The 115,343-nt window shown below is 51.4% G+C and carries 110 protein-coding genes and 2 pseudogenes (2 of these 112 running past the window's edge); 65 read left to right on the top strand and 47 right to left on the bottom strand.

Features of this window, described 5'->3' with window-relative positions; genetic code table 11:
- The 3 genes in view from ACO6S1_RS12960 to ACO6S1_RS12950 are tightly spaced (at most 6 nt apart) and all read right to left on the bottom strand, a layout consistent with a single transcriptional unit that may run on beyond the window.
- Nucleotides 1–80, bottom strand: partial view of a class I SAM-dependent methyltransferase gene (locus ACO6S1_RS12960; protein ID WP_332042754.1) — the start only. Its footprint begins 574 nt before the window's first position; 80 of the gene's 654 nt are visible here — the first part of the coding sequence; the start codon lies at nt 78–80; the stop codon falls past the left edge of the window.
- Nucleotides 81–86: 6 nt separating this feature from the next.
- On the bottom strand, nt 87–2,450 hold the full coding sequence (locus ACO6S1_RS12955; RefSeq protein ID WP_332042753.1) for a heavy metal translocating P-type ATPase: 2,364 nt from the start codon (nt 2,448–2,450) through the stop codon (nt 87–89).
- Nucleotides 2,443–2,730: a hypothetical protein gene (locus ACO6S1_RS12950; protein WP_332042752.1), complete on the bottom strand. Its 288-nt coding sequence runs from the start codon at nt 2,728–2,730 to the stop codon at nt 2,443–2,445. Before ACO6S1_RS12950 ends, ACO6S1_RS12955 begins: the two co-directional genes overlap by 8 nt.
- Nucleotides 2,731–2,849: 119 nt before the next feature.
- Here ACO6S1_RS12950 and ACO6S1_RS12945 point away from each other — a divergent pair, with 119 nt between their 5' ends.
- The gene (locus ACO6S1_RS12945; protein WP_332042751.1) at nt 2,850–3,122 is read left to right on the top strand and encodes a metal-sensitive transcriptional regulator; all 273 of its coding nucleotides are present in this window, start codon (nt 2,850–2,852) and stop codon (nt 3,120–3,122) included.
- A gap of 44 nt (nt 3,123–3,166) precedes the next feature.
- On the opposite strand, the gene ACO6S1_RS12940 is transcribed toward ACO6S1_RS12945, so the two are convergent.
- The 3 genes from ACO6S1_RS12940 to ACO6S1_RS12930 are packed head-to-tail and all read right to left on the bottom strand — an operon-like array spanning nt 3,167 to nt 4,558.
- Nucleotides 3,167–3,418 carry a hypothetical protein gene (locus ACO6S1_RS12940; RefSeq protein WP_332042750.1) on the bottom strand — a complete coding sequence of 84 codons (252 nt, stop codon included), beginning with the start codon at nt 3,416–3,418 and terminating at the stop codon, nt 3,167–3,169.
- A 26-nt stretch (nt 3,419–3,444) separates the two neighbouring features.
- Entirely contained in the window at nt 3,445–3,912 is a 468-nt protein-coding gene (locus ACO6S1_RS12935) for a DUF411 domain-containing protein (protein ID WP_422343067.1), read from the bottom strand.
- Between the two features lie 10 nt (nt 3,913–3,922).
- Complete coding sequence (locus ACO6S1_RS12930) at nt 3,923–4,558, bottom strand: DUF2231 domain-containing protein (RefSeq protein WP_332042748.1); 636 nt, start codon at nt 4,556–4,558, stop codon at nt 3,923–3,925.
- Nucleotides 4,559–4,703: 145 nt separating this feature from the next.
- On the opposite strand from ACO6S1_RS12930, the gene ACO6S1_RS12925 reads away from it, so the two are divergent.
- The 8 genes from ACO6S1_RS12925 (at nt 4,704) to ACO6S1_RS12890 (ending at nt 10,676) form a co-directional block, all read left to right on the top strand.
- Nucleotides 4,704–4,982: a hypothetical protein gene (locus ACO6S1_RS12925; protein WP_332042747.1), complete on the top strand. Its 279-nt coding sequence runs from the start codon at nt 4,704–4,706 to the stop codon at nt 4,980–4,982.
- Nucleotides 4,979–5,419, top strand: coding sequence for a Spy/CpxP family protein refolding chaperone (locus tag ACO6S1_RS12920; RefSeq protein WP_332042746.1), 441 nt, complete (start codon nt 4,979–4,981; stop codon nt 5,417–5,419). Before ACO6S1_RS12925 ends, ACO6S1_RS12920 begins: the two co-directional genes overlap by 4 nt.
- Nucleotides 5,420–5,439: 20 nt before the next feature.
- Nucleotides 5,440–6,012, top strand: coding sequence for an RNA polymerase sigma factor (locus ACO6S1_RS12915; RefSeq protein WP_332042745.1), 573 nt, complete (start codon nt 5,440–5,442; stop codon nt 6,010–6,012).
- Between the two features lie 54 nt (nt 6,013–6,066).
- Complete coding sequence (locus tag ACO6S1_RS12910; protein ID WP_332042744.1) at nt 6,067–7,821, top strand: copper resistance system multicopper oxidase; 1,755 nt, start codon at nt 6,067–6,069, stop codon at nt 7,819–7,821.
- Complete coding sequence (locus tag ACO6S1_RS12905; RefSeq protein ID WP_422343066.1) at nt 7,818–8,942, top strand: copper resistance protein B; 1,125 nt, start codon at nt 7,818–7,820, stop codon at nt 8,940–8,942. Before ACO6S1_RS12910 ends, ACO6S1_RS12905 begins: the two co-directional genes overlap by 4 nt.
- Before the next feature lie 36 nt (nt 8,943–8,978).
- The gene (locus tag ACO6S1_RS12900) at nt 8,979–9,206 is read left to right on the top strand and encodes a DUF2933 domain-containing protein (protein WP_422343065.1); all 228 of its coding nucleotides are present in this window, start codon (nt 8,979–8,981) and stop codon (nt 9,204–9,206) included.
- Between the two features lie 203 nt (nt 9,207–9,409).
- Nucleotides 9,410–9,919 (top strand): YybH family protein, encoded by a 510-nt coding sequence (locus tag ACO6S1_RS12895; protein WP_422343064.1) that lies wholly within the window; start codon nt 9,410–9,412, stop codon nt 9,917–9,919.
- 43 nt (nt 9,920–9,962) lie between these two features.
- Nucleotides 9,963–10,676 carry a PepSY domain-containing protein gene (locus ACO6S1_RS12890; RefSeq protein ID WP_422343063.1) on the top strand — a complete coding sequence of 238 codons (714 nt, stop codon included), beginning with the start codon at nt 9,963–9,965 and terminating at the stop codon, nt 10,674–10,676.
- 110 nt (nt 10,677–10,786) lie between these two features.
- Here ACO6S1_RS12890 and ACO6S1_RS12885 read toward each other — a convergent pair whose 3' ends face one another.
- Nucleotides 10,787–11,989: a hypothetical protein gene (locus ACO6S1_RS12885; protein WP_422343062.1), complete on the bottom strand. Its 1,203-nt coding sequence runs from the start codon at nt 11,987–11,989 to the stop codon at nt 10,787–10,789.
- 108 nt (nt 11,990–12,097) lie between these two features.
- Nucleotides 12,098–12,733, bottom strand: a complete 636-nt coding sequence (locus ACO6S1_RS12880) for a methyltransferase family protein (RefSeq protein WP_422343061.1) — start codon at nt 12,731–12,733, stop codon at nt 12,098–12,100.
- A gap of 382 nt (nt 12,734–13,115) precedes the next feature.
- On the opposite strand from ACO6S1_RS12880, the gene ACO6S1_RS12875 reads away from it, so the two are divergent.
- The 3 genes from ACO6S1_RS12875 (at nt 13,116) to cls (ending at nt 16,392) form a co-directional block, all read left to right on the top strand.
- The gene (locus tag ACO6S1_RS12875; RefSeq protein ID WP_422343060.1) at nt 13,116–13,913 is read left to right on the top strand and encodes a universal stress protein; all 798 of its coding nucleotides are present in this window, start codon (nt 13,116–13,118) and stop codon (nt 13,911–13,913) included.
- An 83-nt stretch (nt 13,914–13,996) separates the two neighbouring features.
- A complete protein-coding gene (locus ACO6S1_RS12870) occupies nt 13,997–14,800 on the top strand; it encodes an alpha/beta fold hydrolase (protein ID WP_422343059.1) in 804 nt (267 codons plus the stop codon).
- Nucleotides 14,801–14,946: 146 nt separating this feature from the next.
- On the top strand, nt 14,947–16,392 hold the full coding sequence (gene cls / locus ACO6S1_RS12865) for a cardiolipin synthase (protein WP_422343058.1): 1,446 nt from the start codon (nt 14,947–14,949) through the stop codon (nt 16,390–16,392).
- Here the strand turns inward: cls and mrdA are convergent.
- From mrdA to ACO6S1_RS12820, 9 genes are all read right to left on the bottom strand, one after another.
- Nucleotides 16,376–18,295, bottom strand: coding sequence for a penicillin-binding protein 2 (mrdA, locus tag ACO6S1_RS12860; protein ID WP_422343057.1), 1,920 nt, complete (start codon nt 18,293–18,295; stop codon nt 16,376–16,378). The two genes, cls and mrdA, sit on opposite strands and share 17 nt — an antisense overlap.
- A gap of 97 nt (nt 18,296–18,392) precedes the next feature.
- Nucleotides 18,393–19,286: a DMT family transporter gene (locus ACO6S1_RS12855; RefSeq protein ID WP_422343056.1), complete on the bottom strand. Its 894-nt coding sequence runs from the start codon at nt 19,284–19,286 to the stop codon at nt 18,393–18,395.
- Between the two features lie 76 nt (nt 19,287–19,362).
- Nucleotides 19,363–20,151, bottom strand: a complete 789-nt coding sequence (gene ppk2 / locus ACO6S1_RS12850) for a polyphosphate kinase 2 (RefSeq protein ID WP_422343055.1) — start codon at nt 20,149–20,151, stop codon at nt 19,363–19,365.
- Nucleotides 20,152–20,193: 42 nt separating this feature from the next.
- Nucleotides 20,194–20,871 (bottom strand): DUF47 domain-containing protein, encoded by a 678-nt coding sequence (locus tag ACO6S1_RS12845; RefSeq protein WP_422343054.1) that lies wholly within the window; start codon nt 20,869–20,871, stop codon nt 20,194–20,196.
- A gap of 227 nt (nt 20,872–21,098) precedes the next feature.
- Nucleotides 21,099–22,358, bottom strand: a complete 1,260-nt coding sequence (locus ACO6S1_RS12840; RefSeq protein WP_422343053.1) for an MgtC/SapB family protein — start codon at nt 22,356–22,358, stop codon at nt 21,099–21,101.
- Between the two features lie 130 nt (nt 22,359–22,488).
- Nucleotides 22,489–23,460 (bottom strand): inorganic phosphate transporter, encoded by a 972-nt coding sequence (locus ACO6S1_RS12835; RefSeq protein WP_422346191.1) that lies wholly within the window; start codon nt 23,458–23,460, stop codon nt 22,489–22,491.
- 133 nt (nt 23,461–23,593) lie between these two features.
- Nucleotides 23,594–25,141, bottom strand: a complete 1,548-nt coding sequence (locus ACO6S1_RS12830; protein ID WP_422346190.1) for a CHAD domain-containing protein — start codon at nt 25,139–25,141, stop codon at nt 23,594–23,596.
- 109 nt (nt 25,142–25,250) lie between these two features.
- A complete protein-coding gene (locus tag ACO6S1_RS12825) occupies nt 25,251–25,481 on the bottom strand; it encodes a hypothetical protein (protein WP_422343052.1) in 231 nt (76 codons plus the stop codon).
- Nucleotides 25,482–25,655: 174 nt separating this feature from the next.
- Nucleotides 25,656–26,696 carry a class I SAM-dependent methyltransferase gene (locus ACO6S1_RS12820; protein ID WP_422343051.1) on the bottom strand — a complete coding sequence of 347 codons (1,041 nt, stop codon included), beginning with the start codon at nt 26,694–26,696 and terminating at the stop codon, nt 25,656–25,658.
- A 393-nt stretch (nt 26,697–27,089) separates the two neighbouring features.
- Between ACO6S1_RS12820 and ACO6S1_RS12815 the strand changes: the two genes are divergently transcribed.
- From ACO6S1_RS12815 to ACO6S1_RS12750, 14 genes are all read left to right on the top strand, one after another.
- Nucleotides 27,090–27,683 (top strand): RNA polymerase sigma factor, encoded by a 594-nt coding sequence (locus ACO6S1_RS12815; protein ID WP_422343050.1) that lies wholly within the window; start codon nt 27,090–27,092, stop codon nt 27,681–27,683.
- 167 nt (nt 27,684–27,850) lie between these two features.
- The gene (locus ACO6S1_RS12810; protein WP_335656551.1) at nt 27,851–30,199 is read left to right on the top strand and encodes a heavy metal translocating P-type ATPase; all 2,349 of its coding nucleotides are present in this window, start codon (nt 27,851–27,853) and stop codon (nt 30,197–30,199) included.
- Between the two features lie 44 nt (nt 30,200–30,243).
- Nucleotides 30,244–31,401 carry an NAD(P)/FAD-dependent oxidoreductase gene (locus ACO6S1_RS12805; protein WP_335656552.1) on the top strand — a complete coding sequence of 386 codons (1,158 nt, stop codon included), beginning with the start codon at nt 30,244–30,246 and terminating at the stop codon, nt 31,399–31,401.
- Between the two features lie 177 nt (nt 31,402–31,578).
- Entirely contained in the window at nt 31,579–31,920 is a 342-nt protein-coding gene (locus ACO6S1_RS12800; protein ID WP_422343049.1) for a hypothetical protein, read from the top strand.
- Nucleotides 31,917–32,588, top strand: coding sequence for a methyltransferase family protein (locus tag ACO6S1_RS12795; RefSeq protein ID WP_422343048.1), 672 nt, complete (start codon nt 31,917–31,919; stop codon nt 32,586–32,588). The genes ACO6S1_RS12800 and ACO6S1_RS12795 overlap by 4 nt, the downstream gene beginning before the upstream one ends.
- Nucleotides 32,589–32,652: 64 nt before the next feature.
- Nucleotides 32,653–33,210, top strand: a complete 558-nt coding sequence (gene petA / locus ACO6S1_RS12790; protein ID WP_422343047.1) for a ubiquinol-cytochrome c reductase iron-sulfur subunit — start codon at nt 32,653–32,655, stop codon at nt 33,208–33,210.
- 92 nt (nt 33,211–33,302) lie between these two features.
- Nucleotides 33,303–34,301, top strand: coding sequence for an efflux RND transporter periplasmic adaptor subunit (locus ACO6S1_RS12785; protein ID WP_422343046.1), 999 nt, complete (start codon nt 33,303–33,305; stop codon nt 34,299–34,301).
- The gene (locus ACO6S1_RS12780) at nt 34,298–36,037 is read left to right on the top strand and encodes an ATP-binding cassette domain-containing protein (RefSeq protein ID WP_422343045.1); all 1,740 of its coding nucleotides are present in this window, start codon (nt 34,298–34,300) and stop codon (nt 36,035–36,037) included. Before ACO6S1_RS12785 ends, ACO6S1_RS12780 begins: the two co-directional genes overlap by 4 nt.
- Before the next feature lie 29 nt (nt 36,038–36,066).
- Nucleotides 36,067–37,179, top strand: a complete 1,113-nt coding sequence (locus ACO6S1_RS12775) for an ABC transporter permease (RefSeq protein WP_422346189.1) — start codon at nt 36,067–36,069, stop codon at nt 37,177–37,179.
- 5 nt (nt 37,180–37,184) lie between these two features.
- Entirely contained in the window at nt 37,185–38,288 is a 1,104-nt protein-coding gene (locus ACO6S1_RS12770; protein ID WP_422343044.1) for an ABC transporter permease, read from the top strand.
- 126 nt (nt 38,289–38,414) lie between these two features.
- Nucleotides 38,415–39,179, top strand: coding sequence for a helix-turn-helix domain-containing protein (locus ACO6S1_RS12765; RefSeq protein ID WP_422343043.1), 765 nt, complete (start codon nt 38,415–38,417; stop codon nt 39,177–39,179).
- A gap of 230 nt (nt 39,180–39,409) precedes the next feature.
- Nucleotides 39,410–40,159, top strand: coding sequence for a sterol desaturase family protein (locus ACO6S1_RS12760; RefSeq protein ID WP_422343042.1), 750 nt, complete (start codon nt 39,410–39,412; stop codon nt 40,157–40,159).
- Nucleotides 40,156–40,830 (top strand): class I SAM-dependent methyltransferase, encoded by a 675-nt coding sequence (locus ACO6S1_RS12755; RefSeq protein WP_335656561.1) that lies wholly within the window; start codon nt 40,156–40,158, stop codon nt 40,828–40,830. The genes ACO6S1_RS12760 and ACO6S1_RS12755 overlap by 4 nt, the downstream gene beginning before the upstream one ends.
- Before the next feature lie 204 nt (nt 40,831–41,034).
- Nucleotides 41,035–41,769, top strand: coding sequence for a hypothetical protein (locus ACO6S1_RS12750; RefSeq protein WP_422343041.1), 735 nt, complete (start codon nt 41,035–41,037; stop codon nt 41,767–41,769).
- Nucleotides 41,770–41,870: 101 nt separating this feature from the next.
- On the opposite strand, the gene ACO6S1_RS12745 is transcribed toward ACO6S1_RS12750, so the two are convergent.
- The 10 genes from ACO6S1_RS12745 to ACO6S1_RS12700 form a co-directional block, all read right to left on the bottom strand.
- A complete protein-coding gene (locus ACO6S1_RS12745; RefSeq protein WP_422343040.1) occupies nt 41,871–43,154 on the bottom strand; it encodes a hypothetical protein in 1,284 nt (427 codons plus the stop codon).
- Nucleotides 43,155–43,395: 241 nt separating this feature from the next.
- The gene (locus ACO6S1_RS12740) at nt 43,396–44,121 is read right to left on the bottom strand and encodes a lysophospholipid acyltransferase family protein (RefSeq protein ID WP_422343039.1); all 726 of its coding nucleotides are present in this window, start codon (nt 44,119–44,121) and stop codon (nt 43,396–43,398) included.
- Nucleotides 44,122–44,417: 296 nt separating this feature from the next.
- Nucleotides 44,418–45,092 carry a type 1 glutamine amidotransferase domain-containing protein gene (locus ACO6S1_RS12735; protein WP_335656565.1) on the bottom strand — a complete coding sequence of 225 codons (675 nt, stop codon included), beginning with the start codon at nt 45,090–45,092 and terminating at the stop codon, nt 44,418–44,420.
- Nucleotides 45,089–46,045, bottom strand: coding sequence for a carbamate kinase (gene arcC, locus ACO6S1_RS12730; protein ID WP_335656566.1), 957 nt, complete (start codon nt 46,043–46,045; stop codon nt 45,089–45,091). Before arcC ends, ACO6S1_RS12735 begins: the two co-directional genes overlap by 4 nt.
- Before the next feature lie 3 nt (nt 46,046–46,048).
- Complete coding sequence (argF, locus tag ACO6S1_RS12725; protein WP_335656567.1) at nt 46,049–47,050, bottom strand: ornithine carbamoyltransferase; 1,002 nt, start codon at nt 47,048–47,050, stop codon at nt 46,049–46,051.
- Between the two features lie 39 nt (nt 47,051–47,089).
- Complete coding sequence (locus tag ACO6S1_RS12720; protein WP_422343038.1) at nt 47,090–48,319, bottom strand: arginine deiminase; 1,230 nt, start codon at nt 48,317–48,319, stop codon at nt 47,090–47,092.
- A 154-nt stretch (nt 48,320–48,473) separates the two neighbouring features.
- The gene (locus ACO6S1_RS12715; RefSeq protein ID WP_335656569.1) at nt 48,474–49,916 is read right to left on the bottom strand and encodes a YfcC family protein; all 1,443 of its coding nucleotides are present in this window, start codon (nt 49,914–49,916) and stop codon (nt 48,474–48,476) included.
- Nucleotides 49,917–49,935: 19 nt separating this feature from the next.
- The gene (locus tag ACO6S1_RS12710) at nt 49,936–51,174 is read right to left on the bottom strand and encodes a hypothetical protein (RefSeq protein WP_422343037.1); all 1,239 of its coding nucleotides are present in this window, start codon (nt 51,172–51,174) and stop codon (nt 49,936–49,938) included.
- A gap of 504 nt (nt 51,175–51,678) precedes the next feature.
- Nucleotides 51,679–53,253, bottom strand: coding sequence for an oleate hydratase (locus tag ACO6S1_RS12705; RefSeq protein WP_422343036.1), 1,575 nt, complete (start codon nt 53,251–53,253; stop codon nt 51,679–51,681).
- Between the two features lie 282 nt (nt 53,254–53,535).
- Nucleotides 53,536–54,261 carry a DUF6629 family protein gene (locus tag ACO6S1_RS12700; RefSeq protein ID WP_335656572.1) on the bottom strand — a complete coding sequence of 242 codons (726 nt, stop codon included), beginning with the start codon at nt 54,259–54,261 and terminating at the stop codon, nt 53,536–53,538.
- A gap of 248 nt (nt 54,262–54,509) precedes the next feature.
- Here ACO6S1_RS12700 and ACO6S1_RS12695 point away from each other — a divergent pair, with 248 nt between their 5' ends.
- The 13 genes from ACO6S1_RS12695 (at nt 54,510) to ACO6S1_RS12635 (ending at nt 68,767) form a co-directional block, all read left to right on the top strand.
- Nucleotides 54,510–55,124, top strand: a complete 615-nt coding sequence (locus ACO6S1_RS12695; RefSeq protein ID WP_335656573.1) for an RNA polymerase sigma factor — start codon at nt 54,510–54,512, stop codon at nt 55,122–55,124.
- 132 nt (nt 55,125–55,256) lie between these two features.
- On the top strand, nt 55,257–55,685 hold the full coding sequence (locus ACO6S1_RS12690; RefSeq protein WP_335656574.1) for a DUF1622 domain-containing protein: 429 nt from the start codon (nt 55,257–55,259) through the stop codon (nt 55,683–55,685).
- 105 nt (nt 55,686–55,790) lie between these two features.
- Nucleotides 55,791–56,189, top strand: coding sequence for a hypothetical protein (locus tag ACO6S1_RS12685; RefSeq protein WP_335656575.1), 399 nt, complete (start codon nt 55,791–55,793; stop codon nt 56,187–56,189).
- 528 nt (nt 56,190–56,717) lie between these two features.
- Nucleotides 56,718–57,986 (top strand): acetate/propionate family kinase, encoded by a 1,269-nt coding sequence (locus ACO6S1_RS12680; RefSeq protein ID WP_422343035.1) that lies wholly within the window; start codon nt 56,718–56,720, stop codon nt 57,984–57,986.
- Between the two features lie 52 nt (nt 57,987–58,038).
- Nucleotides 58,039–58,218 carry a YHS domain-containing protein gene (locus ACO6S1_RS12675; protein WP_422343034.1) on the top strand — a complete coding sequence of 60 codons (180 nt, stop codon included), beginning with the start codon at nt 58,039–58,041 and terminating at the stop codon, nt 58,216–58,218.
- A 297-nt stretch (nt 58,219–58,515) separates the two neighbouring features.
- The gene (locus ACO6S1_RS12670) at nt 58,516–59,340 is read left to right on the top strand and encodes a slipin family protein (RefSeq protein WP_422343033.1); all 825 of its coding nucleotides are present in this window, start codon (nt 58,516–58,518) and stop codon (nt 59,338–59,340) included.
- Between the two features lie 302 nt (nt 59,341–59,642).
- Nucleotides 59,643–62,045, top strand: a complete 2,403-nt coding sequence (locus ACO6S1_RS12665; protein WP_422343032.1) for a xylulose 5-phosphate 3-epimerase — start codon at nt 59,643–59,645, stop codon at nt 62,043–62,045.
- Complete coding sequence (locus ACO6S1_RS12660) at nt 62,042–63,409, top strand: MBL fold metallo-hydrolase RNA specificity domain-containing protein (protein WP_422343031.1); 1,368 nt, start codon at nt 62,042–62,044, stop codon at nt 63,407–63,409. The genes ACO6S1_RS12665 and ACO6S1_RS12660 overlap by 4 nt, the downstream gene beginning before the upstream one ends.
- Before the next feature lie 5 nt (nt 63,410–63,414).
- Nucleotides 63,415–64,938: a thymidine phosphorylase family protein gene (locus ACO6S1_RS12655; protein ID WP_422343030.1), complete on the top strand. Its 1,524-nt coding sequence runs from the start codon at nt 63,415–63,417 to the stop codon at nt 64,936–64,938.
- 2 nt (nt 64,939–64,940) lie between these two features.
- Nucleotides 64,941–65,798, top strand: a complete 858-nt coding sequence (locus tag ACO6S1_RS12650) for a ribose-phosphate pyrophosphokinase (protein ID WP_332041261.1) — start codon at nt 64,941–64,943, stop codon at nt 65,796–65,798.
- A 48-nt stretch (nt 65,799–65,846) separates the two neighbouring features.
- Nucleotides 65,847–66,926, top strand: coding sequence for a type II glyceraldehyde-3-phosphate dehydrogenase (locus ACO6S1_RS12645; protein WP_335660974.1), 1,080 nt, complete (start codon nt 65,847–65,849; stop codon nt 66,924–66,926).
- Nucleotides 66,916–67,137, top strand: coding sequence for a hypothetical protein (locus ACO6S1_RS12640; RefSeq protein ID WP_332041259.1), 222 nt, complete (start codon nt 66,916–66,918; stop codon nt 67,135–67,137). Before ACO6S1_RS12645 ends, ACO6S1_RS12640 begins: the two co-directional genes overlap by 11 nt.
- A 7-nt stretch (nt 67,138–67,144) precedes the next feature.
- A complete protein-coding gene (locus ACO6S1_RS12635; RefSeq protein ID WP_422343029.1) occupies nt 67,145–68,767 on the top strand; it encodes an acyl-CoA dehydrogenase family protein in 1,623 nt (540 codons plus the stop codon).
- Between the two features lie 104 nt (nt 68,768–68,871).
- On the opposite strand, the gene ACO6S1_RS12630 is transcribed toward ACO6S1_RS12635, so the two are convergent.
- From ACO6S1_RS12630 to ACO6S1_RS12575, 12 genes and pseudogenes are all read right to left on the bottom strand, one after another.
- Nucleotides 68,872–69,681 (bottom strand): universal stress protein, encoded by an 810-nt coding sequence (locus tag ACO6S1_RS12630; protein WP_422343028.1) that lies wholly within the window; start codon nt 69,679–69,681, stop codon nt 68,872–68,874.
- A 44-nt stretch (nt 69,682–69,725) separates the two neighbouring features.
- A complete protein-coding gene (locus ACO6S1_RS12625; RefSeq protein WP_422343027.1) occupies nt 69,726–70,409 on the bottom strand; it encodes a phosphatase PAP2 family protein in 684 nt (227 codons plus the stop codon).
- Nucleotides 70,400–72,490, bottom strand: a pseudogene (locus ACO6S1_RS12620) (heavy metal translocating P-type ATPase); the annotation flags it as partial. The pseudogene ACO6S1_RS12620 and the gene ACO6S1_RS12625, both read right to left, overlap by 10 nt.
- On the bottom strand, nt 72,466–72,750 hold the full coding sequence (locus ACO6S1_RS12615) for a DUF190 domain-containing protein (RefSeq protein WP_422346188.1): 285 nt from the start codon (nt 72,748–72,750) through the stop codon (nt 72,466–72,468). The gene ACO6S1_RS12615 and the pseudogene ACO6S1_RS12620, both read right to left, overlap by 25 nt.
- A 67-nt stretch (nt 72,751–72,817) precedes the next feature.
- On the bottom strand, nt 72,818–76,087 hold the full coding sequence (locus ACO6S1_RS12610; protein ID WP_422343026.1) for an efflux RND transporter permease subunit: 3,270 nt from the start codon (nt 76,085–76,087) through the stop codon (nt 72,818–72,820).
- A 28-nt stretch (nt 76,088–76,115) separates the two neighbouring features.
- The gene (locus tag ACO6S1_RS12605) at nt 76,116–77,267 is read right to left on the bottom strand and encodes an efflux RND transporter periplasmic adaptor subunit (RefSeq protein WP_422343025.1); all 1,152 of its coding nucleotides are present in this window, start codon (nt 77,265–77,267) and stop codon (nt 76,116–76,118) included.
- Between the two features lies 1 nt (nt 77,268).
- Nucleotides 77,269–77,478, bottom strand: coding sequence for a hypothetical protein (locus ACO6S1_RS12600; protein WP_415178966.1), 210 nt, complete (start codon nt 77,476–77,478; stop codon nt 77,269–77,271).
- Complete coding sequence (locus ACO6S1_RS12595; protein ID WP_422343024.1) at nt 77,479–78,708, bottom strand: TolC family protein; 1,230 nt, start codon at nt 78,706–78,708, stop codon at nt 77,479–77,481.
- A 65-nt stretch (nt 78,709–78,773) separates the two neighbouring features.
- Complete coding sequence (locus tag ACO6S1_RS12590) at nt 78,774–79,142, bottom strand: hypothetical protein (protein WP_422343023.1); 369 nt, start codon at nt 79,140–79,142, stop codon at nt 78,774–78,776.
- 164 nt (nt 79,143–79,306) lie between these two features.
- Entirely contained in the window at nt 79,307–80,872 is a 1,566-nt protein-coding gene (locus tag ACO6S1_RS12585; protein ID WP_422343022.1) for a multicopper oxidase family protein, read from the bottom strand.
- A gap of 42 nt (nt 80,873–80,914) precedes the next feature.
- Nucleotides 80,915–82,861 carry an FTR1 family protein gene (locus ACO6S1_RS12580; protein ID WP_422346187.1) on the bottom strand — a complete coding sequence of 649 codons (1,947 nt, stop codon included), beginning with the start codon at nt 82,859–82,861 and terminating at the stop codon, nt 80,915–80,917.
- A complete protein-coding gene (locus tag ACO6S1_RS12575) occupies nt 82,861–83,514 on the bottom strand; it encodes a cation transporter (protein ID WP_422343021.1) in 654 nt (217 codons plus the stop codon). The genes ACO6S1_RS12580 and ACO6S1_RS12575 overlap by 1 nt, the downstream gene beginning before the upstream one ends.
- Nucleotides 83,515–83,595: 81 nt before the next feature.
- Between ACO6S1_RS12575 and ACO6S1_RS12570 the strand changes: the two genes are divergently transcribed.
- A complete protein-coding gene (locus ACO6S1_RS12570) occupies nt 83,596–84,000 on the top strand; it encodes a helix-turn-helix domain-containing protein (protein ID WP_332041292.1) in 405 nt (134 codons plus the stop codon).
- Nucleotides 84,001–84,258: 258 nt separating this feature from the next.
- On the opposite strand, the gene ACO6S1_RS12565 is transcribed toward ACO6S1_RS12570, so the two are convergent.
- Together ACO6S1_RS12565 and ACO6S1_RS12560 are read right to left on the bottom strand one after the other, a co-directional pair.
- Nucleotides 84,259–84,471 carry an AlpA family transcriptional regulator gene (locus ACO6S1_RS12565; RefSeq protein WP_332041249.1) on the bottom strand — a complete coding sequence of 71 codons (213 nt, stop codon included), beginning with the start codon at nt 84,469–84,471 and terminating at the stop codon, nt 84,259–84,261.
- A complete protein-coding gene (locus ACO6S1_RS12560) occupies nt 84,464–84,955 on the bottom strand; it encodes a hypothetical protein (protein ID WP_422343020.1) in 492 nt (163 codons plus the stop codon). The genes ACO6S1_RS12565 and ACO6S1_RS12560 overlap by 8 nt, the downstream gene beginning before the upstream one ends.
- 362 nt (nt 84,956–85,317) lie before the next feature.
- On the opposite strand from ACO6S1_RS12560, the pseudogene ACO6S1_RS12555 reads away from it, so the two are divergent.
- From ACO6S1_RS12555 to ACO6S1_RS12470, 18 genes and pseudogenes are all read left to right on the top strand, one after another.
- Nucleotides 85,318–85,626, top strand: a pseudogene (locus ACO6S1_RS12555) (hypothetical protein).
- A 29-nt stretch (nt 85,627–85,655) separates the two neighbouring features.
- On the top strand, nt 85,656–85,943 hold the full coding sequence (gene traL / locus ACO6S1_RS12550; RefSeq protein WP_422343019.1) for a type IV conjugative transfer system protein TraL: 288 nt from the start codon (nt 85,656–85,658) through the stop codon (nt 85,941–85,943).
- An 11-nt stretch (nt 85,944–85,954) separates the two neighbouring features.
- Nucleotides 85,955–86,554 (top strand): type IV conjugative transfer system protein TraE, encoded by a 600-nt coding sequence (locus tag ACO6S1_RS12545; protein ID WP_422346186.1) that lies wholly within the window; start codon nt 85,955–85,957, stop codon nt 86,552–86,554.
- A complete protein-coding gene (locus ACO6S1_RS12540; protein WP_422343018.1) occupies nt 86,551–87,375 on the top strand; it encodes a type-F conjugative transfer system secretin TraK in 825 nt (274 codons plus the stop codon). Before ACO6S1_RS12545 ends, ACO6S1_RS12540 begins: the two co-directional genes overlap by 4 nt.
- The gene (locus ACO6S1_RS12535) at nt 87,372–88,688 is read left to right on the top strand and encodes a TrbI/VirB10 family protein (protein ID WP_422343017.1); all 1,317 of its coding nucleotides are present in this window, start codon (nt 87,372–87,374) and stop codon (nt 88,686–88,688) included. The genes ACO6S1_RS12540 and ACO6S1_RS12535 overlap by 4 nt, the downstream gene beginning before the upstream one ends.
- Entirely contained in the window at nt 88,685–89,557 is an 873-nt protein-coding gene (locus ACO6S1_RS12530; protein WP_422343016.1) for a DsbC family protein, read from the top strand. Before ACO6S1_RS12535 ends, ACO6S1_RS12530 begins: the two co-directional genes overlap by 4 nt.
- Nucleotides 89,554–90,288, top strand: coding sequence for a hypothetical protein (locus ACO6S1_RS12525; RefSeq protein WP_422343015.1), 735 nt, complete (start codon nt 89,554–89,556; stop codon nt 90,286–90,288). Before ACO6S1_RS12530 ends, ACO6S1_RS12525 begins: the two co-directional genes overlap by 4 nt.
- Complete coding sequence (traC, locus tag ACO6S1_RS12520) at nt 90,285–92,855, top strand: type IV secretion system protein TraC (RefSeq protein ID WP_422343014.1); 2,571 nt, start codon at nt 90,285–90,287, stop codon at nt 92,853–92,855. Before ACO6S1_RS12525 ends, traC begins: the two co-directional genes overlap by 4 nt.
- Nucleotides 92,848–93,249 carry a hypothetical protein gene (locus tag ACO6S1_RS12515; protein ID WP_422343013.1) on the top strand — a complete coding sequence of 134 codons (402 nt, stop codon included), beginning with the start codon at nt 92,848–92,850 and terminating at the stop codon, nt 93,247–93,249. The genes traC and ACO6S1_RS12515 overlap by 8 nt, the downstream gene beginning before the upstream one ends.
- Nucleotides 93,246–93,638 (top strand): TrbI F-type domain-containing protein, encoded by a 393-nt coding sequence (locus ACO6S1_RS12510; protein ID WP_422343012.1) that lies wholly within the window; start codon nt 93,246–93,248, stop codon nt 93,636–93,638. Before ACO6S1_RS12515 ends, ACO6S1_RS12510 begins: the two co-directional genes overlap by 4 nt.
- Entirely contained in the window at nt 93,635–94,144 is a 510-nt protein-coding gene (locus ACO6S1_RS12505; RefSeq protein ID WP_422343011.1) for a S26 family signal peptidase, read from the top strand. Before ACO6S1_RS12510 ends, ACO6S1_RS12505 begins: the two co-directional genes overlap by 4 nt.
- On the top strand, nt 94,141–94,776 hold the full coding sequence (gene traW / locus ACO6S1_RS12500) for a type-F conjugative transfer system protein TraW (RefSeq protein ID WP_417614160.1): 636 nt from the start codon (nt 94,141–94,143) through the stop codon (nt 94,774–94,776). Before ACO6S1_RS12505 ends, traW begins: the two co-directional genes overlap by 4 nt.
- Nucleotides 94,773–95,807, top strand: coding sequence for a conjugal transfer pilus assembly protein TraU (gene traU, locus ACO6S1_RS12495; RefSeq protein ID WP_422343010.1), 1,035 nt, complete (start codon nt 94,773–94,775; stop codon nt 95,805–95,807). The genes traW and traU overlap by 4 nt, the downstream gene beginning before the upstream one ends.
- Nucleotides 95,804–96,571, top strand: coding sequence for a type-F conjugative transfer system pilin assembly protein TrbC (gene trbC / locus ACO6S1_RS12490; protein ID WP_422343009.1), 768 nt, complete (start codon nt 95,804–95,806; stop codon nt 96,569–96,571). The genes traU and trbC overlap by 4 nt, the downstream gene beginning before the upstream one ends.
- Before the next feature lie 3 nt (nt 96,572–96,574).
- Entirely contained in the window at nt 96,575–98,308 is a 1,734-nt protein-coding gene (locus ACO6S1_RS12485; RefSeq protein ID WP_422343008.1) for a conjugal transfer protein TraN, read from the top strand.
- Between the two features lie 47 nt (nt 98,309–98,355).
- The gene (locus ACO6S1_RS12480; RefSeq protein WP_422346185.1) at nt 98,356–99,180 is read left to right on the top strand and encodes a conjugal transfer protein TraF; all 825 of its coding nucleotides are present in this window, start codon (nt 98,356–98,358) and stop codon (nt 99,178–99,180) included.
- Nucleotides 99,170–100,600, top strand: a complete 1,431-nt coding sequence (locus ACO6S1_RS12475; RefSeq protein ID WP_422343007.1) for a conjugal transfer protein TraH — start codon at nt 99,170–99,172, stop codon at nt 100,598–100,600. The genes ACO6S1_RS12480 and ACO6S1_RS12475 overlap by 11 nt, the downstream gene beginning before the upstream one ends.
- A gap of 15 nt (nt 100,601–100,615) precedes the next feature.
- Nucleotides 100,616–103,318 carry a conjugal transfer protein TraG N-terminal domain-containing protein gene (locus ACO6S1_RS12470; protein WP_422343006.1) on the top strand — a complete coding sequence of 901 codons (2,703 nt, stop codon included), beginning with the start codon at nt 100,616–100,618 and terminating at the stop codon, nt 103,316–103,318.
- Nucleotides 103,319–103,322: 4 nt separating this feature from the next.
- Here the strand turns inward: ACO6S1_RS12470 and ACO6S1_RS12465 are convergent, their stop codons facing one another.
- On the bottom strand, nt 103,323–103,538 hold the full coding sequence (locus tag ACO6S1_RS12465; RefSeq protein WP_422343005.1) for a hypothetical protein: 216 nt from the start codon (nt 103,536–103,538) through the stop codon (nt 103,323–103,325).
- Between the two features lie 887 nt (nt 103,539–104,425).
- On the opposite strand from ACO6S1_RS12465, the gene ACO6S1_RS12460 reads away from it, so the two are divergent.
- Nucleotides 104,426–104,974, top strand: coding sequence for an SH3 domain-containing protein (locus tag ACO6S1_RS12460; RefSeq protein WP_422343004.1), 549 nt, complete (start codon nt 104,426–104,428; stop codon nt 104,972–104,974).
- Nucleotides 104,975–105,103: 129 nt separating this feature from the next.
- Here the strand turns inward: ACO6S1_RS12460 and ACO6S1_RS12455 are convergent, their stop codons facing one another.
- Together ACO6S1_RS12455 and ACO6S1_RS12450 are read right to left on the bottom strand one after the other, a co-directional pair.
- The gene (locus ACO6S1_RS12455; RefSeq protein ID WP_422343003.1) at nt 105,104–105,904 is read right to left on the bottom strand and encodes an E2 domain-containing protein; all 801 of its coding nucleotides are present in this window, start codon (nt 105,902–105,904) and stop codon (nt 105,104–105,106) included.
- The gene (locus ACO6S1_RS12450) at nt 105,901–107,493 is read right to left on the bottom strand and encodes a hypothetical protein (RefSeq protein WP_422343002.1); all 1,593 of its coding nucleotides are present in this window, start codon (nt 107,491–107,493) and stop codon (nt 105,901–105,903) included. The genes ACO6S1_RS12455 and ACO6S1_RS12450 overlap by 4 nt, the downstream gene beginning before the upstream one ends.
- Nucleotides 107,494–107,632: 139 nt before the next feature.
- Here ACO6S1_RS12450 and ACO6S1_RS12445 point away from each other — a divergent pair, with 139 nt between their 5' ends.
- The 5 genes from ACO6S1_RS12445 (at nt 107,633) to ACO6S1_RS12425 (ending at nt 111,091) form a co-directional block, all read left to right on the top strand.
- Nucleotides 107,633–108,502, top strand: a complete 870-nt coding sequence (locus ACO6S1_RS12445; RefSeq protein ID WP_422343001.1) for a WYL domain-containing protein — start codon at nt 107,633–107,635, stop codon at nt 108,500–108,502.
- Entirely contained in the window at nt 108,481–109,389 is a 909-nt protein-coding gene (locus ACO6S1_RS12440; RefSeq protein ID WP_422343000.1) for a cyclic nucleotide-binding domain-containing protein, read from the top strand. Before ACO6S1_RS12445 ends, ACO6S1_RS12440 begins: the two co-directional genes overlap by 22 nt.
- A 156-nt stretch (nt 109,390–109,545) precedes the next feature.
- The gene (locus ACO6S1_RS12435) at nt 109,546–110,241 is read left to right on the top strand and encodes an adenylate/guanylate cyclase domain-containing protein (RefSeq protein ID WP_422342999.1); all 696 of its coding nucleotides are present in this window, start codon (nt 109,546–109,548) and stop codon (nt 110,239–110,241) included.
- Nucleotides 110,242–110,465: 224 nt separating this feature from the next.
- A complete protein-coding gene (locus ACO6S1_RS12430; RefSeq protein WP_422342998.1) occupies nt 110,466–110,807 on the top strand; it encodes a type II toxin-antitoxin system RelE/ParE family toxin in 342 nt (113 codons plus the stop codon).
- Nucleotides 110,804–111,091: a helix-turn-helix domain-containing protein gene (locus ACO6S1_RS12425; protein WP_422342997.1), complete on the top strand. Its 288-nt coding sequence runs from the start codon at nt 110,804–110,806 to the stop codon at nt 111,089–111,091. Before ACO6S1_RS12430 ends, ACO6S1_RS12425 begins: the two co-directional genes overlap by 4 nt.
- Nucleotides 111,092–111,254: 163 nt before the next feature.
- Here ACO6S1_RS12425 and ACO6S1_RS12420 read toward each other — a convergent pair whose 3' ends face one another.
- The 3 genes from ACO6S1_RS12420 to ACO6S1_RS12410 are packed head-to-tail and all read right to left on the bottom strand — an operon-like array spanning nt 111,255 to nt 114,672.
- A complete protein-coding gene (locus tag ACO6S1_RS12420) occupies nt 111,255–112,103 on the bottom strand; it encodes a hypothetical protein (RefSeq protein WP_422342996.1) in 849 nt (282 codons plus the stop codon).
- Between the two features lie 30 nt (nt 112,104–112,133).
- Entirely contained in the window at nt 112,134–113,279 is a 1,146-nt protein-coding gene (locus tag ACO6S1_RS12415; protein ID WP_422342995.1) for a ComEC/Rec2 family competence protein, read from the bottom strand.
- A complete protein-coding gene (locus ACO6S1_RS12410) occupies nt 113,263–114,672 on the bottom strand; it encodes a phospholipase effector Tle1 domain-containing protein (RefSeq protein WP_422342994.1) in 1,410 nt (469 codons plus the stop codon). The genes ACO6S1_RS12415 and ACO6S1_RS12410 overlap by 17 nt, the downstream gene beginning before the upstream one ends.
- A 600-nt stretch (nt 114,673–115,272) precedes the next feature.
- On the opposite strand from ACO6S1_RS12410, the gene ACO6S1_RS12405 reads away from it, so the two are divergent.
- Nucleotides 115,273–115,343: the start of a S24 family peptidase gene (locus ACO6S1_RS12405; protein WP_422342993.1), read on the top strand. 565 nt of this gene lie beyond the right edge of the window; 71 of the gene's 636 nt are visible here — the first part of the coding sequence; its start codon is at nt 115,273–115,275; its stop codon lies off the right edge, out of view.

Below are 115,343 nucleotides of genomic sequence, written 5' to 3'. Positions count from 1 at the left end.
GTCAAATATCTGATCGCGAGATCATAGAGCGGCGTCAGGATTTTATAGCCTAATGGCGGAGTGTAGGTTTCGGTTGCCATTAGCTATTACAAGGTCCGACGACGCAACCGCAGCGCATTTGCGATAACCGATACTGAGGAAAGACTCATCGCGGCGGCCGCGATCATCGGGCTCAATAATATACCGAACCAAGGATAAAGGATACCAGCTGCGACCGGCACGCCAAGGCCATTATAGATGAACGCAAAGAACAGGTTCTGCCGTATATTACCCATGGTGAGCTGGCTGAGGTGACGGGCTTTGGCGATACCGCCCAAATCACCTTTTACCAGCGTGATCCCGGCACTTTCCATTGCCACATCGGTGCCCGTGCCCATAGCGATTCCAACATCCGCCTTGGCCAAAGCAGGCGCATCATTGATGCCATCACCAGCCATCGCAACCTTCTTGCCGGCCGCTTGTAGCTCGGAGATGACCCGGTGCTTGTCTTCGGGTGAGACATTGGCATGAATTTCATCAATGCCAATGAGCCGTCCAACGGCTTGAGCAGTCACTTCTGCATCGCCGGTGAGCATCACAACGCGGATATTGGCCTTGTGTAGTGCTTTTATCGCGTCAACGGTGGTTGGTTTGATGGGATCGGCAACACCGATGAGGCCAGCAGGCTTGCCGTCCACAGCCACAAACATCACGGTTTGGCCCTGTGACCGCCCATTCTGTGCTTTGACAATCAGGTCAGCGCTGCTTGCACCAAGCCTTTCCATCATCTTTTCATTGCCGATGGCAACACGCCTGTTCTCTGCAGTCGCTTCTACGCCTTCGCCAGTGACAGACCCAAAGTCGGTAGCTGCTTCAAAGGAGAGCTTCCGATCTTTTGCGCCGGCGACAATTGCAGCAGCTAAGGGATGCTCGCTTGCCATTTCAATGGCTGCGACCAATGCGAGCATCTCATTCGCGTCCATACCTGTTTCCGGTTCAACGGATACCAGCTTTGGCTTGCCTTCTGTCAAAGTGCCGGTTTTGTCGACAACAATGGTATCGATTTTTTCTAATGTTTCGAGTGCTTCGGCATTTTTGATCAAGATACCGTTTTGTGCACCCTTACCGGTACCGACCATGATCGACATGGGGGTCGCTAAACCAAGCGCGCACGGGCAGGCTATGATCAGGACCGCAACCGCATTGACTAAGGCATAAGCAAGAGCGGGATGCGGTCCCCAGATCGCCCAAATAATAAATGTCGCAACGGCTATGAGAACAACGGCAGGGACGAATAGTCCTGCAACCATATCTGCCAATTTTTGAATAGGCGCGCGACTGCGTTGTGCCTCGGCAACCATTTGTACAATTTTTGCAAGCAGAGTGTCTTTGCCGATCCGGTCAGCCGTCATCACAAAACTGCCCGTTTGATTGACCGTGCCACCGGTGACATCGTCCCCTTCCGCTTTACTAACTGGGATTGGTTCGCCGGTAATCATAGATTGATCGATAGTACTGGAGCCTTTGGCGATGCTACCATCAACCGGAACTTTCTCACCCGGGCGAACACGCAACCGGTCACCTAGTTGTACCTGGTCCAGCGAAATCTCTTCATCTGAACCATCATCATTAACACGGACAGCGACAGGCGGTGCTAATTCGAGAAGAGCGCGCAACGCACTAGATGTCTGACCGCGTGCCTTAAGCTCCAGAACCTGCCCCAGCAAAACAAGCGTGGTAATGACGGCTGCTGCTTCAAAATATATCGCGACATTGCCGTTATGTCCACGAAATGCATCGGGAAATGCATCAGGGAAAATGGTAGCAAAGACACTGAACCCATAAGCGACGGCAACTCCGAGGCCTATGAGTGTGAACATATTGAGGTTCATCGTCTTTACAGATTGGATGCCGCGAACGAAAAATGGCCAAGCACCCCATAAAATAACGGGACTTGCCAATAAAAGCTGCAACCACTGACCGGTTGCCGGACTAAACAATCCATCAAATGGATTGTTGGGAATGAGTTCGCCCATCGCGAAAATGAACAACGGAATGGTGAACAGCGCACTCACCCAAAATCGGCGGCGCATATCGATATATTCTGGATCAGGGCCAGTATCGAGCGAGAAGGTTTCTGGTTCTAGCGCCATGCCACATATTGGACAGGAACCCGGGCCTTCTTGGCGGATTTCTGGATGCATCGGGCAGGTGTAGATTGTTCCGGCAGGCACATTATCCTGGGCTTCACGGTGTTTTCCGGTGAGATAATGCTCCGGGTCTGAAACAAATTTGGTTTTGCATCCGGCGGAACAGAAATGATAATCCCGAGCATCATGACGCGCATGATGCTCGGTTTTATCCGGCTCGACAGACATACCGCAGACGGGATCTGTGACATGATCTGAAGAGCCTTCGTGGCTGTGGTCATGGCCTGCAAGGCCACCGGGGGAAGGAGTGACCTCAGCCATTAGCGGTGTTTCCAATCTTGTTTTGAATAAAGCGTTTTAGCGGAACTACAAACAGCGCGATATACCACCCATAGGCAAAGCTGCCGGCAGCGCCCGCCAGAAAACCGGGCCATGTTAACCATTCAAATCCAGGGAGCCAAGGCGCCCAAGCTTCATGCATATGCGCCCAATTCGGTGCTAGTACACCAAAGCCGATGCAAACCAGATAGCTGGCAAGCAGGAATAGACTCAAGGTCCACCCCCAAATAAGAATTTGTTTACCCATTGAAATATTGGACATTTTGCACTCCATCTTTTCGTTGATAAATATACCATAGTGGGGTATAGTTTATTAGTCAAGTTTGGATTTGCGAAGAGTCTTTTGATTGCAAGCTGACTGAGATAAGGCATAGAAAAAATATGACAGAAAAATTTACTCAGGAAATAAACCGGATGCGCCGGATTGAAGGCCAGGTCCGCGGAATTGCCAAAATGATGGAGGAGGGTCGGTACTGTATCGACATTCTTCAGCAATTTTCCGCCGTGGAGGCCGCATTGCATGCCACCAAAATGAAAATATTGGAAACTCATACCAATCATTGCGTGCAGGAAGCCCTCACCTCTGGCGACAAGGCTGATCAAAAGGAGAAAATAGCGGAGCTGATCAGCTTGTTTGGCAAAATGAGAAAATAGAAAAAGGCCCGGAGCCTTTGCAGCTCCGGACCCATCCTGCGACCCTATTCTGGTTTAGCTTTGCCTTGATCCATTTTGCTATGGTCCATCTTGGAGTGGTCCATTTTTGAATGATCCATCATCTGACACGACATTTTGCCATCAGCACCTTTTTGCATCATGCCTTCCATCTTTTTGCCATCCTTCATCAACTCGCATTTCTGCGACTCAGAACCACCGGCTTTATGTTGATGCGCCATGGCTGCTCCGCTCGAAACCAGAGCGATTGCGCTTACGATAATTGTCATTTTTCTCATGATATTTCCTTTCTTGGTTATTAGTCTCAATTGTAGCTTGCGAACACACGTTGCCCATCATCGCCAAAGGCGATGACCTGGTAAGGTTGTGTTTGATTTTGATATTCCATGCCTGGCGAGCCGACCGGCATGCCTGCTACGGCAAGCCCTTTAACGCCAGCAGGGCGGGTTTCGAGCAATCGCTTGATATCAGCGGCAGGGACGTGGCCCTCGATGACATATCCGTCAATAACAGCAGTATGGCAAGAAACAAGCTTAGGCGGAACGCCCAATGCTGTTTTACGCGCTCTCATGCTGGTTTCATCTTTGACCGTTATCTCGCGGTCCATATTGGTTTCGGCATGATCGGCCCATTTCAAACAGCAACCGCAGCCAGCATCACGATACATGACAATGGGCGCAGCGCTTACAGCAGTTGTGCAGGCAGCCAGCAGAGCCAACGTCATGCCGTTCGCCGTCTGGCGTATGTATTTCACAGATAGTTTTTTGGTCATATTTCTTCCTTCACATTCCCATATGATTGGGACCGAGCGACATCTCGGCGCCCCAATAGCCTTGAAATAAAATCGCAAATGCTACCGCGGCAAGACCGACCCGGAACACGGTGCGTTTGCCCGAGTTTGCGGGAGCACTGGACAAAAAAGCGAGCAATATACCGGTTATGGCAATACCGGTGCCTGTCCACCTGTGAAGTCCCAAAATCTCCGAACGATCACTCATGCGTATGCCGCCTGCGAGCCAGCCCAAAATTGCGGCCACAATGCCGCCGGCTGCACCGATCCAGACGAGGAACCGAACCGAACTCCCGACACCTGCCGTAGGATTAATAATCATAATAAGCTCAGCCAACGCGGCAACCAGGAAAAGAGCGATTGGGAAATGAACCGCCATAGGATGCAAGCGACCTAGAAAATCGATGAGATCGAAGCCTTTGTCGGTTGCCGCCTTGTGGGCATGTTCGGCATGCGAATCTAGCATATCTCCAGATTGCATCGACGGCATGCCCGCATCTGCGACGTTGTGTTCGTTCGATTGGGCCACGGGATCAGGCTCATTATTGCGATGAGCCTCATGCGCTTGTAATGCAGAAGCTGGCGAAAGAATTAAAAGCAGTACCAAACCGATTGAACGCCAGTGCATATTGAGCTCCAAATCTAGCAGTTTGTTTCGATGCTGCTATGTGACTATTACGCAGCGAACTTTCATACCCCTCAAAATTTCATTGAGGGTTTTATCTGCTACGCGCGTAAAGTAGTTAGTAACGCGGTTTTGGAAGGAAAACTGAATGACTGAGAAGTTTAGTAAAATTATGGAGGATCTGAACGATAATAGAGCACCTGGTATCGGTCCAGACTTCGAGGCCGGTATTTGGTCCCGTGTATCTCAAATCGAACGCAAACAGCTTGCAAGAGGCCGGAATGGCTTGGCCGCTATCATGCTGGCTACCGCGCTTAGTGTCGGCGTGATGAGTGGGGGGGATGAAGCTATAGCGAGCAGTGGCTCCAGTTATTTGAGCGATGGGCCGGACTATTCACCAGCCACATTGCTGCACGTTTTACCATGAGAATGGGGCCTTTTCGCATTGCGCTCCTGATTTTTCTGGCCCTGACTGCTGGATTTCTAGGGTCTTTGGCAGCCAATAAATGGTCCGCGCGAAATGGTGAAAGCTCAAGCCTTCATGGGTTTGTTCATCAAGAGCTCCGTCTTTCAGAAACCCAAATGAAAGACCTTGACGAAATGGAGAATAAATTTGCGGTAAAGCGCCGTACCTTGGAACTATCCCTGCGGGCGGCCAATGGCAAACTTGCTACCGCTATGGAGGAAGAACACGAATTTGGCCCTAAAGTCGCATTGGCGGTAGAAGATGTGCATGACCGTATGGGGGAGCTACAAAAAGCAACGATCTCGCATGTTTTTGAAATGCGTTCGCTATTAACGCCCGATCAGCAATCTGCGTTTGACCGTCATGTGAGCGATGCACTTACTGCTGATCAGCAATGAAATTCTTTGAATAATCTGGAATGGATCAGCCAATTTCAGATGAACAGGACGAGGTCCTTGCAAGTAGATCAGCCAAGGGGGATCGAAGAGCGTTTGGGGTCTTAATGCAGCGCCATGGTCCACGCTTGCTTAATATTGCTTTTAGAACCTTGCGTCATTCAGACGAAGCGCAAGATGCTGTCCAGGAGGCGATGGCCGCAGCATGGTTCAAAATGGGTCAATTTGACCAAAGCCGCGAGTTGGCTCCATGGCTAACCAGAATCACGCTTAATAAATGTCGTGATCATTTAAGGCGGCGCAAAGTGCGTCGTTTTTTCGAGTTTGGAAGCGGTCAGGAGCACGAATTAGAAACAGCTGACGAAACACCTGATCAATCTTCCGACCTGGAATCACGTCAGTTGCTTTCTCTGATGGAAGAAAAAATTGCCACCCTTCCCCATTCTTTGAGAGAACCATTCCTTTTGGTAACCTATGATGAACGTAGTCAGGCTGAAACGGCTGCTCTTCTAGGCATTTCGGAAAAGGCAGTTGAATCGCGAATTTACCGCGCGCGAAACAAATTGCGGGATGCAGCTAAAAGTTTTGAGGGATAAAGCATCTGCGCGCGTAATGAGGTTGAACACAGACCTCTATTCAGGACAGAATTTATGCTTTCCCTCGACCGCAGAAAATTAATTACTTCATCGCTAGCGCTTGGTGGGGCTGCAGGATTATCCGCAGCGATGCCAGGCTGGGCACGCGCTGCCAATGGAGGCACATTAGCCCGCAAAGGCAGTGATGTTCTCTCCGGCGAATATATGAAAATGACGGTTGCTGATGCCGCGTTTACGACCGGCAGTCGGCGCGGACCGGCTGTTACCGTAAACGGCACTATCCCTGGCCCTTTGGTGCGCCTCAAGGAAGGCCAGAACCTCGTCGTTGACATGGTCAATGATAGTTCTGAAGGCACGTCAATTCACTGGCACGGGCTGCTTGTTCCGTTCTTAATGGACGGTGTTCCCGGCGTCACAATGGCGGCGCTCGAACCGGGCAAGACATTCCGTTACGAATTCCCTATCCGCCAAGCAGGTACATATTGGTGGCATGCCCACACTTTGCAGGAACCAATGGGCCACTATGGCCCAATCATCATTGACCCCAAGGGACCAGAGCCGGTGGAATATGACCGGGATTATGTAGTGATGCTGTCTGACTGGTCACCCATGAATCCGCATACAATCATGGCCAAACTGAAAAAGGGCGAAGGCTATTTTAACTATAACCAGCGCACAATGACAGATGATTACCCCCTTTCGGCAGAGGAGCGCCGAATGTGGGCTAAAATGCGGATGATGCCAACCGATATCGGCGATATATCTGCCGCAACCTATACCTATCTTCTCAACGGGCATGGTCCTGAAGACGGGCTGGAGTATCTCTTTAAAAGAGGCGAACGTGTGCGCCTGCGCTTCATCAACGGGGCAGCCGCCACGTTTTTCAATATCCGTATTCCAGGCCTGCCAATGACGGTCATCTCGGCCGATGGGCAGAATGTCGAGCCGGTTCAGGTGGACGAATTCCAGATTGGCAATGCCGAGACTTATGACGTTATCGTCGAACCCGGAAGCAGCGAAGCCTATACAATTACCGCTGAATCAATGGATCGCTCGGGCATGGGCCTTGCCACACTGGCAAGTCGCCCGGGAGCGCGTGCGGCGGTTCCTCCGCTTCGCGACCCACCATTGCTTACAATGGCTGATATGGGCATGTCCGGACACGGCGAAGGTGGGACGGATCATTCCGCACATGGCGCTACCGTTTCCGGTGCGGCAATGGCCGATATGGATATGTCGGGCGGCATGAATATGCGAGACACGTCCAAATTGCCGCCTTCGGTCAAGGTCGGACCTGGTGTAGATATGGTATCAATGAACCCGGTTGACCGGATGGGAGACCCTGGCATCGGTCTCGACAAGGTTGACCACAGGGTTCTCAACTACAAACAACTTGTGGCAGCGCGCCCTAACAAGGTTCGAGCGCCTACACGGCTCAAAGAAATCCATCTGACAGGAAATATGGAGCGCTATATGTGGTCCTTTGACGGCAAGAAATTCTCTGCCGTTACAGATGATCCCATCCGCTTCGCTTACAATGAACGCGTTCGGGTCAAGCTCGTCAATGATACAATGATGGCCCATCCTATCCATTTGCACGGCCATTTCTTCGAACTGGTAAACGGTGCGAAAAATGATCGCCAACCTCTGAAACACACGGTTATCGTGCAACCAGGCGGCAGCGCCCAATTTGACCTCACGGCGGATGAACCGGGCGATTGGGCGTTCCACTGCCACTTGCTCTATCACATGCATAACGGGATGTTTCAGGTCGTCACCGTGCGCCCGCTGGATGGAGACAAATCATGAAAATGATGATTGCTCTCCTGCTGTCAAGCACAGCAGTGCCCAATGTCGCGTTCGCGCAAAGTCATGACGGTCATAATATGCCCGCTATGGCAGACCCTGCCGAAAAGCCGGTTGCCGATGAAGCTGATCCCCATGCAGGCCATAATATGGACACAGCTAAACCGGCGCAGGATGATGTCCCCGTCAACCATGATGAAATGGATCATGAAGGCCTTCCGCATGAAGGCGCCGATGAAGCGGAAGCATCTCAGGATATGCAAATGGATTCCATGAGTGATCCTCAAATGGATCACAGCCAAATGGATCATGGCAAAATGAACCAGCAGTCAGAAGAGGCCGACACAAATGCCGGTCATGACATGCCATTAGATTTGCCCGTAAATGCGCCTCCACCCCCGGAAGCGTTTGACGGGCCCACATATGCGGCTGATCAATATGTCGGCGCAGAAGAAATGGCCGCTTCGCGTGCTGGCGTGGCCCGCGCCGTCAGCGGCACGCCGGTATTCTGGTTTCAAGGGGACCGCCTAGAGTACCGAGCCCGGGAAGGTAAAAACGGTTATTTGTGGGACGTCCAGGGCTATTATGGCGGTGATCTGGAAAAATTCTGGTTCAAAAGTGAAGGCGAAGGCAGCTTTGGAGAAGCCATAGAGAGCGCAGAAGTACAAGCTCTATACAGCAAGGCCATAGCACCATTTTTCGATATTCAGGCCGGTATCAGACAAGATTTGACCGGCCCTGATCGCACGCATGCTGTGATTGGCATACAGGGTTTAGCCCCCTATCTTTTCGAGGTGGATGCTGCGCTCTTCCTTTCCAACAAGGGGGATTTAACCGCAAGAATTGAGGGCGAGCTGGATCAGAAAATCACCCAGCGCCTCATTTTACAGCCGCGCGCCGAGGTCAATCTTGCCGCCCAGGACATCCCAGAGCTTGGTGTCGGAGCTGGCCTGGATAGCTTGGAAGTAGGTCTTCGGCTGCGCTATGAATTCGCCCGGGAATTTGCGCCCTATATCGGAATAGAACAGGAATGGAAGCTCGGTGGAAGCCGCGACTTTGCAATAGCTGCGGGCGAAGATCCATCGGTCACCAACTATGTCGTGGGAATACGTTTTTGGTTCTAGCAGGATTTCAAGTGGTTCCGTTCAAAGGAAAGTTCGATGAAAAATAACAAGCCGGCCCCCCGCCGTTTTGCGTTAACGCTCTCCTATATTGTTGTTTTTCTCGGCGCTGTCGTCATTGGCGGCTATTTGATGACCCATCAACACCAGGCCCATATCCCTGGCCTATATCTACTCCTTGGCATCGTGCTGCTAGCGTGCATTCCGATGTTTCTGTTTATGCGTGGAGGGGGGGATCAGTCGTCAAATAAGAACGAGGAAGAATGAATAGGGAAACTTCTTTCTAATGACTGGGTTTCTAAATCCCTGGCCGACTCTTCTGATAATCGCCATGTTTCCAATTCTTACAATCATATATGGGCGGCTTAGTATGTATGCAGGGCGCGAGGTTGAAGGCAAGCTTGGCAAAACTGCTGGAAGGGTACTGCGCTTTGTTAAAAGACTGGGAACAATAACCAATGGATAGAACTATGATAATTTTCAATGCAATCTTGCTCGCTCTCGCACCAGCCAGTGCGCTCGCAGCACAATCGAGTGACGCCCAAATTGATAGTAAGACGAGCGCAACGGAAGCGGAACCTCAAAATTCAACGCGGTCCTCTCCAGAAAATGTTCTAACCGCCTACCGGGACGCCATTCAAAGGCTTGATGCTTCAAAGATGAAGCCGCTGTTTTCAGAAGAATCTCAAATATTCGAAAATGGTAAGGCTGAAGGAACATTTCTCCATTATCTGGAACATCATCTGGGTCCCGAATTAGGTCATGTAAAAAGCTTTACTTTCACGGAGCCGACAGTCTCATTAACTCAAGTTGATAATACCGCGTTTGCAACCGAGACTTATGGCTATGTGATAGTTTTGCACGATGATCGTAAAATCGAGCGCACCGGCATCGCGACGTCGGTGTTAGTTCGTGAAGGCGACAACTGGAAAATTCTGCGGTACCATTCTTCTTCGCGCGCTCCCAAAAAGGTTAAATAAGACGCGACATCAAATTATAGTCTGCGACTTATCGGGGGAATAGATGTCGACCAAGATTCACATCAAAGCGAGTAAGCTACATAAATGGCTCGCCCTGATCATAGGGGCACAATTGCTGCTCTGGTTCGTTAGCGGCTCTATCATGAGCATTGTACCTATCGAAACCGTACGGAGCGAACATTTAGTATCACGCGAGGCGGAACCAGTTAGAAATATCGGCGGGCTCGTTTCTCCTGGAGCTATAGGGGCAGAAATCGATGGCCCCATTCGCTCATTGCGCTACCGCATGCTGTTGGGCCTACCTGTTGCCGAAGCAATTGATATGGAGGACAAGACATATCTTTTTGATGGCCTCACGGGTAAACTACGCGGGCCGATTGGGAAGAAGGAAGCCCTCAATATTGCGGAAAAGGCATGGATCGACGGACAGCCTAATTTTACGTCAGTTGCCAAGATAAATCAAAATTCCATAGAGTATCGGGGTGCTTTGCCCGCATGGCAAGTGAGCACAATTGATGACGTGAGGATTTTCATTCCTTTGGCTACAGGGGACATTTCAGCTGTCCGAAGTACTACCTGGCGATTTTACGACTTCTTCTGGTCACTTCACATAATGGACTGGAAAAATCATGAAAACTTCAACAGCTGGTGGCTGATAGCCTTTGCGCTCGGCGGTGTGCTAATGTCCGTTTCGGGTTTGACACTTCTCGTCAAACGCTGGCCATTGAAACGCCTACGGAGAAAAAATGCTAGCTAGTGATTGGAGGAAGAATCAGCTCCAACACAATCAACAAAGCCTTGCCAAGGCGCCGTTGCACAAAACGCAGTGACTATTTTACATTGAGCATTTACTTGCAATTGCACGCATCAGACCTCGACTGCATCGCCAAACCCAACAATCAGAACACCAAAAATCACAAGAAGTGCAAAGAGACAGCCGCGCCATCTCTGATTTGGAAGGAGAAATGCCATTCGAGCAGCGATTGCTGCCTGCAGAGTGTAATAAAGGGCGAAGGCGCGAGACGCATAGCTGATAATCTGAAACACATCCGCGCTCCAGGTTAATACCAAACCTATGATTACGAGTAACACATAGCCATTGCCCGGACTAATCCTGCCTTTTGTCAATTCTGCAATCAGACCGCCAGAACCGCTTGTATCGGCTATGGCGGCGCTGAATTGTGCAGCCAACGCCCCGGCTACCAATATCCAGGGCAATATTGGAGAAACAATTCGCATCACATCAATGATTGCCGTTTCCGTCAGCTGGAATTCTTCATGCTCAAATGACAATGCGAACAGCGTGATATAGATCATATAAATTGCAGCGGCCACCAATTGCGCAAGCTGCATCGATTTGACCCGAACGGCGGCACTATATTCGTCGCCTAGATACCTTGACGTCTCAAATCCTTGGACGGTAATAATCAGGCCGAAAGCTAAGGTTACGGCTGCCCAGCCAGTTAGTTGCGGTGGGTGAACGACTAGCGCTGAACTGACGACCTTGCCGTAGCAATAATAGCTGAGGCCCGCCAACAAGCCGGCGATGATAGCCAGTTTAATTGTCACGGCTGCATATTCCATTTTCTCAAGCGCGGAGAAACCGCGCGTATATCCAACGATCAAAATGACCAAAAAAATAAATGAGGTCAGTAACTTGGCGTTGGCGGAACTATTGAAAGATGTCAGGCTAAGCCCAAAGGCGCCAAAGAGATTGAGATAATAGGTGACCGAAATCATGAAGGCGAGCGCCAGCGCCCAGGAGGCAACAGTTTCCAGTTTCTCTGCTATGTAGTCCTGAAAAGTGACTGGCCCATTGCGGATTGTGATATTGAAACGGATTGCACTGCCGAATAAATAGGCTCCAAAGACCAGTACGCCCATAAAAAGCGGAGCCTTGCTTCCATAGGCATACACCAAGATGGGGGCGAGGACGAGAAATCCGCTACCGATAATTGATGCCAATGGCGTAACAGTTGCACGCCAAACCGGTGATCTCGAAAGCTTGGGGGAGAGCTGCAATACGCCAGCGGAAATTATGGCCGCGATGATGACAACATTCAATATCATATCGTCATCCCGCTAGGACCTTATAGATTATTGATCGCGGCAATATGTCCAAGAAGAATAATCCCGCCAAGACGCAATTTCATCAATCGACAAGCTGCATTTGCGAGATCAAGATTCCTGTGAGCTTTTCCTCATCGCTTTCCATCGCCCCCATTGCGGAATGAACATCGGAACCTGACTTTGATACACTCGGTAATCATCCCCAAATTTCCGGAGCATTTCCCGCTCTTCCTTGCGGGCAAGAAAATAGTAAGCAACCACGATGAGCGGCAGGAGGCTGATCGAAAATATGGTAGGCCAATGAATGATGCCTTCCCCAAACAGGGCAATGAAAAGTCCGGTATATTGCGGATGTCTTGCAAACCGGTACAGGCCGGTAGTCACCAACACGTTTTCTTGCCGGGCACGATAAACCTCTTTCCAACCTTTAATGAAAAGGCCGATTCCGGTAAATGCAACGCCGTAGCCCAAAATCATCGCGGCAAACATCCCGGTTTCGCTAAAGTTCAGCAATGTCGACCATAAACTGTTACTAACATATTCTCTATCCAAGCCAAAAAAGCGGATGGCGAGGTACACGGTTAACGGGAAGCCGTACATTTCGGCATAAAGCGCGATAATAAATGCCTGTACGAGCCCCGCGCCTGCCCATTCGCGCCAACCCTTTGGTGCAAAATATCTGTAGAATACCCAAGAGATCACGATGACCATGATCACGGCCAACCCCCATCCAAACGTGCCCATAAATAATCTCCGTACCAATAATCAGTTAAACCATTTGCCTAGAAAAATGCCCTGCGGGCCCCAAAAATATCCCAGCCCCGCCTTCAATTTCCCAAACGAAATTAATGGCTGAAGAAAGAACGCAATCAGAAGAATTTCCGGCGTTAGTGGATAAAGACGCAGGTTCCAGTGTTTCGTTACAGTACTAACGCAAAGCTTGGTCTCATAATCTCAAAACATATTGGTGTGAAACGCAGGATATAATCTGCCTCCAATGGCACAATCTTCTCTTTTCGGAACGCTTTCGTGGGTCACCGCCAGGTCGGCACACTGTAACGTTGAAGCCCATCGTCCGTCATTATTCTTAGTCATCGCTCATCAGTGATTTTCTGAAAGGACCAATATGAAAACCATTCTGCTACCAATCGTAGGAGATTCTGGCATGGAAGGACGCCTCGAGGCAGCGATATCCCTCGCCCATGATCAGAAAGCTCACCTGAGCTGCCTGCAAATATTACCATTACCTTTTGGATTATGGGCCGGCGAGGCGTCTGGTATGACTTATAGTTTAATGATCCGCGACGCCGAAGGAGCAGCCAAGGACCGACGTAACGAAACAGAAGCACGGCTTTCTCAAGAGCAGGCTAGCTGGGACTGGTATGTTCGCACAGGGGATCCGGTTAGCGAATTGACAACAGGTTCAAGACTGGCTGATATGGTTATTGTTGGCAGTGGGCCTGGAGACGGTGCTCCTGCTGTTCATATTGCGGCAAATCTAGCGGTTCACGTTACCATTCCCGTGCTGGCTTTTCCGGTTAATGCATACAGCTTTGACCCGGGCGGACCAATGATGATCGCTTGGAATGGGTCAGCAGAGGCCGCCAATGCGCTCCGCAATAGCTTATCGCTGATTTCCAAAGCCTCGGGTGTTCATCTGGTTGTTATCGATGAAGGATCTTCAGCCTTCCCGGCAGAAGATGCAGGTAAATTTTTGTCCCGGCACGGAATTTCAGCCGTAGTAAAGAAACTTACCGCCAAGACGTCGATAGAAGAGACTTTGGAAACAGCTGCTCGCGACATTGAAGCGAGCTGCATTATAATGGGCGCTTATGGCCATTCTCGGACACGCGAAATGATCTTCGGCGGTGTCACCCGTCACATGCTAAAAAATAGTACCATTCCTCTCTTATTGTCCCATTGAGCAATGCTAGCGGTTGGATGATCAAGTGAAACTGATTTGCAGACTTGAACTGTCGAGAAATGCGAAACTCGCAGGGCAAATATATGAGCTATGCAGGATCTTTGGCCATTATGCTCTATAGCGAAAAAATCGGGGACGAAGGTGAAACCATGGTTTTCTTACATGGTATAGCCGGCTCAACGCGTTATTGGAAATCGCGCGTCGAACCATTGACCCGCCATTATCAGCTATTGTTGGTTGATCTGTTGGGGTACGGCCAGTCACCAAAACCCTGGACGAAATATACTGTTGATCGCCATGTCGACGAACTTTACCAGGTCGTTCGTGATCAAAAGGCAATGACCATTGTAGGACATTCATTCGGGGCCATCGTCGCAATTGCGTTTTGCGCTCGCTTTCCTCACTTGGTAAAACGTCTTACCCTGATCGGCCTTCCCTATTTTGGCGATAAACAGGGTGCTATCAAATATTTTAGTGAAAGCCATTTGGCTGAACGATACGTTACGACGAATATTGCCTTTGCAGCGCTTGCTTGTATGATGACACGCTGGGTTCTACGATGGTTTCTTCCTTATGTACTGCGCGATATGCCGCGTGAAGTCGTTGAGGATCTGACCCGCCACACTTGGCGCTCTTATACCTCTTCGTTATGGGACGGTGTTTATGGCCATGATCTTTTTGCTGACGCCGACAGCTTGGATCCCAATTGCAATGTCCTTTGCCTGCATGGAAGCGCAGACAAAACCGCTCCGTTATCCGGCGTCCAAAAACTGTTAGCCAATCGTTCGCGGTGGAAAATCCAAATTTTGGAGGATGGTGACCACCATCCTCTTCTACGAGAGCCAAATTGGTGCCTGCAGCAAATTACGCTGGCAATGAGAAATTGAATAGGTTCTTACTGTTTCTAAAGTTTGCCCGAACATATCGCGATAATGCCGAGATATGTGCTTCAGAATTCAGATATTTAAAAATCTGCAAAGGTTTCCAAAACAAATATAATCAAGCAAAAATGTCGTAGATCGGCCGAAGCAGAATGTTTAATGTAAGCCAAAATGTCATTGATATATTTTCTATCGGATACGTTATAGCCGAGTGGACCATCCGAATCGTGATGCTGATCGTTGTCCCTTTGAGACGCCCCCCCGGATCCGCACGCGGTTGGTTAGTAGCGACTCTTTTTATCCCCATTCCAGCGCTTATTCTCTATTTGTTAATTGGACGACCGACCTATCCGCGTTGGCGGCGAAAGCGCTTTAAAAGAGCCCGGCAAATGCTGGCGATCGCGACGGAAGAAATCAACCATTCTGAGTTTTGCTCGCGGCCCGTGTTGCCTGGTACATATGCTTCTGCTTCAAAACTGGTTGAGAATCTAGGCCAGTTTCCAATAATGGGCGGCAATAAAGTCAATCTTCTTGCCGACTATGACGGAGTGATTGATGAGCTTGTTGCTGACATAAACCGGGCCCGTCATCATGTTCATATTCTGACCTATATATTCGCCAATGATCGCACAGGATCGAAAATCATCGGAGCCCTGAAAAACGCAGCTGAGCGTGGCGTCGAATGCAGGGTGCTGATCGATGCACTGGGCTCACGTCGCTGGTCGCGGGACATTGTTGATCAACTGACAAATGGTGGCGTTCAAGTAGCGCGCGCGCTTCCGGTTACATTTTTGCGCCGGCGCTCGGCCCGCGCAGACCTGCGCAATCATCGGAAAATCGCAATTATCGATTCATTTCATGGGTTTATAGGCTCACAAAATATTATTGATGCACAGTACGCCCCTGGTTTGTTTAATCGGGAATTAGTTGTTCATGTAGCCGGACCAGTGGTACTTGAAATGCAGGCAGTGTTTGCCGCTGATTGGTTTCTTGAAACTGGTCAGGATTTGAACAAAGCTTCATTTTTTCAGCATCGCCATGGCGCAGGATCCACAATAGCCCAGCTGCTGCCGAGCGGGCCCGATTATCCTGTTGCTGGCGCTGGTCGGCTTGTGGTGGCGCTCATATACAGTGCGCGGCGGCGCATCGTTTTAACGACCCCCTATTTTATTCCAGACGTTGCCTTGGTACAGGCTCTTGAAACAGCAGTTATGCGAGGGGTTGAGGTAAGCCTGATACTCTCAAGGGCCTCCGACAGCCTATTGGTCGGCCTTGCTCAACGCTCCTATTATGAGCAGATGCTACGTGCAGGCGTAACCATCTATCTCTATCGCGACGGTCTGCTTCACGCCAAACACATCATGATCGACGAACTTATTTCTGTTATCGGGTCCACAAATATCGACATCCGATCTTTTCAGCTAAATGCTGAAGCCAGTCTCATCCTTTATGATGAGAAAGTTGCGAACACGCTGGATGCAGAACAAGATAAAAATATTGCTGGAAGCGATCGGTTAACCCTAGAGAGCTGGGATCAACGGCCGCGGCCAGTCAAGCTAGTGGAAAATATTGCGCGGCTTGTCAGTCCTCTGCTTTAACAGTTTGAGTGGCCTTGAATTCCACCAACTTTCTAGCCATTCGCTCTTCAATATCTCCGCCCCAATTGGCTTCGAGCTTGAGCAATGCGTCCATTGCAATTTTCCGGTCATACAGGAATGTCATGACATCGCGCGCGATCGGATAGGCCGAACCTGAGCCACCGCCATGCTCAACCACAACCGAAACCGCATATCTTGGATTATCGACAGGCGCGAAGGCGATAAAAAGTCCATGGTCGCGGAAACGCCAAGGTAAACTTGCGTTGGATCTGACACCCCCTGCCCGTTCTTCCATTGTTATTCGCCGCACTTGCGCGGTTCCCGTTTTACCACCCATTTTTAAATTCGGAAGTGGCAATGCTGCCCGGCGGGCTGTCCCTATCGGGCTTACCACATCGCCCATAGCCCGTCTCACAAAGGCAAGATGTTCTGACGGAATGTCGAGAATTGCGGAAGGCGGCGTGTTTTTGGCGAGCAGCAATGAAGGCGCAATACTGCGTCCTGAAGCCATTCGGGCCGCCATAACGGCCAATTGCAGCGGGTTGGAGAGCATATACCCCTGCCCGATCGTAGTGTTTACTGTATCATAAGCTTGCCACTTTTTATTATATTTTCGTAGTTTCCACCGAGCATCTGGCACGGTGCCGTAACTTTGAGAGGAAACCGGCAAATCATATTTTGCCCCGAGACCGAGGGCCTTTGCCATCTGCGCAATTGGCATAATTCCCACCCTCAACGCCATTTGATAGAAATAAATATCGCAGCTTTGATATATGGCTTTGGCCATGTTGACCCGTCCATGACCTCCACGTTTCCAGCAATGGAAGTAGCTATTGCCAACCTTCAGGCGCCCTGTGCAAACTATAGTGTCATCCTCTTTGATTCCCTCCTTCAAAAGCGCCAATGCCACCATTGGCTTTATGGTAGATCCAGGTGGATAAAGGCCGCGTAGTGACTTGTCCCGCAAAGGAACATGATCATCGCTCGACAGCATCTGCCATTCATTCTGGCTAATCCCGTCTGAAAAGCTGTTGGGGTCGAAAGACGGCATCGAGGTCATCGTGAGAATCTCCCCCGTTTGGCCGTCAAGAACCACAACCGAGCCTGATTCTTCGCCTAGCCTCCTTGCCGCATAGCGCTGGAGTTCCGCGTTCAAAGTAAGCTGCATAGATTTGCCTGGAACATCCGATCTTGTTTCCAGCTCCCTTACTATCTTGCCTCTTGCGGTTACCTCGACCCGTTTGGCCCCTGGTTTACCTTGCAGCGTCTCTTCAAATCTCTTCTCCAGACCATCCTTGCCAATTTTGTACCCCGGCGCGAGAAGAATTGGTGACGGATTTTTCTCATATTCTTCAGCAGATGGCGTTCCCACATAGCCCACAAGATGGCCCACGGCGGCACCGGGCGGATAATCTCTTGAAAAACCGCGACTAGCAGATACCCCCGGTAAATCAGGCAAGCGGACACTTACCGCTGCAAAGCCGTTCAAATCCAGACCTGACGCAACATGGATTGGTTGAAAATTATTAGCCCTTCTCAGTTCGGCATTTATTCGCGCAACCTCGTCCGGTTCTAAACGTAATAATTTCCTAAGAGTTGCAATAGTCGCATGGATGTCCTTAACCCGACTGGGATTCAGATCGATACGGAAATCAACTTTGTTGTTTGCGATAGGCTTTTCGTTGCGATCTAAAAGCCAACCTCTGCGCGGCGGTATCAGCGTGAAATTTACCCGGTTACTCTCGGACAATAATTTGTAACGGCTATTTTCAACAACGGAAATATAGCCCATTCGGCCTATTAGAACGACGCCGATACCTAATGAGGCACCGCCCAGTAGTGTTGCACGCCGAGAAAATGTGAGAGATTGAACGCTCCCTGTTATTGTCTTGGTATTTTTCATAATGGCAGTCGCCAATAACCGGATTTCAGACAGAAAAAATTGTTCTGAAAAGCACCTCTCCACCCCAGCACTTTGGATGAGTGGCCAGTTATGTCTGTCATGTTATCGATCGTTTCTGGGCTGATCCCAGCATGAAGATCATTGAAACACCTACTATAGTTAGGGCAATCCCAATCCATTGGAGAAAAGCTATGCGTTCTCCGAAAAATATAACTCCGAGTGCCAAGCCAAAAATCGGGATGAAAAAACTGAAACTATTGGCCCGGTTCAAGGACGTCTTTTCGAGGATGGAAAACCACATCCAGTAGACCAACGAAGTACCGAAAACACTCAGAATCCCGAGTATCAATATGAACTGGGATGACCATTTTACAGCTGTTGGATCTTCAAAAAGCAATGCTGCCATAGCAAGGGGAATACTGCCGATAAGAAGCTGCAGACCCATCGCCATCAATGCATCGACGGATCCGGCGATTTTCTTAATCCAGACATTGCTAATCGTAATGCCCAGTGCAGCGAGAATAATATAGGCTACGCCAATAGCATAGCTATTATTCTCGCTGGAAAGAAATCCTGGCAACGCTATGAATATGATTCCGCCGAAACCCAATAACATGCCCAACACGCCTAGGCGCGTCAGCCGCTCCTTCAATATAAAGACTGCGAGAATTGCAGCAAGCAGAGGCTGTGCATTTGAGATTACGGTCGCAATACCCGGCGACACAAATTCAGCCGCGTGAAACATGCCCAAAAAGCCAAAACTGGTTGCTCCAATCCCCACTATGGCGATGATTTTCCAGTCATTCCAATTTTGGGGCAATGGCTGACGCAAAGCAAAGGCTAGTACAATCAAAATCAAACCGGAGAGGACCGCGCGAAAAGCAGCAAATGTAAGATGCGGCGCAAATTCTATACCCAAGGTTATGAAGGGAAAGCATATTGCCCAAAGAAGCATCACTATTATGATCTGGAAAACAACGGATATGTTCATGATAGAACTCGAGTCCGAGGCGAAATGCGCAACGCATTTTGGACAAAATTGAGCCGGGCTGGACTATTGAGTAATATCACGGCGCAATAATGTTATTATGCAGATATATCTCATCAAACGGAAAGACTATTTCAGCGTCAGGTTGCTCAGCGTGCTTATCCTTGTCCGGGCAATCAACGAGCGACATCAAGTGACCAATAATATTCAATCGTGCCGTTTTTTTATCGTCCGCTTTGACGACATACCATGGCGATATCTCAGTATGGGTCCGGCGGAACATCGCATCACGCGCTTTGCTATAATCGTCCCAATGTTCAATGGCTACTTCATCTATTGGGCTAATTTTCCATTGCTTTAAAGGGTCAACCCGACGATCACGCAAGCGCCGTTTTTGCTCGTCCTTTGAGATATCGAGATAATATTTGTAGATTTGCATCCCGGACCCGAGCAACATCTGCTCGAAAGGAACTACTGATTTCATAAAATTCTCATATTCCGTTTCGCTGCAATAGCCCATGACACGTTCGACACCGGCCCGGTTGTACCAACTTCGATTCATCAATACCATTTCCTGGCTTGATGGAAGATGGGCGACATATCTCTCGAAATACCAGGAGCGGAGTTCTCTGTCCGAAGGCTTGCCCAAGGCCACGACGCGCGTTTCACGCGGACTCAAATGCTCGGTTATCCGCTTGATCACGCCATCTTTGCCTGCCGCATCCCGACCTTCAAAAATAATCAAAATCTGGAGATCATTTCTGATCAGATGTCGTTGCAATTTGACCAATTCCAACTGCAGGCGTTGCAAAGAGGTCTTATAGTTTTCTTTGCCGATCCCTTTGGTCTTTTTTTCCTTTTTACTCATCTTGTCACCTTTCCAAAATCATCTCAATTTGCGCAGAAATGGTCACGCTGTTTTTACAATTATGTTGTGCAGAATATCGCCAGCATGGGCGAAATGGTCGGACGCATTTGACAAATGACGATAAATTTCCCGCCGCTTCAAAACTTCCATCACATAGGACAAACCGCTAGCCACTGCCCTGCAATCGGCCTCCTCCAAAGGATCCAATAGATGCAAAAAATCATCTTGATTGCTGGATTGTTCTGCCCGGGGTTTGGCGGAATAGTATTTTGCATCGAACAACTGAGAAAGCGCTTTGCGATATAGTTTTTCTACCTGTCTTTCCACTTTTTGAACGGCCGCAGCGCTTTGTTCGGCCAAGCTTGGGTTCTTTTTCAAAGTGGCGAAACCGCTTTGAAGCTTTTGCGCACTGGATTGAAGAAGCTTCGCCATTTCGAGCATTTGGGCATCGGGTTCGATCCCAAGAATCTCCATTTCCCGTACGGTCGTCTTGGCATAATTTAAACCCTCATCGATCGAGGTGATCGCCCGATAAATGTCCTCGCGATCAAACGGCGTTGAAAAAGAGCGGTTAAGGGTATCTATATTTCTTATTTTCAGGATATCCCCTTCGTGCTCCAGTCTCCGCACATCATCGGCTCGTTTCTGCTCGCCTGTTTCCATATAGGAGGCCAGCATTTCCATTGCCTGTACAACCACATCACATTGATCATTAAGCATTGAATAGAAGTCCGGGGTTCGCGGGAACACTGTGTGAATGATTTTCGAAAACCGCGAAACTCGTTTTGTTTGTGTGATCTCAGTTTCAGATTGCATCGCCTGTCCAATCGCCGATCTTTTGGCTGAGCCGAATTGCCGTCGTTGGGGAAAGGAGTTGCCTTGGTCGCGTATATCGAAGGCATTCGGCCCGCTTTATCCGATGTGGCCGGCTGCACGCCCTATTCGGTTCAAATATAAACATTAATTAGAACTCCTGCCGAGATGCCAAATACCAAAACCAAGTAACCGGTTAAAATAGGGCGTCGTAGCTTCTTGTCGGCAAACACAAAAACTATCCCAAGTTTAAAAATGAGGTTGGCGAAGAAGGCCAATATGATTGCGTAAACGGCAATGTTGGGATCAAGGATATTATCCGATACCAGTTTCAGATTTGATACTGTAATGGCGTCAATATCGGTCAATCCCGATAGGAAGGACACTAAGAAAACACCGGCTTCTGCAAAGACATCATTCATCCAGGCGACAAGAAATAATATCCCGGCAAAGCTAAGTGCAAAGATCCCCGCGCTCACGATTTCCGCTGGATTTCGTGTTGATACTGCCGGTAAGGGCTCCTTTGAATCTTCAATCCTGCGATACGACCACAAAACGAACAGACTGCCCGCCACCCCGCCCCCTATCAGCCATGGCAGCATGAGAGGCATCAGCATAAACTCCAGTAAGCCCACGATAATTCCAATGCGAACGAGCTGAACCAGGTGGGACAATAATATAATGGTTGCTGCAATGTTGGAGAACCCGGCCTGTTCCTTGCTATATTTAGCATAGACAAGGGTCGTTGCCGTCGTTGAAGCCATGCCTCCCAAAATCCCGGCAATTGCGATGCCCGACTTATGCCCAAATATTTTAAGTGCGAGATAACCCAATAAGCTAAGCCCGCTAATGAGGACCACCAGCCAACCGATTTGATAGGGGTTAAATACCTCGTAAGGGCCGTAATTGTTGTTCGGTAATATTGGCAATAAGATAACCGCGATCGCTGCGAATTGGAAAAACGATATTATTTCCTGTTTGGTCAACCTTTGCGGTACCTCTCGCAATTCTTTACGGAAATAGAGCAACGCAGTCATTGTCACGGCGATCGCGGCCGGCAATAATGGATGACCAATCCATAAAATATAACCCAGTATAAAGGTAATTAGGGCAGCGACTACTGTCGTGGTATCTGGCTCGGCAGCCCGAGATTTTATTTGTGCGATCATCAGGCATGCGGCAACAAGTATCAACAGCGTCCACGTGCCGATCTGAGAATCAGTTTGTGCCCAGATATAGCCGCCGAGCGAACCAGCAAGCGCGATTAGTGTAAAAGTCCGCAGCCCTGCTATAGAATTTTCATGGCGCTGTCTCTCCAGCCCAACCAGAAAGCCAAGGGCCAGGCTTTGTCCAAAGAGCATCAAATGCGAAATTTGAGGGGCGCCGCTGATCATCTTTGACTAACGTCCAACGATCCGCGTTGAGAAACACAGATATGCTGCCTCAGACGCGGCCTTTGCCAGAAGCCCATTGCGAAACATGCAAATTTTTCGGAATTAGGAACATGCCAAATAATCTTTCCCATCAAAAAATCTTTCCAGCCAATTGGATCAATCCGTAAATGGCAATGGAAGCGCTCGCAGCGCCAGGTATCGTGATCAACCATGTCCCAAAGATATGCTTTGCAGTGCCCCAGTGAACTGACTTCGGCCGCTCTGATGTGCCAACGCCCATAATTGCAGTGCTGACCACCTGGGTGGTGGAAACAGGCGCTCCGAGAGCAGATGCCGCCAAAATCACGCCAGCTGACGTCAATTGTGCATCCAACGCGTGGATTGGCCGAACTTTGTAGATCCCGAAACCCAGCGTACGCACAATGCGCCAACCGCCTGTCAGCGTGCCTATTGTGATCGCTGTTGCGCTCGCCAAAATAACCCAAAATGGCACATAGAACTGTCCGCTCACACCCCCAAGGACCAAAATCATGGCAATCACACCCATGCCTTTTTGGGCATCATTTGTTCCATGAGAAAAGGCCAGAGCAGCTGTTGTCAGCCATTGAGAGGCGCGAAGATATTTATTGGCCGATGGCTTGGCGGCACGCAAGGCGAAGACCATGATGCGATGTAAAAGACCGCCCAGTAAAAAACCCAAAATGGGTGAAAGAAACAAAGCTCCCACTATCTTCGCGACACCCTTGAGATGAAAGCCGTCAGTTATCTCAAAACCCCAGACGACATGGCCAGGACCCGCGGCAACGATGACCACTCCCACAAGACCTCCAACCAGAGCTTGGGAAGAGGAGACGGGAAGTCCAAACCACCAGGTTAAAAAATTCCAGATGATCGCGCCGCCCAGACCTGATAATATGACAGTTAATGACATAATATTTCCCAGATCGGAGACATCGACAAAGTTGCCAATCGTATTAGCAACCGCAGTTCCTCCAACGATAGGTCCAAGAAAAGTGAACGAGGACACTAGAATAATTGCCTGTATTGGGGTCATTGCATGCGAGGCAATTGCCGTAGCCAACATGTTGGCAGCGTCTTGCATTCCGTTAGAATAATCAAACAACAGAGCAATGAAGACGCCCAAAATGACAAGGACCATCACACCGCTCATAGCGGAGCCTCATTTTGATATCGTTTGAACCGGCCTGCCCTCGCGTTCCGATTCTGCATCGGTATCATTTTCTATCCCAGAAAGCTTTGGTATCGAGGAACCGGTTTACATCCTTGAAGAGCTTTTTTTCGGTAAATTTAGCTTCGCGTTGGTGCCATCCGATGACAATGCCAGCGGTATAAAACCATGCTGGCGTGGCAGCATTGGGTTCCGCACTCAGCATTTTCTCGACGAGCAGTTCCGCAGCCAGGACATCATTCAAATAACCCATCCGACTTTGAATGGGACTAAGCGTTTTCTGAAATTTCAGAACTTGCTTATCTGGATAAATATTAGCAGAAAAATCGATGGTATAACGCAGTTTCTTCATAACTAATCTTAGATTATGCCGCTCTTCCTCAGACATTTTCTTAAGCTTTTGACAGTTTTTGCGCACAATTCTATTCTGCTTCTTCAGTTGCTTTACGCAAAATTTTCTCGCCGCCGCTGACAGGTCCATTGCTTTTGGAGAGGGTGCGCTATCCCGCCAGATGTCGCTATAAAGCCATGTACTAAGCCCTAGAATAAACTCCGTATAGCGCGCGGAATTGATTGCGCTGCGGGCTTGTTTGCGATGAAGAACTCTTTCATTCTCGACAGCCGACAAAAGCAGTTCAAATCCGATGGCCGGTCTGGAAATTTTGGCGACCGGTGCTACAAATTCATCGATGAAAACATCCCAGCTGCGCGCTGCCGATAGCTCATCCCTAAGCCATTTTGCTTCGGTCATGATCCAATCATATTTTTCTGGCGCAATATTGGACTGAAAAATCTCCAAGCCTGCATGCAAACGCCGCAAGGCAACCCGCATTTGATGGATGCCCTCGGCATCGTCCAGCAGAACCGACGCTTCATTGGCTTGCAGATAGCTGATTGTCTGCTGAAGATTGTCGACAAACGCCTGTTCTCCAGTGAAGCTTTTCAACAGCTTAAACTGCTGCCATTTTTGAGCGCGTGGCTCTTCCTTGGACAACAATGAATAGCCACGCGCTGCTTTGCTCACAGTGCTGGTCCGGAACGGGACTGTCTGATTAATAGTTGCCGCAAGTTCAAATATGCGAGCGGCTGAACCGCTTAAAAGTTCGAGCTCGAATTCACAAATTGGCTGGGCTGCTTCGCCTGCGGTGACTTCGCCGACATCGATGTCGAGCGACACTGTCGTACCATCTTCAAATTTGAGTTTACGGGACTGCCGCCTAACAACGGATTGGAAAACAGCTTGTAGATTGTCATCGGCCAATCGTTTTAACTTGGTCCGGATTTTCTTATTTTCAAGAAGATCAATTTGTGGGATTTGATCCGGCAATTCAGCCTCCCATTCTGTTCTCCCCATGATGGCGCCCAGAGGTTCGCTCTGCCGTTTCAGGCACTGGGTATAAGTCTTGCCGATTTTGCGAACACGCAATGAATAGCCGTGCTTGTGCAGAGCATGATCGGGCGTATCAAAATATGTCGTTGTCAGAACGCGAGAAACTGCCTTATTGACTGCCAGATCGGTAATGGCACAAAGACTTTTTAACTGCTCCAGCTGTTCGGCCTTGAAAACCCCTTTTAATTCCATTTCATTGTTCATTGACACTGGTTCTTTCCTTTGCGGTAAAGAGGTTCTTCGGGATTCCGCGGTCGCTAGTTAAATTGCAGGCCAACGCAACTAATGCTTGGGTTACTCCGCCCAGTCAGAGTCAGGCAGCTTGATGTTCTCGGTGACGGTTAATCTCATGACGGACTATCGTCGGTTCACGCTGAGCGCAGGATTGTGCACGATCAATCCGTGATAATACTGTGCGCAATTCATCCGCTTCGGCAGTGTCTTGCTGGCCATGCGCTTCCAGCCTGGCAAGCTTCTGCCGGAATATTGGGGCGTACATCGTGATAATCTCTTTGTCTGCATTATCATTTTCGGCATCGTTCATCTGAAATTCTCCAAAATTTCCCTATGTGACTGGATACATGGTGATGGCTCAAACCGCCGGCGTTCCTAAACATCGGGAACGGTTCGATTGGGTTCAATTATAATGACGTGGCAAATGATGATTTGTTACACTTATGTTAAATGTGCCTCCAAGCCTTCCTACCAAACTCCCGGATCATGCAGCACGCCTTGAATATCCGTCCTGCGGTTGCGAATGTACGAGATAGTCGCGTGTAAGCGGGACAGCGTCCTGCTTTTTAGCTAATTGAACCTGAAAAACCACATGGCCATTTTGCCTGAATGCGAGCTCGCTGACGACCAGATAAAAACGCCACATCCGGCAGAATCGTTCATCATAGATTTTTTTAACTTCATCAATTTTTTGTTCGAATCTGTCGCGCCATGCTTTCAGTGTATCGGCATAATGGAGCCGTAAAACTTCGACATCTGTAACATATAGACCTGAGCGTTCAGCAGCGGCCATTACTTCGGAAAGAGCCGGAGAATATCCTCCAGGGAATATATATTTAGCAATCCATGGATTTGTCGCACCAGGACCATCGGCTCGGCCAATAAAATGGAGCAGCGCGATACCATCCTCCGCAAGACTGCCATGTAACTTGGAAAAAAACTCCGAATAGTGGGGTATGCCAACATGCTCGAACATACCGACCGACACTATGCGATCAAAGGTTTCGGTGACTTCTCGATAATCTTGCAAACGAAATTCTGCGCGGGCACTTGTCTGCAATTTTCCTGCCCTCTCAAGGGCAACATTATGTTGCTCACATGACAGCGTAACCCCGGTTACATGCGCCCCGTGCTCTTTGGCCAGGTGAAGGCCCAATCCGCCCCAACCGCACCCTATATCCAACACATGATGACCCGGCTCTAGCATTAGCTTGGCAGCAATATGGTTTTTCTTGTTTTCCTGTGCGGTTTCCAGGCTGTCATCGGGTCCGGTGAAATATGCGCAGGAATATTGCATGTCATCGTCCAGAAAGAGCCGATAAAAATCTTTCGAAAGATCATAATGATGGGCCACATTGTTGCGGGCGATGGTCAATGGATTATGTTGCGCGAAATATCGATGAAATTGCCGATAAAGGGTAACTTTGCGAGAAAACCAGCTTGGGCGTTGCAATGCTTGGTTGTTGATCAACAACTCCAGCAATCCATAAATATCGTCATTTGCTACGGTCAGCGAACCGTCCATATAGGCCTCGCCCAAAATAAGCTCGGGGTTGAGGAATAGCTTTCTGGGCAGACTGCGTGAATGTATTTTGATACTTATTGGATTTTTGCAGTCTGGGCCATATTGCTGTTCCTTTCCGTTTGGAAAGATTACACGCAGGGCACCGGTTTTTATAAAACCGGAAAGAAATTTTGATAGAAGATATGTCCACATTTTCTGTCCTCACTATCTGTCTGTAATCGCAAGTCAGGGCTTTTTGGCCCGTTTTAAATCTCTTGCGTCAATGTGAGGGACGTCAACGAAGCGGGTTTGTTACAGTTTGACAATGACAAGGCCATCGGGTCCAATAAACATCGTGGATATGACAATATGCAGGCGTGGAGCGACCCAGGCGCTGCTTGCTGGGAGTAAATTATGGCATCTGACAACAATGAGCCGGGGGAGGACTATTCTGTGCACAAGGTCATGGCTGAAGTCCAAGCAGAGTTTCTTCGTTTTTTGGTCTATAAGCTTGGAAATAGAGACGAAGCGGCGGACGTGCTGCAGAATTTCTATGTCAGGGTCCTGGACCGCATCGATGATGTGCGCGACAGCGAAAAATTAAGAGGGTGGATGCGCAAAGTACTCCATACAACCTTGATCGACCACTATCGTGCTCAGGGCAAACGACGCGTCATTGAAAAGGAATATGCAAACTTTGAGAAGCTGATGGATAGCGAAGAAGCGGAACATGAATTAGATCGCATGATTTGCATTTGTCTATATCAGCTCCTACCGACCTTGAAATCCGATTATGCCGATATTCTCTGGCGTGTTGATATCGTTGGCGAAGCGCGCGAGAGTGTATCCGCCGCCTTGGACATCAGCGAAAGTAATCTGCGGGTACGCCTGCACCGCGCGCGTCAAGCGCTGCGCGATCGATTGAAAGAAACATGTGAAACCTGTCCTGTGCATGGATTTCTCAATTGCGATTGTTCGCACGCAACCCACGCCGTTCCCTTGGATTGAGCTAAACTATCTTACGACTGTAACGAAGCTCATCCCAGTCCGTCTATCTTTCTGTCGGTTCGAGGATCGCTGTTGGGCGCTATCTGCCCAACCATGGTCTTTCGTGAAAATATGCTGTCATTTGGACATGAACCGCCAAAAAGATGAAAAATCAAAGAGGGATACATATGCGGACCGCTGTAATTGAAGTATCGGGGTTGATTTCACCGTTAAGTTCACAGGGCGTTGAAAAACAGCTTTCCAAGTTAAGGGGAATAGAAAAAGCATCCGTAAACTATGCCAGCGGCAGCGCCACCGTAACTTTCGATGAAAAAGAAATAGGGCTGGTAGAAATCGAAACAAAAATTGCCGAATGCGGCTATCACTGCGGCGGAGAACTGTTGCCAAAGCATCTATGCGAAAAAGAACAACCAAAGACCGGCTCTGCTGATCATACGAAACACAACGGTCATGGTAAAAAAGCCGCTGAGCTGAGCGAAGATGACAAGCAGGCCGCAACCGATCATACCGCTCATGAAATGGGTCATGGCGGCGGTATGGATATGGCCGACATGGTAAAAGACATGCGCAATCGCTTCTGGATTGCGCTGATATTTGCTATTCCCATTTTCATTTATTCGCCAATGGGCGGACTGTTTACACCGCCAGCTCCTCCACTCGGGCTGCGCCTGGATCTTTGGTTATTTTTCCTTGGCAGCGCAGCGATAGTTTATCCGAGCTGGCCGTTCTTTATCGCCGCCTGGCGCGCGCTTCGTAACGGTGTGCTTAATATGGCGGTGCTCGTCGTCTTGTCTGTCGGCACCGGATATTTTTTCAGCGTCGGATCAACATTCTTTTTCCCTGGGGTTCAGTTTTTTGAGGCTGTAGCGGTGCTTTTAGTATTCATTTTGCTGGGACACTGGCTCGAGATGCGCGCACGCGCGGGCGCGTCCAACGCTATTCGCTCGCTTATGGACCTCGCGCCGCCGAAAGCTACTGTATTGCGTGAAGGCAAGGAAATTGAAATATCAACTGCCGAAGTGCTCAAAGATGATGTGGTAGTCATTCGGCCAGGCAATAAAATTCCGGTAGATGGAGAAATTCTGGAGGGCGAAACGCTCGTCGATGAATCAATGTTGACCGGCGAATCCATGCCCGTCAACAAGAAGCCGGGAGACAATGTCTTTGGCGCAACGATCAACAAAAGCGGTAGCTTTCAATATCGCGCGACCAAGGTTGGCGCCGATACCGCGCTGGCGCAAATCGTCAAACTGGTTCAGGAAGCCCAAAATTCAAAGGCCCCATCCCAGCTGCTAGCCGACAAAGCCTCCCAGTGGCTGGTCCTGATCGCTGTTGTTATCGGTCTTGCAACCTTTGCCGTCTGGTTTTGGTGGCTCGGGCAACCTCTTTTGTTCGCTTTGACATTGACCATTACTGTCTTTGTAATCGCCTGCCCTGACGCTCTTGGTCTCGCAACGCCCATGGCCGTTATGGTTGGCACAGGGCTCGGTGCGATGAACGGTATTCTTTTCAAAAATGCCAGTGCCCTCGAGGACGCCACAAAACTCGATATTATCGTCTTTGATAAAACCGGAACATTGACAATGGGTGCTCCCGAAGTGGTCGAGGTTGTTACATCTTCTGAAGTGTCCATCGATGAGGTGCTTGCGATGGCGGCAACCGTCGAGCAAGGTTCTGATCATCCCTTGGCACAGGCCATAACAAAGCGCGCTGGTGATCTGCCAAAGCAAAAATTGGCAGCGTTTGAAAATATCGAAGGTAAAGGCGCGCGCGCCGAGCTTGATGGCGAAGAAGTACTCCTTGGCAATAGAAGGCTTATGGATGAACGTGAAGTTTCGATGAGCGAACTCAAAGCCGAAGCGGCGCGACTGCAAGGAGCGGGCCAGACCGTTGTTCACATTGCCAAAGGCGGCAAGCTTACTGGCCTCATTGCAATTTCCGACGCGCCGCGTCCAACGGCCGCTGCTATGGTCAAAATGCTACGCAAACGCGGCGTGGAGGTCGCCATGCTAACCGGCGATAACCAGGCGACGGCCGAACGTATTGCTTCCGGCCTTGGCATTACGACCGTTCTGGCTGATGTTTTGCCGGGACAAAAGGCCGAAAAGGTTAAAGAACTGCAGGATCAGGGCAAAAGAGTAGGTATGGTCGGTGACGGCGTCAATGACGCTCCTGCCCTTACCCAGGCCGACGTCGGATTCGCCATTGGAGCTGGTACAGACGTCGCAATCGAAAGCGCCGATGTGGTACTCATGAAAAGTGACCCTTATGATGTTCTGGGTGCGATCGAATTATCGCGCGCAACATTGCGAAAAATGCATCAGAATCTATTCTGGGCCGTTGCCTATAATGTGATCGCTTTTCCGATGGCCGCCGGCGTTCTTTATCCTTTCATCATAAGTCCCGAGGTTGCAGCGCTCGCCATGTCAGGCAGTTCGGCCTTGGTTGCCATCAATGCACTATTACTGAAACGGATCCGTCTGGAAGGTATCCATGCAGCACCGGTGCACGCATAGGTCGATGGATCCCAAGCTAGGCTCCAAAGGAGAAACTCAATAGCATGGCTGGGGATCTTCCATCGAATGGCTTGATATCCCGAAGCGAGCCGATTGCTATTGTCGGTGCCGGCCCGGCAGGTCTGGCTTGTGCCATTCTGCTCGCGCGGGCCGGGCGCAAAGTGATAGTGCGTGAATGGCATAAGACGGTCGGCAGCAGGTTTCACGGCGATTACCAAGGTCTTGAAAACTGGAGCGGCAAGCGCGATGTGCTGGACGAACTAAACGAAGCAGGGATCCAAACAAGTTTCAGCGCCCACCCCGTCTTTCAAGGGACAGCTTATGATTATCGCGGTAAAGATTACCCGATAATCGGTGATCGTCCGCTATACTATCTCGTACAGCGCGGTGGTCAGAAGGACAGCCTTGAGCAAGGATTGCTCGATCAGGCTGTTTCAGTCGGCGTCGACATTCGTTTTGGTGAGCGCGCAACAAGTATCGAAGGGCCCGCTGTCTCCGCAATCGGACCCCGCTCAGCCGATGCAATTGCAGCAGGCTATATATTCGAAACCGATCAGGCCGACAGCAATCATATTGTTTTTGATAACAAGCTTGCCCCGCATGGCTATGCCTATTTGCTGGTCCACAATGGCCGGGGTACGCTAGCAAGCTGCATGTTCAGCGGCTTTAAAAATCAAGCGGTGCACGTGGCGCGCTCTGTAAAGTTTTTCGAAGAAAAAACCGGACTGAAAATGAACTCTCCGCGCGCGTTCGGTGGATTTGGAAATTTCCGTATCCCCAACACGGCAATGCAAGGCGGCCATCCGCTGATTGGCGAACAAGCTGGCTTTCAGGATATGCTTGCAGGCTTTGGAATGCGGTATGCCTTGCGCTCGGGCATTTTGGCGGCCCAGAGCTTGATTGATGGCACTGATTACACCCGTTTGTGGCGCGCGCAGCTCCTGCCACTATTGAAAATCGGCATTAGCAACCGTTTCCTGTACAATGCCGCGGGTGACCGCGGGGCACGATTGGCGCTGCGGAACATTAGCCATTCAAATGCATCTGCAAGGTTGCATCGTCTGTATCAACCCTCTCTTCTTACGAAAATCATATTCCCGCTTGCACGGCGGCAATTTCGCCGCCCACTTCATGATCCAAGCTGTGATCATATTGCATGCCAATGTGTCTGGTGTGAGCATGGAGTAGGTCACGCCGACTAGATATTCTGACGGACGAGCACAAATATCAAGCGCCACGGCTGTCCAAAGTTGGCGAATTTGAGTTGTCGACTGTAACGCAACGCGTTTTCTAACGTCTATTCCCATGAGCAATCTATGAGCGTCGGATTTTTTAGGAATGCCGCGCCCGTGCGATTATGAAAACGGAGGTATCATATCATGCAACACCAACACAAGTCATCCGCGTCACAGCCATCCAACTCCCGCGCCAAATTTGTATTTTATGGGTTTTTGGCAATAGCGGCCTTTGCTCTATATTTTGAGCATCAAGCCCATATCCCAGGCGACTATCTGCTGCTTGGCGGCCTGCTGCTTGTTTGCGTTGTCATGCATAGTTTCATGCATGGTGGGCATGGCGGGCATGGCGGGCATGGCGGGCATGGCGGGCATGGCGGGCATGGCGGGCATGGCGGGCATGGCGGGCATGGCGGGCATGGCGGGCATGGTGCCAAGCGCGGCGATCCTGATCAAGGATCTATCCCTGACAAGGTGGGGGAATGATAATGGATATGTCTGCCTACGGGCTATGGTTTCTGGTCGTCTTCAACTCGGCCATCTTCATCATCTTTGCGTTTAGTTTTTTCAAACCTCGGACAAAGCGAGATTGGCGCTCTTTTGGGGCCTTTAGCGCATTCATTGTCGCTCTTTTTACCGAAATGTACGGTTTTCCATTGACCATTTACTTCCTCGCAGGCTGGTTGCAATCCAACTATCCCAATATCGACTGGTTTGCGCATGATAGCGGTCATTTGCTGGAAATGATTTTTGGATGGGAGGCTAATCCTCATTTTGGGCCTTTCCATCTGCTAAGTTTCATCTTCATCGGCGGCGGATTCTATTTGCTCTCCGTAGCTTGGCGCGTTCTTTACAAAGCGCAGCATAGCGGCGAACTGGCACAAACAGGCCCCTACGCGCGGATAAGACATCCACAATATGTCGGTTTTGTGATGATCATGATTGGATTTCTATTCCAGTGGCCAACCCTGCTGACGCTGGCAATGTTTCCCATATTGCTGATCATGTACTGGCGGCTCGCACTTAAAGAAGAACGCGAAGTCGAAGCGCAACTGGGAGATGTTTATCGCAGCTATGCAGCTAAGGTCCCTCGCTTTATTCCGCGATGGGGCAGTAAATCGGCGACAGTTCCCATCGGTCAGGATGGATCATGAACCGAGTTGGCAAAGTCGCAATAGCGGCACATCGTAATGCTGGGAATAGTCCGAAGAGGCCGTGATGGAGACCATCGCCGGAAAAGAGATCGATTTAGATTCCGCCGGTATCAGGCGGAGAGACTTCATCCATATCGCGCCAGTTTCTTTTGCAGCAGTGGGGGTTGCCGCATCGGCCATACCTCTTGTTGACAGTATGAACCCGTCGGCAGACATATTGGCGGTTTCCTCGATTGAAGTTGATCTTTCGTCAATCGAACCTGGGCAGCGAGTAACGGTCAGCTGGCGTAATCAGCCAGTATTTATCGTCCGGCGCAGGGCAATCGATATTGCCCGAACGCAAGCAGATGACGCCAATCCAGGCTTGATCGATCCCTTGAGCGATAGCGCGCGGGTTCAGAAATCCGAGTGGCTGATTATGATAGGTGTTTGCACCCATCTCGGCTGTATCCCTCTTGGTCAAAAAGAGGGGGACGCTCGGGGGAAATATGGAGGTTGGTTTTGTCCTTGCCACGGGTCGCTCTACGATCTGTCCGGGCGCGTTCGCCGCGGCCCTGCGCCGCGAAATCTCGATATTCCGCCTTATGTTTTCTTAAGCGATACGAAAATCCGCATCGGATAAAAAGCCTTGCGGCCTGACTTCGACGCGAACCAAATATATGTTCAAAATTTGGCGCAGATCAAATTCTCACTGGAGTTAAACACGGTAGACCAATGATAACGAGAAACCGCATATATGCGCTAATAGCTCTTTTGATCCTAATCGCGGTTGGGACTTATGCTTACTATATACTCCGAGACGATCACCAGACTGATGGGCATATTGTTCTATATGGCAATGTCGATGTCCGCCAAGTTAACCTGGCATTCAAAGTTCCCGGCAGGCTTCGTGCAGTCAATGTCGAAGAAGGCGACACTGTTAAGGCCGGAAAGCTGATAGCCATTCTTGAACCGCAAGATTACGAGGACGACGTGAGTTTGTCGCAAGCCAGAGTCCGCGGTCAGGCGGCACAATTGGCAGCACTGCAAACGGGAACCCGTCCTCAAGAAATTGATCAAGCCGCTGCCATTCTAGCCGAAGCAAATGCCTCCCTCTCGCTTGCCGAAAACACCCTGAAACGTCAGCAGTTTTTGGCGGACCGTGATTTTGTCTCCCCGCAAGGCCTTGAAACAGCCCAGACCGAAAGAGCCCGCGCCGCTGCCACAAAAGAGGTTGCGGAAAAGGCATATAAATTGGCGCGCATAGGGCCCCGCTCCGAAGACATTGAACGAGCCCAGGCTGCGCTTAACGCGGAAAAGGCGGCGCTCAACCTATCTGAACGACGGCTAAAAGATGCCAATCTCATTGCGCCTTCAGGCGGACGCATATTGACAAGGGTCAGAGAACCCGGTTCGATAATCGGAGCCGGCGAAACAATAGTTTCGGTATCTTTGGTTTCGCCGGTCTGGGTGCGCGCTTTCTTGGCGGAGCCAGACCTGGACCGCGTCAAACCTGGAATGAAAGCAGAAGTCCAAACGGATTCCGGCGGAATTTATACTGGAAAAGTCGGATTTATTTCCCCAGTTGCTGAATTCACGCCCAAAACGGTGGAAACGCCAGAACTGCGCACGAGTTTGGTATACCGTGTCAGAATCATTGTTGAAGATCCCGGCTCACGTCTCAAACAGGGCATGCCCGTCACGGTCATTCTAAAACCTGCGGCCAGACAGTGAAGCATGACACAGCACTCGTTACGATAAGCGATCTCTCCAAGCAATTTGAGAACGCTAATATTCCCGCGATTTCGGATCTTACGAGTCAAATTAAACCGGGAAGAGTGACGGGTCTGGTTGGACCAGATGGTGCCGGGAAAACAACTCTCCTGCGCCTCATTTCTGGTCTTTTGCGGCCGAGTGAAGGCAAACTGGAAGTTTGCGGCTTTGATCCTTTAAAGGAGCCCAATGCGGTTCACGAGGTTGTTGCCTATATGCCCCAGCGCTTTGGCCTCTATGACGATCTTACTGTCTTTGAAAATCTCAATTTGTACGCTGATTTGAGGTCAGTAACCGGGCCGCAGCGCGCTGCCACTTTTGAGCGACTGTTGGAGTTTACTGGTCTGAGGCCGTTCACAAAGCGCCTGGCAGGCGCATTATCTGGGGGAATGAAACAGAAACTTGGGATCGCATGTGCTTTGATCAAAACGCCTCGCCTGCTTTTGCTCGACGAGCCAAGTGTTGGTGTCGATCCTTTGTCACGGCGGGAATTGTGGCAAATGGTCTACGAATTGGTCGATCAGGGAATTGGTGTGATCTGGAGTACAGCCTATCTGGACGAGGCGGAACGCTGCACTTCAGTCATGCTGCTCAATGAAGGAAAACTTATATATGATGGTCCGCCGGACGCACTTACGGACCGAGTTCAAGGACGAGCCTTTCTCTTAAGCAACATAGGAGGAGACAGAAGGTTAGTACTAGCCCGCGCTCTGGAAAACAGAGCTGTTTTGGACGGCGTCATTCAGGGGCGAAATATTCGTATCGTAACTGCAAAGGGAGCGATAACGCCTTTGCCATCGGATTTATCAGCAGGCGAAGCCGCTTTTATGGCTTCCACACCGCCTCGCTTTGAAGATGCTTTCATGGACCTCATGGGCGGCGGCCAAAAACAGCCCTCGCCCTTTTTGAAATTACAATCGACTAATGTGCACCAAAACGAAATTGCCGTTGAAGCAATGGGACTAACCCGCCGTTTCGGTGATTTTACGGCCACAGACAACATAAGTTTCGAAGTGAAACGCGGGGAAATATATGGTTTGATAGGACCCAATGGAGCTGGCAAATCGACCACCTTCAAGATGCTATGCGGTCTCTTACGTCCCTCGGAAGGTCTTGCACGTGTTGCCGGTATGGACTTGCAGAAGGCACCGAGCAAAGCCCGCGCACGCCTGGGTTATATGGCGCAGAAATTTTCCTTATATGGTGATCTGAGTGTAAGCCAAAATATGGACTTTTTCGCTGGAATCTATGGGTTGACTGGGAAGAAGCGCCGTGAGGCGATCGATAGGCTCGTCTCGACTTTTGGCCTGGATTCCTATTTGGAAACAAACGCAATCATGTTGCCATTGGGTTATAAGCAGCGACTTGCTTTGGCATGTGCCGTCTTACACGAACCTGACGTGTTGTTTCTGGATGAACCGACGTCCGGCGTTGATCCCCTGACGCGCCGGGAATTCTGGTCACACATTAATGCGATGGTCGCAAATGGCGTTACCGTCGTTGTAACCACACATTTTTTGGAAGAAGCAGAATATTGCGACCGCATGGCGCTAATTTATCGCGGACGAATGATCGCTGCTGGCGCTCCCGATGAGCTGAAAGCCAGTGCACGTTCAGAAGATATTCCAGAGCCGACACTAGAAGATGCTTTCATCGCGCTGGTGGAAAAAGACGACCGCCAGAGAGAACAGACTTGAGCCGACGTTTTTTCCCTCTGCCAGTCTCCATGACACGGATGGTCGGGCTAACCCGGAAGGAAACTCTTCAAGTTTTGCGGGATCCCAGCACGATAATGATTGCAGTCATATTACCTCTCCTGCTGTTGTTTCTATTTGGATATGGCGTAACATTTGACCCCCGATCATTTAATGTTGGCTTAGTGATCGAACAACCAACGGCTGAAACAGGAAGTTTTAAGGCGTCTCTAGAAAATTCACGATTTTTCCAAGTGGAAACCAGCCGTGATCGGCGCTTCTTCGAACAAGATCTCGTCGCCGGTCGTCTCAATGGAATCATTATACTAAGAGAAGATTTTGCGCGGGTTGTTTATCGTGCCGATACAGCGCCGATACAGGTCATTGTCGATGGTAGTGATCCCAACACCGCCTATCTTGTTAATAATTATGTACAACTCCTCTGGGCGAACTGGCTTGAGCAGGTGTCTATCAGCAGCGGTCAGTCGCGCGGGCCTCCTCTCGCCAGTCTTGAACCGCAAATATGGTATAATTCTGAAGTCTCCAGCAAAAATTATCTAGTCCCGGGGTCGGTGGCAATCACGCTGACGATGATAGGGGCATTGTTGACAGCGCTGGTAGTTGCGCGCGAATGGGAACGGGGGACCATGGAAGCATTATTGGCCACGCCCATTGGCATTACTGAACTCATCATCGGAAAAATTATTCCCTATTTTCTACTCGGACTGGGTTCGATGGTCCTGTCGGTGATAACTGCAATTTTGGTTTTCGACGTTCCTTTCCGGGGGTCATTCTTGCTGTTGCTTCTTACGTCATCCGTATTCATGCTTTGCTCGCTAGGGCAAGGGCTTTTGATTTCGACTATAACCCGCAATCAGCTGGTAGCGGCACAAGTGTCGATATTGAGCGCGTTTCTTCCAGCTTTCTATTTTTCAAACTTTGTATTCGAAATTGACAGCATGCCCTGGGCCCTGCGCATGATCAGTTATGCCGTACCGGCGCGTTATTTCGTTTCAAGCCTACAAACTTTGTTTCTGTCAGGCGATGTCTGGTCCGTCATTGGGCCTGATCTCATTGGTCTGGGGCTTTTTGCCGTGCTAATCTTTGCCATAACGGCACGCGTCACACGAACGACGTTGGATTAGAGCAGATGTGGCACCGTATTTTGGCTCTAATCATCAAAGAATTGTGGACCAACGCGCGCGATCCCAAAACCCGCTGGGTGGTTCTGTTCTCCCCTCCCTTTTTGTTGCTCATATATGCTTTTGCCATAACGCAAGATGTCAGCAACGTGCCGATTGCTATATATAATCAGGATACTGGCGTTGAATCACGAGAACTCATTGGCAGGCTGGAAGGTTCTAACACCTTCAGCAAGATTGAATATCTACAAAGCTCAGCGGAAATCATCTCCACGATAGAATCCAAAAGTGCGGCGATGGCTATTCAGTTTGGTCCAGACTTCTCGCGTAAACTGGGGGCGGGCGAAGAGGCAAATATCCAAATTATTCTGGATGGTAGGCGTTCGAACACGGCACAGATCTTGATCGGTTATGTTTCACAGATATTGGAAAACTATAATAGAGAACGGTTGGCCGATCGCGGGTTTGTATCTCCGACCAGGATCGTCTCTCGCATCTGGTTCAACCCAAATCTAAAACCAATTTGGTCCGCAGTTCCCTCCCTTTTCGCCGTAATGACCGCCATTGTCGGATTTATGATCTCAGCTCTCACTATTGCGCGAGAACGCGAAATGGGTACTTTTGAACAATTGCTGGTATCTCCTCTCAAGCCGCTAGAAATACTCATTGGCAAAACTGCGCCAGCATTGCTCATCGCTATTACAAGCGCAACTGCCATGTTAGTCCTTGGGACGCTCGTTCTTGACGTTCCGGTAAGAGGTTCGCTGGTGCTGCTTTATCTATCGATGATCATCTATCTGGCCTCCATCATCGGTATCGGCCTGTTTATCTCTTCTCTCGCCGCCACGCAGCAACAGGCTATCGTCGGCTTGTTTGTTTATATGGTGCCTGCTGTTCTAATTTCTGGCTATGCAACACCAGTGGAAAATATGCCGGATTTTCTCCAATGGATCGCAGAAACCAATCCCATCCGTCATTTCATCGTTATTTGCAAAGCTGTGTTTCTCAAGGATGCGCCGCTGCCAGTTATTTTTGATCATAGCTGGCCCATGGCGCTGATCGCCATCACTACGCTTAGTTCAGGCGCATGGCTGTTCAGACGACGGATATAGATTATATCCGACTTGGCTTTGACGAAAGGGTGCTATTCAGGTGATACGCGAAATAAGAAAATTTGTTCATACGGGATGGCTCATTCAATGGCACGACGACGTTGCAGCCCGTGAGTGGATTCCACCGTGGCGAATATTTGCGAAATCGATAGCAATGGACGTACGGTGAACCGTGTGGCTGCATCTTGGTCTGGCGCGATGACGCTTGGGGTTGGATGGGCCTGGCTTGATGCCCGGATCGGTGACAATCGTCCGCACCGGCACATTGCCCATCAAATCAGCGTTGCGATTGACGACGAAATGGAGATCCAAGGGAGCATGGTGTCTCACCTAGCATGCGGTGAGGCCATGTTGATCCCTGCCAGTATGTGGCACAGCATAGGACCTGTTGGAACTGCCGTCCGAACGATTTATTTCGACCCGCTGTTGGAAGGAATTTTCGACCTTGATGCTGGGCGCGAATTCAGGCGACTGCTGAACGATGAATCGCGGGAATTAGTGGCAATCAAAAACTCCGAGGAGGCTAAACTGTGGGCTATGAAATATAGCCGCCGAAATGAAGCTGGTCCGATCGACGGGAGATTGGCGAACGCACTTCTGGGCAATGAAGCGATCACCTCGCCGCGCATGCTAGCAAAAGCCTTGGGGCTTTCTGCATCGCGCTTGCGAGAAATAGTTGTCCACGATTTTGGCGTCCCGCCTACAAAGCTCGTTCAATGGCTTCAGCTGCAGCGTGCTATCGATGCACTGAGCACATCAAATAATCTGGCCGATGCTGCGGCCGCAGGCAATTTTGCCGATCAAGCGCATTTCACACGCCGCCTTGTAGAATGGTTCGGCGTTACACCGTCCGCAGGCCTTAGTTCGTTGGACATAACGATAGTTCGCTGAAGGACAATCATTCGCGGAATACGTCCGTTGAAACGTTCAAGACTTTGCATCTCACTGATGCCAGAAAAAGGCTCCAACTTGATGGAGTTCTGCCCATGTTCCTGTTCAAAATATTCTATGCTCCCACATATTTTCTTAGTTTCCTAGGGGGTGCCATCTGGGTCATTACGTCGAATCACTCTCCGCTGTGGCTAATTGTCCTGTTACTCTTAGCGATTGCAACATCTCTCGTGGCTGAAAGGATTGCGCCGTTTGAACCTGTTTGGAATCGCGCTCATGACGATGGCGCGCGGGACATCGCCCATGCGGTCGTGAATGAGGTTTCGATCATCGTTCTGGTGCTCATACTGCCGTTATTTGCGAGTCTTGTCCCATGGCCTTCGCTGTGGCCCTCAGCCTTACCGTTCTGGGCGCAGTTGATGTTGGCGGTTTTCTTGTTGGATGCAGGTATCTCGCTCGCGCATTTTGCGAGCCATCGTCTTGCTTTTCTTTGGCGCTTTCACGCTGTCCATCATTCGGTTCAACGGCTTTACGGTTTCAATGGTCTATTGAAACACCCAGTACACCAGCTGATTGAGATTTCGGCGGGAGCGCTTCCGTGGCTGCTGCTTGGTATTCCCGGAGACATTGCAATAGTTGGCGCATTCGCCGTGGCAATCCAGCTTCACTTGCAGCATTCGAATGTTGACATGCGCGTAGGTCCGCTCAGGTTTCTCTGGGCTGTGTCACCCGTGCATCGGCATCACCATCTTGCCTCCGAAAAGCATGGCGATGTCAATTTTGGATTGTTCCTGACGATTTGGGACATCGTGCTCGGCACCGCGCGCTTTCGGAGCAGCAACGAAATTCGGGCAGGTGCGGTCGGGATAGACGGCCGCGCGGATTATCCGACAGACTATCTGGCGCAACTTGCCGAACCGTTTCGCACTCTGCCGCCCGCACCGACCCGCGTGAAGGTAGATGGGGGAGAGCCCAAATGACCAACCAGCAAAAAAGTCCGGATCAGAACTATACGCCAGCTGCAGGCCATCATCTGCTTACACCGCTTTATGATCTAGGCGTTGCACTAACCACACGTGAAACGCTCTGGCGCAACAAGCTTATCGAATTCCTTTCCCCTCAAAATAACGATATTGTCCTCGATATTGGAGCAGGAACAGGCAGTCTCGCCATACTTCTTGCGCAACACAATCCCATTACAAGCTATTTCGGTATCGACCCCGATAAAGCAGCTATCGACATAGCGCAAACCAAGGCTGTGCGCGAAAACATCCATCCGACCTTCAAAGTTGCACATTTCTCAAGAGCCGAGGTTTCAGACTGGCCGATCCCAACAAAGGCCACCTTGTGTCTTGTCCTCCACCAGGTTCCGTTGGGCGAAAAAAAGCGCCTGCTTCGGGAGATACGTTCCGTGCTCGGCGCTGGCGGACTGCTTTTCATCGCCGATTATGGTGAACAGCGTTCATGGTTCATGCGCAAGCTTTTCAGGATGACTATCCAGAAGCTTGATGGCGTGTTGGACACCCAACCCAATGCGGATGGTGCGCTCATCCCTCTGATGACCGAGGCCGGATTTGCGAATGTCGAAGAACTGGCATGCTTCAACTCAGTCACTGGCTCTATCTCGATCTTGCGGGGGACCGCATCCTAACGGGCTATGCCATGAACCACAAACCCAACCGCTATTCAAGAATATCGCTATCATGGGCGCATCGCTTTAATTTTATGACAAAGGGCCGGGCCAATTTGCAATTGACCGTTAGGGCAAATAACAAAGTGCCTTTATGGATGGAAAGAGAGCGCAAAAACGAAATTTGCAAAACTATACAAGATTATCACAGTCGGCATTTTGGGTATGTCAGCGCCAGCCCTTGCCGAACCGACGGAAGTGGTGGTGCGGGTTATAAGTCAGGACGCCAAATTTGTCGGTGATCAGATGGGCGGAGCCCGGATTGTGTTGCGCGATGCAGAAAGCGGGAACGTACTGGCCGATTGGATAACGGCCGGCGGCACGGGGAATACCAGACAAATTATGGAATCGACGGGGCGAAGCCCGATGCGCGCCACGCCAGACGCCGCAGCGTTCTCCACGCAGCTTGATCTGTCGCAACCCACGCGCGTAACGGCGGAAGTCTTTGGTCCCTTGGCTCAGATGCAAGCCAGCAGTCGGGTCACGTCACAACGCTGGATTGTTCCCGGACAGCCCGTTACCAGCGGAGATGGTTGGGTAGTCGAGTTACCCGGTTTGGCCGTCAACATTATCGCACCACAACCTAATACGCACAGCGCTAAGGGTAGCCGAACAATCGAGGTTATGAGTTCAACCATGCTCATGTGCGGCTGTCCGATTACCAGCGGTGGCCTTTGGGATGCTAAAGACTATAAAGTTGAAGTCACGGCCTATCAAGTCGGCCGCAAAATCGCCAGCGGCAAGCTTGATTTCATTGAAGCACCGGGCCGTTATGGAGGCGATTTTACCTTGCCTACAAGCGGCGTCTATGAGCTGATCGTATCAGCACGAAACACGCGGACCGGAAATGCAGGGGTTGACCGAACCAGCGTCATTATCCCGGAAATCAACAACGATTAGGTTATATTCAACCACCGGGTATATCGTAATTGTCAATTGTACATCACGTATGCTGCAAATATCTGCCGGGAGGTTGAAATTCCTATGTTATAATATGGTCGTTAGTTTGGTGTCTCCAGTACAGGCGCGAACCCGCCGCCCGGCGTCCGCATATTGGTCGTTTGCCCTTGGTACAAGCGCGCCGCAATCAACAACACGTTTCCCTCATAAGTATAAAGCCGCACATCGATCTTCATCTCCAGCATTTTGCCATCGCGCTCGACACGGCGGAAACTCGGCGGGGCATAGGTCTGAGCGATATAGTTTCCAGCGATGATTTGGGACCAAACCTTGCGGGTCAGCTTGGCTCCACGATAGGCGGCCTTACTGCCATAGCCGCGCGCCGGCTTGAAGAACAAATTGCGGCGATCGGCCCAAAGTGCGTCCGCATTATCACCAGTGACGAGCACAGTTTTTGGAACGGCAGACTTGAGAATCTTAGCCTCCCCTGCCACCAATCCCGCTTGAGCAAGTAACGGGGCATCGGAAAGCAGCGCAAGATTGCGTTTGTCGGCAAACATAGCATGCACATGCGGGTTAGGTGTGACGACAACCTTTCCGTGCAAATAAGCGTTCCTGAGCGCTCTATGGTCCGGTTCGTCGAGCGTAAAATCGACCAGTCGATTATAGACAAGATCGATATGAACCCCGTCAACTGATAGTCCGTCATCAGAACCCACTAGCGTTTTCGGGTCGGCAATGATTGCTGAAAAACCGTGCTTTTCTAGCACCGCCTTTGCCAGCAACAATTCTGGATAGAGATGCTGCGTTTCGGGCTCATCATCGACGATGGCAATTACCGCCGGACGCCCGCTGCGTCTCTGGTGCTTCCACTCACTCTCAAACATGGCGACGATCTCGAGATCAAAATCCTGCTTTGGCCGGGATGGATCGATACCCAAACCCGCCTCGAAGCAACAGACCCGTTGGGCCTTGGCGAGAATAGCGTTGAGAAACGCACCACCCGCATTCGTATTGACTTCAATCAGAACGGGCCCGGCTTCGGTGAGATGAAAGTCATAGCCCATCAGCGCGCCAGCGGGCCCAAAGTCTGCGGCAGAGATATCCGGCGCCCATTCGAGTGCTGCAGCACGAAACGGCGGCAGCGCGACAGCCGCTTCAACAGCCTCGACGACCGCCTTCATTGCCGCCATTGTTTCGAGTGACATGAAGACCGGCGAGTTCGCAAAAAGATAGGGGTGCGAGGCCGGCAAGCTAACGCCGAAACCTTCCGAGCCGGCGTTTTCATCTAGTATTTTTACCAACATTTCTTGGTCAAGCGTAATGCATGAACAGGCCGCATTTGCATGCTGAGCACCATTGCGTATCTCCGACCCTGTTTTCATTCCATTCCTTCGTTTGATGGTGAATTTGGTGGCCCATAGACTATGACATTTTCCATGACGAGTGGCCAGGCTCCTGCACAAATATGCTGTACTGGCCGTCCAGAGTACCACAGGAACTCATTGCAAAAGGTTCGCTAGACGGAGGCCTTAAGGCTATTAGTATCGGAACTACACAATATTACAGCATAGCTTTTTCTAGATGGAAATTTGGGTTTTGCTGGTTATTTAACTGTCTCGTTTCTTATTTGATGTCAAAATGATAGTCGATGATGGCCTTCTCTGACTCCATCAAAGCGGTGGTCGTTTTCATGAAATCTCGCGAGTTTAGTTTGGGATCGACGGGTGCCGCAAAGGCTACAGTGATGACGCCCGGCCGCAACGGGCCACCGCCAATCCCCCAGAACGAGCCAGAATTTACAACCATGGGGATAGAAGGCACGTCAAGCATCTTGTAAAGCAGCTCGACGCCGCGTTTAAACTCGATGGGCGCACCGACGCGCTTGCGTGTCCCTTCAGGAAAGATGAGCACGGAGCGCCCCGCGGCTACAGCTGCCCGGCTTTGATCCACCATCTGGCGTAGAGCATTGGCGGCGGCGTCACGATTGATCAGTATCATCGGTGAACGCCGCAAATACCAGCCCATAACAGGGATACGCAGGAGCTCGCGCTTGGCAACAATTGCGACATCTGGAAATAAAACCAACGCGGCTAGGGTTTCCCACATCGATTGATGGTTTGAAATGATCAGGCTAGGCCCTGATGGACCGCTCTTTCCGTTCCATAATACGTATTTTAGTCCCACAATACCAGAAAGCATAATAAGTATACCGCGCGCCCAGAACCTTGAAAGCATCCGGATGATTTTGGGAGGTGAGCCGCTCAGCCAGAGGAAGGGAATAGCTAATCCAAACAGGGCGGTCCATAGCGCCCATGCTATATAAAATATGATAGAACGCACGGTACCCATATAAAACCTTTGGCATTAACCGAGGTTACAACCCTCATGCCCTAAAGACGCCGCAGCGAAACTTTCGTTACACCGGGAGAGCCAACGGGAATGGAAAACTTTTATGCCCGACATTGGCAGATAATTTTCCGGAGCTGTAGTCACCGTGGACACAAACACATTTGCTGTGAAAAATTGTCTCGTTTGTATAATCGGTTGCAAGTTCCAGACGGAAAGCCAGATCGATTTCCAGTACATTTTTGCATTTTGAAACAATCGAAATATTAGCTGCAGTGAACTTTGCAAGCTTGTCTATCTTACAGCAGCGACAACAACTTATGGGCCGCGTCTGCGGAAGAGGCCGGATTCTGGCCGGTCACGAGTTTCTCATCGATCACTACAAATGACTCCCAATCGTCGCCTTTCTCATAGCGGCCACCATTTGAAGCAAGCATATCCTCGACGAGGAACGGTACGATATCAGTCAAGCCAACAGCCGCCTCTTCTGTGTTGCTAAAACCAGTAACACGTTTGCCCATAACCAGCGGTGTACCATCCACGCTTTTGGTGTGCTTGAATATAGCGGACGCATGGCAGACGGCACCGATGGGCAGGCCGCTGGCGGCGAAACTCTCGATCAGGCGTTTGCTGTCGGCGTCTTGTACCAAATCCCACAACGGGCCATGTCCGCCCGGATAAAAAATGGCGTCAAAACCCGTATCGCTGACCTGAGCCAAGATCTCGGTCTCAGCCAGTGCTTTTTGCGCATCCTTGTCGGCTTTAAATCGCTTGGTCGCCGCGGTTTGTGCATCTTCTTCATCACTTACTGGATCAATCGGCGGCTGTCCGCCCTTAGGCGAGGCCAGGATAATATCCGCGCCGGCATCCTTAAAAACATAATAGAGGGCGGCAAACTCCTCAAGCCAAAAGCCAGTTTTTCTGCCCGTTTCGCCCAGCGTATCATGTGAGGTCAGAACTATGAGTATCTTCATGAGTATTTCCCTTTTTTGTCTGTGTCACCCCATTCAAGTGCAGGGCCATCGGCAGCAATAGTTGTCCCTGCATATCCTCCAACAATTGCCGCTAAATTACTGAGAGCGCCTATGGCCGCCTTTCGTCCGGTCGCGCTCACAAACATCTGAGCTGCATCGACTTTCGGTCCCATTGAGCCAGCAGGGAAATCGTAAGCCCCAATTCCATCGACCGTCGCACGACGGATTTCGCGTTGTGTCGGCCCGCCCCAATCTGAATAGGCGGCCTCGACATCGGTTGCCATTATATAGAGATCAGCATTGAGCTTCCTTGCCAGAAGTTCGCTCGCATAATCTTTATCAATTACGGCCTCAACGCCTTCAAGCTTGCCCTCGGTATTTTGCACAGCAGGAATCCCTCCCCCACCGGCACATATCACAATAGCACCTTTTTCAATCAACCAGCTAATAGGTTCAATCTCGAGGATTCTGACAGGCCGGGGGGACGCCACAACTCGCCGCCACCCGTTCCCGTCCTTCTTTACCCGCCAACCTTTCTCAGCAGCAAGCTGGTCCGCTTCGCTCTTTGCATATACAGGGCCAACAAATTTTGTTGGTTCTGCAAATGCTGGATCATCCGCATTAACCTGAATCATCGTCAAAACGGTGGCAAATTGCTTGCCGTTGGGCATAAGATTGGCCAGCTCCTGCTCAATCATATAGCCAATCATTCCCTCTGTTTCCGCGCCAAGCACGTCCAATGGAAAAACTTCATCAGGCTTGTAAGCCGAGCCTTGCAACGCGAGAAGGCCCACTTGAGGCCCATTACCATGAGTTATAACTAGCTCATGTTCAGCGGCGATCGGGGCAAGCGCATTGGCGGCAATCCTGACATTTTCACGTTGATTTTCTGCTGTAAGGGCCTGTCCTCGCCGGAGCAGTGCATTCCCGCCTAGGGCAACTACTATGCGCATGACCTATGCTCCGATCGTCGAGACAAGGATTGCCTTGATGGTATGAAGCCGGTTTTCAGCCTGATCAAATTGGATGCCTGCAGGTGACTCAAAAACTTCGTCTGTAACCTCCATTTCAGTGATCCCGAATTTTTTGAATATGTCTTTGCCGATTTCGGTCTCATCATTATGAAAAGCGGGCAAGCAATGCATGAACTTGGCGGCGGGATTGCCGGTGGCGTCCATCAAAGCTTTATTGACCTGATAGGGCATGAGCAGCTTGATGCGCTCGGCCCAGACATCCTCTGCCTCTCCCATTGAGACCCAGACGTCAGTACTGACAAAATCACAACCCGCAACGGCCGCAACCGGATCCTCCGTAATAGTCAGCCGGGCGCCCGATTTTTCGGCAAACTCTCGTGCCGGTTTGACATATTCGTCGGTCGGCCAATTCGCTTTCGGTGCGCCAATCCGCACATCCATGCCCATCATGCATCCTGCAATCATGAGCGAATGCCCAACATTACTGCGCCCGTCTCCGACAAACGCATAGGAAATTTGATTCAACGGCTTACCTCCATGCTCTAGCATCGTCATGAGGTCGGCAAGCATCTGGGTTGGATGAAACTCATCAGTCAATCCGTTATACACTGGTACACCGGCAAATTTGGCAAGCACTTCTACTGTATCTTGACCAAAGCCGCGATATTCTATCGCATCATACATGCGGCCCAGCACACGGGCGGTGTCCTTCATTGTTTCCTTATGGCCGATGTGAGAACCTGATGGCCCGAGATAGGTATATCCGGCGCCCTGATCCATCAAAGCAACTTCAAATGCGCACATTGTCCTTGTCGAACTCTTTTCGAAAATTAGGCATACATTCTTACCCTTGAGATGTTGATGCTCAGTCCCCGCATATTTCGCACGCTTCAGATCGCGTGCCAAATCCAGCAAATACTGGACTGCTTTTTCGTCAAAATCGAGCAACTTCAGGAAGCTGCGACCTGCTAAATTATATGGCATTTATAGTGTCCTCAAAATGGAGTTAAGTGATCAACCTGTTCAAAATTCTACTGGGTCGCGCCAAACCGGACAGGTCATGCAATGTCCGCCGCCGCGGCCGCGGCCAAGTTCAGAACCTTTCACCGTGATAACTTCGACGCCTGCTTTGCGAAGCAAAGTATTGGTCGAAGTGTTTCGGTCGTAAGCGATGACGACCCCTGGCTCGATTGCCACTACATTGTTACCGTCGTCCCGTTGTTCTCGCTCTTGCTGATAGGCATCGCCTCCAGTTTGCACGATATTTAGCTTTTTAATGCCAAGAGCTTCGGCGGCGATTTCGAAGAGATGCTTATCTTCTGTCCTGAAATCGATTTCATTCGGCTTGTCGCCAGGCCTCAAACTGTAGCATTGAATCTGATCGCAGACTTCAACAAAGGCAGTCGCGACGTCTCTGTCGCAATGGGTAAAAACAGTGTCCAAATGCATTGAACTGCGCGATCGCGGCATCTGGCAGGCAACAACGCGTGTAGCGACATCATTTTGAAATAAGGAACGCGCAACTTGTCCGACTGCTTGTGGGGATGTCCTCTCGCCCATTCCAATAAGAACCGTTCCGTCACCCCAAGGCATGACATCACCTCCCTCAAGAGTTGCCGGACCGTGGTCGGTGTCAGGGTCTCCCCACCATATTTTAAAGTCTCCCTCTGAAAAAGCTGGATGAAAACGATAAACCGCTGCGACCAAAAGAGTTTCGGGTCGGCGGGCTGGCCAATACATTGGATTCAGAGTCAATCCCTTTCCTATCCAGCAGCTATTGTCGCGCGGAAATTGCGTATTTGGCAAGGGCGGTATTATGAATCCGTCAACGCCCAAATAGCTTCCGAACATACCGTGCACTGCAAAAGGAACATCATGAACAGCGATGCCTCCAATTAGAAACTGGGCCAGCTGATCAGCGGCAAGCTCGTTCAACCAAGCCCGAAGCTCGCCAATCAGACCTATTCCCACCTGATCCTCTGTAATGCGACGATCAAGGACCCACGCGCGCGCCTCAACCTTCTTCAATATATCCCGTAAAAGCTCGCTGAATTCGTAGACTTCGACGCCTCTATCAGTCATTTTCATTCTGAAATCGGCGTGATCGGTTCGCGCTTTTTGAACCCACAATACATCATCATACAGCAGCCTTTCAGCATTTTCCGGGGTTAGCCGCGAATGCGCTAAACCTGGTTGGCAGGTTATCACCTTACGAAGCTTACCAATCTCTGAGTGAACACCAAATCCGGTCATGACTAATTTCCTTTTTTCGTTTTTTGAAAATGCAAAAATTCAATCCTAAAACTATTCGTTTGAGAATCAGAAAGTACCGCGAAACTCGTAAAGCCGTTCTCAAAGTCTTCAGAAAACCAACTGACGGCATCTGTTTGTCCAGAATGGACCAACATCAAGCGGCTATCACGGAAATGCTGAGCCCTGCCATGATGAGTACAGTTAGCAGAACCAAAAGCGGCCACATAAAACGAAGCCACCGGTTGTAGGGGACCCCGCCAATGGCCAGCGCGCCCATAACAACTGCAAAGGTTGGATTGATAAGATTTACAAGGCCATTGGCCGATTGATACGCTGTCACCACTAATGAGCGATCAACTTGGGCAAAGTCTGCCAGAGGAGCCATAATGGGCATTGTAAGCACCGCGAGACCTGAGGATGACGGAACAAAAAAGGATAAAACCAATTCTATCCCAAACGACACATTCACAAAGCCCACGGGGGAAAGGCCGCTGAGAAGGTCCGCGCCAGCGAATAATATCGTGTCAGTTATCTTTCCGGCGTCCATGATCACAACAATGCCCCGGGCGATGCCGATGATAAGCGCCACACCTAATAAATCGCGGGCGCCGCTGACGAACGATCCGGTGAATTTTTCTTCACCCATCCAGGTGACCAAAGCCACAACAATGGCAGCGAACAGAAACAGGGCAGACATTTTGTCCATCCACCAACCTTGGGAGGATACACCCCAGATCATCACAGCGAATGTTAATATGAAGATGCCCAAAACAGCGAATTGAGACCACGACAGATTGTCGCTGTCGGTTTCCGTCACTTCGTCTGTTGAAGGCGTATCAACTGGCGAAGCCAAGTCTGCCAGAATCGATTTTGACGGATCCTTTTTGACACGGGCAGCATAGCGCATGACATAGGCCACACACGCTGTCCAACCTAGGACAAGCAATATGGCTCGCAAGGCCAAGCCATCTGTGAACGGAATACCAGCGGCATTGGATGCAATCACGGTGGCAAATGGGTTGATGGTTGAGCCCAGAACGCCAATGCCGGCACCCAACAATATCACCGCAACCGCAACGACCTTGTCATAGCCCGCAGCAATCAGCACCGGGATAAGCAGCGCATAAAATGCGAGCGTCTCTTCAGCCATCCCAATCGTCGTGCCCCCTACAGCAAACAGCGCCATCAATATGGGGATCATCAAAATTTCATGCCCCTTTAGTCGCTGCATGGCTCGTGCAATGCCTTTCTCAATTGCCCCTGTGCTGTTCACGACGCCTAGAAATCCACCGATTATTAGCACGAATAGGGCGACATCAATCGCACGGGCTTTCCCGGTATCAGAATCGTAAAAGCCTCCAATTGGGGCTAGAAAAACATCAACGACGCCTTGGGGGTTGGCCTCAACAGGCTTGTAGGAACCGGGAACCGGAACCTCCTGTCCCAGTTCAACGCTTTCAATTCGGTCATACTGGCCCGCTGGAACGACCCAACTTGCAGCTGCGGCAAGGGCAATCAGGGCGAAGAGGATCGTATATGCGGTTGGGAATTTGAAAGATCTGGTTTTTGTCGGAGCTCTATCGGTCTTGTCGGTCATGTTGAAGCCGCCTATTTTTTTAAAATGAAACACTCGCATAGAGCATGAAATGAGCCCATGTTTTGCTGCCGCCAGTAAATTGCTTGGCCCCGTCTTGTGGCACCAGCACCGCAGCAGCAGCCGACAGGAACAATCGTTCTGAGGCTTGCCAATCGAGCCAAAGGTCAAATTCGTTACCAAAAGCGCTGTCTGTGACACCTAGTTTTTCAGGTTCGTCCAGTGTGAAATTCAGCCATGATCCAGTCAGCGAAACCTTGTCACTTAACGCCGCAGAGCCCTTTATCATGTGAGTTTTCTGATTTGAGTTTCCGAATATCCAATTCCCGGCAATTTCGCCCTGATACCATTGGCCATAATCGGTGAAGCCATATGCCAGCGGAATAAATTCTTCGTTCTGAGGGGTGTTGGGGTCATCGCCGCTAACAACCGCATAGCGATATGTAATTGTCGGCGTGAACGGCAGACTATCGACCGTATAATCAGTCTGTAGATACCAACCCTGGCCGCGGTAAAAAGCGGCGCCGCGCTGCTTCGCATATTCACCGGACAGCTTGAGTTGATCGTTGACATTGACAGAACCGCGAACGTCATAAGTCTTCAGGTTTTCAGCTGTGTTTGCTAAAAGAGGGTCATCAAAGTGAGCCACCTGGATGTATGTCGCGCCAATCGAGAAACGGTCCGGGATGCTATATTCAGCATTAACCCCTCCGACATGGGCCTTAATTCCGCCACGGCCAGGATTGTTGCCGAGATAAAAACCCTCTACCTGCAGATTATCATATTTCACCCGCACCAATGCACTGTTTCTGGAAGCACTCCGCGCGCCGAGATAAAAACCGCCTCGATCGCCGCCGTCGCGCCCCCCATCCTTGACCAGAAATCCGGTACCAATCTGATAGTCAAAATTGCCGCCGATCACCTCGATAAAGTCATCGACGCCCAATTCAGTTTTCCATCCAACATAGAGCTTCTCCAATGTTGTCTTACCCGGATCGTTGAGGCCTGCGGCGAAACCGTCCGCACTTTCCCCATAGGTTTTTGTGCTGACCACGGAAGCCGCAGCAGACAGCTCTCCTCCAAAAATATCTTTCACTTTGAAGTATATTTGCGGTTCGATCGCAAATTCCGCCCAGTTTTTGCTATCAACACCAATATTGGCTTCGGGCTCGCCAAACCAGGAATTGCTCTGAACAAACAACACCGAAGAGGCATCAATGGCAACATCAACCGATAATTCTTCGGAGTCATAGACGTTCACTTGCGCAGCGGCAGATGCAGAATTGATAACCAAACCTGCCAACAGGAATGGTAAACTGCAAATGAAGGCAGTCTTGGATGAGCCTCGCGAATGGCTTTTTGGACCTGAGCGTCGGCTAGAGCGTAGTGGAACGACGACATGATGGGCTAATGGATACATATTGAGCCATTTCCTTATAGACTGCGGACATGCAGCTGCGAAGCAGCGGCTGCGGAAACATTCTTCGAACAATACTATGAAGGACGCGAAGAAATGCGTTTCATTACAGTCCGTCTGCGCCGATCCAATGAAGTTGAAGGCCTAGAGGCTTTCCGAAGCTAGCCAGCTGGTTAAGATGCCCAATGATTTGGCTCATTCCTACAGCGGTTGAATAAAGGCAATCATCCCAATGATCTTAGTTTATAGGTCAAGCAATTTTGGACTGAATTACTGCCCACAAACAGGACTGGTTTGGAATGTTCAATGCATATCAGAGTTTAACCAGGCAATCCTGGATATCCGGCCCTATTTGAAGGACTTGATTACGGCATCAATATTGACCTTCAGAGATTTATCGTGGTGGCGGATTGGCGGGATTTCCATCTCTATATCCATGAGTTGGTACACGGCCATCTGGGCAGCTCGGATAGAATATTCAACTGTAAAAACTACATCTTCAGGTACTTCTACAAACTGGCTTACAAATCCGAGGTTGCTGGATATTTTCGGGACTGGGAGCGGACGATCGGTCAACGCCCGCGGCATAAACATGCTGGTAATATAGGGCATCCGGCACGGAATACAGTTTGCGTTTTGGAAAGTCGTATTCATATCAAAGTTGAGATGACCGCAAAGTTCCCGAAGTATATCTTCTCCGGTACACTCGGACATGGGTTTCGCTACAAAATCGCCTATCCGATCAGGGTGCAATGCATAACCCCAAAACACCTGAATATTATTCGGCTGATTGATGAAATGTGGCTGATGGGCCAACACAACTGACATAAGCCAATTGGAGTCCTTGAACGTAACCAAACCACCGGTGCCAGCCTTATTGCCAGAAAAAGCCTCCATCTGATCAAAAAATGATGGGTCTTTCAGCGTCACGGTAAAGGAAGCCCAATAGGACTCCGGAATACTCGAATTAAATGCCGCAGGATTGCCAAAATCCGGTCGGCCTTCGGCCAGTTTTTCCCAAAGGGCCCAGCCGCCACTATCGGCTTTTGTTAGTTTATCGGGAGCGCTTGTCATCGAGCCAAGGCTGGAGGCATCGGTCATTGAGCCATTTTGGAAGATGACGATGTCATTTTCATTGACCGCGATGGATTTCTCCGCGCCGTCTTGATTTAGCTTGATATCAGTAACTGTGATCATGGATTTGTCAGTTTTGAGCGAGACGTCTGTCACCATAGTGTCGTGAAGAAACCGCACATCTTTTGCCTCAAGCCAATTTAAAAGCGGGAGGACGAGTGAGTCATATTGATTATATTCGGTGCGCTTCACGCCCGCGAGCGTTTCAATTCTTGAAAATTCTTTCATAAACCTATGGAGGTACCGCCGAAATTCAACAGCGCTATGCCAAGGTTGAAAAGCAAAAGTCGTCTGCCACATGTGCCAGAAATTGGTCGTAAAAAACGCCGGGGAAAGCCAGTCTGTTATAATGCTGGTCCCGAGCGTTTCTTCGCTTGCTTGCGTCAGTTTTAGCAGCTCCATCCGGTCTGACATGCTAAAGCCCATGGAACTGACATCCAAAATCGAGCGATTATGATCGACCAGTCGTGCCTTGGAATGCGCTTTCATCCGCAAGTTGAAGGCGATAGTTTCATCATAGACCGATACGTCCGGATCTTGAATTGAGGGAATCGTTTTGAAAAGTTCCCATGTGCATTCATAATTATCGGTTGTGAGCATTCTGCCGCCACGTATTACATACCCTTTTTCTGGATCCCCAGCGCCATCTAGGCTTCCTCCTAAAACAGCCATTGCCTCAAAGATGGTTATATTTGCGCCTGGCATGCCGCCATCCCTAATCATGAATGCAGCAGCAGCAAGAGACCCTATCCCGCCGCCAACAAGATACGCTTTTTTATCTTTAACCATTCTGCTTTCCCTTCGATCAAGTCAGCCGCGTTACATATTTCACGGCATCAGCTGGACAAAAACAAGGACGCGAGCGGCGGTACGATATTACACTATTTTCTTAATCGCTGCCTATTGAGTTGATGAAGCATTTTGGTCAACACCACCCACGCTCCTATCGAACACCAATTTTTACGATAACATATCGCACGCGAGGCATTCTTCATGGAACCGCGAAGTGAAACAAACCATACATCTGGCAAGCTAGAGCTGGAGCCAATCGCAGAGATCAACAGCTCCTGATTATATTGGTACTTTATCAACAATATTGCTGTCCTGGGAATCTCCGTGCGCTAAATTCTCGGCCAAGCCGGGACGCTCGCGGCCGCGGAATATCATCCAGACAAGATAAGCCGACATCAACGCGCCACCAAAGCAAAATACCGACACATAGGCATAGGAGAAAAATATGAATGTGACTGCTAGAACCAGGGCTGCGAGTGCTCCAAAGATACGGACATCACGAATAGAGGACAATAAAAGCGGGCCAATCACGACTGTTACATAGATCAAATAGGTAATCTCTCGGCCAGCGACAAAATCGAGCAACTCCTTGCCTTGATACACAATCAAATGATCGAGGAACTTCGTTTCCAGCCATCCTTGATGAGCAAAATATGGAAAATATTGCAGCCCGCCCAGCATTGCGCCCAATATAGCAAAGCCCAGATAAAGCGGTTTGCGCCGAGCAGGCTCCAGGAAATAGGTCGAAACCGGGATCCAGACTGGCCATGCGAGCCAAGAGAAAAACATATAGACCAGCGATGCCTGCGTAATAAGCGCAATATTATTTTGCGCGCCAGCAACCCAAACAATTCCTTCTGAAAATTGTTGGAGTCCGAAAAGCAGCGGCAAAGCCGCAATTGGCAAGTAACTTTTGTCCGTTCTGTAAGCCCGATGGATGCAAAGCGCCCCCGCTGGGATGAGGAGGGCGGCCGCACCAAAACTGACTTCTGCTGACAAACACATAGATTCTCTCCTTCAGCTGCGAGAAACCGCAATCAAGATGTTTGCATCCTGACGAGTTTACGTCGGCTAATATTCTTCGCTTTCTACCATTTACTCATACGGCCCACTGCGCTTCACCCCTCAGTAATTATACGTAATCAGCCGTTTTTTTGAGGGGGCGGCATCTCCCAAGCGTATAAATCAATAGAAACACTAATTTTAAGGCGAACAGACACCAAGAAATTGACTGCAATTGAGGAGGAATAAACATGTCTACCCAGATCACGAGTTCCATTTCGAAAAATCGAAGATTAGTGAACGAGGCGCTGGTGGAATCCAAAGATCGTATCTATCATTTTCTCCTGCGACACATCCGGAATGAACAAGATGCACAGGATGTTTTGCAGGATTTTTTCGTCCGAGTTTTGACGCGGGCAGATGACCTTCAAAACTGCGAGAAAATTCGCGGATGGCTCTCCAGCATATTGCGTTCCGTTCTTTCAGATCATTTCAGAAAGCGGAGTCAAGAGACTAGGAAATTAAACGAATATACCACATTCTTGACGCTCTGGGGGCCGGCAGAGGAGGAACCTGAAACAGACTTTCCATGCATCCAGGAAAATCTACCCAAGCTTAATCCAAATTATAAAAAATTGATCGAACGGGCTGATCTATGCGCAGAAGGCCGGACGAAGATATCGAAAGACATTGGTTTGTCAGCAAGTACGCTTCGTGTGAAATTGCACCGCTCGCGGAAGGCCTTGGGCCGTAAAATTAGTCTCGCTCATGCAAGCTGTGTCCATGAATGTGATTTGCAGACGATTTGTCAGGCGAGCGCGCTTCAAGCGAAACCAGCAATGAGTGCCGGGATGCCCTTTGGCTAACCCAACTACCAACGGGCGCTGTGTAACAGCTTCGTTACCAACCCCGCCATTTTTAAGCGTTCGGCACCGCTGTCACCGAAGCCACATGCCTGCGCCTACGCCAAATCACGAAGGCAATCAAATGACACCCGATTGCTGGATCGTTTTCATCAGCGGCAGGCTGATTATTGGACAGGATATGACATGATCGGGATTGCTATTGACGACTTGGTCACCTGGACCATCATAGGCCTTGAGATGGCGGCGCTGGCCGTGATCGCGGGCGGGTTTGTCTGGAGCGTAGTGAAGGCAATTGCCTCAGTTGTTCGTCACAATATGGAAGATCGTTATACTTCGTTCCGCCGTGAACTTGGCCGCAGCACATTGATTGCGCTTGAGCTTTTAGTAGCTGCGGACATCCTGCGTTCTCTTGTGCTCGAACCATCGCTGACGAACATCGCAGTTCTTGGTGCCCTTGTCACTATCCGGACCTTTCTGAGCTTCTCTATTGATGTGGAGCTGGATGGCTGCTGGCCGTGGGAGCGGGCGAGTGCCCGGGTGCATGGAGCGGCGGGGCGGTAGCCGCCGATGAGCACCGCGTCCATGATCCAACAACTGACTATCCAAGTGTAACGTTTCACGACCAAACCCGTCATTCTAACCACAACGTAAAAAAGGAAAATAGACATGAAATCCCCCACTATTATTTCAATCGCGGCCTTCGCCTTGCTGGCAAGTTCCGCTGCCTATGCAGCGCCCCAGACACCGCAAGCACCTGCACATAAACATGACATGCCAATGTCAAAAGATGGCGCACAAATGCAAATGATGAAAGACAAGGCTGCAACGGCAAAAACACCGGCTGAACGCAATAAGCTGATGTCAGAGAATATGGCCCAAATGAAGGCCCATATGGCTTCCATGAAAGCTAAAATGAGCGAAGGCGGCATGATGGCGCAGGGCAAAGGACCTATGGCTATGGACCCGGCACATATGCAGAAGATGAAGCAGCATATGGGCATGATGCATCAAATGATGGAGCGACTGATGCTACAGCAGGAACTTATGATGGACCCTGAAAAATAGCCACGATAACTGAGGCGCATTAGAGGGGAAGAAGCCGAGCATGGAAACAGCCTGACTTCTTCCTCGGCTGTGTAACGCGATGGCTCCATGTGCGTCCTAATTACTAACGACACCAATTATTTTGGCGCTGATCGAACAAATCAAACTGTTTGAAAGACTTGCAAAGGAGAAAAGCCATGAACAATATAACAACTGATCCCAAAACCTCCGCGCCGAGAAAAATACTCAAACCCATTATTAAACCTACCGATCCGGTCGAACCCCAGAGCAAAGGGTGCTGCTGTTCCGGTAAGGAACAAGTTATGGAAGATAAGCCCGAGGTTAGTTCAAAATCGTGCTGTTCTAAGAGCTAATCGCCGGTTGAAGGGTCTTGTGATCCAAGCGTGGCCGGCTTCTCTGGTCCGAAGCGTATAGCGCTTTCCGGCAGATATCGCGCGCCACAAACCTGTCACACCTATAATTTCCGGAGATTGCCAATCTCCCGGGAAGACCTTGCGATTAGCGGGTCGTGCAGGAGCAAAGGGAAAGATGATAAAAACTATTCGCAAAAAAGCGCCCTACGCGGAAGGACAACAACAAACCCGGCCTAGCCCCCTGCCGCATCTGTTGACGATCAATTGTGGTTCATCAAGCGTCAAATTTGCAGTCTTTCGTTTGGGTAATAACATCGAACCGGTATTGCGCGGGAAGGTCACGGAAATTGGAAAGGCACAGGGCCATTCATCCGCGCGCTTGGCTGACAGCGCATCTCTTTGGAATGCAAAAAGTTCGAGCAAAAACCATGGCTCAGCCATTGAAAATATTCTCAATCAGCTGGAAAATTACGCAGAACTTTGGAAAATATCGCTTGTTGGTCATCGAATAGTACATGGCGGTCCAGATTTTGTTTCGCCTCTCGCATTGGATTCAGTTATCGAAGCTGAACTGGAGCGCCTAATACCGCTAGCTCCTCTGCATCTACCTGCAAATCTTGCTGCTATTGCAGCGGTTCGAACACGGCTACCCCGCGCAGAACAATTTGCGTGCTTTGATACTGCTTTTCACTCCAACATGCCGGAAAATGCAGCACGAACTGGTCTGCCGCTAAATATGGACGACGGTGTTATTCGCCGGTACGGCTTCCATGGCCTTTCCTATGAATCTACGCTCTACCAACTAGAGCGGCGAGAAGGAGCAGCAGCTCTGAAGGACCGTATTGTGGTCGCCCATCTTGGTGCGGGCGCCAGTATGGCGGCAGTGCATGGCCGGCGGACGATAGATACATCCATGGGCTTTAGCCCGTTATCAGGTCTTCCAATGGCCACCAGAAGCGGCGATATTGACCCTGGACTTATCCTTTATCTCTTAAAGGAAGAGGGCTGGACGTCCGATGAACTGGCCGATCTGCTAAACAACAGATCGGGTTTGCTTGGACAATCAGGAACAAGCGGTGATGCCCAAATTCTTGTTGCAACCAATGCCGGTAAATCTGCCGAAGAAGCGATAGCTTTTTTTTGCTATCAAGCGCGCCGTCACTTCGGCGCATTGGTAGCCGCCATGGGCGGCATTGATCGTTTGATTTTTACCGGCGGAATTGGTGAACATTCTCCAGAAATACGGTACCAGATCTGCAAACCATTGGAGCAATGCTTTGGAACCATAATCGATCCGAAAAAAAATAAAGCCAATAAGCCACTGCTATCTCCAAAACATGGCTCAGTTACCGTGGAGATCAGTTCGGCGGATGAAGAATTAATGATTGCACGTCACGTGGCCGAACTTGTTGGTGCCTACCAAAATGGGAGAGAATTATCATGATATCTTGTTTCCCACACCGCAATATCGCTGCACTCCTTGAAAAGGTCAGCTGATGGATATCACCGTTGAAGACCCGGTCTGCAAACGCAAATTTACGTTGGAAAAAGCGGTCGCCGCTGAAGAATATGAGGGCTGGACTTATTTCTTCTGTAGCACAGAATGTCAGAATATATTCATTGGATCTCCCACAACTTTTGCCAACGGCCCAGCGCCGTTATATTCAGATCCTTAAAATGGCGAGATGAGCGAATAAAAACGGCATTGGCACAAATATAGAGATCGGTTGGCGGGATGTTGGCCAACAATTCCGACAACCGTATCTTTAGGGGCGATCGCGCACTGCCTTCCCCAGCGGTCGCCCCACTCCTCAAAGCCCAGCTGCGTCGTAGTAGCCTTTTTTGGCTTCAAACCGTCTGGCGAGTTCTGATCAACTGTAACATTAAGCGCCGCAGTGCGTCCTTAACAATAAACCGGTTGATATCGATCATCACCCGGCGCTGATTACTCCAAAGAAGACCAGGAGAAAACCATGACAGACAATCTTATTACGTTTTCCGCTTTGCTGTTCATCCTGCTTGCAGTTGGCGCTAGCGCTATCCGCATTGTGGTCGAATATGAGCGCGTGGTCGTCTTCACGCTAGGCCGCTTCACAGGAGTCAAAGGCCCCGGTCTGATTTTTATTATTCCCTTTGTTCAAACTCTTTCCCGCGTGGATTTAAGAACCATCGTTCTTGATGTACCAACGCAAGATCTTATTTCACGCGATAATGTGTCGGTTCATGTCAATGCTGTCATATATTTTAAGGTTGTTGATCCTGAACGCGCGATAATTCAGGTGGAGCAATTTATCGATGCAACCAGCCAGCTCGCACAAACCACCTTGCGATCGGTACTTGGAAAACATGAGCTTGATGAGATGCTCACGGAGCGAGACAAACTCAACAAGGATATCCAAGAGATAATCGACACCCAAACAACCTCCTGGGGCATCAAAGTTGCCAATGTTGAAATCAAGCATGTCGATATAGATGAATCCATGGTTCGCGCGATGGCGAAACAGGCTGAAGCCGAACGTGAGCGCCGGGCAAGAGTGATAAATGCTGAAGGAGAACAGCAGGCAGCGCAAAAGCTTTTGGAAGCTGCAGAAACGCTATCCGGTCACCCTGAAGCGATGCAACTGCGTTATCTTGGCGCGCTTGGCGAAATCGCTGGAGAACGCAGTTCCACAATTGTATTTCCTTTCCCTGTTGAATTTGAAAAATTTTTCAACGGGTTTGCTAGTCAAGACAGCAAAAAGCTGGCTGGGAATGCGGCCAATGAACCCACGCTCTCTGCAGGCAAGAGTGCGGGGTGACTTTCAGCGCTCATAAGCGGCATTTGCTGGTGAGCGAACGAATATGCCAAGCCAGAATAGTGCAGTCGAATAGGGTACGGCAAACAATTTGGAGGTTGGTTTAGAGCATGTTTATTAGCAGTTTCGAAAACCGACTCTTCAGGGGCGGCCGGGCTCCTCCTCCAACCCAGCGCGGTCGCTCCACTTTTAACTGTGGTGGCGACTCCATTTTTGCACCTTCTCGATTCCAGATAAACATTCACAATGCTGTTCCATTTAAGCCGTTCACATACGGCAACCGTGACGTTTGAGGAGGGTTTTCATTGACAAAAAACATATCAAACGACTGGCGCACAGGATTTGGCGTCATCAAGCACAGCGCTGCAACAATTGCGCGTACAGATGAATTTTTCGCAAAACGTCAGTACTGGCAAGGATTTACGGATTCCGCCCAAGCAGAGACATTGATTGTAGCGGTCGACCGATTGGCCAACGCCGCGATGTGGCTCACCGCCCATATGACCTATGCCTCCCGGGTTGATATGAGCGGTACCGATTTGCCGGCAGACGCATTTAAACGAAACCCTGAAGGTCATACTGGCGGCGCCCTCAATGTTGCCATCGGGTTTGTTGGCTATTTACTTGCCAACGCCCTGTCTGGACACACGCGTGCCTGGACGCTTGGTCAGGGTCACTGTGTTGCTGCAATAGAGGCAATCAACACGCTGACCGGGGACTTGTCCCCTGCACAAATCGGTCGTTATGAGCGCAGCGAGACCGGGCTTTCCCGTCTCGTTTCAGACTTTTACAGCTATGCGATGAGCGCTGATGGAAGACCCGCGGTACCGCTGGGGAGCCATGTCGGCCCAAACACTGCCGGCGGTGTTTCAGAAGGCGGCTATTTGGGCTTTTCCGAACTCCAATATGTCCATATGCCGTTGCCGGGAGAGCGACTTGTTGCCTTTTTGAGTGACGGCGCATTTGAAGAACAGCGCGGGTCCGACTGGTCTCCGCGCTGGTGGCGAGCCGAAGATAGCGGTTTGGCGGTGCCGATCATGGTCCTCAATGGCCGGCGGATTGAGCAGAGAACCGAAATCGGCCAGGAAGGCGGGGCTGAATGGCTTGAAGCTCATCTTCGCCTCGCTGGATATGATCCAATACTGATCGACGGTCATGACCCTCTCGCCTATGCGATGGCGATATTGGAAGCGGAAGAAAGGCTCAGCCGATTTATTAGATCAAAGCAGGCCTATCCAGCTCCCCTTCCCTATATTATCGCGCGCTGCACAAAAGGATTTGGCTTTCCGGGAGCTGGAACCAACAGATCACATAACCTGCCACTTTCGGGAAACCCGTCCGAAAATGCAGCCGCACGAGCTGAATTTCACGAAGGCGCTAGAAAGCTGTTTGTCCCGGCTGACACGCTGGAAACAGCCGTTAATGCTTTGGCGGTCCATGAAAAGCAGTCTCGGCCAAGAGAAAGTCAGAATTCACTAGCACGCCGGATCGTCGAACTGCCCAGCCTACCCGTGCCAAATTGGACCGATGTCAATAGTCAGCGCGAACGCTGCGCGATGGATGCGATCGATGAATATTTTGTTGATATTGTCCGCGCCAACCCGAAGCTACGACCACGTATTGGCAATCCAGACGAGCTAAGAAGCAACCACATGCCGCGCGCGCTTGAGCTTCTGCACCACCGCGTGAACTTGCCTGAATCTGGGACTCCGGAGGCGGTTGATGGAGCCGTCATAACGGCACTCAACGAAGAAGCGGTTATGAGTGCGGCCTTGGGTAACAAAGGCGGGATCAATATCGCTGTGAGCTACGAAGCTTTTGCGATGAAAATGCTTGGCGCATTGCGACAGGAAATAATTTTCTCGCGCCGCCAGCACGAACTGCTCCAGCCACCAGGCTGGATCAGCGTTCCACTCATTGCAACCTCCCACACTTGGGAAAACGCAAAAAATGAGCAGTCGCATCAAGACCCGACATTGCCCGAAGCATTGCTGGGGGAAATGTCAGATGTATCTCGCGTTATATTCCCTGTTGATCCCAATAGCGCGGTTGCAGCGCTGCGCTCGGTCTACCGAACGCATGGCCAAATTGCGTGCCTGGTAACCGCCAAGCGCGATGTGCCAATCCTCTTTTCAGGTGAACAGGCTGAATTTGCGATGGCGAAGGGCGCAATACAATTTGAGGGCGATGCTACAAACGCGCAGGTACAACTGGTCGCTATCGGCGCTTATCAATTGCAACAAGCAAGACAGGCGCGCGAACGGCTCGGGCAACGCGGGATAAACTGCTCAATTACGGTCATTTTGGAACCGGGGCGGTTTCGGGAGGCGCGCGACGAGATCGAATGGAAATATGCTGTTTTAGACAAAGATTTGCATGTGCTGTTTCCCACAAATCTTCCGCGGATAATAATCTCGCACACGAGACCGGAGCCAATGTTGGGTCTATTGAGGCGGCTTGATGGCGGGCCGAGCCAAACCAAAGCGTTGGGATATTTGTCCAGAGGCGGCACATTGGATGTTTTTGGCATGTTGTTCGCCAATCGTTGCACTTGGGCGCATGCGGTCGCCTCCGCTGCAGGTTTGCTCAAAATCGATCGGGGTTCCCTCCTATCACAGGAAGAATTGGATGCCGTCGACGAGCAGGGTGACCCGCAGATATTGCGGAGAGACTCATCGGGCTCAAAAAATGAGGAGAAAATCGTATGACGCTCACATTGCATAGTCTTGGCGGAGCCGGGACGGTAACCGGATCTCGCCATCTTATCGAAAATGACGGACGCCGGATCATGGTCGATTGCGGACTTTTCCAGGGATATAAGCCCTTACGCGAGCGCAACTGGAAACCGTTTCCGGTTTCTCCAAAAAGCATCGATGCCATTATTCTCACCCACGCGCATCTCGATCATAGCGGCTATCTTCCGAAATTAGTCCGCGAGGGGTTTGAAGGCCCAATCTTCTGTTCATCAGCAAGCGCTGATCTTTGCGAAATACTTTTAAAAGACAGCGCTTTCATTGCGGAGAAAGATGCGTTTCTGGCGAACAAGCACAAATATACCAAACATGCCCCTGCCTTGCCGCTTTACACCATCAAAGACGCCGAAGCAGCCTTGAAACAATTACGGCCGATCGCGTTCCACAAAGAGATTGAACTGCCGGGCGGCGGGCATGTGACGCTGCGCCGCGCCGGGCATATTTTAGGGGCGGCCAATGCCGAGCTTCATTGGGGCGGCAAGACAATCGTCTTTTCTGGCGACATTGGGCGCTATAATGATCCCTTCATGCTCGATCCCGAACCCGTCGCGGCGGCCGATTATGTACTTGTGGAATCGACCTATGGAGACAGAACCCACCCCAAAAATGACCCAATGGAAGCTCTTGGAGACGTCATCGAAAAAACGGCCCGTAGGGGCGGAACAGTCGTTATTCCGGCATTTGCTGTCGGGCGCGCTCAATTGATCATGTATTATCTGTGGAAATTGAAACAGGCCGGACGGATAAAAATCGTCCCAATATTTCTAGATAGCCCAATGGCGATTAATGCAACCGACCTGCTGTGCAGACATCTTGATGATCATCGGCTCCCACCAGATGTCTGCAAGCAGTCTTGCGACATCGCAACTTATTTGCGCGAAGTCGATGATTCCAAACGCATAACGCGTGATACCACGCCCAAGGTAGTGATCGCGGCAAGCGGCATGCTGACCGGCGGGCGCGTTCTTCATCATCTCAAGGCCTTTGGCCAGGACAGCAGAAACACAATTCTGTTTTCAGGCTATCAGGCGGGGGGAACGCGCGGCGAAAAACTGCTGAACGGAGCTGAAAGCGTCAAAATGTTCGGTCAGTGGTTCCCGATTCGCGCTGAAATTGCAAGCCTTCCGGCTTTATCGGCCCACGCAGATTCAGACGAAATCCTGAAATGGCTGTCCGGATTCAAGCACGCTCCTGCCCGAACTTTTGTGGTGCACGGAGAACCTACGGCCTCAGATGCTTTGCGGATGCGGATTGGAGAAGAGTTGGGCTGGAACAGCACCGTCGTTGATTCGACTGATCGTTATTTTTTGGAAGGTTAAATGTCATGTCGACCGGCAACCACATTGAAGCCCATAATTTGCTGAAATCAAAGCGTCTCAGTCTCTACACCCAGGATGAGGTGATCGTGCTTATGCGCACCGATTGTCCGGTTTGCATATCGGAAGGCCTGACTTCCCGATCGCGCGTACGTCTAACGTCTGTCTCGGGACGTGAAATTCTTGCCACTCTCTACCAGGTCGAAAATGACTGGCTAACGACAGGGGAAGCTGGATTATCAGAGGCCGCCTGGGCGAAACTTGGGGTTGACGACGGAACTTTTATTTCGGTTAGCCATGCACCAACTGTAGGATCGTTGGCAGATATAAGACGCAGAATTTATGGGGGGCGCTTAGACGAACCGGCCTTTCAGGGAATTATTGGCGATATTGCCGCTGGACACTACGCAGATATCCATTTGGCAACGTTTATCGCAACATGTTCGGCTCTCCCGCTCGACATTGAAGAAATATGCCATTTAACCAAGGCAATGGTGGGCGCAGGAGAACGTTTGTCATGGGACGCTCCGATGATTCTGGACAAACATTGTGTCGGCGGATTGCCGGGCAACCGCACCACACCGATTGTCGTGGCGATAGTTGCCAGTCTGGGCTTCACAATGCCAAAAACGTCATCGCGCGCCATTACATCTCCTGCAGGTACTGCCGATACGATGGAAACGCTCGCCCCGGTTGATCTGGATATCGATCAAATGCGCCGCGTGGTGGAAGAGCAAGGCGCCTGTATTGCCTGGGGCGGCGCCGTCAATCTCAGCCCGGCAGATGATATTTTGATCCGCATCGAGCGGGCTCTTGATATTGATACAGAAGGACAGTTGATCGCATCTGTTTTATCTAAAAAAATTGCTGCCGGTGCCACCCATGTCGTCCTTGACTTACCGGTTGGTCTGACTGCCAAAGTCCGTTCGCTGGACAAGGCCAAAATATTGGGTGAGCATCTTTCCGCTGTCGCGGCCAATTTTGGGTTGGAGACACGATGTGTTTTTACAGACGGCTCTCAACCTGTGGGACGCGGCATTGGCCCTGCCCTTGAGGCGCATGACATTTTATCTGTCCTGCAAAACAATCCGGATGCACCGCAAGACCTGAGGAAGCGGGCAATATTAATTGCCGCACAGGCTCTGGAGCTGGCAAATCACGTGGACGATGGTGGCGGGCTTGCTGCGGCGGAGGCCGCCTTGGTTGATGGCCGGGCATGGAACAAATTTCAGGCGATTTGCGAGGCGCAAGGCGGCATGCGCACGCCCCCGGTCGCTCCATTGACCTGCCCCCTGTTGGCGCAGAGCAGCGGCAAGATATCCTCCATCGACAATCGTAAATTATCGCGATTAGCAAAATTGGCCGGAGCCCCGCGCCAAAAGGCCGCAGGGATTGTCATGCAGGTCCGCCTCGGCGAGCGTGTTACGAACGGTCAGCCATTACTCACGGTCCATGCCGAAGCCAAGGGCGCCCTGGATTATGCGCTGGAATATGCTGCTGCCAATCCAGATATATTGAAAATAGAGGAGTAACCATGCGCATTTTTATCCCCTTGCCGGGCAATGAAACCTTGGCGGCCGATCTTGCCAGACTATCCTCCTCCGCGCTGGGTACATTGGAAACCCGTCACTTCCCTGACGGGGAATCTTATATTCGTTTGACCGATGATGTGACGGGGAAAGATGTGGATTTTGTTTGCACCCTCGCTCGCCCCGATGATCAGATACTGCAGCTTATTTTTGCGGCGAAAACCGCGCGTGAACTGGGCGCAAAAACCGTGCGCCTCATTGCGCCCTATCTGGCCTATATGCGGCAAGACAAGAGATTTCAGGAGGGGGAATCCATATCCTCCACGCATTTTGCCAAGCTGCTATCAGATTGCTTCGACAGTTTGATCACGATTGACCCTCATCTGCACCGAATAGCGGATCTGGGAGAAATATTCACCATACCAACCAAGGTCAAACATGCTGCGCCCCTTTTAGCCGACTGGATCAGGGACAATGTCGAGAATGCTCTCGTGGTGGGCCCTGATTCCGAAAGCCAGCAATGGGTTGAGGCTGTTGCAGAACGAGCAGGCGCACAGCGCCTCGTTCTCAATAAAAACCGCCTCGGTGATCACGAGGTCGAGATATTGGTGCCGGACTTGAGCGATTATGCAGGCCTGGCTCCGGTGCTTGTCGATGATATTATTTCATCAGGGCGAACGATGATCGAAACCGCCGAAGCCCTGATCGCGCGGGGTTTCCCTAGACCCTATATATTGACTGTGCATGCCCTGTTTACCGGCAGCACCTATTGGCAGCTAAACCAACTTGCCAAAGATATCATCTCGACAGACGCCGTTCCGCACGAAACATCCCGGATCGGGATTGCAGAACTGCTCTTGTAGCTCAAGGCATGGGCAACATTTTTAACTGGATTGGAAAGAGACAGAGAAATGGCAGACGATCATAAGATCAAAGTCGCAATTGTCGGATATGGCGTGATCGGTAGCCGCACGGCCACCGCAATAAGACTACAGTCCGACATGATACTATCGGGCGTGGCTGATGTCGCGACAGATTGGCGCATTGCCCAGATTATAAGCCAGGGCATCCCGCTTTTCGCGGCCACAGCAGAAGCCAGCGCAGCTATGGAGGCGGCAGGCTTACCCACTAACGGACTATTGACCGATCTTGTGGAATCAAGCGACATCATTGTCGATTGTACGCCCAAGCACCGAGGCGCTGAGAATGCCGAATTATATCGCAAACTTAAGCGGCCCTTCATCGTTCAAGGCGGTGAAAAACATGATGTAACCGGCCATTCCTTTGTAGCAGAATCAAGCTATTCCAGTACGATCGGACGCAGCGCAACGCGCGTGGTTAGCTGCAATACAACGTCTATCGTTCGCACATTGGGAACCCTCAAGAACGCGGGCCTCTTGAAGAAAGCGCGCGGAACACTGATGCGTCGCGCAACCGACCCATGGGAAAGCCATCTTGGCGGCATCATGAATACGCTTGTTCCTGAGCCCGAAGTCCCGAGCCATCAGGGGCCTGATGCCAGACTTGTTGATCCGGATCTCGATGTCACAACGATCGCAGTCCGGGTGCCCGAAACGCTCGCTCATCTTCACACCTGGTACGTCGAAATGGCGAGAGCGGCCACAAAAGCGGCTGTTCTTGACGCGCTATCCCAATCATCGCGGATACTGCTAATCGACAGCCGCACGGGACTATCGGCAATAAATGTGGTGAAGGAGTGGATGGCTGAAAATGGACGTCGCCACGCCAATCTCTATGAAGTGGCGATATGGCGTGATCTGCTGACAGTTGACGGAACCGATCTATATTTTAGCTATATGGTTGATAACCAAGCCATCGTGATCCCGGAGACTATTGATGCTATACGCGCACTTGCGGGCAATGAGCAGGACCCTGCCGTATCAATCGCCAAAACGAACGAATCTCTGGGGATTGGCGATCTTGTTATACCCCAATGGGCCGTACAAAAAAGCTTGGGCCATGATGGCTGACATCGGTATGATCTCATCTGAGGAGCTGAAAGTGGTAAATAGTCGACGGAAAATAGCGTTACAAAAAAAGAGCGATATGGTTGATGAAGCGCTGCGTGAAAGCTTCCCTGCCAGCGACCCGCCGGCATGGACGCTCGGCATTGACCAAGGAGATGATGTGCAAAGAAACCCAGGTCGCCGCGAAACCAGCAAAAAACCTGCAAAGAAATGATATCGTCATGACCTCTCTACGCCCCATAGACAGTCTTGAAAGCCATGAGGTTACAAACCAACCGCCCACGCTAGAAGCATTTGACCGGTTTGGCTCAGATCAGGCGCTGGTCGATGCAGTCAAAATGGCGGGAGGCGAAGTTCACAAGCAACGACTTGCCAGCTTTGGCATACGCACTGGTTCCAGCGAAGTCATTGGCTGGGGAGAAGCGGCCAACCGAAACCCGCCCGTGCTTGACACCCATGACCGTCAAGGAAGACGGATCGATGAAGTGCAATTCCACCCATCCTACCATCAACTGATGACGCTTGGCCTCGGCGAAGGCGTGGCCGCCGCCGGTTGGAATGGAACCGAAGCAGGCCATGTTCTTCACGCAGCGTTGAGTTTCCTGCTCGGGCAAGTTGATGCTGGCACCGGGTGTCCCATGACCATGACCTACGCCGCCGTCGCCGCCTTGAAACGTGACCCAGATGTCGGAAATGAGTGGATCGGGCGGATCACATCGTCACTTTACGATCCCGTTGTCCGACCAGCACCTGAAAAAAAGGGTGTCACAATCGGAATGGCGATGACCGAAAAACAGGGGGGATCGGACGTCTGCGCGAACACGACACGGGCGGAATATGCAGATGGTGCTTATCAACTAACTGGGCATAAATGGTTCTGTTCTGCGCCCATGTGCGACGCATTCCTGACGCTAGCCTACACAGATAATGGTCTGACCTGCTTTATCGTTCCGCGCTGGACGCCTGATGGCCAGCGTAACGCAGGGTTTCGCGTAATCCGGCTCAAGGACAAGCTTGGTGATCGCTCCAACGCATCTGCGGAAATCGAGTATCATCGTGCTTATGCGCAGCGTCTTGGCGAAGAGGGTCAAGGCGTGAAAACCATTATTCAGATGGTTCAGCATACCCGTTTTGATTGCATAGTGGGTTCAGCTTCCACAATGCGTGCCGCAATTACCGAAGCGCTGTGGCATACCGCTCATCGCACCGTCATGCAGCGCCGGTTAATCGAGCAACCGGCAATGATGTCCGTGCTGGCCGATCTCGCTGTAGAAAGCGAAGCCGCCACCGCTCTCGCCTTCCAGGTCGCTGCAACATTTGATATGGCGGACCCGCTATCCCGTCTGCTTACGCCTATTGCAAAATATTGGGTATGCAAGCGTGCGCCCGCGATGGTGTATGAAGCAATGGAATGTCTGGGCGGAACAGGCTATGTCGAAACTGGTCCGATGCCGCGCCTTTTCCGTCAGTCTCCGCTGAACGCGATCTGGGAAGGCTCGGGAAATGTGATCGCGCTGGATGTCTTGCGCGCAATGGAACGCGAACCCCAAGCGCTCGACAGTCTGCGGGAATTTCTGTTTTCTGCAAGCGGGCGCTATCCTTCCTATGACGATCACCTGAAAACTCTGGAATTTGGTAGCCTGGTGGAGCATGATGCCCGAAACATCGTCGAACGTCTTGCAATGACCGCTCAGGCAGCAGTAATCATAAATGCGGACAATCCCGTTGCTGAAGCTTTTTGCAAGTTAAGATTTGATCGACCCAGTAATCTTTTTGGTGCTTCCACCGCGGTCATTGACACGCGGTCCATCATTGAAAGAGCCATGCCGTCAATTTTAGAGTAGTGAACCAGCAATGAGCGGTTATCGAAGGTTTTTTAACACTATCGTCTTTGGTTGTTACCCATCCAGCAAGGTAAAACCCTGCTTCCAAGAGCGATCAGATCAAGCTAAGAGACCAATAATAACGGGAGTGGACAATTTAGAAGCAAATTTCGGGTAACACCGCCGAACAGATATTCATGGGTTCGGCTCCGCCCGAAAGCCCCGGCGACCATAACACCGGCCTGCAGATTTTGTGCCGTAGATATGAGAATATCCGAAGGATGAGAATTCCGCGATGACAATAGTTGCAAGTGCGAATCCACACCATGATTAGCGAGATATTTGCAAGCCGCATCTCGCGGAAGTTCGGTTGGCTTATCTTCATCAATTGATACGATATGGACCTCACTCGCAATTTTGATCAAGGGAAGCGATGAGCGTAATGCATTGGCAGCTTCGATACTCCCATTCCAACAGATGATAGCCGGATGCGCAAGGTTTATTCCAATCAAATCATAAGGTTGAAACAATATTGGCGTCCGGACGTGACTTAGTAGCTCTCCAAAAAATGCTGTTGGTCGGTTTTTATCAGAATTTCCTTGCGGCCGACCCAGAATCGCTAAGTCCCGCAAAGAACTCTCACGTATTATAGCCGTAACTGGATCCCCTTCAATATGATTGAAATCCCATCTTACATTCTCTTTGTCTAACCGCTCTTTTGTCTGCATGCGGATCTTTTCTCCGTGCTTTTGAGCCTCAACAATGAAACGGTGCTTGGCCGCCACGCCCCCATAAGCATCCAGCATATTAAATGAACCGAGTGATGAAACATGGAGGCAACTCAAATGGCCCTCGATTGAACGGGTTACATCAAGCGCCGCTTGGGCCGACGGATCTGGCCCTTGATCATCAATGTACCATAGCACGGACTGCATAAGATTTATTCCTTCCAACCAACCACATAATTTGCTTTAGGATATCATTTTTTCCTAAAGCTTGTTGTAAGCAGCACCCAAAAATATCCCCAACTCAATCCAAACATCCACCCCGCAACAACATCACTTGGCCAATGTACACCTAAAGCCACTCGCGAAATTCCAATAGTTGCAGTCAACAGCAAAGCCGCTGACACCAAGTAAATCCCTGCATGCCGTTCGGGTCGGATCTGGGTAAACAGCATGGCCATCGTTAGATATACAATTGCGGAATTGGCCCCATGCCCACTGGGGAAACTCATGGAATATTGGGTTGTAAGGTGCTCAACAACCTCGGGACGCGATCTGCTAAAATGGTCTTTTAAAAGCGACACGATCACCATTCCACCGACAGTCGGCGCCAATAGCGCCAAGGCAAAATAGTAGGTTCTTCTTACAACCAGATATGCAGCAACCAAAATGACAAGAACGATCAGCAATTTGGAGTCTCCCAAAATTGTAATAGCTCGAAGAATATCTGGAAGCCAGTCAGGACCAGACAATATGTTAGGGTTTGACGAAGAGCGAAACGCGAGCAAAATGCTGTTGTCTATTTTCGCTAAATGACCTGCCGCGACTTCCGACCAGAGCCAGAAAAAGAGCATAGCTAAAATCGAAACGCCGCCGATCAAAAACGCAATTCTTTGAGCCGCGATGGCTCGGGGAACCAAAATTCGAGCTATTCGCATTTTGACCCCTGGCGGGAGATGGCTGAATTTTCGCTAAGACTGAACATGGGCGCTACCCATCCAGCCTGATTTATATTGTTATAACCAAGAAGCCGAAGTGCGTTGACTACCACCACAAGCGTCGAGCCTTCATGCATCACGACAGCGGGGCCAATCCCTAAGCCAAATAGGGTTGCCGGTATTAATACAGCCACCACGCCGAGACTGATCCAGAGATTTTGACGGATGATACCGCTTGTTGATCTGCTAAGCCCGACGGCGAAAGGTAAGGTTGCCAGATCATCTGCCATTAACGCGATATCTGCCGTTTCAAGCGCGACATCGGAACCGGCGGCTCCCATGGCTATTCCGACGCTTGCATTGGCCATCGCAGGGGCATCGTTCACGCCATCACCAACCATCGCCACTCCGCCCTGATCGCTCAGTTGAGCAATTTTCTCGACCTTGTCATCCGGCATCAAATCACCGAAGGCTTCGTCAAGACCCACTTCCAGAGCTATCGCGTCTGCGACTTTCTGATTATCGCCCGAAATCATCATCATCCGTGTGATTCCAATAGACCGGAGCTTGTTTATCACTTCGGACGCCGCGGCGCGGGGCGTGTCCATAAGGCCAAGAACGCCAATAAATTCGCCGCCACGCCTGACAATCATGGTGCTGCGTCCGCGTGCAGACATTTCGGTAACTTTTTGAGCGACATCTTCAGGAAGCGAATCCTGATCATCTTTGCGAAAAAGCCCCGCTTTCCCTATAAAGACGTTTTCGCCATTGATTTTGGCAGAAACACCTTTGCCCGTTATGCTCTGAAAATCTGTAGCGATCAGATCCGATGTTCCGAGGCGTTTTTCTGCAGCACGCACAATAGCTTGCGCCAGAGGGTGATCAGTATGCACTTCGACAGCGGCAGAAATAGCGATAAGTTCGTCTGCTCCAATTTCTCCGAAAGGCACCGTTTCGACTAACTCCGGTTCGCCAATCGTAAGGGTCCCGGTTTTGTCAAAAGCAATCGAATCAAGCTTACCCAGCATCTCGAGAGGCGCGCCGCCCTTTATGAGAACGCCGCCGCGCGCTGCACGGGCAATCCCGCTCAAAACAGCGCTGGGTGTTGCAATAGCCAGCGCACAGGGGCTGGCAGCAACGAGGACTGCCATCGCCCTGTAAATGCTATCGGAGACTGGCTCGTCAATCACCAACCAGGAAAACCCAGTTGCGATTGCAAGCAGAATGACAACCGGCACAAAAATTCGTTCAAATTTATTGGTGAAGCTCTGCGTTGGCGATTGACGCGTCTCCGCATCGTTCACCATTTCGACAACCCGCGCCAAAGTGGTTTCCGACGCCAATCGTGTTACTTGCACTTCGAGACTACCGCTTCCGTTTATGGATCCGGCGAAAACCCTATGTTCGGATTTGACTTTATCGGCCGCTTTGGCCGCCGCTGCAGCGTTATCGACCGGACGCTTGTCGACCGGGACGCTCTCACCAGTTATGGGTGCCTGGTTGACGCTGCTCGCCCCTTTGACAACAAAGCCGTCTGCTGGAAGTCGCTCGTTGGAACGGATGATTACGATATCACCGATTACCAACTCGGCCACGGGCAATCGCAATTCCTCTCCATCCCTGCGGACCACCGCCTCCTCGGGAGCTAGTTCAGACAGTGCGGATATGGCATTGCGCGCGCGGGCCATTGCATAATTTTCAAGTGCATGGCCGATGCTGAACAGGAATAATAGAAATGCTCCCTCTGCCCATGCCCCGAGCCACGCCGCCCCGCCGGCGGCAACGATCATGAGAAAATCTATTTCAAATTTTCGACGCCTGATCTTTTCGAAGGCTTCCAATATCGTATAATAGCCGCCAAAAAAATAGGCCACCACCAAAAACCAGAACCCAATACTCGCCGGCAGAAGATTGATTTTGGGTCCCAGCCATCCGGCAAGAAGGGTTGCACCGCAGAGACCTGCAAAAACCATTTCTGCACGGACACCGAGCAGCCTGTCGATTTGCCCTCCGTGCGAGTGATCCGAATTTTCCGAATGCTTGCTGTGCTCATCGGTCATTTCTGTTCTGCCGCTCGCGTGAGAACATCAACCTTTTCGAGGCTGACTAGCCCGATCCCTCGCAGATCGTCTAGCTGAGTGTAGAAATCTTCCAGTCGTGCCCGGGCATCGATTATTTCGATCACCACCGGCGGGTTATCGCCAATTCCGAACGCGTGATGTTCATGAACAATGGAAGACGAAGAGAACCCCAATATGCCTTTCAGGACGGTGCCTCCGCGAAGACCATAAGACCTCGCCCGAGCAATGATAGTGGTAACAACCGTCTCGTCCCCATGCATTGCGGCTTCGTCGGTATAAATCCGCATGAGCGATATTTGTTGCGTCTTTTGCATTATGCACTCCTTACTATTCTGGCTTTGGACGGAAACGTTGCAGGATGGGAAACTTGTCCAGAGAGGGCGTGAATCGCTTGAAATGGGGCTTCAAATCGGGAAATTGGCGCTCAAGCATCAACCGTGTCACCGCAGGCAAAACGAATAAGGTCAATATCGTCGCCGTGATCAAACCGCCGATAACTACGATTGCCAGCGGCTTTTGCACTTCTGCACCAGTGCCAGTCGCAATAGCCATCGGAACAAAACCCAATGACGGCACGATGGCTGTCATTAGAATGGACCTGTAGCGTTCGACTGCACCGGAGTAGATGGCCTCAACAAGTTCTACGCCCGATTCAAGGCGCGCCTGGATGCTAGTCATCATGACAAGCCCATTGAGCACTGCCACCCCGGCAAGAACAATGAAGCCGACCGCAACCGAGATAGAAAATGGCAGGCCCGTTATGGCAAGCGAGAATATCCCGCCAGCAATTCCCAGAGGGACTGTGACAAATACTGCGGCAGCCATACGGAAGTTACCGAGAGCCATGACCAGCAGGCCAAAGATCAACAGCGCAACGACAGGAACAACAAGATTGATCCTTGCCTGAGCGGCCTGCAGGCTTTCAAATTGCCCGCCCCATTCGAGGATGACTCCTGATGGCAGAGCAACATCGCGCTCAATTTGGGACTTCGCTTCGTTCACAAAGGAACCCACATCGCGGCCTCGAACATTGAGCTGCACAACAACGCGCCGCTGTCCGTTTTCCCGGCTTATCTGATTTAGTCCTTCGGTTTCTTTCAGGGTAGCCAAGGATCTGAGTGGAACCGACGATCTTTTCCCGAAACCATTCTCTGGCAAAATAACCGGAAGCGCTCCGATAGCGTCGATATCATTTCGCACTTCGCCGGGTAGCCGCACTACAATATCAAACCGGCGGTCGCCTTGAAATACGAGCCCGCTTTCCGCGCCGCCCAATGCGGCGCTGACGGTTGCGGCGACTTCATCAACGGTGAGACCATGGGCTGCAATTGCCGAATTATCGAACTGCACGTCCAATGTCGGGAAGCCCTCGGTTTGCTCGACGCGGACATCCGCAGAACCTTCAATACCCGAAAAAACGGTCGCAAGCTGATTGGCAGTGGCCGACAGCTGTTCGAGATCGTCGCCAAATACCTTGACGGCAACATCACCTCGCACACCGGCTATCAACTCATTGAAGCGCATCTCAATAGGCTGACTGAACTCGTAGTTCTGGCCAATGAGATTGGCTAATTTCGCTTCCATTTGTTCCACCAACTCTGTCTTTGAAAGCGCCGGGTCGGGCCATTCATCTTTCGGACGCAAAATGATAAATGCATCGGAAATATTGACCGGCATGGGATCGCTGGCCACTTCAGCTGTTCCGGTTTTTGAATACATGAAGCGGACTTGTGGAAATTTGGAAATCTCCCGCTCGATCTGTTTTTGCATTGAAACGGACTGATCCAGCGACGTGGACGGTATTCGGATCGATTGAAGGGACAGATCCTGTTCGTCCAGCTGCGGCATGAACTCGCTACCGAGAAAGCCGAATATGCCGATAGACAGTCCAAATACGGCGAGCCCTGCCAAGGTTGCCCGTCCGGGCCATTTCAGTGCTTTTCGTAATGCCGGTTCGTATTTGCTTTTGCTCCAGCTCACCATCCGAACCTCTTTTTCAGAAACGCGGCCGCTTATCAGCAGAGCCAATAATGCCGGGACCAAGGTCAGTGAGAGAATAAACGCCGATATAAGCGCAAGCATTACGGTGATGGCCATCGGCGAGAAGGTTTTTCCTTCAACACCCTGAAAAGTCAGCAAAGGCACGAAAACCAGCAAAATTATCGCCTGGCCAAATAGCGAAGGCCTGATCATTTCTCTTGTTGATGCGATCACTTCTTCCAGTCGTTCGCCTAGAGACAGAAGTCGTCCTTCGTCATGTTGCCGGCCTGCCATCCGGCGCAGAAAATTTTCCACGATGATAACGCTGCCATCAACGATCAAGCCGAAATCAAGAGCGCCCAGGCTCATGAGATTTCCCGAAACGCCAAATCGATTCATGCCGATTGCCATCATCACAAAGGAAACGGGAATGACGAGCGCGGTAATCAGGGCTGCTCTGAAATTGCCCAAGAGCAGAAATAGCGCGACGATAACCAACAAAGCTCCTTCGGTCAGGTTTTTTTCAACCGTGCTGATAGTCGCATTGACCAGTTTCGAACGGTCCAGAACGACTTCCAATTTTATGTTGGGGGGCATTGTGTTGACGATTTCTGCAAGCCGATCACCGGTTGCAGCGGCAACTGCACGGCTATTTTCGCCAAGCAACATCAATGCGGTTCCGACAACGACTTCTTCGCCGTTCTCGGTTGCCGCGCCGGTTCGCAAATCGCCGCCATTGCTTACAGATGCAACGTCACGGACGCGAACGGGAATACCTTCACGTCTCGCGATGATCGAATTTTCAATTTCTTCCAGTGATTTGAGTCGTGCGTCTGCCCGCACCAGAAACGCTTCACCGCCGCGTTCAACAAAGTTTGCGCCAACAGAAAGATTGACCCTTCCCAGCGCTTCGGAAAGATCGTCAAAACCGATACCGTAGGAAGAAAGCCGAGCCGCCGAGGGGGTAACAACAAATTGTTTGGCATAACCGCCAATCGAGTCGACACCGGCAATTCCTTGAACATTGCGCAATTGTGGTCCGATTACCCAGTCCTGGAGCGTGCGCAGATACGCCGCCTTCGAGACTTCATCGTTCAAGCGTTCACCTTCAGGGGTCAGATAAGAGCCATCAGATTGCCAGCCAGGACCGCCCGAAGTCTTTCTTTTTTGGAACGGCTCATAGCTGACCGTCCACATCAAAACCTCGCCAAGACCCGTCGATACCGGTCCCATTGCCGGCTCGGCCGTGGCTGGCAGGCTGTTGCGAACAGTGGTCAGTCGTTCGGCCACCTGTTGACGAGCAAAATAGACGTCGGCGCTATCGTCAAATATTGCCGTAACCTGCGAAAAGCCGTTCCGGGAGATGGAACGGGTCGTCTGCAGTCCTGGAATGCCCGCGAGCGATGTTTCAACCGGATAAGTCACCAGGCGTTCAATATCGAGCGGCGACAGGGTGGGATCGACAGTGTTGATCTGGACCTGATTGTTGGTGATGTCAGGGACAGCATCAATTGGCAGATTAACCAGATTATAGACTCCGAGTGCCGCGACTGCAGCAAGAAACAATACGGTAAGATACCGATTGCGGACGGACATTTCGACGAGACGTGCAATCATAGCCGTTGCTCCAATGGGGATGTATTAATCAATGTTCTGCTTCGCCGCGGCCAAGTTCAGATTTCAGGAGAAAGGCATTTTTACCGGCGATTTGTTCACCGGCCTTGAGACCGTCGACAATCTCGATTCTACCGCCGCTCTTTGCTCCGGTCGTAACGGGCCGTGCACGGAAACCAGATTTGGTCTTTACAAACACGACGTTGCGTCCTTCGACGGATTGGACAGCCTCTGCGGGAACAATCAATGCCGTAGACTGAGCGCTTGTCGCCTGCTGAAGTATCCGCACTCGCACATATTCTCCGGGGACGAGTCTGGCGCCTGAAGCAGGGGCAAGCACGACAATGGCCGCTCTGTTTTCCGGATCGGCAGCTGGCGTAACCGCCAATACCCGAGCGGAGATTTCACCCTCGGGCGTTTCGACCGTTGCCGCTGCTCCAGTGCTGATCTTGCGCGCATCTTCCGCAGGAACTGCCGCCTCAATTTGAATAAGGTTCGGATTGGCGATACGGAAAAGCTCATCCTGGGCGGTCACGTAGGAGCCCAGAATTGCCGGGCTTGACGTTATCCGGCCGCCAATCGGTGAGCGCACAGCAATAAAGCGTCCGCTGACACCTGACGCAATGGCCGCCTGGCTTGCCCGTCTTGCTTCTGCGGCAGCCTGTTGATTTTCTGCTCTCGCCGTTTCAAGATCTGCCCGTGCGGTGATTTTCTCATCGAAGAGGCGCTGCTCCCGGTTCATCTGCGACCGGGCAAGCGCGGCCCGAGAAGCTGCCGATGTAACCTCGGAACTAATTGCGGCGGCTTCGCGGCTCTCTATGGTAGCCACTGTCTCGCCGCGCTGAACTGCATCTCCCAACCTCTTTTTGATGCTCGTGACCCTGCCTTCAGCGCCGGCACTCAATATGGCCTGCCCTTGAGGAGACGGTGCAACACTACCCTGCGCAATAATCTCGGCATCAAGCGAACTTGGAGCCACATCGAATATTCCGATTTCAGAGGCGCGCAGCTGTTCTTCTGTCATTTCGACAACGCCCTCTTCTTCGGAATGATTTTCTTCTATGGTGTTGGCAGCGCCCTGATTTTCCGCGCTACCGCCGGTTGAGCCATTGAAAATTACTCCCAGCACAACCGCAAACGCGATGGCTAGGCTAGCGATTATGATCCATTTTCTGTTGTTCATTTTATATATCCCTGCTCGAATTTTGTGACCGTCCCGCAGTCAAACTCTGGTTTTGTGGAGGCGCGCTGTCACCGGAAATACTGGTTTCTGTAGTGACGCAATCCGGCACCGCTATTGCGATCGACGTCAGCATGAACAGGCCGGTTAGAACTGTCAGCATGATGAAGATGCCAGCCAATATTATGATGTGATCTGTTTCCAGTTTTCTCATCTATTTGGCAGCCAATCTCAGAAGCGTTATCACTGCTTCCGCTCGTGCGACCTTTGCTTCCAGCAGGCCGAGTTCAGCCGTGTCTCTTGCTGCTGCAGCGTCCAGGACATCCAGCAGGGTAAATTTCCCGTATTGATATCCCAGTTGGGCCAGTCTTGAAGCTTCCTCAGCCTGGGGCAGTGTCTGGCTTTCCAGAGTTTCCACACGGCTTTGCGTTGCCTCCAGTTGATTGCTGGCAATATTATATTCCCGGTTGATCTCTACCAAACGCAACGCGCGCCGTGCCTCAGCTCCGCGAACGCTTGCTTCTGCCGCCTGAATGCCGCCCTGGTTGCGATTTCCAAACGGTATGGCAATCGAAGCGCCCACGATAAACGCAGTATCTCCGCTTTCTTCAAAACGTCTGGCGCCGCCGCTTAACGTTAGATCCGGAACAGCATTTGCGCGTTCGCGCGTGACAATGGCACTGGCAGCGTCCCGGTTCGCTTCCACGGCTTTGATCTGTAGGGATTGGGACAGGTCGGCTTCAAATTCTACGTCACCGCTACTTAGCCAGACCGGCTCAACTTCCTGAGGTGGTGTTTGCGAGCCCCAAAGCGATGCAAGTAATAGTCTGGCGGAATATTCCTCTGCCCTTGCGGCTTCCAGCGCTGCTTGCGCTTCGCCAAGCGCGGCGTCAGCGCGCAATGCTCTGAGCGGCGGGTCACGGCCAGTTTCAACGAGGATTCTGGCAATCCTTGCCAGTTCCCGGTTGCGTCCGACGACGCGCGTTGCAAAGCCAACGCGGCTCTGAGCGGCAACTGCTTCTGTATATGCCAGACGCACGGAGCTGGCCAATTCGGCCTGAGAAATCGCAGCTTCAATCTCTGCGAGGCTTGTCTGCGCTCGCGCCGCACGTGTTCTGGCACCGCGTTTACCGCCGAGCTCCAATCGCTGCCCAACAGAAACGGTATATTCGGTTGAACGCAGGCCTTTGAAAACGCCGCTCCCGGCGACGTTTTCAACGTCTACCGAGACCTCGGGATTTGGTCCGAGGCTCGCTTGTTTTTGGTTCCCGCGCGCGATATCAATCTCTGCTTGGAAAATTTGCACGGCAGGCGATTCAGCTCCAGCGCGCACTAAGGCCTCGTTTAAACTAACACTCTGATCCTCCGCCAGAGCGGCAGTGGCAGGGCTCGCGGCAAATATCATTGCCGCACAGAGGCGCAGACGCGCCATTTTCTTCAACATTTCTGAGAAATCCTCGCTTAACTAATTGAAATAACGCCATAAGTCTGGCGCAAGTCAGAATTAGTTCAGACGCGAGGTGGTCGTTTTAAACGGGATGAATGCGCAGACAGCGCAAATTGATCAGTTTCACCGTGGAAACGGGCATTTGTCAAACTAGCCGACATATCGCAATTTACTACCCGGGCAGCGGTGACACTGCCGTTGTGGCAATGGCCATGCGGACAAACGCCGTGTTTGCTCTGCTCTTCTGGAGCAGGAATATTATCGGATGTTTGGGTTCCATTTGCCATCTCGGTAACTTCGCTTTCCGAAGCATCGGGTGCGCACTCAGCTGCATCCGCGAAGTTCATCCCCATGACAAGCAGCATGAAGGCTAACGCCATGCCGCGAATCATTGCTGATCCTTTAGATAGAGATAGACGCCGGGCAATCATGCCGCTTCTACTGTAAGATGATCTCGTTCAAAGCAAGACAATTTTAAAAATCTGTCACTATTCTAAAGGGTTGCGTGTAATAGTATAACATATTCATATCGTTCTATTCCGAGTGAAATACCAAAATCCGAAATGAAACGGCCCTTGTGTTAGAGCACGAAAGTTCACGCCTTAACCAAAAATTGCCCCATCATTCCGGCATCTTCATGTTCGAGAATATGACAATGATACATGTAGGGTAGTTCTGAATCGGTATATTCTTCAAAGCGCAATAGTACTCGAACGACTTCACGCGGCGCAACCACCACTGTATCTTTCAGCCCTCGATCCTGCGGACCTGGTTGACGACCATCGCGGTCCAGCACACGAAACTGCACATCATGAATGTGAAAGGGATGCGCCATCATCGAAGCATTCTCTATCTGCCAGATTTCTGTCGTGTTGACTTTTACCGTCTCGTCGATGCGCTGCATATCCATGGATTTGCCGTTGATCGTAAAGCCGCCACCGCGCATCATGTTCATACCCATGCCCATTTGAAGCATAAATCGTCGCGTCTTGATGGCAGTTTCCGGTTCAACCGGTGCCAGTGCAATCAGTCGGCTTGGCATTACGATGGTCTGCCGTCTTTGAGCTGCAGGCCGAATGTTAAGCACGGTGAAGCGTCGTCGTTCATCCATCATGCCTTCCCGGCGCCCGCCGCTTCCTCCCATCCGGTCGCCACTATCGCGCATACCGCGGTTTCCCATACCGCCGCCCATCATCCCCATCATTCCCATGGTTTCAAGGCTATCTGCACGGAGGATAGTTGGCCTGCCATCGCTCAGATCGACGACAATTTGCGCTCGCTCACCCGGGGCGAGAACGACATTGTTTGTACGATAAGGCTGTTCGAAGAGACCGCCATCGCTTCCTATCTGCATGAAAGGACGCCCATCATCAAATCCAAAGCGATAGAACCGCGCGTTCGAGCCATTGAGAAGGCGTATCCGCAACAAGTCGCTGCGGGCTTCGTAAACCGGATCGACGATCCCGTTTACAAGCAGAGTATCACCCATCATCCCCATCATGACATCGCGCATCGATGTAGAATAAGCAAAACTGCCATCGCGGTTGAAGGCGCGGTCCTGAACGATCAGTGGAATATCATCGACGCCATAGTCATTCGGCAGGTCGAGCCGCTCGCTTTCGTCATCGCGAACATAGATGGCCCCGGCCAGTCCCTGATAGACCTGCGGACCGGACCGACGGTGCGCGTGGGAATGATACCAGAACATTGATGCCCGCTGCTTCACCACGAAGCTTGGCGACCATGTGCTGCCGGGCGCTATCGGTTGATGCGGCCCGCCATCGGCACGGGCAGGCAAGTGAAAGCCGTGCCAATGCACGGTAGCCGTTTCGGAAAGGTCACTACTGACGTTCATGCGAACGGTTTCCCCGGCATACATTTCAAGTGTTGGGCCGAGATAGGATTGGTTGATGCCTATCGTCGGAGTTTGCACACCTTCGAGAAACTGAGAAACACCGCGTTGCAGTTTCAGATCGAATACGCGGATGCCATTTTCCCGTTCTCCCGAGTAAAGCGGCGGTATAAGTAAAGAGCGACCTGAAGTCGCTCGCACAGATGCGGCCCCCTGGCCTCCGATGAATTGGCGGGTCGCCATGCCTCCAATTGCAATAACTCCACCGCCAAGCACAGCGGCACCAATCACAGACCGTCTATTCACCATGTTAAACATTCCTAATAATAATGTTATCGGCTTGAAGGGCATTCATACCGTATGCCTATCCTTTGGCCGCTCACCATCATGTCCCTTGCCGATCAACCAGAATCCCAGACCAATAACAGCGACAACCAAAACCTGAGCCAAAATGGGCTGGAGTGCTGGATAGATGCCAAGCATCGATATTCGCGGAAAATCCTTAAGCGGCGTAACATCAAGCATACCGGCTTCCTGCAAAGCGCCAATGCCTTTTCCTGTCAACACCACGGTCAGTACAATCATCAATGCCGAACTATAAGCGAAGAATTTTCTAATCTGCAGTTTGCGGCTGTAGCGCAGCATAGCCCAGGCGAGGGCAGCCAGCAGAAGTAGGGCTGCTCCCGAACCGGCAATAATCGATACGCCAGTGTCATCGCTCCAAAGCGCCGCGAAAAACAGGATTGTTTCAAAAACTTCCCGATAAACAACCAGAAATGCAAGGCCGAATAGGAACCAGGCCGAGCCTCGCGACAGAGCCTTGTTCATTGTTTCGCGGATATAGCGCTGCCACTCATCAACTCGCGATTTACCATGCATCCAGAGTCCGACGAACAGAAGGATGGCAGCGGCAAAAAGTGACCCAAAACCTTCGGTGAGCTCTCTGCTGGCTCCGCTAATCCCGATGATGTAGGTTGCGGCAAACCAGGTCACTCCGCCAGCAATGAGGGCCGTGATCCAACCACCATGAACATAGGACATGACTTCTGGGCGTTCAGCCTTGCGAAGAAATGCTATCATAGCGACTATGATAAGGATCGCTTCCAGTCCCTCACGCAGCAAGATGGTGAATGCCCCGACAAAAGCCGATGCGCCGCTTGCATTGTCAGGAACAAGGATAGCCTCCGCCTGTGCAAATTGCACTTTGAGAGTTTTGATCTGACTTTCGACGTCGGACACGGGCCGGTTTTTATCGATGGCATCGCGAAGCTGGGCCATTGATCGCTCAATACTGCTGAGCAAGTCTGCGTCGCGCGTACCGAGTAAGGCCTCAAATGGCTCGAAACCATCCAGATAGGCAGAAAGTGCCAAATCCTTAGCCGCACTTTTCTGACCGGCGCGGTACGCGGCCAGGCTTTCGTCCAGTTTTGTGCGAGCGAGGTCAAGCGATCCACCAGAAGCTTTTGCAATCGCCTCTGGATGGCGGCGCAAGAACGCGAAAACAGCGTCGGCCTTGTCTGGCCGGACCTTGCTAGCAAGTATGACAGGAGTCATGCTTGACCATGCTGTCAGATCGGGGAATTGCGCGCGAATGGAGGCATCACTTTCCCAGATCTTTTCTCCTCGCGCTACATCATCGAACGCAAAGCTGCCAGTATATGCTGCCAGATCCCAACGGTCCTGCGCGGGCAGATCGGAAAAGCTTTGCATGGCCGTTCCATCAAGGCCCTGTCCGATCACCTGATACAAACCAAACAGGCTGCGCTGACGCGCGCGTTCTGCATCCGTGAAATCAATTGGTGCCGGATCGAGGCCCCGCGCATCAGGCCCTTGCCCGTTGCCCGAAAGCCCATGACAGCTCGCGCAATTTTGCGCGTATAATCGTGCGCCGTTCTGCAAGTCAGGCGTATTGTGAGGCGCCAGCGGGACGGGATAGCCGCGCAACAAATTGCTCGCCAGCAAGCGGGCATCTTGCGCAACATTGTCCGCTGGTGCCTTGTCGGCAATGGCGATTTTCATGTCATTGGCTTGTGCGATCAACGCAGCACGGTCGCTGGCTGCTGGCAACTCCGTAATACGCTTGGCTGCCGATTCTGAGAATTCAATCATTTCGGCATATTCCGCCTCGCTGATCACTTTCCCGTCTTCAACCGCGCCGGGATAATCAACGGCGATATAGTCCAGGAGGCGCCATATGGTTTGGACATCTCCCGCATTGGCTTGGGCAGAGAATGGCAGGCATGCCGCAATTAGAAACAGCAAGGACAATGAAGCGGTGCGAAGATTGATGAGATGCATCACGCCGGATTGTCCGCCGACGTTTTATGATCTTGAAGTTCGATTAACGCATTTTGCAAAATCTGGTAAGCGGAATGGATAAAAATCAAAGCGATGATCGCGGCCACCGCAATATCAGGCCAGGATTTCCCGGTCCACGCCACAAGACCCGCTGCACAGATTACGGCGACATTTGCAATCGCGTCATTTCGGCTGAAAAGCCAGACTGCTTGGACATTCGCATCGCCCTCGCGAAAGCGCGAAAGAACAAAGGCAGACACCACATTTATGCCAAGCGCTAAAAACCCCAGTGCTCCCATAATTCCGGCCTCGGGAACCCCCGGGTCAATCGCCCGCAAGAGGGCAAAGCCGATGACGCCCATACCCAAAAGGGCAAGGAAAATTCCTTGAATCAATGCCACACGTGACCGTAGGACCGCAGTCCAGCCAAGTGCAAACAGTCCAACAAGGGTTATCGATCCATCGCCCAGGAAATCAAGGGCATCGGCCTTCAGTGCTTGGCTGTCAGCGATAAATCCACCGACAATCTCGAACAGGCCGAAGCCGATATTGAGGATAATGACAATCCATAATGCCCGCCGATATGCCGGGTCATCCTGTGCTCTTTTTGGATCGCCCGTGCAGCCGCATTCATCTGTTTCTTCCATGCTCATGAGCTTGCCTTACAACCTCCAGTTACTGTAGAAGCAAGCATTAATTTAAATAGGCCGTATAAGGAAAATGATTTGACCAATATGATGATCGGTGACCTAGCGCAAAAAACCAGCACCAAGGTAAACACAGTACGCTATTACGAAGATATAGGACTGTTACCCGAACCTGCACGAACGGCATCGGGTAGGCGGACATATGCGGAAAGCGATGTTCGGAGATTGTCATTCGTCCGTCACAGTCGCGGATTTGGGTTTTCTATTGATGAAATACGATCACTTCTGGAAATATCAGATAGCCCAAAACAAGACTGCGAAGCGGCCGCAAAAATTGCGCAAGAGCATTTGGAAAAGATTGATACCCAAATAGTTCAACTGACATCGCTACGGGATGCTCTTAAGTTGTTTGCAACCTCATGCTCGGGAGGTTCTGCCGAGCATTGTGAAATCATAGGTGCGCTAAATCGCTTGAACCCGCCGGTCGGTTAGATGGCAGGCGAAGGTGCGTTTTATCGATCCACTTAAATGCAAGACTATGCCCCAACTGTTTCTCCGCAGCGGCGACCGCATAGCGCTTTGGCCGACTTCCTTGAATCTCACCGCCAAATCATATGCTGCGCATAAGGAATATGACCATAAGAATAATCGTTTTTTCAACAGCTATCGTTAAGAGAAGTGCGCAGCATGAAAATCTGTCCAGCCAACGACAAATGTTCGCATACTCATAATAACATCAAACAGACAGATTCAATCGAGTTTTGAACTGATCCATGAATCAATATCGGCCTCCAACCAAGCAACAACATACCCACCAAGCGTATGCGGCCTTGGAAACTTTCCTTCATCCATCCAACGATAGATGGTGGAACGCCCGAGCCCAACGCGGTGCTGCACTTCTTTAAGCCGGATGAGCCGCATAACCGGCTGCCTCGAAACTTTATTCAATCCGGCATCAAGCATCTCCAACTCCATTTTTCCGATCAAAGCCATCACCCAAGAGAGCGTCCTTTTGAGCAAGATAGTCGATATGCTCAGCGAGCAATCGCGCTACACGTTTGGCAGTTCCCTTCGCCCAACGTGGTTTGACATCATGGAGGTGATCACCGAGCTGGGCTTCCAAGGCATCGGGTAAATGACGGACCAGTTGTTCAAAAAACAAAGCAAGGTCGGTTTGCATCCACAGCGAGGCTCTGTCCTGATCGGCAACCAGATAAAGAAGCAAATGGGCATGCGGCGAGGCGCCCGTACCATATAATATACGCAAGGCCTCACTCACGGTGGCTTCGCGCTTCCCCGCAAGGATGCGCCGCATTGTGCCCCGATCGATTTCGGCATCGCGTGCAATGCACACTTGAGAGCGGCCTGACGTAGAAGCAGCCTCATGAAGTAGCTTCGATACACCGGCCTTAATTTGCGCCTCGGAAATTCCATCGGGTTCAGTCATGTCATTCATCCTGTCATTAAGAGAACGAATCACCTGATATCTTGAACAATCACCTGTAGGAAAATGAAAAGAACATAAAAAGAACAAATAGGAAATTGCGAATCACCGAATCCGGGTTTCCTGTTCTGTTGAAAACAGCTTCTGTTCAAACGAGAACAACTCCTGTGCTGGCCTGAACAGTTCCTGCGCGAACGAGCGCATCGGCTGGTCAACACTACCCAACTCACCTCCAGAATATCGCTTTTTGCTTGGAAGGCACCTAATTTCCCATTTCCTGTTTTCCTACAGGTGGGTCAATCGCGCACTTAGAACATACAGCGAACACATGCTGTTTCATGTTTCTCAAGCGAAAGTGATTTTCCATGATCAATACTACCCAAACAAACCGCCGCGCATCCGATTACCTCATTCCGGCAGCTGTAGCGCTTCTCTGTGCCACGGCCGCCTAAGCAGGCGCAGACAATACTTTTGATCCTGCGCTCGCAAAATTTACCGATTTTCTGGAAGGTTCTGGTGGTAAGATCATTACCGTTCTTAGCCTGGCAGCCGGTCTCATTGGATTGGCGTCCGGGCGTTTCTCGCTCGGACAAATCGCTGTTCCCGTTGGCGTCGGCATCGGCGTCGGGACAGGCGTTCCCATCGTCACCTCTGTTGTCACGGCAGTCATTTAACGACTGCGATCGGCAAGGAGGGCGGCATCATGGCTGACAGATATCTTTTACCCCGGCGGCTTGATGATCCCGAACTCATCGGATTTTGGACGATCGACGAGTTTCTCGGTCTGATCATTCCGTTCGCCTGGGGCATATTAGCGCAGCATATTTTTATTGGAATCGCCTTAGCATTTATTGCCTGGTTCGCTCTTCGAAAAGCAAAATCCGGCGGTGCGAGCGCGCAGCTCCTCCATGCTGTCTATTGGTATCTGCCCGGATCGTTTCTGGGATTAAAAGCCACGCCGCCCTCCCACTGCCGACTTTTGGCCGGTTGAAGGAGGGCAAGATGGAAGCACATATTGCACATCAGTCAGCGCAGCGCCTGCTGCGGCAACGCAACTGGCTGGCCCTCCTAGCTGCGGGGCTAGCAGTGACGAGCCTGGCGGCCATTGCAGCTGGATCAACGCAGTCGCGTGAAATCGTGCTGGTGCCGGTGACCGGACAATCGCTCACCCTGTCAAGCGCAGGCGTTGCCCATGAATATTTGGAGTTCGTCACCCGCGATACCGCTCTCATGCTGCTCAACCGCAGTCCTGAAGGGCTTGATTACTGGATGGAGCAGATTCTCAAACTGGCCGATCCCAGCGCCCATGGGCGCCTCAAATCAGAATTGGTCAAAATCGTTTCCGAACAACGCGGCTCCGATATAGCCCAGGCTTTTGTCATCCGTTCGCTTGTCATCGATCCGAAAGAACTCAAGTCTGAGGTAACCGGAACGCTCAAAACGTTTGTCGGCGCGCAGGTAATCGCCAGCGAGGAGCGTAAATTTGTCTTCAGCTGGACCTACACAGGTCTTCGGCTTGCGCTGACTGGCTTTAAGCAAATCCCGACCGAGCGTGATCAACAAATTCAGCAAAAATCAATCGAAAAGGATGCCTCGTCATGAGCAGCATATCATTATCCCTGCCCGCCTGTCTGCTGGGCAGCGGCATGGCGAGCATCAGTTGGGGCGTTACGCGGCTTCCCGATACGGGTTTCAAAACTCTTGGTGCGGCATTACTTATTGCCGCCCTTTCGTTAAGCGCATCACCTGCTTTGGCGAACCAGTTTGTCGAGGCGGCGGACAATGCGAAGATTGACTGCACATTGTCGCGCGATGAGCTGACCCGTATTGCTTTGGTTGGCGACGAATTTTCCAGCGTTTCAAAAATCGCTTCGGGCTATCCCTATAATGATTTCGGGGTAACGCACGAGCCGGTGCGCGGTGATATCTATATTTCCGTGCCGCCCAGCTTCGCCAGCGACAGCGTTAGTTTCTTCGCCACCAGCAAACAGGGTTTTGTCTATAAATTTGCCTGCCGCACGGCAGCGGTTGAAGCGCATCAACTTTTTATAACCAATCCCGCCCTTGCAAAACCGGAGGCGGAGACTTGGGAGAACGAAAGAAGCGAAGAGCAGACCATCATCGCTTTGGTCAAAGCGGTGGCGGAGGGAGCAGCGCCTCCCGGTTATAGCGTGCACCAGCGTATGATGCGCCCGGTCCGAACCGGATCCATCGAAGTCCAGCTCATCGCAGAATATCGCGGCGCCAATTACAACGCGCAGCAATTCATTCTCACCAATCGCGGTAAAACCGCAGTCGAGCTCAATGAAGAAGAGCTCGCACCCAAATCCGCGCGCGCAATTTCCTTTGCCCAAAGCACACTCAAAGCCGGAACGAGCACGTCCGCCTTTGTTGTTACCACGACACGGGGGACCGACCAATGAGCGAGAGCAAAACTATAGCACCCGTTAAAGATGCGGATGCAGAGCAAGGCCATGCGCGCGCCGGTCTCAACAAGCAGATCGCGCGGCGGCAAAATTTGCTGCTTGCCAGCATTGGTAGTCTCGCGCTGATCGCAGGTGCCTGGTTTCTTTTTGCCGGTAATGGCGATGAAAAAGGTACGCAAGAAAGCGGCGTAGTGACCATTGACGCTGGCAGTCTGGTCAACCGCAATCTCTCCCAGCGCGAGTTTGTCGCGGCTTATGAAAACCGGCTTAATAAACTCACCCAGGATCAAAAGGCGCTCAAGGAAGCGCAGCTCCCAACTGATAAAATCGAAGAACAAATCGAAGCTCTTCGGCTTGAAAACAGCGAAATGCGCACCAACGGGCAAGCGGCCATTGATGCGATTTCAGCCGAAAACACTGAACTGAAAGTGCAGCTCGAAGAAAAAGCCGCAGCGCCGGCACCAGTTCCTCCGGCCTATGGTCCGCAAAGCGGAGATTTTAACCGCCAGTCGGCATCGCTTGGATCACCCGATGGTACAGAAATTTCGCCCGACGGTTCTCCTTCCAGCGCAGTCAAAATTCTCAATTTCGGCAGCACCGAGCAGGGATCAAAATCTTCCAAGAAACGCACATCGGAAATATCACCGCTCCTGGTTGAAGACAGCCCGGAATATTTGCCGCCCAACAGCTATGCACCGGCAAAAGTCATTGTTGGCGTTGATGCCTCGGTCGGGGTTGCCAGTCAGAGCGATCCGCTTCCGGTGGTATTGCGTATTACTGGCCCTGCCCGTTCGGTGGTCAAAAACGGCAAATTGCTTACGACAAATATCACCGGTTGCATTGTCAACGGCGCGGCGCGCGGCGACCTCTCATCGGAGAAAGTGTATGTGAAGCTCGCCCGCATGACCTGCGATCAGCCGGGCGGACGGGTCGCGGTCAGCGAGGTTAAAGGCTTTATCAGCTTTGCCGGTAAATCCGGCGTGCGCGGACGCGTTGTCAGCCGCGAAGGCAGTCTTGTCAGCCAAGCGCTGCTTGCCGGGATTGTCGGCGGGTTCGGGCGCGGCTTTTCGGCCAACGCGAACGGCATATTTTCCGGTCAGATTGGCACGGACGGGAAACGCGATAGCCTCTCGGGCGCCGACATATTGACCGGCGGCCTTGGCCAGGGCGCAGGAGATGCCGCCGATACCGTTTCCAAATATCTCATCGAACGAGCCGAACAATATCAACCTGTCGTCGAGATGCCGACCGGTATCGATGTCGAGATCGTCTTTCTCGACGGCGTCCATGTAAGGAGTGAAAAAAAGTGAATTTCAAATATCAGAAAGTAGGCAGGAACCTAAAATCAAAGGCGGCAGCCATTGCGCTTGCTGTTGCAAGCGGCGGGATGGTTTCCGGCCTCGTTGCTGCCAGCTTTATCTCTGCTCCAGCCAATGCCGCAGGCGTACTCCAAGATGTGCGCACGGCTATCCAGCTACGTCTCCCGAAAACACCCATTACCAGCCTCACCTGCAAGGGGTTTGGCGGTCTGTGCGAGGTCGTATCGGAAAAGACATTATTCTATATTGATGAACGCGCGCGTTATCTATTTGTCGGGCGTCTATACGATATGGAAAGCCGTGCGGATCTGACGGCCGCAAAACTGCTCGAGCTTAATCCACAGCTGCTGGTCGCAGGAGCAGCAGGCGCAAATTCCAGCGGACCAACTGCCGCACGGCAGCCCGCGGGTAAACTCGCGTCCAAAGTTCCCGTCGCGGACTTGATGCCATCAGGAGCAATCCATTGGGGATCCAAATCCGGACCCAAGCTCATAGTTTTTTCCGATTTCAATTGCAGCTATTGCAAGCGGCTGACCGCGGAGCTCAAAAAGGCGCGCATGCGCGTTGAAGAGCGGCCGATATCCATCTTTGGCGAAAAAAGCAGGAAGCTGGCTGAAGCCGTGATCTGTTCGCGGGATCCTGCAAAAGCGCTGCACCAGGCCTATTCCGGCGAAACACCGAAGAAACAAAAGTCGTGCAACACCTCAGGTCTTGATGCCAATGAGGCCTTTGCACGCAGCCACGGTTTTTCCGGAACGCCGGTCATGGTGCGCGCAAGTGACGGCGCGGTACTCGAAGGATATCGCGGCGCAGCCGAAATCCGCGCCTTCCTGAGCTCCAATCCAAAAGGTGCAAAATGACGCGCGCGCACTTTCCATTGGGGATGCTCGCGCTTTCATGCGTCTCACTATCGTCTTGCGCTAGTCTGGGCAGCAATATCAGCGGCAGTTTTGATTGCAAGGCGCCGGGCGGTAGCTGCGCGCCGACATCGCAAATTGATGCGGCGGCGAATGCACCAATGCTCGAGCAAACTCAGCCAAGTGGCAGGCGAAACCTGATATCGGCGGCGCAAACTGCGCGGACAGGCGAGCGTGTGCTCAAGATTGTCTTTCCCGGATTTGTCGATGCGTCGGGCAATTTGCATGAAGCGCGTAGCGTGCATGTAGTTGCGCGCACTCCCGACTGGGCTGCCACATTGACTGGGCAAGAAACAAATATCGCTCGGCAAATGGCGCGCGATATAGCAGATCAAGCCAAGCTAGCATCCAAAGACCATTCCGGCGACCCTCTTAGCGCAGACGATAACGCCAGCGAAACGCCGTCAGAATCGATTGAAGCCGCTGACCCATTTCTCAAAAGTTCTTATAATTTGCCCTCGCGTGGTTCGTACCCCTTGACCGTGCGAGAGGCAATTGCCGGTGCAAACATACCGGCAATCGAGGGGTTCGATGGGCTCCCTCCCCCAGCAAGTCGAACCCCTCACCCTGTTTCCAAAACACTACCGAATGATGGTCTTCCGAGTATTGAGGCCATCGAAGCCGCCAAGAAACGCGAGAGCAACAGATTGCCCAGCGAGGAGAAAGGACAATGACCTTCTCCATAACTGGCGCGCGCGCCAAACTATTGTCGGGTCTGTTTGGTGATACCCAGACCGCTGACCAAGCAAAACCGAGCATCGCGCTCGACATGCTGTCAGATTGGCTGCCGTACCGGGTTTTTGATTCAGGACCGCGGTTGTATCGCAACGCGCGCTCCAAAGGATTTATATTATCCGCCGCGCCGCTGATTGGCGCGGATGAACGCACCGGTGAAATATTGGGTCAGTTTTTCTCCGAAGGTATGCCCGAAGGCGCGTGCCTGCAGATATTACATTTTGCCAGCCCGCGCATTGGCCGGGTAGTCGCCCCATGGTTTGCCAAGCGCTACGCACAGGGCGGTGTCTATGAGGCAATGGCGCGCCACAGATCAAAACGGCTTTATGATCTGGTCTGGGAAAGCGGGTCTGCCCATGCGCCGTTTCATGCCCGCTGCCATAATCTGGTTATCTCGCTGGGCGTTCCAGACACCGCAAACATTGATGACAATGAACTTGCGCAGTGCCGCGACGGGCTTGTCGGCGTACTGACGTCTCTTGGCATTGATGCGGGTGAAATGGAACCGCAGGAACTCATCGCGCTCGTTGATGACCTGACTTCCCCCACCACAGCGCCGCAAGAAGACCGAACCGTTTACAATCCGCTCGATGATATTGCCAGCCAAGCCATCCGCCGGGATATTGAGCTCGAAGTTGAAGATGACCGGATGATCCTGCGCACCGAAAGGTTCCGGGAAATTGGCCGAAGCGCTGATGGCACGCCGGAAATTGGCGCAATCTATCCCGATGCCTTTGACATCCGGCATTTTGGCGTCAGGCAAATGCCTGAACGATGGGCGCCTTGGGAATGCGCGCGGCTCATCGGCGACATGTTCACCGACAAATTGCGCTTCCCCTGCCCGGCTGCGACCATGCTTTGTCTGGTCTACCCCGACCGCGAGGGTGCCTCGGCAAAAGCCGGTTTCAAATTCATGCGTACAACCAGCCTCAGCCAGTCCAAAAGCGCGCGGTTCCTGCCCAAACTAGCGCAGCAATCGTCCGAATGGAGCCATGTCCAGGCAGAATTGCAGGCCGGGAAACGCCTCGTGCAACTGTTTTATGGCGTCACCAGCTATTCGCCGCTTGGCCTTGGCGATGCTCATGAACGCTCAATCAAAGCGATCTATAAGGCCGCTGGTTGGGATTTGGCCGACGAACGTTTTCTCCAGCTCCACGGGCTGATCGCGGCCATGCCCATGACACTGGCCGATGGCCTTGCCCATGATCTCACACGGTTAAAGCGGCTTAAAACCATGCTTTCAACCAGCGCGGCGCATATTGCACCCTTGCAGGGCGAATTTCTGGGAGGGCCGTTGCCACATCTGCTTCTGGTGGGACGGCGCGGGCAGCCATTCTACTGGTCGCCATTTGAAAATGACGCGGGCAACCATAATGTTGCGATTTGCGGTAAGTCCGGTTCTGGCAAATCTGTATTGCTGCAGGAAATGTGCGCAAGCCTGCGCGGCGCGGGGGCGAAAGTTGTCGTGATTGATGACGGGCGCTCGTTCGAGCATTCGGTTAAATTGCAAGGCGGGCGCTTTGTCGAGTTTACCCTCAAATCCGGTTTCTCGCTCAATCCCTTTTCAATGATCAATGACGCGCGCGCAGCAGAAGACGATGACTATAAACTCGACTGCATCGCGATGGTCAAGGCGATTGTAGGCCAAATGGCGCGGCACAGCGACCGGCTTACCGATACAGAGCGCGGTCTGATCGATCAGGCGGTTACAACAGTTTGGGAAGCGCTTGGCAGCGGCGGCACGATCAATGAAGTGGCAGCAGCATTCGCGGGCATTTCCAATCCTGTCGCCGATGATCTGGGCGTTGCCATCGGACCCTATATGAGCGGCGGAAGCTATGGCGGCTTTTTTGAAGGTCAGGCCAGTATCGCGCTCGATGATGATTTTACCGTATTTGAGATGTCTGATCTAGCAACGCGCGAGGAGCTGAGATCGGTCATTCTGTGCGCTATCATGTTCATGACCAGCCAGGCGATGACCCAGAGCCCGCGCAGCACCAAGAAATTACTTCTCATCGATGAAGCCTGGTCGCTCCTCAAAGGCGGCTCAATGGGCGAGTTTGTGGAAACCTATGCGCGTACGGCGCGTAAATATGGCGGGGCGCTGGCAACCGCCACGCAGTCACTCAATGATTATTATAAATCAGATGGGGCAACCGCAGCGCTGGAAAATAGCGACTGGATGTTGGTGCTCCAGCAAAAGCCGGAAACTATTGCAGATTTCCGCAAGAACGACCGCCTCGACATGGATGATCGCACTGAAACGCTGATCCGCAGTTTAAAACGTTCGGGCGAGGAATATAGCGAGGTTTTTATCAAAGGCCCGGATAGCGAAGCAGTTGGTCGGCTAGTTCTCGATCCTTATTCCGCGTGCATCTATTCTTCTTCGCCCGATGTTTATGCGGCAATCGAAGCTGAACAGGAAGCCGGCGCTTCACTGGCACAGGCCATTGCCCGCGTGTCCGGTGTTGGCGCCGACAATCGGAAGGGCAAGCACAATGCCTGACAAAACCGATACGCTGTTTGATCAATATTTATCGCTTGGGACAAGCAAGGACCAGCGCTGCAAAGGTACGTCGTTTCCATTAAAGCAGTTTTTTCAAAACACTTGCCACATCATGCTGGAAGTATCGTTGTTCACCATGAGCTCGGTATTGATGGCGCTTGGTCTGCCGCTTTGCTTTTTCCTGCTGTTATCCGGTTGGGATTTGCTCGGGCTATTCACGCATCTTGATAATTTATCCGTTCGCTATCTTCAAGCGGACGGGATGCGCAGATTGGCGTTTTCCAGCGACCTCAAAATCATTTTCTTTGGGTCTACTGCTCTGATCGCGGCGCTTAGGATACCGAGATTTATTGCGCGGATTACCGATGATTTTCCCGAAGGGAGAGAGGGATGACCAAATCAGCACTATTAGAGCATCTACCAAGCGGGCGATCCGTTATCATGGTCCTTCTGGTCACGGCTGCGATTTTGTGGATCATCTGGGTCAGCTTGCGTCTGATCGAGCCCAATAGACAACAAATAGTGCAAGTCCGCATGTCCGAGATCATGCGGGATTTCATTGACGGGGAGGCAAAGGGTGATGCTGATCCCGAAGTCACCCGGCAAGAAATTGCCCGGTATCTCCAAGCAACCGAAGCGGCGGTGGATGATTTGGGTCGTAGCGGACATGTGATTTTGGTTGCTGAAGCCGTGCTTTCAAAAAATACGCCCGATGCCACGCCGCAGCTCAAAACCAAAATCGCCCAAAAACTGGAAAACGATAGCCGGGAGAAGCCGCAATGAACGGTATTAGATCCCGCCTGAAACGCCCGCTTGTTCTGGCAATGCTGGTAGCGGTCCCGCTGCTCTATGCGCCGATAGCCAAATTCAGCGACAATCATGCGCTCTTGATCAATGCCAGTCCCAGCCTGCCCAACTGGGCATTCTGGCTGGACAAGAATTTCACCCCTTCTCGCGGCGCGTTGATTTTCTTCGAGCCGCCGCGTTCAGAATTGCTCAGCACCCATTTCGGCAAGAAGCCGCAAATCTTCGGCAAGCGGATATTGGGCATGCCGGGTGATCAAGTTCGCCATGACGGCAAAAATGTCTTCATCAACAATAGGCTTGTCGCGCGAACCAAACCCAAAACCCGCAAAGGGGTCGCGCTTACCAAAGGCCCTGAAGGCATCATTCCGGACGGCTGCTATTATGTTGGAACGTCCCACAAACATGGCTTTGATAGCCGCTATGGCGAGATCGGTTTCATTTGTGCGCCCCGGATTATTGGCACCGGGAGGGCAATATTGTGAACAGACTAACTTTGCCTTTCCTCATTGGAGCCTTGCTGTCGACACCGGTATTGGCGCGCGACTATGGCCAGCAGGGTACTCATTTCCCAATTATTGAACCGGATTTACTCGAACAAATTCAGTCGCGTCTTCAGACCATGGACAAGAATGGCGACATTGACCGGCTGAACCAGAAACTCAAAGCGCGCACCATCGCAAGGGTAAACCGGCCTAAACCCGTTGCGGGGTTGATCAGAGCAGAAAAATCCACAACGCGCCTGTTCGATCCGACCATCACATTGCAGGCCGATATTTTTGGTCATGATAAACGCAGGATCTGGGCCAAAGGAACCAGGGTCAATCCCCTCGATACCGTTCCTCTGCGCGCGGCATTGATATTTCTAGACGGCGATGATCCAGCCCAGCTCGAATGGGCATTTGCGCAAAAATCAAAGACTGCGAAACTCATTCTGACGAACGGCGCGCCGCTCAAGTTGATGAAAGCGCGCCAAAGGCGATTCTATTTTGATCAAGGCGGAAAACTGACCGCGCATTTCGATATTAAAGCACTACCGGCGATGGTCGATCAACAGGGCCGGATGCTGCGCATCCGGGAGTTTGCGCTGTCCAAAAAGCGGAGGCCAACCCAATGACAAAAAGCTTTTCAAAAATATTCAGATTTAAGCCCGCATTACTATTATGTCTGCTGGCATTCAGCTTGCTTGTCTCAGCCCCGGCTCGCGCCGATGCGGGGCCGGGCCGCTGCACCGGTAAATTTGTCAATCCGATCACCGATATCTGCTGGTCGTGTCTTTTCCCGCTGTCGATTGGCGGCCTTGATATCTGGCCATCAAGCAGACCTGATCCTAAAAATCCTACCTTGCCCGTTTGTCTGTGCGGAATACGACCCGGCATTGCCATGGGGTTCTGGGAGCCGGTCCGGCTTGCCGATGTCAGCATGAAGCCATGGTGCTTTGTCAATCTGGGCGGGCTCAAGATCGATCCCGGGTTTGACATTGGATATCGTTCAATCTCAGGGCCATCGGCCATTGGCGGCGCGAGCCAATATTATTCCAGTTGGCATGTGCATTGGTATGCCTATCCGCTGATCTACTGGATGGAGATTGTTGCTGATTTTCTCTGCCTTGAAGCAGGCTCGGTGGATATTCTCTATATTTCCGAGATTGATCCGCTGTGGCAAGACAGTGAACTTACCGCGATCATTAATCCAGAAGCGGTGCTTTTTGCTAATCCGCTGGCGCTTGCCGCCTGCGCTGCCGACTGTGTTTCCGCCACAGTCAATCTGCCGCGCGATGAACTCTTCTGGTGTGCTGGCTGTCAAGGATCAATGTATCCAATGAACGGCAATGTCTCTGCCAGCATCGGCCATGTTCAAGCCTCGCGGCTCGTGCTGTCGCGCTTTGCTTTCAAATTGCACCGCCAATTGGTGTCTTGGGGAACCATGGGCAAAAAAGGTCTGTGCGGTAAATATCTCATGCCGATCATGCGCAAGCAGCAATACCGCCTGCAGGCAACCAACCCCAATCCGGCGACCAAGGGCCGTTATGCCTGCCCGCCCATCGGAGCCTCCACCACCTTTCAATCTGCCGGACAGGTCATTCCCGCCATTGGCGAGGACATGGGCTATCTTGTCTGGCGCAAACGGAATTGCTGCGCCCTATGAAGAACATCGTTCTCTTTTCGGTTTTGTTCACGATCTCGGCATCCGCTGGTTTCGCCGCAGCGCAGAGTCAAAACTCGGAACCCCTCGATATTGAAGCCATTCGTGCTTCGGCCAAATCCTATTCCGCCGAGGCAGAAGCGCTGGCTGAAAATGTCCGCATGCGCAGCGGAGATTTGCGAGATGAAGCCCGTCAGACCCAAGACCAGGCAAGGGCTAATGGCGAGCGATATACGAAGTCTGTCCAGCGGAAACACAGAAACAACGACAACAAAAAAGACGAAGTCTTTGATTTCGACCGGATGATTACGGATCATGCAAAAATGGCTCAGGCCAATCTCGGCGACGCACCGCGTTTCATTGCCTTTGCAAGCCTGTCGATGCCGCCGCAGTCTTTGAAAAAACTCGTTCGCGACACTGCAGCGGCGGGGGGCGTTACGGTGCTGCGCGGTTTTCCGGGAGGCAGCGCCAAACAGCTTACAAAAATGCTCACCGCCATGGCCTCGGACGGCGAGCAGTTATCCGCGCTTGGTATTGATCCCAGACTGTTCCGGGCGTTCGATATCAAGGCTGCGCCCAGTTTCGTGATGGCCTCTTCCGATTTTACTCTGTGCGACGGTTTCGATTGCAAAGGCGCTGTTCCGCCCCATGACCGGATGACCGGCAATGTCACCGTAGAATATGTGCTGGAAACATTTGCGGGCGGCGCTGGCCCAGGATCGCGTCTCGCTGCGCTGCACCTTGCCCGTCTGAAGAAGGAGCGCTGAGCAATGAAGTTTCTTAAAAGCCTTCTCTTCGCTGTCACGGTCATCAGTTTCTCCGCCGGATCACCATTGGCGGCACAGGACCGTGAGGCGGCGAGAGAAGAAGGAAAAGCTTTTGCTGGCGAACAGCAGAAACGCGCGCGCACAAATGCAAGCACGCAACCCGATGCGGCTCGTATTCCAGGCTACATCTCAAATCCGGCTGAAACGGGTTATGCTGATAATCCAGATCGCATTGAAGGCGATGCGCGGGCCGCCGCGCGCAGCCACGAAGGCATGAAAGCGATAAAGGATTCCAATGCCCGGCGCGCGAAGTTTGAGGCGGAGGAAATAAAAGCAGTCACTGCGCGCTCCAAAACTATCAACGAAGATCCGCTTGCCTATACCAGCGGAATGGAAATTGGTGGGGCAGAAGGACGCTGCGTACCGCTACCACCCTCTCCCGGGTCGCCGGGCCGCTATACAGCAACCTGCAATAGCGGTGTGGCGCTTGAGGAAACGAGCGAGAGCTGCACCGTGCGTCTTGAGGTCACCATCGAGCAGCAACAGATTCACAAATATCTATGCAGCCAAATCGAGCCATATGGATTCCGGGAAGTGCCAAGCTGCCAGCGCTTTTTTGACGCCGGTTGTCAGGCGACTGGAACCCGGCTCGGACCGTGCCTGCAATGGTATGATGACGGATATAACCCCAAATATTGCGTGGAACCGGGTGAACCCTATCTCGAAATGAGCTGCAGCGCCCCGATAAGCGGAGAAACCCCATATGCTGTAACAAACGAGAATATCGTGAGCACAAACCGGAATGACCTTACATGCCGAACTTTCGCGGATGATGCAGATTGCGAACAGGTAGCCGAGACTTGCAGCGACAGCGACCCCGAAACCCGCATCATAAACGGTGTGCCGGTCACAAAACCCTGCTGGGCATGGGAGCGGGCCTATCAATGCAATGCCCGGCGCGCTGCCAATGATTGCGAGGAGCTCGACAATGAGCCTGCCTGCCAGCTACTCCGCGAAGATTGCCTGAGCGAAGATAATCCCTGTTCAACGATAGAGCGCGTTTATGATTGCCCGCTTCCAGATACGCAAGGCTCGGGTAGCCAGTATATTTGCGACGGTGATGTCTATTGCATCGACGGATCATGTGAGACGATTGAGCGCGAAGCGAATGACGAGTTCAAGGATGCCGCTGTTGCTCTCCATGCAATGGATGATGCGCGCGGACAATTTGATCCCGACACATTGACGCTTTTCAAAGGCGAGCGCGAGACCTGCGGCTCCAAAGTCTTTGGCGTGCTCAATTGCTGCAAGGGCAAAGGATTTCCGCTCATTCCGGGCATCAGCCTGCTGGTTGCGCTGGGCTGCAACACCCAAGAGATCCTTCTTCACCAGCGCGATGCCAATGGACTGTGCGCCTATGTCGGCAGCTATTGTTCGAAGAAAATTCTCGGCATCTGTATCACCAAGAAGAAAGCCTATTGCTGCTTCACATCCAAATTGTCGCGTATTTTGCAGGAGCAAGGCCGCGCGCAGCTTCCCAAACCTTGGACTCGGGCGAAAGACGAACAATGCAATGGATTCACAATCGAGGAATTCGCGCAGCTCGATCTTTCAAGAATGGATTTTTCCGAAATCTATTCGGAGTTCACCGAAGCCGCCCGCCTGCCCGATGAACTCGAAGCGGCCAATGATATTCAGCAGAAAATTCAAGATTTCTATGAAAGATCAGGCCCATGAAAAATGTTTTTGGCTCCACGCTTCCCCTGCCCTTGACGCTCGGTGGAATGGCCGTGCTTGTCCTTGCAATAACGTTGCTTATGGATGCCGCCCTCAGTCCGGCATTCGCGCAAGGCGCTGCATCCAAAGCAATTGATCAACAAACCAATATGACGCGAACCAGCGCGGATGAACTCTACTGCGAGAAACGGAAACTGGGATTTTGGTTCTATTGCACCAAGCCGAAATCGCCTGAAACAGAAACACTTCAACCAGAACCGCAGTCAAGCGCAAGCGAGCAACTCGATGCGGTCACGAAGGAATTGCGTGAGCTTAAAGCCAAAGCCATCCTCGAACCAACCCGCAAGAATGTCATCGCTTATATACGCTTCCAACGTGAACAACTTGATCGTGCGTCACTGTTTTCAGACGTTTGGCAGCGCGCAATCTGGCAGCAACCTGATCTCGACTATACGCTCGAGCGCCCGGTTTCCACACTCGCCAAAAGACAATGGCAAGAGGACCGGAGCGCTTCACGTGATACCGTCATGGCCAATCTTGGGAAACGCTACGGGCTGTTTTACTTTTTTGCTCAGAGCTGCGGAGCCTGTGAGGTCATGTCGCCAATCGTAAAATCAGTATCGGGTCGTTGGAAACTGACCGTTCGCGCGATCTCAACCGATGGCGGACCGTCGCGGCATTTCCAAAATTACACCGTCGAAGCTGGTCAACGTGCGCGCATGGGATTGAAGCCTAAAATCACCCCTGCCCTGGTGCTGTGGGACAGCGCGCAAAGCCGGGCTATTCCAATCGGCTACGGCATCATTTCTGCTGATGAACTGCAGGATCGTATTTATTTACTCACATCAAAGGAAGCCGGACATGATTATTAAAAAAGCGATCGCTGCGATCACAGCTGCAAGTCTAATCATCGCTCCCGTGTCTGCTAATGTCGGAGACAGCATGGACCGGTTCATGGATGATATGGGCGGTGCTGCTAATGTCACCGGACCCACGGCGTTCGAGGGTCAGTCAGCAGGCTATTATAGTCTCGGCAATGTCTGGACGCGCTTTCCCCAGAAGACGACCAATATTGCTAACTTGCAGCTCCCTTCTGCCAAGGCGGGCTGCGGCGGCATTGATATTTTTGCAGGTTCGTTTTCTTTCATCAACGCCAGTGAGATTGTCGCGATGCTCAAAGCCGTGGCGAACAACGCGGTTGGCTTTGCCTTCAGCCTTGCCATCGACACCGTGTGCCCGGAATGCTCAAAGATCATGCAGGAGTTCTCGCAAAAAGCGCAGCTCATGAATAATCTCAACATCAACAGCTGTGAAATGGCGCAGGGTTTGGTGGGCGGTATCTGGCCGAAGGGTGATCTAGCTGACAAGGCAATCTGTGAAGCGATTGGTAACTCGGAAGGCGTATTTACTGATTATGCTGCCGCCAAACATGGTTGCGGTACGAAAGGCCAGCGCGATTCCACAAATGCGGGCGCGGGCGCGGATTATGCTGATGTGCATCCGGGCGTCGCGCGAAATTACACATGGCATATCCTCAAGAAATCCGCCTTCTTCAATCCGGGCGGCACATTTGACCGCGAGCTTGCTGAATATGCGATGACTCTCATTGGTACGATTATCTACGTGCCGCCCAGAGACGCCTCTCCCGGAAAATTTGTGCCGTTCGCCGGCGATGCCTCCTCGACATTAGTAACTGCATTGCTGGACGGCACATCGGGTCAGACCATCAAGGTGTTTGATTGCGATGAAGCCGATCAATGCCTCGATCCCACTTTTCGCAATATGAGCCTTGCGAGCTCTAAAGCCATACGTCCGCGTGTTGGAGCGCTGATTACGAGCATGGTCGAAGCTATTCGCGCCGACACGGCGATCGGCAACGCCGAAAAAGAATTGCTGCAGGTCGCATCGGTGCCGCTTTACAAAATTCTTACCGTTCAGGCCGCCTATGGTCGCGGCATGCCTACCGATGACCGCGAGACGCTTGCTGAAATTGCTTCGGTTGATCTGCTCTTTGCGGTACTGGAACGGATTGTCGGCGAAGCCGGACGTTCGATGTCCACCTTCATCGGGGCGGACGAAGCCAAGCTCGCCATGTGGCAGGGCCAAATGAGCGAAGTGCGCCGCGCATTGGCGGACAGACAATCTAACAGTCAGGCCAAGGTCAGCGCTATCATGCAGATCATTGAAAAAACTGCGATGATCGAGAATATGCTCTCGGCGTCCATGTCACCGTCCATGGCAGCAGCCCTCGACTGGTCACGCGCGGTTCAAAACCGCTCGCTGACACCTTGAGTTGAGTATAAACATATGGTCGAGATATTCACAATTGGCGGCGGCGAATATATCGTCAATGTCCTCAATGCTGTTGCGGCGTGGACCGGCGCGGGCGGCTATAAAAGCCTGATTCAGGTCGCCATGGTCATGGGGCTTGCATTGTCGGTGATAGTGGTCGCCTTCAATCAGGACTGGCGCGCATGGCTCCACTGGTTTTTTGGCGCGACGATGATCTACATGTGCCTGATGGTGCCGCGCCTCGATGTCCATGTCACTGATCGCATCAATCCATCACTGGCTCCAGCCGAGGTTGCCAATGTACCATTAGGCCTTGCACTGATGGCAAGCTTCACCAGTCAGGTCGGCGATTATCTTGTCCGTTCCTCCGAGACTGTGTTCGGGCTACCGACCGATCTCGATTATTCCAAGAATGGAATGATCTATGGCTCGCGGCTATTGGATTCGACGCGCAGTTTACGTATTTCTGACCCTGAATTTGCCGCCAATCTCGACGAGCATTTCCGGCAATGCGTATTCTATGATCTGCTTCTCGGCCGCTATTCAATGAAAGAACTGTCGGCCAGCGATGATATCTGGGCGGTGATTGCGCCGGGAAGCGCAGCGCGCGCGCAAAAGTTCCTGACCCGCAATCCCGATGACAGCGTCAGCGCCAATATCATAACCTGCCGCGCGGCTTACAACGATCTGAATTCCCAATGGGTGGGTATGATCGATGAAATGGGGACTATCTTTGGCCGCCAGCTCTATCCCAAACAGACCGCAGCGCTTGCCAAAGCCAAGCTATTCGCTGATCTGCCGGTGGCATACAGCTATTTGAGCGGGGTTTCCAAAAACGCCAGCGAGATCTTCCGGCAGGTGCTGACAATCAACGCGATGAAACAGGCGATGCACGGCATGGCAGGTTCCAGCGGCACATCCAGCGTGGATGTTTTTGCCCAGACCCGCGCCGACATCCAGACCGAGCGGACATATTCCTCCATTGCCCAAAATGCGATGAAATGGGTACCCATCCTCAACATCGTGCTGACGGTGGTCTTCTATGCACTGTTTCCGGCACTGTTCCCGCTGTTCCTGATGCCAAAAACCGGTCCAACGGCACTGCGGGGTTATATTACCGGCTTCTTCTACCTTGCTGCCTGGGGGCCATTGTTTGTCATATTGCACATGATCCTGATGTTCAAAGGAGCATCTGATGTTGGCGGCGCAGCCGGTGGAACAGGTCTTAGTCTGGCAAACTTCTCGGGAATGGTTGATGTGAATAATGATATCGGCGTGCTTGCTGGATATCTTGTTGCCTCCATCCCCTTTCTCGCTGGCGGTATCGCCCGAGGCGCGCTTGCAATATCTGGACAAGCAACATCCTATCTCAATCCATCACAAAATGCGGCAGAAGAGGCAGCACGCGAAGCCAGCACTGGCAATGTGTCTCTTGGCAACAGCAATATTGAAAATTCGAGCGTGTTCTCGAAACAATTTGCGCAAGGTTCGATCGCACCGAACATTTCATATGGCGCAGCGCAGACGCGTGGGTTCAGCGCAAGCGGAACGCAAACCACCAGCTTTCCTGACAACAGCTTTGATACCGTTCCTAATTCATCCTATCCGTTTACACCGACACTGGGTCAGGATTTTACTTCAAGACTGTCAACGCTGGCATCGAACAGCCGATCACAAAGTGAGACATTCTCCAATCTTGCCCAGCAATCGACCCGTTCGGCAGTCACCCGATTCAACGAACTCAGAAATACATACAGTCAGGGAAATTCTTCAGAAACCGCAGTCGGCACCAACGAAAGCAACAGCGTCAACAAGGCGTTCAGCGAAGTGGATTCTGCTTCCAGAAACTTGCAGCGGCAATATGGACTGTCGCGCAGGGCATCTGATGACATCAGCGTATCGTGGTTCCTGAATGGGGATGCAGGGCTTGGAGTGAAGGGCGAGAAAGGTGCATTGGGCGCTAACCTCGGGCTCAAGGGCGGGAGAAATAAGAGCTGGACTGATAGTGATATTGGGATCGCCTCGGAAGATCGCAACCGGATTATGGGCAGCATGAACCAGATTTCCGATAGCCGGAACTGGTCCAATACCCGTGATGGATTTGTGCGAAGCGTTGGTTCCAGCAGCAGTTCTGCGGTTTCAAGCAGCGCATCTGGTATGACTTCATCGTTGACCGAAGCGCAAAGCTATACCGTTGAAGCCAGACGCGCGGAAGAAATGGCAAGCCGCTTGGAAGATCAGGCAACATGGTATGAAAGCAACAGTGCCGCTGGATCGCTCAACCTGAGCCAGGCCTACCGCGAATGGGGCATGGCGGAGATGGAAACCAATCGAGATTATTACGGCAATACGCGTTTTGATGATGTGAATTTTCAACTCAGCGCCGAAGGTCAGGAATTGCAAACAAGATTTGTGTCCGGCTATGCTGACCGACTTCACGATGATATCGAAGGCAAACTGACATTGCCCGAGTTCGCTCCCGTGCAAAAACCTGGCGTGAGTAGCGCCGCCGGTGTTCGTGGTGGTGTCCCGCTCGGAGGCGGTGGATCAGCCTCTGTAGGCGATGTACCCGATGTCGGAGGAACAAGAGATGAAGTCGCCGGTGCTCAGGCTCGCGGTCGAAAGCGTGTGGGCACGGTAAAGGGAGCGATGGACAAAAAGACGGGAAAAGCGAGAGGAGCGAGTGCTGAGGCTGCAGACGACATTAAGGAATGGTGACGCCCTAAATTACGATTAGGCCGTCATCGATTGCCACATAAATCAGGAATGCCAGAAAGGCGATGAAGAAGGTAATTAAACCAAATCGTCCCCAAGGATCCGCCCATGTTTTTCTCCATGTATAGGCTGTCAGGCGGTTTTCTGCGAGCGCCTTGTCAATCTCCGACAAGCCGGGCCAGTTTTGTTGATCGTCAGAATGAGTGTTTTTATCCTCGGTCATTTTTCAGTCTCCAAGATCATGAATCACCCGGAACCAAGCCTCCTCTTCTCTCAGACCATAGCGGAATTAGAGTGCACAGTCATTTTGAAATTAACTGGTCAAAATCGGCCAATCCAATGTTCCAACTTGAGTTTGCAGCCAATGCCGTCATTATCTCCGTTCATGAAGTTAAGATATCTACGGATGAAACATGGGTTTGATTGAATTGCTATTAATGGGTTCTACCATTGTTGGCGCCGGGCAATCCTTCGAATGCACGCCTACCCGTGTCTGGGATGGCGATGGTCCAATCTGGTGTGCAGAAGGTCCAAGAGTTAGACTCTCAGGCATTGCCGCACGGGAAATGGACGGAACTTGTTCAGCTGGTCACCCCTGCCCGAAGGCAACTGCAGAGGCGGCAAGAGACGCTCTAGTGAAATTGGTTGGCAAACCTTCTGGACGGTCAAGGGAGGGTCATGTTCTGGTCTCTGGGCCCACATTAAAATGCCGGTCCGATGGTGGCGCAGGTGGCAAGCGCACTGCAGCATGGTGTGTGTCACCAAAATCCGGAGATCTATCGTGCGCGATGGTAAAAGGTGGTTGGGCACTCAAGTGGACCAGATATTGGAAGGCGCACCGCTGTGATGGATAGTCGGGTCTCCTTGAAAACAAGAATGGCAAATTTGCTGTTTGGCGCAGAAATCTGTTTTTTTGCATGGATGATTATTGGGTGGCCGCTCTGGAGTTTGGTTTCATCCTGGATGAAATGACTGATGCGCCTTGCATGGCTATATTCGAAATGTTGTGGAATGGGAGAATGGAATTTGAAGCGGCTCACTCAATTTTGGCGATTAGTTGCTGTCGATAGAATAATGTAGATGTCGTCCTAGGGGGGTATTTGACGCGGCATGGCAAAACCAGATCAAAACAACGGATGTGGATGGGCGATCGCCGTGGTTCTGGGACTGATTGTGCTTGGACAATGTTCGAAGGACGGATCAGGTGGTCAATACTCTGACACTGATTCGACGCTATATGATCAGAATTCAGGAAACTCTGCCGAGAACTTAGCGATGTACGTGACCGCCGGATCGGTTAATTGCCGCTCCGGTCCGGGAACAAATTACGGAAAGCTTAGTTCTTTCTCGTACGCGGAAACAGTAACAGTCATTGAAACGCGGTCAGGTTGGTCAAAAACCGAGACCGCAGACTGTTGGATTGCTTCAAGATTCCTTAGCGAGAATAAACCTGAACCCGCACCAATCGCGCAGCGCCCCATATATTCATCGCCATCGCGGCTATTTGAACCGCCGACGCAATCAGGTGGATCATGCGGGGCGAAATGGAAATGCGGCCAAATGAATAGCTGTAGCGAGGCGTATCACTATTTGAATGAATGCGGTCTGGGACGCTTGGATGGCGATGGCGACGGTGTTCCTTGTGAAAGCATTTGTTAGGAACAAACACCAGATTTTCAGCGCGCTAATAGCCCAGCTCTGCAGGCATTCTCGAATATTGCTGAATTCGCGTTGAACATATGTTATCTATCCACCATCCAGATACTGAGCGGTGATCCGTAAAAAAATTCAATTTATGTTGGCCAAAGGACAATCCTCCATCTTCCCGCAACAGCTTCGACCCTCCTCCTTCAGCTCTTCGATGACTAGAGCGTCAACCTTCCTGCGCAAATATTCAAGCCTGACCAGGTTTTCCACGCCGGAGCGACCGGGACAATCAACGCGCAATATTGGCGGGTGTTGCTTGCAGCATGATGGCATACACGCGCTACGCTGACAGGCAGACTTTCGGTAGGGGTGATGTTTTCGTGTGCATTGACGCGGACAGGGCGAACGAGCGTTGGCCAGTCGTTCGCCGTCTTTGGTCAGGCGCGGTAATTTCCCTCCAAGCCAGCCCTTTTTGCGAAAAATTGCAGCAAGAATTTCCTGCTTCCATCCGAATTCCGCTGCCACTTCCTCCATTTTGAGCTGGATTTCGGCGGCAGGACCATGGCTCATCTGCGCTTCAATCGGCCAGCGGCAAAACTTCTCCGCATATTGCTGATGTTGCAGATAAGCTTGAAGCCCGTTCCACCAATGCTGGGCTTGCCCGAGCGATTGAATATCCTGTTCAGAATTGAGGTACAGGCAAAATGTCGAACCTGGGTTAATGTGCCGCTCGATGCAGAACGCTGGAAGCCATGTGCCGGGAACAAGTTCCGAGACTCTGATTCCATCTTTGTTTGCAGTTACCACCAGATCGTAGGCGCATGTTCCAGGAACTCCACTTCGGCTCGGGGGGCTTACTGTAAACACCAGTTTTGCCGACATCTGCTCATTGATTTCTGCCCAACTGGGCAAGGTATCTACCAACAGAGCAATCGGTTTCATCTGGGTGTGAAGTGTGCCCTCGGCACACCCGTATCGGCAGGCGAATGTGCGCGGTGATACGCCGGTGCCGCTGGAACCGTTGTATCAAGCGAAAGACCAGTAATCACATCATCGTGAGTGAGGTCGCAGGCAGTGCCATTCGCATCGATCAAATCTTCGAGCGCGACCGGGATCAGCTTTTGGGCTTCCGGACCAAGCTGGATCTGATCATCGTCGCAACCGCGCTGCACCTTTTCAGATGTCGCTGTAGCAATGCTCGAAGCCAAGCGTACAGAACGTTCCCCGCGAATGCCGATTCTCGTGATCGGGGTAGGACCGAACTCGATGCCAATTGTAATACCGAGATTGCCGATACCGTTTAGCTCGGCTTTGCAGATAGCGAAAGATGACCGAAGGCCGCCAGCGCACACGAGGCTGATGGCGACTGTCTCGTTCGGCTCTGTTTCAGTCCGAGATCCTTCAGCAACCACCCCGTGAATACAATCACCGATGAAACGGATCTTTCGCCCGCCAAAATCATCTTCCACCACATTTTGCAGTTCCTGCCGCACTACATACAAAGCTTTAACTGCATCGGCGATGCTGCCGGTGGCAATCGCGTTATCGATATAAGCGGTATAGCCCGAAAGGTCCGCAAAGAGAGAAGCGAGTCCCATTCTGATCGAGGAGCTGGGCATAAGATCAGCGAACTTGATGTCGTTGAGTGGCGGCTCCTTATAGTGGAACGCGAAGTCCGGTATCGTCGGGTCAGGAACGGATTTCGCCGTGATTTCGTCGCGCCATTCTTTAAGGATCACTTGGGGATCACGCAGCACACCACTCGAAGCTGTAACTTCGTCTCGCAGGTCGATCATACCCTTGACAACGTCCTCGTCGAGCTTGACCAGCGTCTCGAGCGGGCCCACCGCAGGTTGATCCAAAACAGCTCGTGCACGGTCCGACAGGAAAATGCCGGGCTCATCGCCATAAGCGAGCTTCGCGGCATGATTGGCCGAACTCCCGAGGAACATTGGTTCTTGCTCCAGCCCGTTGCCATTATTAATCGCGACGCACGGACCGATATCAACGCCTATGCGAAACACCGCATCCAGATCGCTGTCAGCCAGTTCCCGGTTAGCCTGATCGGCGACGACGCGGAAATCGCGGATAAAACTCAAGGCCTTCAGTAGGCTGTCGTCACGGCCTTCATCCCCATCCGGATTTAGCACTACTGCGTGCATGCGGCTTCCGTGAAAATCCACTCTTTGAGCATCGGTCTGTTCGATCACGCGGTCACATGTGCTGTAGTAAAGGTGCAAAAAGCGAAGGGCCTTGGCGTGAGAGGCTTCGGTCTCGCGGCCCTCTTCAATCCGGTAATCATCATAGTTCGTGATCGCGATGTAAATCTGTACTGTATCGACGACAACGGCCCTGCCTTTTTGAAGATCAAACAGCGGCGGGGCGACAGACTCATTGGCCGCTTTCAATACCGCCTTACGCGCCTCGTAAAGAGGCATATATTCGTCCGCGAAACGGCGCACATCAATTTCCGGCGCTTCATCTATCAATTTTCTTATGCGCTGCTGCGCCTGCCCATACTGCCAAGCCATATTCAAAATCCTGTTTTTGGTGCGAGGCAAAGGTGTCGCGTCGCATGACGAATCGAGATATCCTATAAAATAGGACTATCCCTTAAAAAGTCAATATGCTAGAAAGACGCATGTCAAGATTGAGAGAGGAATCGTAGCGTTGGGAGAGCAAAAAGCGAACGTTCGAAAGCGGCAACAGTTCATCGAGTTTCAGCTCGCATGGGAGGGAAAGCTGCAGCGAAAGCAACTCCAAGATCAGTTCGAGATATCGCCGCAGCAGTCTACGGTCGATCTCGGGGAATATAGCGAAGCTTACCCATCAAACATTGCCTATGATCCGCGGCAAAGAGCTTATGTGCGCGGGACGGCCTTTGCGCCCCAGTTGACTGATGGCGATGTTTCAGAATATCTTGCCCAACTGGAAATGCTTAGCAAAGGCTACCGCGAAGAAAGCGAGATTTGGCCAGTGAACGTCCCGGAATTTGATACTGTGGCTGTTCATTCACGGCCGATTGCGCCGGAGACGTTTAAACTCGTCCTTGCGGCAATCCGACAGCGGCAATGTCTCAAAGCTAGATACGTATCTCTCAGTTCCGGTAGTGAAGGGTTTCGAGCGATCCTTCCTCATGCCTTGGCAAGTGACGGTCACCGTTGGCATGTGCGAGCCTTCGATTTCGACAAACAGCGCCATTCGGATTTTGTGCTTTCCAGACTGGAGGCCAAAGGCTTTGCTGATACACCCAGCGGTGATCTTCCTCGCGATGTTGATTGGACATCTACAATACAGCTGGTCCTCACGGCGGACCCAGCGATGCCGGAACCTAGGCGCGAGAGATTGGAATCTGAATATCGGATGCGGAAAGGCGCTCTCAGGGTCAAGATCAGGCAGGCAATGTTGTTCTATTATCTGAGGTTCTATGGGTTCAACCCCCATGACCTGAAAGACGGAGCCATGCGCAATGTGAGTAGTTTTCACCTCAAAGTCGCTAATATAGAGGAGGTCGAAAAATGGATTGGCCGGAGAAATTAAGACAACTTTTCCAACCTAGAAAATCATCTCAAGATTCCGCGCTTTACGAAGGAGAAACGGGGCAGGAGCGAATAATCGCTATTCTTCGCGAAAATCCAGTTGTGGATGGCCAAGGCGAAGTCGCGGCGACGTTGTACGATCGAGGGGCTTTCCAAGGTTTTAGCAAAGGTGAAGATTTGATCTTGCAGGGAGCGAACGACGACGACGTTTACTTCCTCTTGTTCGGTGAAGTTGATATCTTAATTGACAAGAAATGGCGCGCAAAACGTGTTGCTCCCAACCAAGTCGGCGAAATGGCTGCCTTGGATGCAGGTATGCCCCGGTCGGCCACTGTGCGAGCAAAAACTGATGCGGTCTATGCGTGGAAAGTTCCGGCGCAAAACTTTAACGAACTCTTCGTAGCCGATGGCAAGGCTGCCCTTCGTATTAGGCGGGAGTTATCGTCTCGCCATCGAGAGCAATTGGCTTGGAAGCCCGCTCGAGACGGTTTGAAAAGCTTCGCTTTATGGAGCGTCATATCCTTACTGGTAGCGGTTCTATGTGCGGCGATTGCCTGGACAACAACCGCTTTTTTACCCTTTGGGGAGATAGAGCGGGCCGTAACCACTGGAGGAACGGCACTTCTATTTTTCATATTCACGATGCTGCTGAACCCGGCGTTTTTATGGCGCAGGTTGATTTCGTATGTGCTGTTGGGATGGGCCGGGTTGTTCGTGATGGATTGGACTATCGCCGCCAAGATGAAAAACGGATCAGAGGAAACAGAGGTGTCTTTGGTGTCAAGCGGACTGGACCTCGACTGGACCATTCTGACACCCATCGCAATCGTGTCGGTAGTGCTGATTGGAATCTTTGCAGTTTTCGAGCACAAAAGAATGGAGGGTTGAAATGCGACAATCAAATGGTGCCGAGAACCCTATTTCGAGGGCAATGCAACAAGGAATCGAGAGTGGCATAACTCCCGCGACCGGAGGCGCAATAGTGGCCGAATGCCAAGCGCGCTTGCATAGCGCGAACGTTGCACAACGTACTGGAGAGCGTTGGTGTCCCTGAAGGACGATCTCGAGGCGGAGGTCGCCGAAACCTTCGAAACAAAATGGACCACGCGAGACGGCCAGGTTGTACCATCCCCGGCAGACGTCAAACTCGGCAACGACGCAGTCAAGCTGAAGGGCACCGTACTGTACGCTGATCTTTCGGAATCTACCGCGATGGTCAAATCGAAAAAGGATTGGTTCGCAGCCGAAGTGTACAAAACCTTTCTTCATTGTTCAGCGAAAATCATCAAACATTTCGGCGGCACGATAACCGCTTATGATGGGGACCGCATCATGGCGGTCTATTTGGGCAAAAGCAAAAATACCAGCGCCGTAAAAACTGCTCTAAAAATCCACTCAGCTCGGCAACATATCATTCAGCCCGCGCTAAAGAAACAATATCCCAATAGTACGTTCGAACTGAAACATACTTGCGGTGTGGATACGTCGGACCTCTTCGTAGCGAGAACCGGTGTGCGGGGCGATAACGATCTCGTATGGGTTGGACGTTCCGCGAATTGGGCTGCCAAGCTAAGTGACCTTCCCAATACTCACGCGACTTGGATTTCCGCAGCCGTACATGATGTGATGCACGAATCTGTGAAGCTGGATGGCAACAAAGACAACATGTGGGAAAAACGCTCATGGACGCCGCAGAATGGAGCTACAATTTATCGTTCCGATCACTGGTGGAAATTGTGAGCTAGATAGGGTCCATTCGCCCTCAAGATGTCGCACGCGCCTCATTGCGGCAATCACTGAACTTAAATTCATAACTCCGAGGATCGATAAAGGGTCAAAAATGGCGATAAACAAAGCTGGATCAGTCTTCGGTTTAGCCGACAAAGAGCAACATTGGTCGACATCGCCTTTGTATGCTTACTACGCCATTGACATATACGCCATTGACGTATAGAAGAGTTGCAATGAATAGCCTTCAAACCGTTGTAGAGCTTCCTGAGTTCCAGAAACGTGCGAAGGCGATAATGTCCGATTCAGAGCGACATGGAGCGATTGATTACATTGCGGCGAACCCTGATTCTGGCGCTCCGCTTGGCGGAGGATTGAGAAAAGTGCGTATCCCAAGAGAGGGAGGCGGAAAGAGTGGCGGCTTTCGAACGATATATGTGTTCGGTGGTAGGCATATGCCGATTTTTTTAATCACGGTCTTTGGGAAAAATGAAAAAGGTAATTTGACTAAACCGGAACAGGCAACAGCTGTTACATTGAGCAAAAAAATCATTGCGGCATATGGAGAAAAGAAATGAGCGCTTTCGATACTATTGGAAAAGGGTTAAATGAAGCCTTAGCTTTCGCTGAAGGCCAGACTAAAGGCGCTCGCGTTCACAAAATTGAAGTACCGAGCGTCGATGTCGTTGACATTCGGCAAAAAACCGGCCTGTCGCAAACAGACTTCGCCCGCAGCATTGGAGTTGCAAAAGGTACATTACTCAATTGGGAACATGGCCGAAGAGATCCAAGCGGCCCCGCTCAGGTGCTCCTAGCATTGATCGCGCGCAAACCTTCTGTCGTGCAGGAATTGCTTCGCTAACATCTCACCCAATTCAATACCAACACGCCAAATGTAAAAATACAATCTTTCATCATACATCGGCCTGCATACTTGTATCAATGAATTTTGGCCCGCAGCCTGCTACATGCACAAAAAATAGGTAGATAATTGAGGAAAAGAACAAATTCCTTATCTCCGAGATTTAAGGTGCCAAGGAAGTTTCGTCTTCGACGGCTGCGCATTCTCTTGCGGATAAAGGCGATGTCGTAAAATGCCGATCCGCAATTTCTGGGTCGTAATTACCGTAGGAGACAGCGGAAGGACCAACCTCAATCGATTCAATCCCTTGGGTCAAGCCTAGCCTGCAAAATTGTGACCTATTAAACCAAATATCAACCTCGGGACTAATCGCAGAGGATCTTACTCTGAGCTCCAATGACCGATTGCTATTAGCGTTGTAGAAACGGCCAATCTTGCCATTAAGTTGCCGCTCTAATTCGCTGCCTTGCCGGACATACGCAAATCCTCTTTCGGGCTGATATTGGCCCGATCTCGGAGAAGCTGCCTGATAGGCGTTTCCCAGGAAATGAAACGGCGACGTACCGGTTTCAGAAAGTGTCCTTAATCTCGCAATGACGAGGTCATTTTTGGCAATATCCACACTTTTACGTATGTCGGAGAAAAGGGCATCCGAATTCTGCGAAATCCGCAAAGCGGGTAGTTTTTCCTGAAATTTTGATATCAGCTGCGGATCGTCGGTCTTAAAAAAGCCGGATTCGCGCAAAGCGGCCGCATCATCGGTTTTGAGATATCCTTTGGTTCTCAGCCAGACAGCCAAAAATTCCGGCTTCTCGTTTTGCAGTTTGTTTAATTCGGCGAACAAATCTTCTTTGCGCTCAAAGGACTTCCACGAAATCGTTTTCTTGTCCATGTCGACATCGACGCTACCACCGTCAGGCCCGATCTTGCCGACACCAAAGATGAATAGCGCTGCCAATGCCAATATGACGACAACGCCCAAGATAATGGCACCTTTGCTCATTGAGGACATATTGTCTCCTACTGGCATAATTTCACTCAATCATCTGCCCGGATTATCATCGGCTTTGAACGTCCGGCTCGTGGATACGGTGTAATTATCGCCGTCCGAAGTGACGACAACATCGCCTTGATAGATGGCCTGGACCCGGCGCACTTCATCTCCGACGCTCTCGGTGGCACCCCATGCCGTTTGAATAATCCTATATACCTTTGCCTGTTCTAGGCGCTGCAAGGTTTCATCATGAGGATGGTGATAGTCATTATCGTTGCCCGCAGATATGATTGCAATGACCGGTTTGATCTTTTCAAGAAACACGCTGTCAGAGCCATTATTGCCACCGTGATGGTCGACATGCAGAACATCGACAATGATCCCCATATTTTGGATAACATCTCCGACCGCGCTTTCCACTTTCGCATCTTCGCTGCCATAGGTCCTGCCAATCATGTCGCCTGAAATCAAAAAATGGAAATCCTTGTAGCTGACGAGAAAGGAGAGGCTGCGCTCATTCTCCGTGTTCACCCTTGCAACCCGGCTACCACGGTTCCTGACATATCCGTTGCCGGCTAGCGCGGTCATTTTTGAGCCGGAACCTAGATCAATCTCAAAACCATCGACGCTAGCCTGGTTGCTCAACGACACACGCTCGCCCATAGATTCGGCCAATAGCCTGTATTTTCTGTAGGCTTGGCTGGTCGCAGCAGGCGTATCGCCGCGGTCCACGAAGCAGCGCACGGGAATGTCATCTCCGCGGCCGATCTCATCCTTGTCCGGTGCAAATGAGGCCGCTCCGACCCAACCGTCGTTTCCATCATTGTCGTCATCGCCTATGGCGCCCGGCGTCTTATTCCAGCCCAGAAGAAAGCTGTCGCCATGGTGAGGGCCAAACACAATTCCGCCAATGTGATCGACGTCGTAATGCGACACAATCAGATAATCGAGGGATTTGACACCATGTTTGGATAGCACCGCACCAATAACTTTGCCGCCATTATAAGCCGCGACATCTCCTCCATCGAAGAGAATATTGACGCGACTGCCATCAGCGGCCGGTGGCCCCTGAATCAGGGTCGCATCACCCTGCCCCACCCTGATGTTCGTAATCTCCAGATCCTGAGCGCTCGCCGCGCCCGAAAGGAACAAAAGCAAAAAACCGAATATGGTGGTTCTAGTCAGTAACATCATCTCCCCCTCCTGCTCCGTTTCCCTTCATATGATCCGGTGGAATCTTAATAGCCATCCCAACGAATATGTCATCGGGATCATCGAGTTGATCCCGATTGAGATTGAAAATCTCGTCATACCTGTCCTTTTTACCCAAATATTTTGCCGCCAGTTTTCCCAGCGTGTCGCCACGCACTACTGGATGGACCAGTGCAATTTGGTCATCGGATCTCTCATCATCCATGCTCAATACCGTCATCCTAGAAGCAACGGCGTCCAAAGTCTTTGGCCGGTATGCAGCAGCACCTCGTCCTACACCGAGTTCAGCGTTCCAGCGGCGGCGAGCGCTTGCGCTGACCAGGACAATATCATTTGGTCCGACACGGTCCGAAGAAAGCATGGCGCTCTTCAACTTGCCGATGAGCGAGTTGGCGCTGCGCGCAACCTCGGGATCGTTCTGCAAGGGAGCCAAGTGGTTAGGGGAAATTTCATAAGCTCGAGATTCCGGACCGTTGCGAATTTCTAGTCCTTGCGCTCTGGCACCCTTCAAAACCCAGGCTAGCGTTGCATCTGAAAGCCCCCGCTCCGGACCGCCGCCGCCGACCGAACCATGAACGCCAGGAAACCATTTTTGCTGATATGGGGCGTGGGGATCATACATCGACCAGTCTTGATCGGTATTGAGATCCGCCACGTTGTTCCAAAGGACAGGCTCAAACAAGACACGGCGCTCATCGATTGCCACGGCATGGCGCGCCGCCTGCACCTTGCTGGTCAATTTGGCATCGTGAAACTTGAATTTTCGGTTTATCCAGGTGGCTCCAGGAATAAATTTGGGACAGCCCAGCGCCGCCACCGTGTCCCAAACACCGATATATTTGATTTGCAGGATAGGCACATCGCGCCAGTCCATATCGCTGCAATTCTCCTGCCGCCAGTCCTTATCCCACTCGCTCACACAGATTTGTGAAGAATATTGGGAACGGAATTTGAGCGCATCAAGCGAGTCATCGCCGTCACCCTTGAAAACTGCCTTATAAAGTCCGATCGCTTCTTCGATTTCTTTGGCGCTATCGACATTCAATATTCCGGCATGTCGGATAAAACCGACAAACGAGCGGGCCGTGAAGCCCCCCCGGGAGAAACCGAAAGCAAAAATATGATCGCCGGGTTCGTAATTGAACAGCAAAAAGCGATAGGCATCCCGGATGTTGTCCATCATCCCCTTGCCAAATGCGCCACCGCGAAACCGTTCATCCTTAGCGGTACCGATACCTTCGTCATAGTAGATTAACTGGGGCGTACCATCGGATGCGATCGGCTTGGTCATCTCTGCCAACAGCACAACATTAGTCGGTGAGTCGGCGGCAAGCTTATTCCAAGTCCCGTCAAAACAAAAGACTAGTCGTTTCATGCCGACCCCCAATTCTCGCCAATGTCTAAGTTTACAATATGTCCCAAAACCTTTGATGTTAGAAATGCAAGAAAACAATACTAACCCTTAAGACCAGAGCCGCGTATTCAGCAGTAGTACAGTTTTCGCATTTCCAATTTCATGCTAAATCAAATGGCTCCGTATTGGAAGATCAATGCGAAACTATATTTGGCACGATAATCTGAGTAAATTTTGAAGGTGTCCGTACACTAATTGCCTATAGGCCTCACGTTCGATCTGAATCGAATAAACCGCATCAACGATTGTTGAGCCCAAGTGGTGGTGATTCCGAGCTAAAATCTTCTTGTTTCCGCAAATAATCCTCCACCCTCTTCAACGTCCTAGCCCTCGGCCTACGTCCATCCCTCAAATCCAATACAAACCGCGGATCACCCACGGCCCGTCTACCAAACCGCGTCGGCGACATATGTGTCTGCTTCAGGTGCATCTCGATACGATCCAACAGTTTCACATGAGGCCTCCTCGAATCATAAATTCCTTGCGTTCTTGTTATGTTCCTAGTAGGAAGATTGTATATTGTCTAGGATAAATCCTATTTAGGGATCGAAAGGCACCAAAATGGATGATGTACGAGAAACTCTGGACCGGCTGATCCGCGAAAACGGGGATGATTATTCCGGCCTCTCAAA

The sequence above is a fragment of the Parasphingorhabdus sp. genome (genome assembly GCF_965233695.1).
Lineage (GTDB): Bacteria > Pseudomonadota > Alphaproteobacteria > Sphingomonadales > Sphingomonadaceae > Parasphingorhabdus.
Note: the sequence above shows the minus strand (reverse complement) of the source record. Positions and strands in the feature narration are given on the sequence as shown.

Bases quoted from the DNA above. Each gene is read 5' to 3' on its own strand.
- ACO6S1_RS12955 (WP_332042753.1), bottom strand. From the start codon at position 2,450: ATGGCTGAGGTCACTCCTTCCCCCGGTGGCCTTGCAGGCCATGACCAC.
- ACO6S1_RS12950 (WP_332042752.1), bottom strand. From the start codon at position 2,730: ATGTCCAATATTTCAATGGGTAAACAAATTCTTATTTGGGGGTGGACC.
- ACO6S1_RS12945 (WP_332042751.1), top strand. From the start codon at position 2,850: ATGACAGAAAAATTTACTCAGGAAATAAACCGGATGCGCCGGATTGAA.
- ACO6S1_RS12940 (WP_332042750.1), bottom strand. From the start codon at position 3,418: ATGAGAAAAATGACAATTATCGTAAGCGCAATCGCTCTGGTTTCGAGC.
- ACO6S1_RS12935 (WP_422343067.1), bottom strand. From the start codon at position 3,912: ATGACCAAAAAACTATCTGTGAAATACATACGCCAGACGGCGAACGGC.
- ACO6S1_RS12930 (WP_332042748.1), bottom strand. From the start codon at position 4,558: ATGCACTGGCGTTCAATCGGTTTGGTACTGCTTTTAATTCTTTCGCCA.
- ACO6S1_RS12925 (WP_332042747.1), top strand. From the start codon at position 4,704: ATGACTGAGAAGTTTAGTAAAATTATGGAGGATCTGAACGATAATAGA.
- ACO6S1_RS12920 (WP_332042746.1), top strand. From the start codon at position 4,979: ATGAGAATGGGGCCTTTTCGCATTGCGCTCCTGATTTTTCTGGCCCTG.
- ACO6S1_RS12915 (WP_332042745.1), top strand. From the start codon at position 5,440: ATGGATCAGCCAATTTCAGATGAACAGGACGAGGTCCTTGCAAGTAGA.
- ACO6S1_RS12910 (WP_332042744.1), top strand. From the start codon at position 6,067: ATGCTTTCCCTCGACCGCAGAAAATTAATTACTTCATCGCTAGCGCTT.
- ACO6S1_RS12905 (WP_422343066.1), top strand. From the start codon at position 7,818: ATGAAAATGATGATTGCTCTCCTGCTGTCAAGCACAGCAGTGCCCAAT.
- ACO6S1_RS12900 (WP_422343065.1), top strand. From the start codon at position 8,979: ATGAAAAATAACAAGCCGGCCCCCCGCCGTTTTGCGTTAACGCTCTCC.
- ACO6S1_RS12895 (WP_422343064.1), top strand. From the start codon at position 9,410: ATGATAATTTTCAATGCAATCTTGCTCGCTCTCGCACCAGCCAGTGCG.
- ACO6S1_RS12890 (WP_422343063.1), top strand. From the start codon at position 9,963: ATGTCGACCAAGATTCACATCAAAGCGAGTAAGCTACATAAATGGCTC.
- ACO6S1_RS12885 (WP_422343062.1), bottom strand. From the start codon at position 11,989: ATGATATTGAATGTTGTCATCATCGCGGCCATAATTTCCGCTGGCGTA.
- ACO6S1_RS12880 (WP_422343061.1), bottom strand. From the start codon at position 12,733: ATGGGCACGTTTGGATGGGGGTTGGCCGTGATCATGGTCATCGTGATC.
- ACO6S1_RS12875 (WP_422343060.1), top strand. From the start codon at position 13,116: ATGAAAACCATTCTGCTACCAATCGTAGGAGATTCTGGCATGGAAGGA.
- ACO6S1_RS12870 (WP_422343059.1), top strand. From the start codon at position 13,997: ATGAGCTATGCAGGATCTTTGGCCATTATGCTCTATAGCGAAAAAATC.
- cls (WP_422343058.1), top strand. From the start codon at position 14,947: ATGTTTAATGTAAGCCAAAATGTCATTGATATATTTTCTATCGGATAC.
- mrdA (WP_422343057.1), bottom strand. From the start codon at position 18,295: ATGAAAAATACCAAGACAATAACAGGGAGCGTTCAATCTCTCACATTT.
- ACO6S1_RS12855 (WP_422343056.1), bottom strand. From the start codon at position 19,286: ATGAACATATCCGTTGTTTTCCAGATCATAATAGTGATGCTTCTTTGG.
- ppk2 (WP_422343055.1), bottom strand. From the start codon at position 20,151: ATGAGTAAAAAGGAAAAAAAGACCAAAGGGATCGGCAAAGAAAACTAT.
- ACO6S1_RS12845 (WP_422343054.1), bottom strand. From the start codon at position 20,871: ATGCTTAATGATCAATGTGATGTGGTTGTACAGGCAATGGAAATGCTG.
- ACO6S1_RS12840 (WP_422343053.1), bottom strand. From the start codon at position 22,358: ATGATCAGCGGCGCCCCTCAAATTTCGCATTTGATGCTCTTTGGACAA.
- ACO6S1_RS12835 (WP_422346191.1), bottom strand. From the start codon at position 23,460: ATGCAAGACGCTGCCAACATGTTGGCTACGGCAATTGCCTCGCATGCA.
- ACO6S1_RS12830 (WP_422346190.1), bottom strand. From the start codon at position 25,141: ATGAACAATGAAATGGAATTAAAAGGGGTTTTCAAGGCCGAACAGCTG.
- ACO6S1_RS12825 (WP_422343052.1), bottom strand. From the start codon at position 25,481: ATGAACGATGCCGAAAATGATAATGCAGACAAAGAGATTATCACGATG.
- ACO6S1_RS12820 (WP_422343051.1), bottom strand. From the start codon at position 26,696: ATGGACGGTTCGCTGACCGTAGCAAATGACGATATTTATGGATTGCTG.
- ACO6S1_RS12815 (WP_422343050.1), top strand. From the start codon at position 27,090: ATGGCATCTGACAACAATGAGCCGGGGGAGGACTATTCTGTGCACAAG.
- ACO6S1_RS12810 (WP_335656551.1), top strand. From the start codon at position 27,851: ATGCGGACCGCTGTAATTGAAGTATCGGGGTTGATTTCACCGTTAAGT.
- ACO6S1_RS12805 (WP_335656552.1), top strand. From the start codon at position 30,244: ATGGCTGGGGATCTTCCATCGAATGGCTTGATATCCCGAAGCGAGCCG.
- ACO6S1_RS12800 (WP_422343049.1), top strand. From the start codon at position 31,579: ATGCAACACCAACACAAGTCATCCGCGTCACAGCCATCCAACTCCCGC.
- ACO6S1_RS12795 (WP_422343048.1), top strand. From the start codon at position 31,917: ATGATAATGGATATGTCTGCCTACGGGCTATGGTTTCTGGTCGTCTTC.
- petA (WP_422343047.1), top strand. From the start codon at position 32,653: ATGGAGACCATCGCCGGAAAAGAGATCGATTTAGATTCCGCCGGTATC.
- ACO6S1_RS12785 (WP_422343046.1), top strand. From the start codon at position 33,303: ATGATAACGAGAAACCGCATATATGCGCTAATAGCTCTTTTGATCCTA.
- ACO6S1_RS12775 (WP_422346189.1), top strand. From the start codon at position 36,067: ATGACACGGATGGTCGGGCTAACCCGGAAGGAAACTCTTCAAGTTTTG.
- ACO6S1_RS12770 (WP_422343044.1), top strand. From the start codon at position 37,185: ATGTGGCACCGTATTTTGGCTCTAATCATCAAAGAATTGTGGACCAAC.
- ACO6S1_RS12755 (WP_335656561.1), top strand. From the start codon at position 40,156: ATGACCAACCAGCAAAAAAGTCCGGATCAGAACTATACGCCAGCTGCA.
- ACO6S1_RS12750 (WP_422343041.1), top strand. From the start codon at position 41,035: ATGTCAGCGCCAGCCCTTGCCGAACCGACGGAAGTGGTGGTGCGGGTT.
- ACO6S1_RS12745 (WP_422343040.1), bottom strand. From the start codon at position 43,154: ATGAAAACAGGGTCGGAGATACGCAATGGTGCTCAGCATGCAAATGCG.
- ACO6S1_RS12740 (WP_422343039.1), bottom strand. From the start codon at position 44,121: ATGGGTACCGTGCGTTCTATCATATTTTATATAGCATGGGCGCTATGG.
- ACO6S1_RS12735 (WP_335656565.1), bottom strand. From the start codon at position 45,092: ATGAAGATACTCATAGTTCTGACCTCACATGATACGCTGGGCGAAACG.
- arcC (WP_335656566.1), bottom strand. From the start codon at position 46,045: ATGCGCATAGTAGTTGCCCTAGGCGGGAATGCACTGCTCCGGCGAGGA.
- argF (WP_335656567.1), bottom strand. From the start codon at position 47,050: ATGCCATATAATTTAGCAGGTCGCAGCTTCCTGAAGTTGCTCGATTTT.
- ACO6S1_RS12720 (WP_422343038.1), bottom strand. From the start codon at position 48,319: ATGACCGGATTTGGTGTTCACTCAGAGATTGGTAAGCTTCGTAAGGTG.
- ACO6S1_RS12715 (WP_335656569.1), bottom strand. From the start codon at position 49,916: ATGACCGACAAGACCGATAGAGCTCCGACAAAAACCAGATCTTTCAAA.
- ACO6S1_RS12705 (WP_422343036.1), bottom strand. From the start codon at position 53,253: ATGGTTAAAGATAAAAAAGCGTATCTTGTTGGCGGCGGGATAGGGTCT.
- ACO6S1_RS12700 (WP_335656572.1), bottom strand. From the start codon at position 54,261: ATGTGTTTGTCAGCAGAAGTCAGTTTTGGTGCGGCCGCCCTCCTCATC.
- ACO6S1_RS12695 (WP_335656573.1), top strand. From the start codon at position 54,510: ATGTCTACCCAGATCACGAGTTCCATTTCGAAAAATCGAAGATTAGTG.
- ACO6S1_RS12685 (WP_335656575.1), top strand. From the start codon at position 55,791: ATGAAATCCCCCACTATTATTTCAATCGCGGCCTTCGCCTTGCTGGCA.
- ACO6S1_RS12680 (WP_422343035.1), top strand. From the start codon at position 56,718: ATGATAAAAACTATTCGCAAAAAAGCGCCCTACGCGGAAGGACAACAA.
- ACO6S1_RS12675 (WP_422343034.1), top strand. From the start codon at position 58,039: ATGGATATCACCGTTGAAGACCCGGTCTGCAAACGCAAATTTACGTTG.
- ACO6S1_RS12670 (WP_422343033.1), top strand. From the start codon at position 58,516: ATGACAGACAATCTTATTACGTTTTCCGCTTTGCTGTTCATCCTGCTT.
- ACO6S1_RS12660 (WP_422343031.1), top strand. From the start codon at position 62,042: ATGACGCTCACATTGCATAGTCTTGGCGGAGCCGGGACGGTAACCGGA.
- ACO6S1_RS12655 (WP_422343030.1), top strand. From the start codon at position 63,415: ATGTCGACCGGCAACCACATTGAAGCCCATAATTTGCTGAAATCAAAG.
- ACO6S1_RS12650 (WP_332041261.1), top strand. From the start codon at position 64,941: ATGCGCATTTTTATCCCCTTGCCGGGCAATGAAACCTTGGCGGCCGAT.
- ACO6S1_RS12645 (WP_335660974.1), top strand. From the start codon at position 65,847: ATGGCAGACGATCATAAGATCAAAGTCGCAATTGTCGGATATGGCGTG.
- ACO6S1_RS12640 (WP_332041259.1), top strand. From the start codon at position 66,916: ATGATGGCTGACATCGGTATGATCTCATCTGAGGAGCTGAAAGTGGTA.
- ACO6S1_RS12635 (WP_422343029.1), top strand. From the start codon at position 67,145: ATGACCTCTCTACGCCCCATAGACAGTCTTGAAAGCCATGAGGTTACA.
- ACO6S1_RS12630 (WP_422343028.1), bottom strand. From the start codon at position 69,681: ATGCAGTCCGTGCTATGGTACATTGATGATCAAGGGCCAGATCCGTCG.
- ACO6S1_RS12625 (WP_422343027.1), bottom strand. From the start codon at position 70,409: ATGCGAATAGCTCGAATTTTGGTTCCCCGAGCCATCGCGGCTCAAAGA.
- ACO6S1_RS12615 (WP_422346188.1), bottom strand. From the start codon at position 72,750: ATGCATGGGGACGAGACGGTTGTTACCACTATCATTGCTCGGGCGAGG.
- ACO6S1_RS12610 (WP_422343026.1), bottom strand. From the start codon at position 76,087: ATGATTGCACGTCTCGTCGAAATGTCCGTCCGCAATCGGTATCTTACC.
- ACO6S1_RS12605 (WP_422343025.1), bottom strand. From the start codon at position 77,267: ATGAACAACAGAAAATGGATCATAATCGCTAGCCTAGCCATCGCGTTT.
- ACO6S1_RS12600 (WP_415178966.1), bottom strand. From the start codon at position 77,478: ATGAGAAAACTGGAAACAGATCACATCATAATATTGGCTGGCATCTTC.
- ACO6S1_RS12595 (WP_422343024.1), bottom strand. From the start codon at position 78,708: ATGTTGAAGAAAATGGCGCGTCTGCGCCTCTGTGCGGCAATGATATTT.
- ACO6S1_RS12590 (WP_422343023.1), bottom strand. From the start codon at position 79,142: ATGATTGCCCGGCGTCTATCTCTATCTAAAGGATCAGCAATGATTCGC.
- ACO6S1_RS12585 (WP_422343022.1), bottom strand. From the start codon at position 80,872: ATGGTGAATAGACGGTCTGTGATTGGTGCCGCTGTGCTTGGCGGTGGA.
- ACO6S1_RS12580 (WP_422346187.1), bottom strand. From the start codon at position 82,861: ATGCATCTCATCAATCTTCGCACCGCTTCATTGTCCTTGCTGTTTCTA.
- ACO6S1_RS12575 (WP_422343021.1), bottom strand. From the start codon at position 83,514: ATGAGCATGGAAGAAACAGATGAATGCGGCTGCACGGGCGATCCAAAA.
- ACO6S1_RS12570 (WP_332041292.1), top strand. From the start codon at position 83,596: ATGATGATCGGTGACCTAGCGCAAAAAACCAGCACCAAGGTAAACACA.
- ACO6S1_RS12565 (WP_332041249.1), bottom strand. From the start codon at position 84,471: ATGCTTGATGCCGGATTGAATAAAGTTTCGAGGCAGCCGGTTATGCGG.
- ACO6S1_RS12560 (WP_422343020.1), bottom strand. From the start codon at position 84,955: ATGACTGAACCCGATGGAATTTCCGAGGCGCAAATTAAGGCCGGTGTA.
- traL (WP_422343019.1), top strand. From the start codon at position 85,656: ATGGCTGACAGATATCTTTTACCCCGGCGGCTTGATGATCCCGAACTC.
- ACO6S1_RS12545 (WP_422346186.1), top strand. From the start codon at position 85,955: ATGGAAGCACATATTGCACATCAGTCAGCGCAGCGCCTGCTGCGGCAA.
- ACO6S1_RS12540 (WP_422343018.1), top strand. From the start codon at position 86,551: ATGAGCAGCATATCATTATCCCTGCCCGCCTGTCTGCTGGGCAGCGGC.
- ACO6S1_RS12535 (WP_422343017.1), top strand. From the start codon at position 87,372: ATGAGCGAGAGCAAAACTATAGCACCCGTTAAAGATGCGGATGCAGAG.
- ACO6S1_RS12525 (WP_422343015.1), top strand. From the start codon at position 89,554: ATGACGCGCGCGCACTTTCCATTGGGGATGCTCGCGCTTTCATGCGTC.
- traC (WP_422343014.1), top strand. From the start codon at position 90,285: ATGACCTTCTCCATAACTGGCGCGCGCGCCAAACTATTGTCGGGTCTG.
- ACO6S1_RS12515 (WP_422343013.1), top strand. From the start codon at position 92,848: ATGCCTGACAAAACCGATACGCTGTTTGATCAATATTTATCGCTTGGG.
- ACO6S1_RS12510 (WP_422343012.1), top strand. From the start codon at position 93,246: ATGACCAAATCAGCACTATTAGAGCATCTACCAAGCGGGCGATCCGTT.
- ACO6S1_RS12505 (WP_422343011.1), top strand. From the start codon at position 93,635: ATGAACGGTATTAGATCCCGCCTGAAACGCCCGCTTGTTCTGGCAATG.
- traU (WP_422343010.1), top strand. From the start codon at position 94,773: ATGACAAAAAGCTTTTCAAAAATATTCAGATTTAAGCCCGCATTACTA.
- trbC (WP_422343009.1), top strand. From the start codon at position 95,804: ATGAAGAACATCGTTCTCTTTTCGGTTTTGTTCACGATCTCGGCATCC.
- ACO6S1_RS12485 (WP_422343008.1), top strand. From the start codon at position 96,575: ATGAAGTTTCTTAAAAGCCTTCTCTTCGCTGTCACGGTCATCAGTTTC.
- ACO6S1_RS12480 (WP_422346185.1), top strand. From the start codon at position 98,356: ATGGCCGTGCTTGTCCTTGCAATAACGTTGCTTATGGATGCCGCCCTC.
- ACO6S1_RS12475 (WP_422343007.1), top strand. From the start codon at position 99,170: ATGATTATTAAAAAAGCGATCGCTGCGATCACAGCTGCAAGTCTAATC.
- ACO6S1_RS12470 (WP_422343006.1), top strand. From the start codon at position 100,616: ATGGTCGAGATATTCACAATTGGCGGCGGCGAATATATCGTCAATGTC.
- ACO6S1_RS12465 (WP_422343005.1), bottom strand. From the start codon at position 103,538: ATGACCGAGGATAAAAACACTCATTCTGACGATCAACAAAACTGGCCC.
- ACO6S1_RS12460 (WP_422343004.1), top strand. From the start codon at position 104,426: ATGGCAAAACCAGATCAAAACAACGGATGTGGATGGGCGATCGCCGTG.
- ACO6S1_RS12455 (WP_422343003.1), bottom strand. From the start codon at position 105,904: ATGAAACCGATTGCTCTGTTGGTAGATACCTTGCCCAGTTGGGCAGAA.
- ACO6S1_RS12450 (WP_422343002.1), bottom strand. From the start codon at position 107,493: ATGGCTTGGCAGTATGGGCAGGCGCAGCAGCGCATAAGAAAATTGATA.
- ACO6S1_RS12440 (WP_422343000.1), top strand. From the start codon at position 108,481: ATGGATTGGCCGGAGAAATTAAGACAACTTTTCCAACCTAGAAAATCA.
- ACO6S1_RS12430 (WP_422342998.1), top strand. From the start codon at position 110,466: ATGAATAGCCTTCAAACCGTTGTAGAGCTTCCTGAGTTCCAGAAACGT.
- ACO6S1_RS12425 (WP_422342997.1), top strand. From the start codon at position 110,804: ATGAGCGCTTTCGATACTATTGGAAAAGGGTTAAATGAAGCCTTAGCT.
- ACO6S1_RS12420 (WP_422342996.1), bottom strand. From the start codon at position 112,103: ATGTCCTCAATGAGCAAAGGTGCCATTATCTTGGGCGTTGTCGTCATA.
- ACO6S1_RS12415 (WP_422342995.1), bottom strand. From the start codon at position 113,279: ATGATGTTACTGACTAGAACCACCATATTCGGTTTTTTGCTTTTGTTC.
- ACO6S1_RS12410 (WP_422342994.1), bottom strand. From the start codon at position 114,672: ATGAAACGACTAGTCTTTTGTTTTGACGGGACTTGGAATAAGCTTGCC.